Origin of the sequence: Micromonospora sp. M61 (genome assembly GCF_018070245.1) — a bacterium.
Lineage (GTDB): Bacteria > Actinomycetota > Actinomycetes > Mycobacteriales > Micromonosporaceae > Micromonospora > Micromonospora zamorensis.
Genome location: NZ_JAGPYA010000015.1, coordinates 1 through 113,135, shown reverse-complemented (window position 1 = coordinate 113,135; position 113,135 = coordinate 1). Strand labels below are relative to the sequence as shown.

98 protein-coding genes, 33 tRNA genes, 1 other RNA gene and 2 pseudogenes (1 of these 134 running past the window's edge) are annotated in these 113,135 nt (G+C 70.6%); 87 read left to right on the top strand and 47 right to left on the bottom strand.

Annotated elements, in window-relative coordinates:
• The 6 genes in view from KBX34_RS11650 to KBX34_RS11625 are tightly spaced (at most 39 nt apart) and all read right to left on the bottom strand, a layout consistent with a single transcriptional unit that may run on beyond the window.
• On the bottom strand, positions 1-183 hold the beginning of the coding sequence (locus KBX34_RS11650) for an ROK family protein (protein WP_210924900.1). 705 nt of this gene lie to the left of the window's left edge; the window shows 183 of its 888 coding nt (coding positions 1-183); it begins with the start codon at positions 181-183; its stop codon lies off the left edge, out of view.
• A complete protein-coding gene (locus KBX34_RS11645) occupies positions 180-1,022 on the bottom strand; it encodes a carbohydrate ABC transporter permease (protein ID WP_088949060.1) in 843 nt (280 codons plus the stop codon). Before KBX34_RS11645 ends, KBX34_RS11650 begins: the two co-directional genes overlap by 4 nt.
• Positions 1,012-1,959 carry a carbohydrate ABC transporter permease gene (locus KBX34_RS11640; protein ID WP_088949059.1) on the bottom strand — a complete coding sequence of 316 codons (948 nt, stop codon included), beginning with the start codon at positions 1,957-1,959 and terminating at the stop codon, positions 1,012-1,014. Before KBX34_RS11640 ends, KBX34_RS11645 begins: the two co-directional genes overlap by 11 nt.
• Before the next feature lie 11 nt (positions 1,960-1,970).
• On the bottom strand, positions 1,971-3,254 hold the full coding sequence (locus tag KBX34_RS11635) for an ABC transporter substrate-binding protein (RefSeq protein ID WP_088949058.1): 1,284 nt from the start codon (positions 3,252-3,254) through the stop codon (positions 1,971-1,973).
• Positions 3,255-3,278: 24 nt separating this feature from the next.
• On the bottom strand, positions 3,279-4,874 hold the full coding sequence (locus tag KBX34_RS11630; RefSeq protein WP_210793741.1) for an FAD-dependent oxidoreductase: 1,596 nt from the start codon (positions 4,872-4,874) through the stop codon (positions 3,279-3,281).
• A gap of 39 nt (positions 4,875-4,913) precedes the next feature.
• The gene (locus KBX34_RS11625) at positions 4,914-5,960 is read right to left on the bottom strand and encodes a LacI family DNA-binding transcriptional regulator (RefSeq protein WP_210924899.1); all 1,047 of its coding nucleotides are present in this window, start codon (positions 5,958-5,960) and stop codon (positions 4,914-4,916) included.
• Between the two features lie 365 nt (positions 5,961-6,325).
• Here KBX34_RS11625 and KBX34_RS11620 point away from each other — a divergent pair, with 365 nt between their 5' ends.
• Positions 6,326-7,687 carry a hypothetical protein gene (locus tag KBX34_RS11620; RefSeq protein ID WP_210924898.1) on the top strand — a complete coding sequence of 454 codons (1,362 nt, stop codon included), beginning with the start codon at positions 6,326-6,328 and terminating at the stop codon, positions 7,685-7,687.
• An 80-nt stretch (positions 7,688-7,767) separates the two neighbouring features.
• Here the strand turns inward: KBX34_RS11620 and KBX34_RS11615 are convergent, their stop codons facing one another.
• The 5 genes from KBX34_RS11615 to KBX34_RS11595 are packed head-to-tail and all read right to left on the bottom strand — an operon-like array spanning position 7,768 to position 14,445.
• Positions 7,768-8,667 (bottom strand): hydroxymethylglutaryl-CoA lyase, encoded by a 900-nt coding sequence (locus tag KBX34_RS11615; RefSeq protein ID WP_210924897.1) that lies wholly within the window; start codon positions 8,665-8,667, stop codon positions 7,768-7,770.
• Complete coding sequence (locus KBX34_RS11610; protein WP_141910122.1) at positions 8,664-9,290, bottom strand: isochorismatase family protein; 627 nt, start codon at positions 9,288-9,290, stop codon at positions 8,664-8,666. The genes KBX34_RS11615 and KBX34_RS11610 overlap by 4 nt, the downstream gene beginning before the upstream one ends.
• On the bottom strand, positions 9,287-11,158 hold the full coding sequence (locus tag KBX34_RS11605; protein ID WP_210793745.1) for a hydantoinase B/oxoprolinase family protein: 1,872 nt from the start codon (positions 11,156-11,158) through the stop codon (positions 9,287-9,289). Before KBX34_RS11605 ends, KBX34_RS11610 begins: the two co-directional genes overlap by 4 nt.
• Before the next feature lie 2 nt (positions 11,159-11,160).
• Entirely contained in the window at positions 11,161-13,236 is a 2,076-nt protein-coding gene (locus KBX34_RS11600) for a hydantoinase/oxoprolinase family protein (RefSeq protein WP_247671701.1), read from the bottom strand.
• A gap of 9 nt (positions 13,237-13,245) precedes the next feature.
• Positions 13,246-14,445 (bottom strand): CaiB/BaiF CoA-transferase family protein, encoded by a 1,200-nt coding sequence (locus KBX34_RS11595; protein ID WP_210924896.1) that lies wholly within the window; start codon positions 14,443-14,445, stop codon positions 13,246-13,248.
• 156 nt (positions 14,446-14,601) lie between these two features.
• Here KBX34_RS11595 and KBX34_RS11590 point away from each other — a divergent pair, with 156 nt between their 5' ends.
• On the top strand, positions 14,602-15,339 hold the full coding sequence (locus KBX34_RS11590) for a GntR family transcriptional regulator (protein ID WP_210924894.1): 738 nt from the start codon (positions 14,602-14,604) through the stop codon (positions 15,337-15,339).
• A 103-nt stretch (positions 15,340-15,442) separates the two neighbouring features.
• Here KBX34_RS11590 and KBX34_RS11585 read toward each other — a convergent pair whose 3' ends face one another.
• Together KBX34_RS11585 and KBX34_RS33535 are read right to left on the bottom strand one after the other, a co-directional pair.
• Complete coding sequence (locus KBX34_RS11585) at positions 15,443-16,114, bottom strand: response regulator transcription factor (protein ID WP_210924892.1); 672 nt, start codon at positions 16,112-16,114, stop codon at positions 15,443-15,445.
• Positions 16,093-17,253, bottom strand: a complete 1,161-nt coding sequence (locus tag KBX34_RS33535; protein WP_210924890.1) for a sensor histidine kinase — start codon at positions 17,251-17,253, stop codon at positions 16,093-16,095. The genes KBX34_RS11585 and KBX34_RS33535 overlap by 22 nt, the downstream gene beginning before the upstream one ends.
• A 130-nt stretch (positions 17,254-17,383) precedes the next feature.
• Here KBX34_RS33535 and KBX34_RS33530 point away from each other — a divergent pair, with 130 nt between their 5' ends.
• From KBX34_RS33530 to KBX34_RS11565, 3 genes are all read left to right on the top strand, one after another.
• Positions 17,384-17,776 (top strand): DUF6069 family protein, encoded by a 393-nt coding sequence (locus tag KBX34_RS33530; protein WP_247671700.1) that lies wholly within the window; start codon positions 17,384-17,386, stop codon positions 17,774-17,776.
• Positions 17,777-17,780: 4 nt separating this feature from the next.
• Positions 17,781-18,257 carry a hypothetical protein gene (locus KBX34_RS11570; protein WP_210793748.1) on the top strand — a complete coding sequence of 159 codons (477 nt, stop codon included), beginning with the start codon at positions 17,781-17,783 and terminating at the stop codon, positions 18,255-18,257.
• A 95-nt stretch (positions 18,258-18,352) separates the two neighbouring features.
• The gene (locus tag KBX34_RS11565; RefSeq protein WP_210793749.1) at positions 18,353-18,526 is read left to right on the top strand and encodes a hypothetical protein; all 174 of its coding nucleotides are present in this window, start codon (positions 18,353-18,355) and stop codon (positions 18,524-18,526) included.
• Positions 18,527-18,746: 220 nt separating this feature from the next.
• Here KBX34_RS11565 and KBX34_RS11560 read toward each other — a convergent pair whose 3' ends face one another.
• Positions 18,747-19,259, bottom strand: a complete 513-nt coding sequence (locus tag KBX34_RS11560) for a hypothetical protein (RefSeq protein WP_210793750.1) — start codon at positions 19,257-19,259, stop codon at positions 18,747-18,749.
• A gap of 353 nt (positions 19,260-19,612) precedes the next feature.
• Here KBX34_RS11560 and KBX34_RS11555 point away from each other — a divergent pair, with 353 nt between their 5' ends.
• A complete protein-coding gene (locus tag KBX34_RS11555) occupies positions 19,613-20,386 on the top strand; it encodes a hypothetical protein (protein ID WP_210793751.1) in 774 nt (257 codons plus the stop codon).
• 163 nt (positions 20,387-20,549) lie between these two features.
• Here the strand turns inward: KBX34_RS11555 and KBX34_RS11550 are convergent, their stop codons facing one another.
• From KBX34_RS11550 to KBX34_RS34015, 5 genes are all read right to left on the bottom strand, one after another.
• Positions 20,550-21,284: a dienelactone hydrolase family protein gene (locus tag KBX34_RS11550; RefSeq protein WP_210924888.1), complete on the bottom strand. Its 735-nt coding sequence runs from the start codon at positions 21,282-21,284 to the stop codon at positions 20,550-20,552.
• A 415-nt stretch (positions 21,285-21,699) separates the two neighbouring features.
• The gene (locus tag KBX34_RS11545; RefSeq protein ID WP_210924886.1) at positions 21,700-24,171 is read right to left on the bottom strand and encodes an FtsX-like permease family protein; all 2,472 of its coding nucleotides are present in this window, start codon (positions 24,169-24,171) and stop codon (positions 21,700-21,702) included.
• Complete coding sequence (locus tag KBX34_RS11540; RefSeq protein ID WP_099855126.1) at positions 24,168-24,929, bottom strand: ABC transporter ATP-binding protein; 762 nt, start codon at positions 24,927-24,929, stop codon at positions 24,168-24,170. Before KBX34_RS11540 ends, KBX34_RS11545 begins: the two co-directional genes overlap by 4 nt.
• A 111-nt stretch (positions 24,930-25,040) precedes the next feature.
• Positions 25,041-25,697 carry a response regulator transcription factor gene (locus tag KBX34_RS11535; RefSeq protein WP_099855124.1) on the bottom strand — a complete coding sequence of 219 codons (657 nt, stop codon included), beginning with the start codon at positions 25,695-25,697 and terminating at the stop codon, positions 25,041-25,043.
• Entirely contained in the window at positions 25,685-26,911 is a 1,227-nt protein-coding gene (locus KBX34_RS34015; protein WP_210793754.1) for a sensor histidine kinase, read from the bottom strand. Before KBX34_RS34015 ends, KBX34_RS11535 begins: the two co-directional genes overlap by 13 nt.
• A 168-nt stretch (positions 26,912-27,079) precedes the next feature.
• Here KBX34_RS34015 and KBX34_RS11525 point away from each other — a divergent pair, with 168 nt between their 5' ends.
• From KBX34_RS11525 to KBX34_RS11335, 40 genes and pseudogenes are all read left to right on the top strand, one after another.
• Positions 27,080-27,310 carry a hypothetical protein gene (locus KBX34_RS11525; protein WP_210793755.1) on the top strand — a complete coding sequence of 77 codons (231 nt, stop codon included), beginning with the start codon at positions 27,080-27,082 and terminating at the stop codon, positions 27,308-27,310.
• A gap of 239 nt (positions 27,311-27,549) precedes the next feature.
• Positions 27,550-28,311, top strand: coding sequence for an ATP-grasp domain-containing protein (locus KBX34_RS11520; protein ID WP_247671699.1), 762 nt, complete (start codon positions 27,550-27,552; stop codon positions 28,309-28,311).
• A gap of 129 nt (positions 28,312-28,440) precedes the next feature.
• Entirely contained in the window at positions 28,441-29,172 is a 732-nt protein-coding gene (locus KBX34_RS11515) for a hypothetical protein (protein WP_247671698.1), read from the top strand.
• 179 nt (positions 29,173-29,351) lie between these two features.
• The gene (locus KBX34_RS34010; protein WP_255508955.1) at positions 29,352-29,483 is read left to right on the top strand and encodes a hypothetical protein; all 132 of its coding nucleotides are present in this window, start codon (positions 29,352-29,354) and stop codon (positions 29,481-29,483) included.
• 72 nt (positions 29,484-29,555) lie between these two features.
• Positions 29,556-29,628: transfer RNA gene (locus KBX34_RS11510), tRNA-Trp, on the top strand.
• Positions 29,629-29,737: 109 nt separating this feature from the next.
• Positions 29,738-29,813: transfer RNA gene (locus KBX34_RS11505), tRNA-Pro, on the top strand.
• A gap of 1 nt (position 29,814) precedes the next feature.
• Positions 29,815-29,887, top strand: a tRNA-Ala gene (locus tag KBX34_RS11500).
• Between the two features lie 119 nt (positions 29,888-30,006).
• Positions 30,007-30,080 (top strand) — tRNA-Glu (locus KBX34_RS11495).
• A 17-nt stretch (positions 30,081-30,097) separates the two neighbouring features.
• Positions 30,098-30,170, top strand: a tRNA-Gly gene (locus KBX34_RS11490).
• 7 nt (positions 30,171-30,177) lie between these two features.
• A tRNA-Gln gene (locus tag KBX34_RS11485) sits at positions 30,178-30,254 on the top strand.
• A gap of 92 nt (positions 30,255-30,346) precedes the next feature.
• A tRNA-Leu gene (locus KBX34_RS11480) sits at positions 30,347-30,421 on the top strand.
• Between the two features lie 71 nt (positions 30,422-30,492).
• Positions 30,493-30,663, top strand: a pseudogene (locus KBX34_RS11475) (HNH endonuclease); the annotation flags it as partial.
• Positions 30,664-30,709: 46 nt separating this feature from the next.
• Positions 30,710-30,784 (top strand) — tRNA-Gln (locus KBX34_RS11470).
• A gap of 78 nt (positions 30,785-30,862) precedes the next feature.
• Positions 30,863-30,938, top strand: a tRNA-Leu gene (locus tag KBX34_RS11465).
• Between the two features lies 1 nt (position 30,939).
• A tRNA-Arg gene (locus KBX34_RS11460) sits at positions 30,940-31,016 on the top strand.
• Position 31,017: 1 nt separating this feature from the next.
• Positions 31,018-31,091: transfer RNA gene (locus KBX34_RS11455), tRNA-Thr, on the top strand.
• A gap of 5 nt (positions 31,092-31,096) precedes the next feature.
• Positions 31,097-31,170, top strand: a tRNA-Met gene (locus tag KBX34_RS11450).
• A 10-nt stretch (positions 31,171-31,180) separates the two neighbouring features.
• Positions 31,181-31,263, top strand: a tRNA-Leu gene (locus tag KBX34_RS11445).
• An 11-nt stretch (positions 31,264-31,274) separates the two neighbouring features.
• Positions 31,275-31,347: transfer RNA gene (locus KBX34_RS11440), tRNA-Ala, on the top strand.
• 25 nt (positions 31,348-31,372) lie between these two features.
• A tRNA-Asp gene (locus tag KBX34_RS11435) sits at positions 31,373-31,445 on the top strand.
• A gap of 5 nt (positions 31,446-31,450) precedes the next feature.
• Positions 31,451-31,540 (top strand) — tRNA-Ser (locus KBX34_RS11430).
• A 1-nt stretch (position 31,541) separates the two neighbouring features.
• Positions 31,542-31,613: transfer RNA gene (locus tag KBX34_RS11425), tRNA-Ile, on the top strand.
• 9 nt (positions 31,614-31,622) lie between these two features.
• Positions 31,623-31,982: RNase P RNA component class A (gene rnpB / locus KBX34_RS11420), an RNA gene on the top strand.
• 12 nt (positions 31,983-31,994) lie between these two features.
• A tRNA-Arg gene (locus KBX34_RS11415) sits at positions 31,995-32,067 on the top strand.
• Positions 32,068-32,071: 4 nt separating this feature from the next.
• Positions 32,072-32,145 (top strand) — tRNA-Pro (locus KBX34_RS11410).
• Between the two features lie 5 nt (positions 32,146-32,150).
• Positions 32,151-32,224 (top strand) — tRNA-Pro (locus tag KBX34_RS11405).
• 5 nt (positions 32,225-32,229) lie between these two features.
• Positions 32,230-32,317: transfer RNA gene (locus tag KBX34_RS11400), tRNA-OTHER, on the top strand.
• A 480-nt stretch (positions 32,318-32,797) separates the two neighbouring features.
• A tRNA-Lys gene (locus KBX34_RS11395) sits at positions 32,798-32,873 on the top strand.
• 3 nt (positions 32,874-32,876) lie between these two features.
• Positions 32,877-32,950: transfer RNA gene (locus tag KBX34_RS11390), tRNA-Arg, on the top strand.
• An 11-nt stretch (positions 32,951-32,961) separates the two neighbouring features.
• A tRNA-Lys gene (locus tag KBX34_RS11385) sits at positions 32,962-33,033 on the top strand.
• A 2-nt stretch (positions 33,034-33,035) separates the two neighbouring features.
• Positions 33,036-33,113 (top strand) — tRNA-Met (locus tag KBX34_RS11380).
• A gap of 85 nt (positions 33,114-33,198) precedes the next feature.
• A tRNA-Val gene (locus KBX34_RS11375) sits at positions 33,199-33,270 on the top strand.
• 12 nt (positions 33,271-33,282) lie between these two features.
• A tRNA-Glu gene (locus tag KBX34_RS11370) sits at positions 33,283-33,356 on the top strand.
• A 4-nt stretch (positions 33,357-33,360) separates the two neighbouring features.
• Positions 33,361-33,450 (top strand) — tRNA-Asn (locus tag KBX34_RS11365).
• Between the two features lies 1 nt (position 33,451).
• Positions 33,452-33,523, top strand: a tRNA-Val gene (locus KBX34_RS11360).
• 20 nt (positions 33,524-33,543) lie between these two features.
• Positions 33,544-33,618, top strand: a tRNA-His gene (locus KBX34_RS11355).
• A 1-nt stretch (position 33,619) separates the two neighbouring features.
• A tRNA-Tyr gene (locus KBX34_RS11350) sits at positions 33,620-33,703 on the top strand.
• 5 nt (positions 33,704-33,708) lie between these two features.
• Positions 33,709-33,781, top strand: a tRNA-Arg gene (locus tag KBX34_RS11345).
• A gap of 9 nt (positions 33,782-33,790) precedes the next feature.
• Positions 33,791-33,861: transfer RNA gene (locus tag KBX34_RS11340), tRNA-Cys, on the top strand.
• Between the two features lie 114 nt (positions 33,862-33,975).
• The gene (locus KBX34_RS11335) at positions 33,976-34,488 is read left to right on the top strand and encodes an LURP-one-related/scramblase family protein (protein ID WP_088949023.1); all 513 of its coding nucleotides are present in this window, start codon (positions 33,976-33,978) and stop codon (positions 34,486-34,488) included.
• A 24-nt stretch (positions 34,489-34,512) separates the two neighbouring features.
• Here KBX34_RS11335 and KBX34_RS11330 read toward each other — a convergent pair whose 3' ends face one another.
• Positions 34,513-35,865 (bottom strand): FAD-binding oxidoreductase, encoded by a 1,353-nt coding sequence (locus KBX34_RS11330; protein WP_210924882.1) that lies wholly within the window; start codon positions 35,863-35,865, stop codon positions 34,513-34,515.
• A 47-nt stretch (positions 35,866-35,912) separates the two neighbouring features.
• On the opposite strand from KBX34_RS11330, the gene KBX34_RS11325 reads away from it, so the two are divergent.
• From KBX34_RS11325 to KBX34_RS11315, 3 genes are all read left to right on the top strand, one after another.
• Entirely contained in the window at positions 35,913-37,379 is a 1,467-nt protein-coding gene (locus KBX34_RS11325; protein WP_210924880.1) for a PLP-dependent aminotransferase family protein, read from the top strand.
• Between the two features lie 48 nt (positions 37,380-37,427).
• The gene (locus KBX34_RS11320) at positions 37,428-38,231 is read left to right on the top strand and encodes a TIGR02452 family protein (RefSeq protein WP_210793760.1); all 804 of its coding nucleotides are present in this window, start codon (positions 37,428-37,430) and stop codon (positions 38,229-38,231) included.
• A gap of 177 nt (positions 38,232-38,408) precedes the next feature.
• Positions 38,409-39,083 (top strand): PhzF family phenazine biosynthesis protein, encoded by a 675-nt coding sequence (locus KBX34_RS11315; RefSeq protein ID WP_307871375.1) that lies wholly within the window; start codon positions 38,409-38,411, stop codon positions 39,081-39,083.
• 31 nt (positions 39,084-39,114) lie between these two features.
• On the opposite strand, the gene KBX34_RS11310 is transcribed toward KBX34_RS11315, so the two are convergent.
• The 3 genes from KBX34_RS11310 to KBX34_RS11300 all read right to left on the bottom strand — a co-directional run bounded on the left by KBX34_RS11310 (position 39,115) and on the right by KBX34_RS11300 (position 42,089).
• Entirely contained in the window at positions 39,115-41,106 is a 1,992-nt protein-coding gene (locus KBX34_RS11310) for an acyl-CoA dehydrogenase (RefSeq protein WP_210793762.1), read from the bottom strand.
• A 180-nt stretch (positions 41,107-41,286) separates the two neighbouring features.
• On the bottom strand, positions 41,287-41,475 hold the full coding sequence (locus KBX34_RS11305) for a hypothetical protein (protein ID WP_210924919.1): 189 nt from the start codon (positions 41,473-41,475) through the stop codon (positions 41,287-41,289).
• 95 nt (positions 41,476-41,570) lie between these two features.
• Positions 41,571-42,089, bottom strand: a complete 519-nt coding sequence (locus KBX34_RS11300) for an ATP-binding protein (RefSeq protein ID WP_247671697.1) — start codon at positions 42,087-42,089, stop codon at positions 41,571-41,573.
• A 342-nt stretch (positions 42,090-42,431) separates the two neighbouring features.
• Between KBX34_RS11300 and KBX34_RS11295 the strand changes: the two genes are divergently transcribed.
• The gene (locus KBX34_RS11295; protein ID WP_210924876.1) at positions 42,432-43,439 is read left to right on the top strand and encodes a hypothetical protein; all 1,008 of its coding nucleotides are present in this window, start codon (positions 42,432-42,434) and stop codon (positions 43,437-43,439) included.
• Between the two features lie 20 nt (positions 43,440-43,459).
• Here KBX34_RS11295 and KBX34_RS11290 read toward each other — a convergent pair whose 3' ends face one another.
• The 11 genes from KBX34_RS11290 to KBX34_RS11240 are packed head-to-tail and all read right to left on the bottom strand — an operon-like array spanning position 43,460 to position 53,265.
• Positions 43,460-44,824 carry an MmgE/PrpD family protein gene (locus tag KBX34_RS11290; protein ID WP_210924874.1) on the bottom strand — a complete coding sequence of 455 codons (1,365 nt, stop codon included), beginning with the start codon at positions 44,822-44,824 and terminating at the stop codon, positions 43,460-43,462.
• Entirely contained in the window at positions 44,824-45,753 is a 930-nt protein-coding gene (locus KBX34_RS11285) for an LLM class flavin-dependent oxidoreductase (RefSeq protein WP_210924872.1), read from the bottom strand. Before KBX34_RS11285 ends, KBX34_RS11290 begins: the two co-directional genes overlap by 1 nt.
• Positions 45,750-46,352: a hypothetical protein gene (locus KBX34_RS11280; protein ID WP_210924870.1), complete on the bottom strand. Its 603-nt coding sequence runs from the start codon at positions 46,350-46,352 to the stop codon at positions 45,750-45,752. Before KBX34_RS11280 ends, KBX34_RS11285 begins: the two co-directional genes overlap by 4 nt.
• Entirely contained in the window at positions 46,349-46,702 is a 354-nt protein-coding gene (locus KBX34_RS11275) for a hypothetical protein (protein ID WP_088949009.1), read from the bottom strand. The genes KBX34_RS11280 and KBX34_RS11275 overlap by 4 nt, the downstream gene beginning before the upstream one ends.
• On the bottom strand, positions 46,699-47,220 hold the full coding sequence (locus KBX34_RS11270) for a hypothetical protein (protein ID WP_210793767.1): 522 nt from the start codon (positions 47,218-47,220) through the stop codon (positions 46,699-46,701). Before KBX34_RS11270 ends, KBX34_RS11275 begins: the two co-directional genes overlap by 4 nt.
• Entirely contained in the window at positions 47,220-48,098 is an 879-nt protein-coding gene (locus KBX34_RS11265) for a DUF3891 family protein (protein ID WP_210924868.1), read from the bottom strand. Before KBX34_RS11265 ends, KBX34_RS11270 begins: the two co-directional genes overlap by 1 nt.
• Complete coding sequence (locus KBX34_RS11260) at positions 48,095-49,414, bottom strand: MmgE/PrpD family protein (RefSeq protein ID WP_210924866.1); 1,320 nt, start codon at positions 49,412-49,414, stop codon at positions 48,095-48,097. The genes KBX34_RS11265 and KBX34_RS11260 overlap by 4 nt, the downstream gene beginning before the upstream one ends.
• Positions 49,411-50,808, bottom strand: a complete 1,398-nt coding sequence (locus KBX34_RS11255) for an MmgE/PrpD family protein (RefSeq protein ID WP_210924864.1) — start codon at positions 50,806-50,808, stop codon at positions 49,411-49,413. Before KBX34_RS11255 ends, KBX34_RS11260 begins: the two co-directional genes overlap by 4 nt.
• On the bottom strand, positions 50,805-51,653 hold the full coding sequence (locus KBX34_RS11250) for a cyclase family protein (protein ID WP_247667905.1): 849 nt from the start codon (positions 51,651-51,653) through the stop codon (positions 50,805-50,807). Before KBX34_RS11250 ends, KBX34_RS11255 begins: the two co-directional genes overlap by 4 nt.
• On the bottom strand, positions 51,650-52,492 hold the full coding sequence (locus KBX34_RS11245) for a CoA ester lyase (protein WP_088949004.1): 843 nt from the start codon (positions 52,490-52,492) through the stop codon (positions 51,650-51,652). The genes KBX34_RS11250 and KBX34_RS11245 overlap by 4 nt, the downstream gene beginning before the upstream one ends.
• A complete protein-coding gene (locus KBX34_RS11240; RefSeq protein WP_141910090.1) occupies positions 52,489-53,265 on the bottom strand; it encodes an IclR family transcriptional regulator in 777 nt (258 codons plus the stop codon). The genes KBX34_RS11245 and KBX34_RS11240 overlap by 4 nt, the downstream gene beginning before the upstream one ends.
• Before the next feature lie 204 nt (positions 53,266-53,469).
• Between KBX34_RS11240 and KBX34_RS11235 the strand changes: the two genes are divergently transcribed.
• The 11 genes from KBX34_RS11235 (at position 53,470) to KBX34_RS11185 (ending at position 65,926) form a co-directional block, all read left to right on the top strand.
• Positions 53,470-54,717, top strand: coding sequence for an ABC transporter substrate-binding protein (locus KBX34_RS11235; RefSeq protein ID WP_088949002.1), 1,248 nt, complete (start codon positions 53,470-53,472; stop codon positions 54,715-54,717).
• Positions 54,714-55,742: a branched-chain amino acid ABC transporter permease gene (locus KBX34_RS11230; protein WP_197699547.1), complete on the top strand. Its 1,029-nt coding sequence runs from the start codon at positions 54,714-54,716 to the stop codon at positions 55,740-55,742. The genes KBX34_RS11235 and KBX34_RS11230 overlap by 4 nt, the downstream gene beginning before the upstream one ends.
• Positions 55,739-56,788: a branched-chain amino acid ABC transporter permease gene (locus tag KBX34_RS11225; RefSeq protein WP_088949001.1), complete on the top strand. Its 1,050-nt coding sequence runs from the start codon at positions 55,739-55,741 to the stop codon at positions 56,786-56,788. Before KBX34_RS11230 ends, KBX34_RS11225 begins: the two co-directional genes overlap by 4 nt.
• Positions 56,785-57,516, top strand: coding sequence for an ABC transporter ATP-binding protein (locus tag KBX34_RS11220; protein WP_088951866.1), 732 nt, complete (start codon positions 56,785-56,787; stop codon positions 57,514-57,516). Before KBX34_RS11225 ends, KBX34_RS11220 begins: the two co-directional genes overlap by 4 nt.
• On the top strand, positions 57,503-58,204 hold the full coding sequence (locus KBX34_RS11215; protein WP_088949000.1) for an ABC transporter ATP-binding protein: 702 nt from the start codon (positions 57,503-57,505) through the stop codon (positions 58,202-58,204). Before KBX34_RS11220 ends, KBX34_RS11215 begins: the two co-directional genes overlap by 14 nt.
• A 1-nt stretch (position 58,205) precedes the next feature.
• A complete protein-coding gene (locus tag KBX34_RS34230) occupies positions 58,206-59,540 on the top strand; it encodes an MmgE/PrpD family protein (RefSeq protein ID WP_210924862.1) in 1,335 nt (444 codons plus the stop codon).
• Positions 59,541-59,550: 10 nt separating this feature from the next.
• A complete protein-coding gene (locus KBX34_RS11205; protein ID WP_210924860.1) occupies positions 59,551-60,192 on the top strand; it encodes an aspartate/glutamate racemase family protein in 642 nt (213 codons plus the stop codon).
• Positions 60,189-61,556 (top strand): FAD-binding protein, encoded by a 1,368-nt coding sequence (locus tag KBX34_RS11200; protein WP_210924858.1) that lies wholly within the window; start codon positions 60,189-60,191, stop codon positions 61,554-61,556. Before KBX34_RS11205 ends, KBX34_RS11200 begins: the two co-directional genes overlap by 4 nt.
• The gene (locus tag KBX34_RS11195) at positions 61,553-63,022 is read left to right on the top strand and encodes a dihydroorotase family protein (RefSeq protein ID WP_141910087.1); all 1,470 of its coding nucleotides are present in this window, start codon (positions 61,553-61,555) and stop codon (positions 63,020-63,022) included. Before KBX34_RS11200 ends, KBX34_RS11195 begins: the two co-directional genes overlap by 4 nt.
• Positions 63,023-63,033: 11 nt before the next feature.
• Complete coding sequence (locus KBX34_RS11190; RefSeq protein WP_221629553.1) at positions 63,034-64,230, top strand: CaiB/BaiF CoA-transferase family protein; 1,197 nt, start codon at positions 63,034-63,036, stop codon at positions 64,228-64,230.
• 118 nt (positions 64,231-64,348) lie between these two features.
• On the top strand, positions 64,349-65,926 hold the full coding sequence (locus tag KBX34_RS11185) for a tannase/feruloyl esterase family alpha/beta hydrolase (RefSeq protein WP_210924856.1): 1,578 nt from the start codon (positions 64,349-64,351) through the stop codon (positions 65,924-65,926).
• A gap of 40 nt (positions 65,927-65,966) precedes the next feature.
• Here KBX34_RS11185 and KBX34_RS11180 read toward each other — a convergent pair whose 3' ends face one another.
• Entirely contained in the window at positions 65,967-67,949 is a 1,983-nt protein-coding gene (locus KBX34_RS11180) for a GTP-binding protein (protein WP_210924854.1), read from the bottom strand.
• Between the two features lie 279 nt (positions 67,950-68,228).
• Here KBX34_RS11180 and KBX34_RS11175 point away from each other — a divergent pair, with 279 nt between their 5' ends.
• The 3 genes from KBX34_RS11175 to KBX34_RS11165 all read left to right on the top strand — a co-directional run bounded on the left by KBX34_RS11175 (position 68,229) and on the right by KBX34_RS11165 (position 71,547).
• Entirely contained in the window at positions 68,229-68,621 is a 393-nt protein-coding gene (locus tag KBX34_RS11175) for a nuclear transport factor 2 family protein (protein ID WP_210793778.1), read from the top strand.
• Between the two features lie 87 nt (positions 68,622-68,708).
• Positions 68,709-69,893, top strand: a complete 1,185-nt coding sequence (locus tag KBX34_RS11170; protein WP_210924852.1) for a peptidase M23 — start codon at positions 68,709-68,711, stop codon at positions 69,891-69,893.
• 127 nt (positions 69,894-70,020) lie between these two features.
• Positions 70,021-71,547, top strand: a complete 1,527-nt coding sequence (locus KBX34_RS11165; RefSeq protein ID WP_210924851.1) for a methyltransferase domain-containing protein — start codon at positions 70,021-70,023, stop codon at positions 71,545-71,547.
• Between the two features lie 10 nt (positions 71,548-71,557).
• On the opposite strand, the gene KBX34_RS33505 is transcribed toward KBX34_RS11165, so the two are convergent.
• Positions 71,558-71,878, bottom strand: coding sequence for a MarR family transcriptional regulator (locus KBX34_RS33505; protein WP_307871376.1), 321 nt, complete (start codon positions 71,876-71,878; stop codon positions 71,558-71,560).
• On the opposite strand from KBX34_RS33505, the gene KBX34_RS11155 reads away from it, so the two are divergent.
• The 3 genes from KBX34_RS11155 to KBX34_RS11145 all read left to right on the top strand — a co-directional run bounded on the left by KBX34_RS11155 (position 71,816) and on the right by KBX34_RS11145 (position 74,382).
• Complete coding sequence (locus KBX34_RS11155; RefSeq protein ID WP_247671718.1) at positions 71,816-72,709, top strand: hypothetical protein; 894 nt, start codon at positions 71,816-71,818, stop codon at positions 72,707-72,709. The genes KBX34_RS33505 and KBX34_RS11155 overlap by 63 nt on opposite strands.
• 53 nt (positions 72,710-72,762) lie before the next feature.
• Positions 72,763-73,524 (top strand): GNAT family N-acetyltransferase, encoded by a 762-nt coding sequence (locus KBX34_RS11150; RefSeq protein ID WP_210924846.1) that lies wholly within the window; start codon positions 72,763-72,765, stop codon positions 73,522-73,524.
• 87 nt (positions 73,525-73,611) lie between these two features.
• Positions 73,612-74,382 carry an alpha/beta fold hydrolase gene (locus tag KBX34_RS11145; RefSeq protein ID WP_210793783.1) on the top strand — a complete coding sequence of 257 codons (771 nt, stop codon included), beginning with the start codon at positions 73,612-73,614 and terminating at the stop codon, positions 74,380-74,382.
• A gap of 82 nt (positions 74,383-74,464) precedes the next feature.
• Here the strand turns inward: KBX34_RS11145 and KBX34_RS11140 are convergent, their stop codons facing one another.
• Positions 74,465-75,685, bottom strand: coding sequence for a SpoIIE family protein phosphatase (locus tag KBX34_RS11140; protein ID WP_307871374.1), 1,221 nt, complete (start codon positions 75,683-75,685; stop codon positions 74,465-74,467).
• Between the two features lie 194 nt (positions 75,686-75,879).
• Between KBX34_RS11140 and KBX34_RS11135 the strand changes: the two genes are divergently transcribed.
• A complete protein-coding gene (locus KBX34_RS11135; protein ID WP_210793784.1) occupies positions 75,880-76,317 on the top strand; it encodes an ATP-binding protein in 438 nt (145 codons plus the stop codon).
• 3 nt (positions 76,318-76,320) lie between these two features.
• Here KBX34_RS11135 and KBX34_RS11130 read toward each other — a convergent pair whose 3' ends face one another.
• Positions 76,321-76,896 carry a hypothetical protein gene (locus KBX34_RS11130; protein WP_210924844.1) on the bottom strand — a complete coding sequence of 192 codons (576 nt, stop codon included), beginning with the start codon at positions 76,894-76,896 and terminating at the stop codon, positions 76,321-76,323.
• Positions 76,897-77,408: 512 nt separating this feature from the next.
• On the opposite strand from KBX34_RS11130, the gene KBX34_RS11125 reads away from it, so the two are divergent.
• Complete coding sequence (locus KBX34_RS11125) at positions 77,409-78,737, top strand: glycoside hydrolase family 6 protein (protein ID WP_210924842.1); 1,329 nt, start codon at positions 77,409-77,411, stop codon at positions 78,735-78,737.
• 115 nt (positions 78,738-78,852) lie between these two features.
• Here KBX34_RS11125 and KBX34_RS11120 read toward each other — a convergent pair whose 3' ends face one another.
• Complete coding sequence (locus tag KBX34_RS11120) at positions 78,853-79,314, bottom strand: GNAT family N-acetyltransferase (protein WP_247671706.1); 462 nt, start codon at positions 79,312-79,314, stop codon at positions 78,853-78,855.
• A gap of 92 nt (positions 79,315-79,406) precedes the next feature.
• Between KBX34_RS11120 and KBX34_RS11115 the strand changes: the two genes are divergently transcribed.
• The 3 genes from KBX34_RS11115 to KBX34_RS11105 are packed head-to-tail and all read left to right on the top strand — an operon-like array spanning position 79,407 to position 82,360.
• Positions 79,407-79,883, top strand: coding sequence for a VOC family protein (locus KBX34_RS11115; protein WP_247671696.1), 477 nt, complete (start codon positions 79,407-79,409; stop codon positions 79,881-79,883).
• A gap of 49 nt (positions 79,884-79,932) precedes the next feature.
• On the top strand, positions 79,933-80,694 hold the full coding sequence (locus KBX34_RS11110; RefSeq protein ID WP_210924839.1) for a cyclase family protein: 762 nt from the start codon (positions 79,933-79,935) through the stop codon (positions 80,692-80,694).
• A gap of 13 nt (positions 80,695-80,707) precedes the next feature.
• Positions 80,708-82,360, top strand: coding sequence for a thiamine pyrophosphate-binding protein (locus tag KBX34_RS11105; RefSeq protein WP_210924837.1), 1,653 nt, complete (start codon positions 80,708-80,710; stop codon positions 82,358-82,360).
• A 35-nt stretch (positions 82,361-82,395) separates the two neighbouring features.
• On the opposite strand, the gene KBX34_RS11100 is transcribed toward KBX34_RS11105, so the two are convergent.
• The 7 genes and pseudogenes from KBX34_RS11100 to KBX34_RS11075 form a co-directional block, all read right to left on the bottom strand.
• Entirely contained in the window at positions 82,396-82,959 is a 564-nt protein-coding gene (locus tag KBX34_RS11100; protein ID WP_210924834.1) for a dihydrofolate reductase family protein, read from the bottom strand.
• A complete protein-coding gene (locus KBX34_RS11095; RefSeq protein ID WP_210924832.1) occupies positions 82,947-83,453 on the bottom strand; it encodes an SRPBCC domain-containing protein in 507 nt (168 codons plus the stop codon). Before KBX34_RS11095 ends, KBX34_RS11100 begins: the two co-directional genes overlap by 13 nt.
• Positions 83,450-83,824 carry a helix-turn-helix transcriptional regulator gene (locus KBX34_RS11090; RefSeq protein WP_210793791.1) on the bottom strand — a complete coding sequence of 125 codons (375 nt, stop codon included), beginning with the start codon at positions 83,822-83,824 and terminating at the stop codon, positions 83,450-83,452. The genes KBX34_RS11095 and KBX34_RS11090 overlap by 4 nt, the downstream gene beginning before the upstream one ends.
• A 146-nt stretch (positions 83,825-83,970) precedes the next feature.
• Positions 83,971-84,353, bottom strand: a pseudogene (locus KBX34_RS11085) (class I SAM-dependent methyltransferase); the annotation flags it as partial.
• On the bottom strand, positions 84,337-84,735 hold the full coding sequence (locus KBX34_RS33500; protein WP_247667908.1) for an NUDIX domain-containing protein: 399 nt from the start codon (positions 84,733-84,735) through the stop codon (positions 84,337-84,339). The gene KBX34_RS33500 and the pseudogene KBX34_RS11085, both read right to left, overlap by 17 nt.
• A 78-nt stretch (positions 84,736-84,813) precedes the next feature.
• Positions 84,814-86,079 carry a prolyl oligopeptidase family serine peptidase gene (locus tag KBX34_RS11080; RefSeq protein WP_210924828.1) on the bottom strand — a complete coding sequence of 422 codons (1,266 nt, stop codon included), beginning with the start codon at positions 86,077-86,079 and terminating at the stop codon, positions 84,814-84,816.
• A gap of 94 nt (positions 86,080-86,173) precedes the next feature.
• Complete coding sequence (locus KBX34_RS11075) at positions 86,174-86,671, bottom strand: hypothetical protein (RefSeq protein ID WP_210924826.1); 498 nt, start codon at positions 86,669-86,671, stop codon at positions 86,174-86,176.
• A 56-nt stretch (positions 86,672-86,727) separates the two neighbouring features.
• Here KBX34_RS11075 and KBX34_RS11070 point away from each other — a divergent pair, with 56 nt between their 5' ends.
• From KBX34_RS11070 to KBX34_RS11035, 8 genes are all read left to right on the top strand, one after another.
• Complete coding sequence (locus KBX34_RS11070; RefSeq protein WP_307871373.1) at positions 86,728-87,255, top strand: HAD domain-containing protein; 528 nt, start codon at positions 86,728-86,730, stop codon at positions 87,253-87,255.
• Between the two features lie 526 nt (positions 87,256-87,781).
• Positions 87,782-90,658 (top strand): AAA family ATPase, encoded by a 2,877-nt coding sequence (locus tag KBX34_RS11065; RefSeq protein ID WP_282102614.1) that lies wholly within the window; start codon positions 87,782-87,784, stop codon positions 90,656-90,658.
• 151 nt (positions 90,659-90,809) lie between these two features.
• Entirely contained in the window at positions 90,810-91,835 is a 1,026-nt protein-coding gene (locus KBX34_RS11060) for a hypothetical protein (RefSeq protein WP_210924820.1), read from the top strand.
• 142 nt (positions 91,836-91,977) lie between these two features.
• Complete coding sequence (locus tag KBX34_RS11055) at positions 91,978-94,254, top strand: TOMM precursor leader peptide-binding protein (protein WP_210924818.1); 2,277 nt, start codon at positions 91,978-91,980, stop codon at positions 94,252-94,254.
• A gap of 81 nt (positions 94,255-94,335) precedes the next feature.
• The gene (locus KBX34_RS34225) at positions 94,336-95,799 is read left to right on the top strand and encodes a SagB family peptide dehydrogenase (protein ID WP_210924816.1); all 1,464 of its coding nucleotides are present in this window, start codon (positions 94,336-94,338) and stop codon (positions 95,797-95,799) included.
• A complete protein-coding gene (locus KBX34_RS11045) occupies positions 95,796-96,605 on the top strand; it encodes an HlyD family efflux transporter periplasmic adaptor subunit (protein ID WP_210924814.1) in 810 nt (269 codons plus the stop codon). The genes KBX34_RS34225 and KBX34_RS11045 overlap by 4 nt, the downstream gene beginning before the upstream one ends.
• Entirely contained in the window at positions 96,602-98,785 is a 2,184-nt protein-coding gene (locus KBX34_RS11040) for an NHLP family bacteriocin export ABC transporter peptidase/permease/ATPase subunit (protein WP_210924812.1), read from the top strand. Before KBX34_RS11045 ends, KBX34_RS11040 begins: the two co-directional genes overlap by 4 nt.
• Positions 98,786-98,808: 23 nt before the next feature.
• Positions 98,809-101,841: an ATP-binding cassette domain-containing protein gene (locus tag KBX34_RS11035; protein WP_210924810.1), complete on the top strand. Its 3,033-nt coding sequence runs from the start codon at positions 98,809-98,811 to the stop codon at positions 101,839-101,841.
• A 7-nt stretch (positions 101,842-101,848) separates the two neighbouring features.
• Here KBX34_RS11035 and KBX34_RS11030 read toward each other — a convergent pair whose 3' ends face one another.
• Positions 101,849-102,628, bottom strand: coding sequence for a MerR family transcriptional regulator (locus KBX34_RS11030; protein WP_210924808.1), 780 nt, complete (start codon positions 102,626-102,628; stop codon positions 101,849-101,851).
• A gap of 323 nt (positions 102,629-102,951) precedes the next feature.
• Here KBX34_RS11030 and KBX34_RS11025 point away from each other — a divergent pair, with 323 nt between their 5' ends.
• The 7 genes from KBX34_RS11025 to KBX34_RS10995 form a co-directional block, all read left to right on the top strand.
• Entirely contained in the window at positions 102,952-103,314 is a 363-nt protein-coding gene (locus KBX34_RS11025) for a hypothetical protein (protein ID WP_088948969.1), read from the top strand.
• 147 nt (positions 103,315-103,461) lie between these two features.
• A complete protein-coding gene (locus tag KBX34_RS11020) occupies positions 103,462-103,836 on the top strand; it encodes a class IIb bacteriocin, lactobin A/cerein 7B family (RefSeq protein WP_088948968.1) in 375 nt (124 codons plus the stop codon).
• Between the two features lie 27 nt (positions 103,837-103,863).
• Positions 103,864-105,030, top strand: coding sequence for a YcaO-like family protein (locus KBX34_RS11015; protein WP_088948967.1), 1,167 nt, complete (start codon positions 103,864-103,866; stop codon positions 105,028-105,030).
• Complete coding sequence (locus KBX34_RS11010; RefSeq protein ID WP_210924806.1) at positions 105,023-106,420, top strand: TfuA-like protein; 1,398 nt, start codon at positions 105,023-105,025, stop codon at positions 106,418-106,420. Before KBX34_RS11015 ends, KBX34_RS11010 begins: the two co-directional genes overlap by 8 nt.
• A 10-nt stretch (positions 106,421-106,430) precedes the next feature.
• Positions 106,431-108,557, top strand: a complete 2,127-nt coding sequence (locus tag KBX34_RS11005) for a radical SAM protein (RefSeq protein WP_210924804.1) — start codon at positions 106,431-106,433, stop codon at positions 108,555-108,557.
• A 179-nt stretch (positions 108,558-108,736) separates the two neighbouring features.
• The gene (locus tag KBX34_RS11000) at positions 108,737-111,724 is read left to right on the top strand and encodes an MXAN_6230/SCO0854 family RING domain-containing protein (protein WP_210924802.1); all 2,988 of its coding nucleotides are present in this window, start codon (positions 108,737-108,739) and stop codon (positions 111,722-111,724) included.
• Between the two features lie 377 nt (positions 111,725-112,101).
• Positions 112,102-113,135: glycoside hydrolase family 43 protein (locus KBX34_RS10995; protein WP_210924800.1), on the top strand; the 1,034-nt coding region annotated here is incomplete at its 3' end.

The window sequence follows — 113,135 nt, the reverse complement described above, 5'->3', positions numbered from 1 at the left end:
CGGTCCGGCGGTCGCGCCGAGCAGGTCGGTGGCCAGCCGGGCGGCGACGTCCAGCACCGCCTCGGGCCCGGACCGGGCGGGCGTGGGCGCCTCGCGGCGCTCCAGCACCCGTCCGGCCCGGTCGACGAGCGCGACTGCCGTTTTGGTGCCACCGATGTCGATACCGACAACCGGTGTCGTCATCCCTTGAGGCCGGTGTGCGCGAGGCCCTCGACGAACTGCTTCTGCGCGATGACGAACACCACCAGGACGGGCAGGGCGGTCATCGACGCCGCTGCCATCTGGACGTCCCACATGGGGCCGCCGTAGGCGTCGACGAACTGGGTGAGCGCCTGGGGCAGGGTGAACTTCTCCGGAGAGGAGAGGAACACGATCGGTTCCAGATAGAGGTTCCAGCTGTGCAGGAAGGTGAAGATGGCCACCGCGCCCAGCGCCGGCCGCGACAGCGGCAGGGCGATCCGCCAGAAGGTGGCGAACCGGCCCAGCCCGTCGACCCGGGCCGCCTCCTCCAGCTCACCGGGCAGGCTGATGAAGAACTGCCGCATGATGAACGTCGCCAGGACGCTCGGCGCGCCGAAGATCGGCACCAGGATCAGCGGCCAGTGGGTGTTGACCAGGCCGAGTTTGAAGAACATCTGGAACAGCGGCACGATCGTCACCTCGCTCGGAATGAGCAGGCCCGCGAGGACGACCAGGAACAACACGTTCTGGCCCCGGAACCGGATGCGCGCGAAGGCGTAGCCGGCCAGTGCCGCCACGGCCATCGTGCCGACCGTGACGACCAGCGCGATGTAGAGGCTGTTCAGGTACTGCTGCCCGAAGGGCTGCAACTCGAACACCCGCTCATAGGCGTCGAATCGGGGATTGGTCGGCAGGAGCTTCGGCGGGAAGGCGAAGATGTCCGCCACCGGCTTCAGCGACGAGGTGACCATCCACCAGGTCGGGAAGACGAACGGGATCGCCAGGACCAGCAGCACCCCGTAGAGCACCAGCTTGGTCCGGCGGGACAGGTCACGACTCATGGAAGACCCACCTCTTGCGCATCTGCCACTGCAGCACGGTGAGGGCGAGCACGATGGCGAACAGGACGATCGACAGCGTGGCGCCGTAGCCGAAGTGATGGAATTGGAAGGCCTGCTGGTACAGGTAGTAGACGAGGACCGTCGTCGATGCGCCCGGGCCGCCCTGGGTGAGCACCGAGATCTGCGCGAACACCTGCAACGACCCGACCACGGTGATGATCGACGTCAACAGGATCGTGGGGCTGATCAGCGGTACGGTGATCCGCCAGAACTGGCGCATCCGGCTCGCCCCGTCCACCTCGGCGGCCTCGTACAGCTCGCCCGGCACACCCTGAAGGGCGGCCAGGAACAGCACCATGTTCAGGCCGACGTTCTTGAACACCTGCACGACGATCACGGACACCATCGCGGTGCCCTCGCCGCGCAGCCAGTTCGGCCCGTCCACGCCAATGGTGTCGAGCAGACCGTTGATCCCGCCGTTGTCCTGAAGCAGGAAGCCCCAGACGATGGTCCAGGCCACCAGCGAGACCACCACGGGGGAGAAGAACAGCGTGCGGAACACGATCGTGCCCCGCAGCTTCTGGTTCAGCAGGACGGCCAGAAGCAGGGCCAGGCCGAGGTTGAGCACCACCAGGCCGACGGAGAACAGCCCGGTGGCGCGCAGCACCTCGCCGAGGTTGGGATCATCGGCGAGAGCCTTGTAGTTGTCGGTGCCGACGAAGTCGAAGGTTCCGGCGAGCACGTTCCACTCGTGCAGGCTGTACCAGAGCACGAGGATCAGCGGCAGGATCACGAAGACGATGCTGCCGAGCATTTGCGGGGCGATGAACACGTAACCGGCGAGCTGGTCCCGGCGGCGGCTGGTCCAGAACGGCCGGGCCGGGCCCGGGGCGGGCCCGGCAGCAGCCGAGCCCACCCTGGTGTCCGTCTGGGTCATGATCGTTTGCCTTACTTCGCCAGCAGTGGCTGGATCTTGGTGCAGACGCCGTCGAGTACGGCCTTGACGTCCGCGTTCGGCTGCCACAGCGGGTCGAGCCCGGCGCGGACCTGCTGGCTCAGCTCGGCCTGGCCGGAGTGACTGGGCTTGACCACGCCGTTGGTGATGCCGTCGATGACGACCTTCTGCAGCTGCTCCGGCTTGAGCTTCGGGTTCGTCTTGGCGAGGGTCTCGGCGGTCAGCTGCGACTGCCGGGGCGCCGGGAAGAACTGGGCGAGCTTCGCCGAGTTGGTGGGGTTGGTGAAGAAGGCCAGGAAGTCGGCCGCCTGCTTGGCGTGCGGGCTCTTCTTCATGACACCGACACCCGCCTGGCCCACCACCGCGTAGTTCCCCTTCGGGCCGGCCGGCAGCGGCACCAGGTCCCACCCGAAGCCGCCGTCCTTCAGCAGCGAGGCGCGAGAGATCTGGGTGACCGTCATGGCCGAGTCACCGGCGAAGAAATCGGCGGTCGTGCCCGGACCGGGCAGCGCCTTCTGGGTGAAGGTGGCCTTGTGCAGGGTGGTCATCGCGTCGACCATCTCCGGGCTGTTGAAGCCGCAGGACTTGCCGTCCTCGCTCCACGCCTGGGCGCCCCATCCGGTCCAGAAGGTGGACAGGTTGTCCCAGCCCTTGTAGTCGAAGTCCCGGATGACCATGCCGGCCTTGCCGGAGTCCGCCGCCGCCGCCGCGGCGGTTGCCAGCGCGTTGTCCCAGTTCCACTGGCCGGCCGCGATCAGCTCGGCCGGGGTCTTCTGCCCGGCCTTCTTGACCATGTCGTTGTTGACGAACACCCCGAACGGCGAGGTGGAGAAGGGATACGCGTACAGCTTGCCGTCGTCCTGCCAGAGCTTGAGCGTGGCGGGGGAGATGTCCTCGTACTCGTAGCCCTCGGCCTTCTTGAGGGTGTCGTCCAGGGGCAGCAGCGCGCCCGAGGTGACGAAGTCGGGGGCGGAATTCTCGAACACCCACGCGAGGTCCGGTGCGTTCCCGCCCGCGATCTGCGTGGTCAGGGTCGTGGTGTACGTGTCGAACGGCAGCGGATCGAACTTGATCTCGGTCACGTCCGGGTGGCTCTTGCGGTACTCGTCGGCGATCTCGTTGAACAACTTGAGGTGCGCCTCGTTGGCCGACCAGACGGTCATCCGCAGTGCCGCCGGGCCGCTGTCGTCGGCGTCGTCACCGCCACCGCAGGCGGTCAGGGCGAGCGTGCCGGCCAGTGCGACGGCGACGCCGCGCAGGGCCTTTCCTGCTTTCACAATGTTCTCCTTACGGGGGTGTGTTCAGTAGCCCGCGATCTGTGGCCAGCGCTGTTCCACGCCGGCCGCGGTGAGGCGGTCCTGGAAGTCAGCCAGCAGACGGGGGGTGTTGCGGACCGCACGCGGGGACTCGCCCTGCGCCAGACAGAAGTCGGCGAGCAGGCCGGCGACCTCGCCGACGTTCCACTCGACGGGGTGCAGCCGATAGCTGCCGTTGGTGATGTGGGTGGTGCCGATGTTCTTGCCGGCCGGCAGCAGGTTCTCCATCCGCTGCGGGATCAGCGCACCGAGCGGGATCTCGAACGGGCACGAACCGACGTCGATGTAGTTGTCCCCGCCGGTCGACGGGTGCAGGTCGATCCGGTACATGCCCACGCCCACCGCGTCGGGGTAGCTGACCGCGCCGCGGTCGCCCCGGACCGCCAGGGACAGGTCCTGCTCGGCCACTGTGTACTCGGCGCGGATCCGGCGGGACTCGCGGATGTACGGGGCCTGGGCCAGGCCGTCCGCGCTGCCGGTCACGTCGCCGCGTAGCCGCAGGCCCGGGAAGCCGGTGCCGCCGTCGGGCCGGGGCGCCTCCGTCTGCATCCAGTAGAGCACCGCGTATGACAGCTCGCGGGCCTTGGACAGGTGCCACGACGCGTTCGGGACGTCGATGACCGGTCCCTCGAAGTAGTCGATCATCGGCCAGTTGACCAGCGTGATGTCGCTGCCGTACGCGCCGTCGGTGAAGTTGCGCCGCGCGGCGATCCGGCGGAACGTCCACAGGTTGCCGTCGCCGGGGTTGAGGCGTTGGTCGGCGTTGACGCTCAACGGGTCGTCGTCCGGGTTGGGGGTGAAGCTGCGCTCGACGATCTCCAGCGTGCGCGGGTGCGGTGACTTCCAGGACAGCAGCCGGTCACCCCAGAAGTCGGGCTTGTAGTCGCGCCAGAAGTCGTACCCCGCGGGACGGTCGATGGTGTGGTCGCCGTCGACGTGGTCCAGGGCGAAGCAGACGGACACCGCCTGCATGTTCAACGGCTGAGCCTCGGCCGGGGCGCTCGGCTCACCGGTTTCCGCCTGCGACTCGAACCCGGTGACGTACTCGGTGCCCGTCAGCGGCAGCAACTCGCCGGTCTCGGTGGCGTCCAGGACGTACGGCGCGACCACGTCGATCCGCTCGTCCCGGTCGCGGTGCGCGAGGGTAACGCCGGTCACCCGGTCCCCGTCGGTCTCCGCGGCCACAGGCCGGTACGGCTGGAGCACCCGAATACGGCCCGAACCGAGGTGCGGCGCGAGCATCTGTTCGAGGACGGCGACGGCCACCCGCGGCTCGTGGCAGAGCCGGCTCACCCAACCCGCACCCGGGTTGAGGTCGGTCCAGGCCCGGGACCGTTCGGTCAACGGGTAGTGACGACGGTAGTAGTCGCGAATGCCGTTACGCAGTTCCCGGTAGCTGGCGGTGGCGCCGAACTGCTCGATCCAGGAGTGCTCGTCCGGGGGGACGGCCTGGCTGGTGAGCTGCCCGCCGAGCCAGTCGAACTCCTCGGTCAGGATGACGGACCGGCCGGCCCGGGCCGCGGCGAGTGCCGCGGCGACGCCGCCCAGTCCGCCCCCGACGACGAGGACGTCCGTACGCATGAGTACCACGTTTTTCCTTCCAGTTGCGCGATCGACCGCTCAGCGCCGGTCAACCGCCGGATCAGGGGTGCCGAGGGTGATGCCCTCGACGAGTTCGCAGGGGAGAAGTCGCTGCTGGACGCCGTCCGCGCTGCCGTCGATGACGCCCGTCAGCACCTCGACCGACTGCCGGCCCATCTCCTCGCGGGGGATGCGGAATCCGGTGAACGTGATGTCGGTGGGGACCGCGACCGTCGGGTCGCCGAGGGTCACGATCGACAGGTCACCGGGCACGGTCAGGCCGCGCCGACGGGCTGCCGACTGCAGCGCGACCGCCGTGGCGAAGTCCTCGACGAAGACGCCGGTGGTCCCGTCGGCCAGCAGGGTGTCGATGGTGGCGTCGGCCTCGCTGGCCAGCGCCGACATCTGCCCCGCGCTCTCCGCGGTCGCCGCGGTGGCATGAAACCCGCGGCGCCGGTCTTCGGAGGATTCCGCGGTGGTGCCCGCGCTCACGTACGTCAGGCGGCGGTGACCGTGCCGCAGCGCGATCTCGACGAGTTGGGACACCGCCGAGGCGTAGTCGGCGCCGACGTAGGGGACCGGGCCGCCGGCGTCGTCCCGGCGCCCGACGGCGACGTACGGATATCCATCGCGGTTGAGCCGGTGCAGCTCCGCGCCGTCGATCTCGCGTCCGAGCAGGATGCACCCGTCGGCCAGACGTAGCCGGTTGTCCTGGTGGAAGATTCGTCGCCGGCCGTCCACGACCGGCGCGCTGGTGAACAGCAGCAGGTCGCAGCCGAACCGTTCGGCGTAGTCCTCGATGCCGAGCAGGAACGGGTGGAAGAAGTCCCGGCTGCCGCTGGGGAACGCGGGCTCGTACGTGAAGACGCCGATGATCCGGTTGTACCGCGAGGCGAGGCGGCGGGCCACGGGGTCGGCGGCGTACCCGGTCTCGGCGATGACCCGCAACACCCGGTCCCGGGTCTCCGGTGCGATGCGGACCTCGGCGTCGGTCCGATTGTTGAGCACCAGCGACACGGTCGCCTGACTGACACCGGCCATCCGCGCGATGTCACGCTGGGTGACGCGTCGAGGGGGAGCGGTCACGTCGGGTCCTTCCGGTGGGGCTAATGCGTATTAGCCTCGGTGTTGGGAAGGAGCTTGGTGGGTGGGCCGGCACGTGTCAAGGGGTGTCCGCAACATTTCGTGGAGATGAACCCCCTGGACTAATGCGCATTAGCGATCGGGTTCCCGATTGGTTGGCGGTGGGGCGGGCGGACCGGGAGGGCGGCGAGCCGCTCTTGACAGAAACGCGGTCGAGCGCGCAACATTTCGAGAAACATAGATGCTAATACGTATTAGCTCGGTGACGCCAGAGGTGTCCGCCGAGCGGTGTCCCCTGTGTTCTTACTCAGCGTCACTCCGCACCGCTCGTGCCGACGAGCCGACCGACCGACCGAAGAGGAAGCCGCATGACGAGACCATCCGCCCCGTCGTCCCGACGTGCTGTCCTGGCGGCCGCCAGTGCCGGCCTGCTCGTCGCCGCCGTGGCCGGCGCCCGGCCAGCAGCCGCCGACGCCGCGCTCGACTTCCCCCAGTTCACCTACCAGGGCACCGCGTTCGACAAGGGCACCCTCGCCTACAACCCGACGAACGAGTTCATCTTCCCGAGCGTCATCCGGGCTGCCGACTACTTTCCCAACCCGCTCGGCACCTACTACCTGTACTACGCACCGCACGAGCGTCCCGGTGGGATCGCCCTCGCGTACTCCGACTCAATCAACGGTCCGTGGACCGAATACGTCGCCAACCCCCTGATCGGCAACACCTGGCTGCCGTACTACTCGACGGTCAGCCACATCTCCTCGCCGCACGCGGTGTGGATCGAGGGCGAGGGCAAGCTCTTCCTCTACTTCCACGGCGAGAACTCCATCACCCGGTACGCGACCTCCGACGACGGCATCCACTTCAGCTACGGCGGTACGGCGGTCAGCCGGGACGACACGACCGGCGGCGAGACCTCGTACGCCCGGGTGTTCGAGCAGTCCGTGCCCCGCCTGGGCACCCGGTACCTGATGCTCTTCATGGACAACCCGACCGCTGCGCTGCCGGGACCGACCGGGCCAGTGTCGCGGCGGATCCGCTGGGCGGTCTCCAACGACGCGCGGACCTGGGCCATGCAGCCGGAACCGATCGTGACTCCGCAGGGCATCGAAGGCCCGAACGCCTCTGGACCGTTCTTCCTGCGCTGGGACGACCGCAACCTGGTGATCTACCACGCCGCCGACGGCAACATGCACGCGGTGGACGTCGGGCAGGACTTCGACCAGGAGATCCACCTCGGCGTCGTGCACGACTCGATGTCCGCCGCGCCCGACCTCGGCCGCTCGGCCGCGCCGACGTTCTACTTCGACGGGCGTACCGCGCACATGTACTACGAAGCAGGCGGCAGGCTCACCGCGACCATCGGACACGCCACCGCAACCCTGGCGAACCCACTACCCGTACGGCAGCTCGATTGTGTGCCGGACCGACCGGTCCTGTGGCCGCCGAACCACAAGCTGGTCGACGTCAACGTCACCGTGGACCTGCACGACGGGGTGCTCGGCCCGAACGCGTTCACCCTGGCCAGCGTGACCGGGGGTGACGCCGCGGACGTCAGCGGATTCGCCATTGGCACGCCGGACACGAGCGGCAAGCTACGGGCCGAACGAGCCGGCGACGCGGGGGACCGGGTGTACCACCTCACGTACACCGGCCATGACGAGATCGGACGGCCGGTCGGCTGCACCGTCACCGTCACCGTCCCACACGACCAGGGCGGCAACCGGTAGGTCGTCGCCGGCAGTGCGCCCCACCACCTGGTGGGGCGCACTGGCGGGCGTGCGACAGCTGTCCAGCGTCCGGGCCGGGCTCAGGCGGGAAAACCGCCCGCCCGGAGCAGAGCGCCGGGGAGCTGCTTCCCGAGCCTCCGTTCCAGCCAGGAGACGGCCGAGGTGAGTTCCTCCAGATTCAGGCCGGTGGGCCGCCCCATCCGGTCGAAGAGGTAGACGAGATCCTCGGTGGCGACGTTTCCGGTCGCCGCAGGCGCGAACGGGCACCCGCCTGTTCCGCCGATGCTGGCGTCGAGGGTGGTGACGCCCGCCTGGACTGCCGCGACCGCGTTGGCCACGCCGGTGTGCCGTGTGTCGTGCAGGTGCAGCCGCAGCGGTGTGCGGGACTGCGTGATCTCCCGGGCGAGCGTCAGCCGTTCGGTGACGTCGGAGGGTACGGCCACTCCGATGGTGTCGGCGAGGGCCAGTTCGTCCGGTCCCACGTCCCGCACCCGGGCGAGCACCTCCCGCAGCCGGTTCGGCGGGACCTCGCCTTCGAACGGGCATCCGAACGAGGCACCCACTGTCACCGTCGTGAACACCCCTGCCTCGCGAGCCGCCTGCACCAGCACCGCGGCCGTGTCACAGGCTTGGGCGGTGGTCATGCCCTGGTTGCGGCCGCAGAAGGTGTCCGTGGCCACGACGACGACGTTGATCTCGTCGACCCCCGCAGCCAGAGCTCGGTCCAGGCCGCGGCGGTTCATCACCAGGCCCGCGTATCGGACGCCGTCGTGGCGGGGGAGCGCGGCCATCAGCTCGTCCGCGTCCGCCATCTGCGGAACGCGGGCGGGATTGACGAAGCTGGTCACCTCCACTCGCCGGGCTCCCGCGCGTACCGCCCGCTCGGTGAGCTCCACCTTGTCGGCGGTGGTGAGTAGCGTCGCCTCGTTCTGCAGGCCGTCACGGGGCGAGACCTCGACGATGTCGACCATGACTGTCATCGCTCCTCCGACAGGTACGCGACGGCCCTGGCCTCGCTGATCACCTCGGCGTACTTGGCTTGCAGGTCGTACAGGCTCGCCTCGTGCGGGCCGGGGGCGCGGTCCGCCACCGCTTCGGAGACCACCAGTGGGACGAGGCCGTGCTGGATCGCGTCCACCGCCGTGGCACGGACACAACCGCTCGTGCTCACGCCGACCAGCACGACGGTGTCGATGCGCTCCGCCCGCAGGGTGGAGGCCAGCGACGTGCCGAAGAAGGCGCTGGCGTACTGCTTGACCAGCACCAGTTCATCCTCGGCGGGGGAGACCTGCGGCATCAGCTCACCCATCGCGCCACCGCCGGAGAAGAGCTGCTGAAGGGCGGTGACCTTCCGGACGAACAGGCCTCCGTCGACACCGCCGGGCCCGTACGCGACGCGGGTGTGCAGCACGGGAACCCGGTGGTCGCGGGCTGCGGCGATGACCCGGCCAGCCGACTGCAGGCAGTCCGCGGACGGCAGGCACAGTGGGCTGGCCGGATCGAAGTAGGCCCGCATCAGGTCGATGACGAGCACCGCGGGACGGGCGCCGGGCAGGAGCGCGCCCCCGAATCCGTCGTCGCTGCTGTCCGGCACGGGGCTCATCGGGCGACAGGTGGCCGAGGAGCAGGAAGACCGGTCTCCTCCAGGCACCGGTCCAGGATGGTCTCCATCGGCGGTCCCATGTCGAACGTGGGCAGTGGGTCCGGACGTCCCTGGCGCAGCTCGGCCCGTACCTCCTCGGTGGCCGCGACGTCGACGGTGCCGGCCTCGTCGCAGACCACGCCGAAGCGGCGGGCCCCTGTGGGGCTGACCAGGCCCCGGCGGACCTCGAGGCCCACGAGTTCCGGGTCGCGGGCGAGCGGGTCGCCCCACCCGCCGCCACCCCAGGTGACGAAGTGCAGTACGTCCCCGGGAGCTACCGGCACGTCGTGCACCTTGCTGCCCAGGATCTCGGTGCCGCCGTCGGCGCGTTCGAGCCACTTGCGGCCGCGCGCACCGGGCTCGCCACCGTTGACCCCCCACGGATAGGTCAGCCAGCGGTCGTCGTGGATTGCGATCGTGCCGGCCTCCAGGAACCGGTAGGCCACGTCGACGCCGTTCCCGCCGCGATGGAGCCCGGCGCCACCGGTGTCCGCGATGGTCTCCCAGCGTTCGATCCGCAGCGGATAGTAGGACTCCAGGTACTCGCACGGGATGTTGACGAACGACGGCCACAGCGAGTGGCCGTCCGGGCCGTCGCCCACCGGCCGGCCGGGAACCCCGCCGAATCCGATCGAGTACAGCTGGAACCACTCGCCCTTGCGCTCACCCGGCCCGTAGGTGCCCGAATACATGAAGTGCGGCGATGACGAGAAACCGGCCGCGTTGAGCAGCCCGGGGTTCGTCTGACCGAGCAGGCCGCCGAACAGGTCGAAGACGCGACCGATCCCGTGGTTACGCGCGTTGAGGGCGGCAGGATACTTGGGCTTCCAGAACGAGTCGTCGGGGATCGTGACGTCGACCAGCGGGTAGAAGCCGTCGTTCCAGAGGATCTGCGGGTCGGCGACGGTGATCATGTAGATGCCGAAGAACATCCGGACGAGGTTCTCGTTGATGTAGTAGTTGATCGGACCCTGCGCCTGCGGGCTGCTGCCGGTGAAGTCCAGCAGCACCTTGTCACCGGTGCGGGTCAGGCTGAGCTTGAGCTCGTAGGGGCCGTAGCCGAGACCGTCGTCGCAGATGTAGTCGGTGAACGACAGCGTCTCGCCCTCCTTGAAGACCGCTCCGAGCAGGACCTTCATCGCCCGGTAGTTGCGGTCCAGGAGCTGGTCGAGCGCAGAATTGTAGGTGTCCACCCCGAACCGGGCGCACATCTCCTGGACCCGACGGGAAGCGGTCCGGCACGCCGCGACGATGCCGTTGAGGTCGGCACGGTTCCAGTCGGGCTTTCGCACCTGGTTGAGGATGATCCGCAGGGGGTCCTCGGCGAGCACGCCCTTGCGGTACAGCTTGAAGGGCGGGATGACCACGCCCTCCTCGAAGATGGTGCGGGCATCGGTCGGCATCGACGCCGGTGTCTTGCCACCGACGTCGGACATGTGCCCGAACATCGCCGCCCAACCCACGATGCGGCCCTCGAAGAAGATGGGCAGCACCACGAGCCAGTCGTTCGCGTGGCTGATCGCCGCACCACAGGAGTAGGGGTCCGACGTCAGCAGGACGTCGCCCTCCTCGATGTCGCCGTCGAAATTTTCCAGGAAGTCGGGGATGGACAGGCCGAACTGTCCCACCATCATTTTGCCGTCCGGGTTGGCGATCAGCGGAAACTCGTCATGCTGCTCACGGATCCCCGGTGACAGCGCGGTCCGGAAGAGCACCTCGTCCATCTCGTAGCGGGCGTTGCGCAGCCCGTTCTCGATCAGGTCGATGGTGACCAGGTCGACATCCACGGAGCGAAGCGGTCCGGTAGCGGTCTCGATGAGGCGTGCCATGGTCAGTTCTCCCGGTGGGTGTCGGCGGGGCGGATGAGGAGGCTGCCGCTCGGGTGCACCGCAGCCGTGTGCCCGGGCAGAACGAGGGTGGTGGAGTCCATCTCGGTGATGATCGCCGGACCGGGTACGACGTTGCCCGCTCGCAGCAGGGCCCGGTCGTAGATGCCTGCTTCCACTTCCGCGCCCTCGACCCAGATGCGGTGGTGGGCCCGCATCGCGGGGCTCGGGTCCGCGTCACCATGCTCCAGCTCGGGCGCGGCGACCTGGGGCCGGGGACCGTGAGCGGTGGCCCGGACGGTCACCAGCTCGTGTTCGGCATCGAGAACGAAGGAGAACAGCCGCTGGTGATCGGCGTCGAACGCCGACCGCAGGGCGGCCAGCCCACCGCCGGCCCCGTCGAAGGCGTCGATGTCGACTGCCACCGGGATCTCGAAACCCTGTCCGTGGTAGCGCAGGTCGGCGGAGTAGACGACGTGCTGCTCATCCTCGGGGACGCCCTGATCGCTGAGCGTGGAGCACGCCTTGCTCGCGAGTTCGGCGAGCACCCCGCGAAGGCTCTCGTCGGTCATCTCGTTGAAGCGGCGCACCAACGTCCGCACTGACTCGTCGCGCAGATTGGTCGTCGCGTCGCCGTAGGCGCACAGCACTCCCGGCGACGGCGGAATGATCACCGGCCAGGCCCCGGTCAGTCTGCCGAGAGCGTTGGCGTGCAACGGGCCGGCGCCACCGAAGGCCACCAGTGCGTAGTCGCGCGGGTCGAAGCCCTGCTGCACCGACACCAGCCGCAACGCCCCGAACATGTTCTCGTTGACGATGTCGATGATGCCGGCGGCGGCGGCCTCGACCGACTCCAGCCCGGTGGCGTCGGCGATCGACTTCACCGCCGCTCGTGCCGCCGCACGGTCCAGCGTGATCTCGCCACCGGCCAGTTCGGTGGGCAGGTAGCCGAGCACCACGTTCGCGTCGGTCACCGTCGGTTGCTCACCGCCCGCCGCGTACGCGGCAGGACCGGGTGCGGCGCCGGCCGACTGCGGCCCTACCCGGAGCGCCTGGGTCAACGGCGGTACGTGGGCGATGGATCCGCCACCGGCACCCACGGTGCGTACGTCGACGGAGGTGGCGCGGACCTTGAGGTCCCCGACCGTGGTCTCCCGACCCACCCGCGGCGTGAGCCCCTGAACCAGGGCGACGTCGGTGGAGGTGCCGCCCATGTCGAAGGTCAGGAAGTCCGGGTAGCCGGCCTGCTCCGCCACCCAGGTCGCGCCGGTAACCCCGCCGGCAGGGCCGGACAGCAGCAAATTCACCGGGTTGTCCGCGGCGACGGCTGCGGAGACCAGACCACCGTCGCTGCGCAGGATGCACAGCCGGCCGTCCACCCCGGACTCGCGCAGCTGCGCCTCGAGGTTGGCCACGTAGCGCGCCACCTGCGGCTGCACGGCCGCGTTCGCGACGGTGGTGATGGTCCGCTCGTACTCGCGAAGCTCCGGCAACACCGAGGACGACACCGACACAGGTACGCCCGGAAGCTCCTCCGCGGACAGCTCGGCCACCCGGCGCTCGTGCTGCGGGTTGGCGTAGGAGTTGATCAGGCTGACGCTCAACGCCTCGATGCCCTGCGCGCGGAGCTTGCGCAGCTTCGTACGGACGTCAGCCTCGTCGAGGTCGGTCACCACCGCGCCGTCGGCGCCGATCCTGCCGACGACCTCCACGGTGTCCTCCAGCGCCGCCAGTGGCTCCGGCTTCGGCCAGATGATCCAGCCGGCCAGGCCACCTGGCACGAAGGAACGGGCGATCTGGAGCACCTGCCGGAAGCCGTCGGTGGTGACCAGCCCAACCCGGGCGCCCTTGCCCTCAAGGATCGCGTTCGTGGCGACCGTGGTGCCGTGGAACACCTCAGTGATGTCCGACATGGGCACGCCGGCGGCCTCGCAGGCCCGCTCGATGCCACGCAGCACCCCGATGGACTGGTCCTCGGGCGTGGAGGAGGTCTTGGCCCGGTAGGTCTCTCCGGTCGCCTCGTCGATCAGCAGGATGTCGGTGAACGTTCCCCCCACGTCCACACCGAGTCGGTAGGTCATGGTTCCTCCTCAGATGACGCCGGCAGAACGCAGCGACGCCATCGCGTCGTCGCCGAGCCCCAGCAGGTCGCGATAGATGTCCTCGTTGTGTTCACCGAGCTCGGGGCCGACGTGCCGGACCCGGCCCGGGCTGTCAGAGAGCTTGGGTACGACGTTGTGCATGGCGAACTCCCCGAGACCGGGGTGGGTCAGCCGGACGATCGCCTCCCGCGCGGCGAAGTGCGGGTCCTCGAGCATGTCCCGGGCCCTGAAGATGCGGCCTGCCGGAACGCCCTTGGCGTGCAGCCGTTCGAGCAGATCGTCGGCCGCCAGCGTCGAGCTCCATTCGGCGACCAGGCCGTCCAGCTGCTCCATCCACCGGCCTCGGGCGCCGTGGGTGGCGTACTTCTCGTCGGTGGCCAGCTCCACCCGTCCCATCGCCTCGGCGAGCCGGCGGAAGACCGTGTCCTGGTTCGCCGCGATCAGCACCATCTCGCCGTCGGCCGTCGGGTAGACGTTGCTCGGGGACACGTTCGGAAGGGTCGTTCCGGTCCGCTCCCGCTGGTAGCCGGCGATCTGGTACTCGGGGATGAGTGACTCCATCATCGCCAGAACGGCCTCGTAGATGGCCGAGTCCACCACCTGGCCTCGACCGGTGCGTCCGCGCTGGTGCAGCGCCACCAGGGTGCCCAGGCAGGCGAACGTTGCCGCCAGCGAATCTCCCAGAGAGACGCCGGCCCGGGCCGGAGGGCGATCGGGGTCGCCGGTCACGTACCGAATTCCGCCCATCGCCTCGCCGACCGATCCGTATCCGGCACGTGACGAGTACGGGCCCGTCTGCCCGAAGCCGGTCACGCGGGTGACGATCAGGCCGGGGTTGATCTCCCACAGCCGCTCCGGGGCCAACCCCCAGCGCTCCAACGTGCCGGGCCGGAAGTTCTCGATCAACACGTCCGCCCGCGCGATGAGCTGGCGTACCAGATCCTGACCCTCCTCGGCCCGCAGGTTCGCGGTCACGGACTTCTTGTTCCGCGCCACCACCGGCCACCAGAGCGACTTGCCGTACGGCTTCTCGCGCCCCCACTGCCGCATGGGGTCGCCCTGACCCGGGTCCTCGACCTTGATCACCTCCGCGCCGAAGTCACCCAGGAGTTGACCGCAGAACGGCCCCGCCAGCAGCTGCCCGAGCTCGATCACCCGGATGTCGTCAAGCGGCAGTGGAGTGCTCATGAACCCCTCAATCAACGTCTCTTTGCATGCAATTCACAGGTCTGTGACTGTCGTTACAGCAGGTTGTGCTGGGAAAGTAGGCCCGTGCTCCTCCGGTGTCAATGGCCTGCAGGAAGATTGCATACAACCTGCCGTGTTGCTACGGTGCCGAGCATCATGAGCGACCACACGCCACCGCGGGAGGCCGACAATGGCCACGCCGCCGACGACGCCTATCGACTGATCCGGGAACAGATCCTGTCCGGGCAACGGTCGGCCGGCGCGTGGCTCCGCGAGGGCGAGTTGGCCGAGTCGTTCGGGGTGAGTCGCACGCCTGTCCGGGAGGCGCTCAGACGGCTGACCGCGGAGGGACTGGTCCGCCACGAACGCAACCGTGGCGTGCAGGTCCAGGCGTGGAGCATCCACGATCTCGACGAAATCTTCAGCCTGCGGGCCGTGCTCGAGCCGTGGGGCTGTCGACTGGCGGCGACCACGGGCGCCATCGACGTGGACGCGCTCGACGCGCTGGCCCACCGGATGGACGAGGTGGCTCCAGACGGACGACCGACCGATGTGGACGAGCTCACCGAGCTGAACAACCGGTTCCACCGGATGATCCTTGAGGCGTCCGACAACAGCAGACTCGCCGGCGTCGTCTCATCGGTGATCCAGATGCCGCTCGTCTGGCGTACCTTCTCCCGCTACAGCCCGGACGCGCTGCGCCGTAGCCTCGCTCACCACCACGAACTGGTGGCGGCCCTGGCCGCGCCCGACCCCGACTGGGCGGAGTCGGTCATGCGCAGCCACGTACGCGCGGCATGGCATTCCATCCGGCTGCGAGACGGCGGCGACCGGGCGTCTGGCCCGGAACTGCCGGACCAGGTCAGCGCAACCGCAGGTCAACCGCCACTCTGATCATGGGGTCGGGTTCAGCGATCGTGCGAATGGGCCGGGACCAGACGCGGATTCTGCTCACCATCGCGCCCGACCGCGTCCGCGCAATGGCCTGACCTCCTGCTCAGGCGAGCCGGCCGTCATGGGCGAGCAGGGCGATCTGGGTGCGGTTGTCGAGGTCCAGCTTGGTCAGGATGTGCGAGACGTGGGCCTTCACTGTGGTCACGTTCATCAGCAGCTCGGTGGCGATCTCGGCGTTGGAGCGTCCCTGCGCGATGGCCCGTACGACGTCACGTTCCCGGGGCGTGAGCAGGGCCAGCCGGCCACGCGCGTGCTCGTAGGACTCGGCGCCGGACGCGACCCGCTGCATGAGACGGCGCGTGACGCCCGGCGACAGCATCGGACTGCCGGCGGCGACGGCGCGGACGGCCTGGCTGATCTGCTCCGGCGGGGTGTCCTTGAGTAGGAAGCCGCTGGCCCCGGCCCGTAGCGCCCGCACCACATCCTCGTCGGTGTCGAACGTGGTGAGCACGATGATCTCCGGCGGCCGGGCGCGGCGGCGCAGGCGTTCGGTGGCGGTGATGCCGTTGACGCCGGGCATCCGGATGTCCATCAGCACCACGTCGGGCATGTGCCGGTCCACTGCGGTGATCGCCGCAGCACCGTCGGCGGCCTCGCCCACGACGACGATCCCGTCAGCGCCGTCCAGCATCATCGTCAGCATTCCCCGTACCAGAGGGTCGTCGTCGACGATGACGACCCGGACCAGGCCCGTCACCTCGACCACGGCAGCCATGCGGTGAGGTGGAACCGACCCGAGGCGTCGATGTGGTGGGTGACGCGGCCACCGGTGAGGGCGGCCCGTTCGGCGAGACCGATCAGGCCCGCGCCGTCGTGCCCGGTGGCACCGCTGTCGGGTGTGGTCGGGTTGCTCACCGTGATGCTCAGGCCGGAGTCGGGCGCCCCGCCGAGGGCTAGTCGGACCGGCTGCCCGGCGGCATGCTTGCGGGCGTTGGTCAGCGCCTCCTGCGCGATCCGGTAGGCGGTGCGGCCGACCGTCGGGGGGACCTCGACCGGTGGGCCGAGGGGTTCGTCGACCTCGATGTGCTGCCCGGCGGCCCGGGCCTCCTCGACCAGGCGCGGCAGATCGGCGAGGGTCTGCCCGGGTGGTGTGTCCCCCGGCGCCTCGGCGTCGTCACTGCGCAGCAGCGTGATGACCTCGCGCAGCTCGTCGAGGGCGTGGTGCGCGCTGGCGCGGATAACCCCGGCGGCGGCGCTGAGCCGCTCGGGTGGCGCGTCCGGCCGGTACTCCATCGCGCCGGCGGCCGCTGCCAGCAGCGACAGCCGGTGGGCCAGCACGTCGTGCATCTCCCGCGCGATCCGGCTGCGCTCGGCCGCCCGGGCCTCGACGACCCGGCGTTCCTGCTCCCGCTCCGCCCGCCAGGCCCGGTCCCGCAGTGCCGCCAGCAGGGCATGACGAGCCTGCGCCCAGGTGCCCCAGCCCAGCAGGGCAGCGTACGCGGCCGTCATCAGCACCAGCCGCCACCCGTATGGCAGGCTGGGTATCGGCCGCCACACCGCCTGCACCGCCTCGCCCGCCACGCCGACCGCCGCCACCACCACGGCCTGCCGGAACGGCCGGTTGCGGGCGGTGAACAGCACCGCGAAGCTCGCCACCGGGGTGGCCACCGGCGACAGTGCCACCAGCAGGCCGGCCAGCACACCAGCGACCTCCGGGCGGCGGACGACCACCGGGACGAGGGCCAGGGCGGCCACCGCCAGCGCGACATCGGCGCGGACCAGGGCGGTCGGCCCGGAGCGGGTGGCGGACCACAGCACGGTCGCGATGAGCACGCCCATCGCCACGGTCGCCGCTCCCACCGGGACGGAACGCCACGTCCGCGGCGGGTCCACGTCGCACGTCGCCGCATCCACCAGCGCAGGCTAATGGGCTCGCGGAGGGCAGGGCCACCTCCTTTGGTAGTACGCGGCGTCGCCGACGGGTGTACGCGCCGCGGCGTCGGGACCGACGTGCCCGACCCGGGCCGGTCCACAGACTCGGGGCATGACGAACAACCTCTTCCTGCGTCGAGCCGCGGTGGCGGCCGGTGCGATCCTGGTGGCGGCGGCGGAGTTCGCGATCCTGCACTCGGCGGCCGGCGTCGACCTGGCGGCCGGCACCCCGGACGCGACCCGGCAGATCACGTTGGCCGCGGTCGTGGTGGCCGCCGCCGTCGCGGCACTGCTCGGCTGGGCGATACTCGCGGTGCTGGAACACCTCACCAACCGGGCGCGCGTCTGGTGGACCTCGATCGCGGTCGCGGTCCTGCTGCTGTCACTGCTGATCGGGCCGCCGAGCGGCGTCGGTGGGGGAGCGAAGGCGGCGCTCGCGCTGCTGCACCTGAGCGTCGGCGTCGTCCTCATCCTCGGCCTGCCCGGCCGCGCCGGGAAGGGCTGAACCGATGACCGCGCTGACCGTACGCAAGCAGCATGGCGCCTTCGTCCTCGACTCCGGTGCCGGGCCGCGCGCCTGGCTGCGTACCACCGGCTGGACCTGGCGATGCGGCGAGATCCGAACCGACGCGGGCCTCTGGACGGTCGAGCCGACCGACCGCCGGCGCATCGGGGTCACAGCGCGGGCCGAGCACGGCGCCGCGGTGCGGCTCGACCCGAGCCGGTCACACGTGCCGGGGCCGGGCGGGGTGACGCGCTGGGCGCCCGGTCGCTGCGGCGGTGAGCTGGTCCGCGACGGGCATCGGCTCGCGGTGCGCCTCCCCGGCCGGGCGGGCGGGCCGATCCGCGTCGACGTCACCGGCGAGTGGGCCGAGCTGGATCTGGTGGCGCTCACCGCCTGCTTCGCGCTGCTGACCCGGCGGCGGCAGCGCACCCTGGTCATGATGGCGGTCATCAGCACCGCCGGTGGCGGCCCCACAGGTTGACACGAGTGTGTCCGGCCCCGCATGTCCGACGTTCGGCGGGGCGTGGCCCTTCGGTCCCACGAGCGGCAGCCCCGCATGTGACGGATACTCGCTGGATGACTGGACCGGACCTCGACCCCGAACAGTATCCGCCCATCGACCCGCGTGAACCCGCACCGGACGACGCCGGCGAGCTGCTGCCGGACACACCCGACGAACTGCCGCAGGCCCCTGTCGAACCGATGCCGGATGACGGCGGGGGCGACGGCGGTGTGCGCGAACCGGCGTAGGCGGTGACAATCCGGGCCGTCCGAGCCCGGATTGTCAAACGGATCTCACACCGCCGGACCTGACCGCCCGCCTCCCCGTCCCAGCCGAGAAGCGGCGGGCTAGCAGCCGGAATTTCTCAGGCAGCCGTTCCGTCTCGATGGGGCCGTAGCCGAGGATCAGTCCACGAATCGGCGGTGACCGTCCAGGTGACGGTCACCGCCGATTGCGTGGTCGAACCGGTCAGGCGGCCGAGCAGGCGGTGTCCAGCTCCTTGATGGCGGCTTCCAGGGCCTTCTTGCTGGGCTTGGCGTCGGCGGACTTGTTGTACGCGTCGCTCAGGCCCATCATCTCGTTCTGAATTTTTTCGGAGGCGGCGGTGACTGCCTCGTTGGCACCCATCGCGTGCGCCAGGATCGCGACCGAGCCGGCGGCCCACTGGGCACTGACCGCGAAGTGCCCGGCTGGCGGGCCGATCTTTTCAGCCTTGGTGACCTTGGCTGCGTTGTCCTTGATGTCCTTCTTGATGTCGGCGCAGGCCTTCACTGTGGCAGCGTCGTTGGCGGCGGTGCTGGCCGCGGTGGTGGCCGCACCGCCGGTCGGGGCGGCGCTCGAGGCCGCCGGGGACGGCGAGGTTGCGGTGCCCTCAGATTCGGGCTGCGGATCGCAGCCGGACACTGCGATCGCCGCCGCAACGGCCAAGCCAGTCAGGACGAGTCGAGTTCGGTTCATCGATGTTTCCCCCATGATCTTCATGTTCGGCGGACGCTACCAGCCCCGGTCGAACGGGTGGGGTCAGTTACTGGGCCGACGAGCACCGAGCGCTGGGTCTGGAGCTGGATGCGAGGCGCGTCGTGACAGTGGGCGACGGGTGCCGGGCAGGCCCGGAGTCACCTGCTCCGGGCCTGGGTGCCGTCGCGGCCGGTCGGACCCCGGTCCACGATGGTCGACCGGACGCTTGCCGGCTCCTGGTGGGAATCCACTGCCGGCCGACCGAAGCCAACCCCCTCACATATAATGACGTTCATCGATACTGTGGGGGTTGATGCGGCGGTGTTCCTGCTGGCCCGGCCCCTGTGGTGGGGCACCAGCCGTCTTGGAGGATGACGATGCGCAGTTTTCTCGCAGTGTTCAGCGCCGCCCTGATTCTCGGTGCCGCCGTCGGCAGCGTTCCGGCCGGAGCATCGGGGGCCTCTCCGCCCTCGTGCCGCAGTGGCCTGCTCTTCTGTGAGGACTTCGAGCGACTGCCTCCCGGGGGGCCCAGCACGTTGAACTGGGGCGTCGACACCCGCCACGGCACGCTCACCGTCGAACGTGCCCGTCGTGGCAACCAGGTGCTGCACATCCACACTGTTGACAACGGACGCGCCTTCCTGCGCGTCGACGACTTCGCCGCGCCGGGCAACCGCTTCTACGGACGGATGCGCCTGCGCGTCGACGCCTTCCCCACGGCCCCGGACTGGGCGCACTTCACGCTGGTGGAAGCAACCGGCACCGGCAGCGCGGAGGTCGTCCGTCCGGTCGGTGGCCAGTACGCGCCCACGGTCCCCGGAACCTTCTGGGGGGTCGGCGCCGACGGCGGTCCGACCGGCGACTGGACCAACTGGCGGGAGTCCGCCCCGGTCGCTGAGGACACCTGGCAGTGCTTCGAGTGGGAGATGGACGCCGCGGACAACCGCGTCGCGGTGTGGATCGATGGCGTGGCGAACCCGGAGCTGACGGCCTCCACGAGTGACCACGGCGGCAACGATGTTCCCTTCGTCCTGCCGACTGTCGACACGGTGAAGATCGGCTGGCAGCTTTACCAGGGCGGCACGACACCGGGGGAGTTCGACCTCTGGATTGACGACATCGCCCTGTCGAGCAAGCGGCTCGGCTGCTGATCCGGAGCCCCGGGTGTCGTCACCGACCATCCGGATCTGCCGCCGATCGTTCGAGGCGCTGGTTCGAGGTGGGTGGTGAGCCTCTTTGCATCTGCAGCGAACGACAACGTTGCTGGGGCCAGCCCGCCGACTCGGGCAGCCTGACCCCAGAACAACTCAACGATCAGCTGGTGGGCAGGGTGTTGCCGAGCAGGAACAGCAGGCGGTCCCAGTGGCGTTGCAGCGCGGCCGGGTTGAATGCGTCGGTGTCGGACATGGTGAAGCCATGGATGGTGCCGGGATAGATCTCGGAGGTGTAGCTGACGCCCGAGGCATTCAGAACCTCGTTGAGCTCCTTGAGGGCCTCAGGGGTTATGTCGCCCTCGGCGTGACCGAAGTGGAGCTGGGCGGTGAGCTTGGAGAGGACGTCCGGGCCGTCGGCGCCTACGGGGGCGTGGAATCCGGCAACAGCAGCCACCTGGCCGGGGTGGGCCGCAGCGGTGCGTACCGCCATGAGGCCACCTATGCAGTAGCCGGTCACCGCGACCGGTCCGGTACTGACCTCGGGTTGGGTGGTGAGGAACCTGAGATAGGCGTCGGCGTCGCTCAGGGTCCGTTCGGCGGTGTGCGTTTCAATCATGGGCATGAGTTCGGCGAAAATCGCCGGCCGGGCTTCGTCTCCGATGTGTTCGGGGAGCTCGATCAGGGGTGCCGGTCCGTGTCGATAGAAGATGTTGGGGACGAGCACGTAGTATCCGTGCTCGGCCAGTTCACAGGCCATCTGCCGAAGCGCGGGCCGGATGCCGAAGCCGTCCGGGTACATCAGCACTGCTGGGCGTCGCCCGCCAGCGTCGGGGAGCGCGGCGAACGCGTCGGCCTGGCCGTCCGCAGTGGGGATGTGCAGCGTTTTGGTGGGCATGACTTCTCCTGTCGTCGTTGAGGTCTAGAGCCTTGGTCAACACGACGGAGGTGGAGCCCGCGCGGAAGTGCAGGAATCTCGATCCGTGAGCGGGCCGGTACCGGCCCGTACGGCGCTCAGAAGGGCACCGGGTCACCAACCTGTGCGTGGCGCGATGCCGTCCCGGTAGTCATGGCTGCACAACTTAGCTGATCGAATGAGGACGGATCCAGCCGCCGGTCCGTGCGTCCGCATCTGCCCTGATAGGGCGCAGCGTCAGTGAGGGCGGCTGGTCATGGCCGGTGTCGTGGGAGCAGGTCGGGTGCGCCTGGGGTTGACGGTCCCTGGACGGGCGCCGGCATCAGCCAGAGCCGACCGTGCTGCCCCAGCGACGTACGCGGAGGCGGCACGGTCGTCCATGTTCGAGCCGCGACGTCTACTCCTTCACACCGATGTTGTCGATCGGAGGAGCGCCGAGCAGCCGGCGGACGGGCCACACAGTGGTTGCCAACGCCAGCAGAGTGGTGCCGCCGAGCACCGCCACCCAACCGAGCGGCGGGACGTACGGGATCGGGCTGCCGGTCAGTCCGTTGACGATCGCGCTCAGGGTCAGCGCCGCGATCGTCGCGCCGATCAGCACCGCGCTGCCGAGGAGCCCGGCCTGTTCGGCCTGGACCATCCGTCGAATCTGACGGCGGGTGACCCCGACCAGTTGCAGCAACGCCAACTCGCGGCGGCGGGCCAGCGCGGCCATCACCATCGTGGTGGCCGCCGCCAGCGCCGCGTAGCCCACCATCACGCCGATCAGCAGCCGGTTCAGCCAGGCACCGAGCGCCAAATCGGTGCTGATCAGGCGCGTACGGGTGGCGGCGTCGAGAACCTCGGTGCCTGGTCGCCCAGCCGACCAGGTGGCCAATGCGGTGTCGGCCTCCGGGCCGGCGCTGACCAGGATCTCGTCGTTGGTATTCCCGGCCGTGTGCCCGGCGACCGTCTCGGCGGCCAGCGTGACGTCGCCGAATCCGAGGCCACGGTCGTAGACCGCGATGACGTCCAACGTGACAGGGGTGCCGTCGCCCAGCCAGAGTTTCGCCTGATCGCCGACGTCCCAGCCGGACGAGGACGCCTGCGTCGCGGACAGGGCGACAGTGCCCGCGCGCAGGTCGGCCAGGTTGCCCTCGCGCACGGCGAGGTCCATCGTCGCCGTGATGCCCGCCGGGTCGACCGACTGCGCGCTGACCGGCTCGATTCCGTCGAGCGCCCGCACCACCACCTGCGTACGGTGCACACCGGTGGCCGCCTGCACCCCGGCCAACTCGCGGATCTCCCGCGCCGCGTCCGCCGGCAGCCCACCCGGAGCGACAAGCACCCGGTCGGCGAGGGTTCCCGCGCTGCTCTGCGTGGTGGTCTGCCGTTCCAGGTTGGTCTGCAGGAACCAGACCGAGCCGCCGAACCCCACGGACAGCACGAGGGCGGTCAGGACGGTCGCCATGCCCTGCGCGTTGGCCCGCAGATTGGCCGCAGCCAGATAGCCGCTGACCCGCCACATCCGCGGCAACAACGGTGTGAGCAGGCGTGCCGCGTACGCGTTGATCCTCGGTGCGAGCAGCGCCACCGCGATGACGAACAGGTACAGCATGCCGACCGCGCCGGCCAGTGCCCCGGTCGACCCGGCGGCACCGAGCGTGAACGCCCCGGAGGTGCCGGCCGCCGCCAGCGTCAGCACGCCGGCGATCAGCCGCACCCGGCCGCTACGCCGATGCTCGACAGCGATCTCGCCGAGCGCCTCGATCGGCTTGATCCCGGTCACCCGGCGTGCGGCGACCAACGCGGCGAGCACCGCCACGAGGACCGCCGTACCGATCGCGGCCGGCACCGCGAACAGGCCGCCGACCATCGGGAAGCTTTCCGGCACGAACCCCCGCCCGACCAGCTCGCCGTGCACCCAGCGGGCCGCCAGCAGGCCGGCCGGGCCGCCGATCGCAGAGCCGATCAGGGCGAGCAGCGCGGCCTCGGCGATCAGCATGCGGCGCACCTGCCCCGGCGTGGCCGCAACCGCGCGCAGTAACGCCAGGTCACGTCGACGGTGCCGGACGGACAGCCCGATGGTGCCGGCCACCACGAAGACGATCAGCAGGACGACGTACCCCCCGAAAGCCGATCCGGCGCTGACCAGCAACGTCTGGGCGGCCTGGTTCTCCGACTGCTCGACGTTCCCACGGTCTTTCCCGCCGTACGTCGTGGCGCCGGCCGCCGATGCGATCTCGCGTACGGCGCCGACGTCGGCGCCGGGCACCATCCGCACGCCGATCGCATCCACCCGGCCCGGGTGGGCGGACAACCGGGCGGCCTGCGCGTCGGTGAAGAACACCGCCGCCGAACCGGTCTCGGCGGTTCCGCTCACCCGGTACGACCGGCCGACCCCGCCGACGACCAGGTCGATGCGGTCGCCCGGCGCCACGCCGAGACGGGTGTCGACCAGCACTTCGTCGTCGGCCCGTGGCGCGCCACCCGCGGCGATCGGACGACCGGTGAAGGCGTACGTGTCCCAGCCGTGTCCCACTGCAGCGGGTGAGCCGATCAGCACCCCTTCGTCGCCGGTGACGGCCGCGACGCCCGGCACCTGGCGGATCCGGTCCACCAGCGCCGCGTCCACCGTGCCGCCCTCGGGCAGCATGACGGTGCTCGTGGTGGTTTCGCCGTCGAACTCCCTGAACGTGTGGCTGACCGTGCGGTTGGCGACGACCACGTCGGCCGCGGCCCAGAGCCGTGGCTCCGGGCGGAACCGCAGCCCGGACTCGACGAGGGTGCCCATCGCTACCAGGATCAGCACGCCGACGATCAGGGCCAGCAGGGTCGCGGCGGCGGGGCCGGCCCGGTGCCGCAGGAGGCGGGCGGCGAGCCCGATCATCGGAGGACCCGCCGATCCAGCGATGCCAGGTGCTCGGCGATACGGGCGGCTCCGAGCTGCGGAAGGTCGGCGACGATCGCACCGTCGGCCAACACGAGCACGCGGTCCGCGTACGACGCGGCGATCGGATCGTGGGTCACCATCACCACCGTCAGCCCGTGTTCGTCCACGACTGCGCGAAGCAGCGTCAGCACCTCCGCCGCGGTCCGCGAGTCGAGCGCGCCGGTGGGCTCGTCACAGAAGATCACCTCGGGGCGGGTGGCCAGCGCCCGGGCGATCGCCACCCGCTGCTGCTGGCCACCGGAGAGTGCGGCCGGCCGGTGGTGCAGTCGGTCGGCGAGGCCGACCCGCTCGACCACCTGGGTCAGCCAGGCCCGGTCCGGACGGACGCCGGCCAGGCGCAGGGGCAGCACGATGTTCTCCTCGACGGTGAGCGCGCCGATCAGGTTGAAAGCCTGGAAGACAAACCCGATCCGGGTACGACGCAGCTCGGTCAGGCGGGTCTCGGACAGCCCTGACAGCTCGGTGCCGCCGATGACCACCCGACCGGAGGTGGGCCGGTCGAGCCCGGCCGCCGTCTGCAGCAGCGTGCTCTTGCCGGAGCCCGAGGGCCCCATCACCGCGGTGAAGGTGCCCCTGTCGAAGCCGACATCGATGCCCGCAAGCGCAGTCACCTGGTTACGGCCGGCGCCGTACACGCGGGTGAGTTGTTCGACGCGTACCGCCGGTTCGATTGTCTGTCCCGGATAGTCCGGCATTCTGGTGGCCTCTTTCCGTGTCATCGGCAAGAACTGCGCGCACCAGAAACGCTATTGACGTGCGAGAACGGCGACCATCCCGCGGGCTGCCAGGTCCGGGTACAGCAGGCGCTACCGCCGACCGCCGTCCAGGTAGCGCAGCACCGCGGTGACCCGGCGGTCGGCCTGGTCGTCCGGTGGAAGCTGAAGCTTCGAGAAGATGCTGCGGATGTGCTTGTGCACCGCGCCGTCGGTGACGAACAGCCGCTCGGCGATCGCGCTGTTGCCGAGCCCTTCGGCCATCAGCCCCAGCACCTCACGCTCACGCGGCGACAGCTCGCTCAGCGCCGTGTCCGTCCGGCGGTTGCGGGCGAGCAACTGCGCCACCACCTCCGGGTCGATCACGCTGCCGCCGTTCGCGACGCGGTGCAGCGCGGCGAGGAACTCCTCGACCCGGCCCACCCGCTCCTTCAACAGGTAACCGAGCCCGACCGCGCCGACCGAGAACAGGTCGGTGGCGAACGCCTGCTCCACGTACGCCGACAGGACCAGCACCGCGAGGCCGGGGCGGCGCCGCCGGGCTTCCACCGCGGCCACGATGCCCTCGTCGGTGTGGGTCGGCGGCATCCGTACGTCCACGATCGCGACGTCCGGCGCATGTTCGTCGACGGCGACCAGGAACTCGCCCGGAGTGCCGGCCGTGGCGACCACGTCCAGATCCTCCGCCCGCAGCAGCAGAGCCAACCCCTCACGCAGCAGCGGGTCGTCCTCGGCGATCACGATCCGCATGGCAGCTCCACGTCCATTCTCGTCGGCCCTCCCGGTGGGCTCGTCAGCGTCATCCGGCCGTCGTACGCCTCGACCCGCCGGCGGATACCGGTGAGCCCTGAGCCACGTGTCTCGTCCGCGTCGCCGTGCCCGTCGTCCTCAATGCACACCAGCAGCCGACCGCGCTCGCGGCGCACGGCCACGTCCACCCGGCTCGCACCGCTGTGCCGGACGACGTTGGTCAGCGCCTCGGCCACCACGAAGTACGCGGTGGCCTCGACCGAGGCCGCGCACCGCACAGCCACGTCCACCTCAAGTCGGCAGGGCACCACGCAGCTGCCGGCCAGGCCCGCCAGCGCGCCGGCGAGACCCCTGTCGTCCAGCACGGGCGGCAGGATCCCGCGCACCACCGTACGCAGCTCTCCGAGTGCCTGTTCCGCGGCGTCCTGCGCCTGCCCGAGGATCTCGTCGGCGCGGTCCGGATTGCGGCGCACGGCCCGCCGCGCGGCACCCAGCAACACGTTGACCGCGACCAACCGGTTCTGGGTGCCGTCGTGCAGCGACCGCTCGATCCGGCGCAGTTCGACAGCGTGGGCGTCAAGCGCCGCAGCGCGGGTGGCGGTCAGCTCGGCCACCCGCAGCGACAGGTCGACACCCGGCGGGGGAGGCAGCAGCAACCGGCCCGGCCATGCCTGGAGACGGGCCAGGACCGGGCTGAACCAGATCGCGGCGGCCAGCGAGCCGACCCCGAGCAACCCGACCGCGAGTGCCTCGGACAATCCGTCGATGCGCCACCAGACGATCCCCGGCGCGCCGGCGTCGGCAGGGATCAGCTGGTACCACAGGGGGAACGTGACGTACTGCATGGCAGAGAGGGGCAGCGCGAGGCCGACAACCCCGGTCGCCAGGCCGATGAGCGAGGAAAGCCCGACCCAGCCCAGCTCCCGGCGTACGAAAGGATCGCGCGCCGCCGTCCGCAACCCGACCGGCACCGGCCCCGGCGTGGGGATCGGCTCGCCCCAGCGGGACAGCCGGGCCCGCTCGCGGTCGCTCACCCAGCGCACCGCCCGTAACGCACCGGGCGCCGCCAGCAGCCCCACCCCGAGCAGGCAGGTCACCGCCACGATCACCGCCCAGAGCAGCGCGCCCAGCGCCAGCGTGGCCGTGCCCAGCCCTCCGACCAGGTGCTCCAGAGCGTCGACCGAGGCGCGAACCCGGCCTCGCACGTACGCCATCGACCCACCTCCCCCGCCAACATAGGCCACCACGGGCCGCGCCCGGCAACGCTCGGCGCGGAAGGTACAGCCTGCTGTACCACTGTCGTCGAGCTGGCGGGATCGTCCCCGCCACACCCCGCGCCTAGCGTTGACGGCATCGAGGAACGCTCGCTCAAGGAGGCAGTCATGACCGACCCGTACCGCATCACCGAGACCCCGGTCGCCGCGCCGAAGAAGCCGGGCGGCCTGCTACGCCCGCTGCTGTGGCTGGTGCTCTTCATCAGTGCGGCGGCCAACGTGGTGCTGTCGACCGCAGCGGACAACCCGTGGATCAGCTCGGCGTTCGGCCTGGTGGCGGTGCTCTGCGCGGTCACGCTGCTCGTCCACCACCGCCGTAACCGCACGCGAGAGTCGTAGGGACATGGACGCGTACTCGACCCCCGCCCTGGCCTGGACGCCACGCTCGGGGCGAACGCTGACCGCGTCATGCCCGCTCGTGCCGGGACCGGGCGGCGGGCCGCGATAACAGGTCGAGGTCGAACGGCCACCTGGGGCATGATGCAGGCGTGATCTTGTTGGTTCCCGCGGACCCGCTTCGGCCGCGCCACCCGGACGAGCACTTCGCCGCGGAGGCGCGGGCTGCACGTGCTGCCGGGATGGATGTGGCGGTGGTCGACCACGACGCGTTGGCGCGGGGCGGAGACGTGCGCCGCGCGGTCGCCTCGGTCTCTAGCAGCGGTCCGGCCGTGTACCGCGGCTGGATGCTACGTAGCGAGCAGTACGCCGTGTTCGCTGAGGTTCTTGCTGAGCGTGGTGTGGTGTTGCGGACTGGTGCTGAGCAGTACCGGCGGGCGCATGAGCTGCCTGGCTGGTATGCAGCTCTGGCTCCCGTGACCCCGCCATCGGTGTGGACCACGGGCTCCGAGCGGGCGGACTTCGACCGCGCGCGTGCCGAGCTTGGCGCGGGACCAGCGGTGCTGCGTGACTACAGCAAGTCGATGAAGCACTACTGGGACGCGGCCGCGTTCATCCCCGACCTTGAGGACGGCGCGGCCGCGTGGGGCGTGGCGTCGCGGTTTCTGGAACTGCGTGACGACGACTTCGTGGGCGGGCTCGTGCTGCGGCGCTTCGAGCGGTTCGCCTCGACCGAGGTGCGCACGTGGTGGATCGACGGCGCGTGCGTTCTGATCGGAGCGCATCCCGACAGCCCGAACGATTCGGCGCGAGTCGAGGTCGACCTGACCCCGGTCGCACCGTTGATCGGTGGGCTCGGCCTGCCTTTCGTCACCGTGGACCTCGCTCTGCGCGCGGACGGCGTGTGGCGGGTCATCGAACTCGGCGACGGGCAGGTCAGCGACCGACCAACCACCATCGAACCTCAGACGATGATCGAGGTCCTGCTTGCCCAGGCCCGCTGAACGGCAACACTGTCGGCCGGTGGGCCGACGTCGAAGCCTGCGACGCTCGGCAAGCGAACTGGCAGCGCATCGACGACTCCGAGCTCGACTCCGCCGAGCGGAGTGCGGTTCTCGCCGTCTACTCCGCCGATGCTCGGCCTGGCCCCTCAGGAGAACGCTTTGCACTGCATGAAATGCGGCGCCAGTCTCGAACATCCCGGCCAAGGCCACACGTGCCGGTCCTCGACACCGCCGCCCGCGCCTCGGACAGCAGGTTGGGACGTCGCGACCTGGTTCGTCGTCGGGTTCGCCATCCTCTTTGCGCTAGCCGCGATCGTCGCGGCCGTCCTCGGCAGCATCCCGAGCGCCCGGGCCCGGCCGCTGCCCCCGTCCGGCACCGGCGCAGCGGTCGGTTTCGTCCTGGCCAATCTGACCCTGTTCGTCGCCATCATCGGCCTGGCTGTCAGCGGGCTGATCTGGGGACGCGGCACGCGCCAGCTCGCCGAGGCGCACGGCTCATCCGGCCGCTCGTACAGCCGCCACTGGGGCACGCGCGTCTTCCCCGCCTGCGTCGTCTGCAGCGCGGCCATCGCCTGGCTGGCCACCGACCGAACCGCCCCTGCCGTCCTGTTCGGCCAAGCGGCCCTGCGCACCCTCGGAGCCGCCGCACTGATCGGGGGCGTGCTGCACAGCCGGACGCGGGTCCTGCGGCTGATCGCCCACGTCAACAGAGTCGTCGCCGGACACTACTCGCCGGTCGCCAGGCAGGACCCGGCGTGGCCGCTGTCGCCCACTCCGACCAGGGAGGACTGGAACGCCGGCCAATGGGACCCGGATGTGCTGCGCGACATCGAAGCTCGCCGTCACCGCGACAGAACCTGATTTTGAGGTGCGGCCAGCCTCCAGCATGCCGACCGCCACGGCGAGGCAACATCAAACCGGGGATCGTCTCAGCCCGCCAGGCTTCGAAGCCGGTCCGTCGGAATATCCATTGCCATCCGATCGGCACAACGCTTACCTTGAATGAGCAAGGCCGTCCCGACCAACCCAAGGAGTTCCCCGTGTTGCAGCACGCCTACACCGAAACCACGCGGCTCATGCCGCGCGGCGGTGACGTGCTGCCCTCGATTGCGCGAGCCCACGATCTGTGCGCGAGTGAGCAGAACTGGAAGCCGGGGTGGCGGCGCGAATAGCGCCAGCGCAAGCTGCGAAGCCGCCCACCCCGACAGGGACAGGGCGGCTTTCTCGTTACTGAACAACTTCATAGGGGCGTAGCTCAACTGGTAGAGCACCGGTCTCCAAAACCGAAGGTCGCAGGTTCGAGTCCTGCCGCCCCTGCTTTTCGTCCCGGCTGCGGCCGGCGGCGTTGCAGATTCTCAACTTCACAGTGGATGGCATAGCAAAACCCCGGCCGGCGCCTGAGCGGGGCCGGCCGGGGGCATTACCTCCGGGACGAGGGAGACGGCTGACCCGCTCGCTTTGGGAGCGAGAGACACGGGGTTCGACACCCCGGTCCCGGACCATGGGGTTGTAGCTCAGCTGGGAGAGCGCCGGTTCGGCAGACCGGAGGTCGAGGGTTCGAATCCCTTCTTCTCCACGCATCCATGCCCTCCTGGCGTAACTGGTAACGCACGGGAGTGAAGTCCCCGAGGGCTCCGGGGGAGGGCACGTTGGCGGCGATCGTGGGCTCGCGACCGCGATTCCCGCCGGCTCCATGGGCCGTTGGAGCAAGCTGGCAGCTCACCTGGTTCTCAGCCAGGAGGTTACGGGTTCGAGCCCCGTACGGCCTACGCAAGTGAAATGCCATGCGGTCGTGGTGAACTTGGCGGACACGTCGGTCTTCCAAACCGAAGAAGCGGGGTCGGTGCCCGCCGACCGCTCAACCATTCCGGGGTGCTCTGCTGGCAAGGGCGACGGGACTTTGGATCCCGGTACAAACGCAGGTTCGATTCCTGCTCCCGGAGCAACACTCGACCAGCGGGAAAAGTCGCCGCTGGGGTTGCAGATCCGGAACTCGACTGCCCCCAGTGGACGATGCCGCAACCTGCGGAAGCCTGCCCCGGTAGCCCAACTGGTAGGAGGCGGCGCACTCAAACTGCGCACAGTGCGGGTTCGAATCCCGCTCGGGGCACTCAGCAGGTCGCCGGTTCGACTCCGGCCGGCGGCTCCAAGCACCACCGCCCACGAGAGAAGGAGGGCCCGGTGGACGCCGTTCTCGTCCTCAACGCCGACCTGGGACCGCTGCACCCGGTCCCGATCAAACACGCGATCCGGATGCTCATGCGCCAGGTCACCGAGATCCACGAAGCCGAGCCCGACCGGCTCATCGGCGTCTTCCCGATACCCAAGGTCCTGCGCCTCGTCCGACACGTGCAGCGCTGATCACCGGCCGGCGAGTCCGCGGCTCGCCGGCCACGATTCCCGGGTCGTCTATTCGGTAAGACACCGCACTCTGGATGCGGGGAGCTGGGTTCGAATCCTGGCCTGGGAGCCACGGCAGGGCGCGTAAGCGGGTCGGCACAGGGTGCACCCATCGGCGCCGGCGAACCGGAAGGGACCCTGCCGCGAACATGCCCTCGTAGCCCAATGGAAGAGGCGCGGTCGTGAGGCGGCCGTAGTTGCACGTTCGACTCGTGTCGAGGGCACCAAGCCGGCGTAGCTCACCGGGCCAGAGCACCGACCTTCTAACTCGGAGGCAGCCGGTTCGAGTGCGGCCGCCGGCTCCACGCCAGCGAAGCTCACCAGGGCAGAGCGGGCCCCTCGTAAGGGCGAGGATGCGGGTCCGCCTGCCGTCGCTGGCTCTCTCGCCGACGTAGCTCAGGTGGTCAGAGCGCTCCGCTCATAACGGAGAGGCCCCCGGTTCGACACCGGGCGTCGGCACGCACATCACGCGCTCGTGGTGGAACCTGGTAGACACGCACGGCTCAGACCCGTGTGCCGAAAGGCATGGGAGTTCGACTCTCCCCGAGCGCACGCAACACCATGGGGACGTGGCCCAGTTGGTAGGGCATCTGTATCGCACTCAGAAGGTCAGGGGTTCGACTCCCCTCGTCTCCACTCCCCCGGCCTCGGCCGGGACCATGCTGGCGTGGCCAAGCGGCTAAGGCACCTCGTTGTCAGCGAGGGGATCGCGGGTTCGAGTCCCGTCGTCAGCGCGCATGAAGGGTTGGCCGAGTCTGGTCGATGGCGCCGCGTTGCTAGCGCGGAGCGGGTCACACCGCCGGGGGTTCGAATCCCTCACCCTTCGCCAAGCCGTCGTAGCTCAGCGGTTAGAGCACCGAGCTGATAACTCGGGGCCGGAGGTTCGATTCCTCCCGTCGGCACGCAGCGAGAATGCCAGCCAGGCGACCGCGTCGGCCACCAGGCCGCCGAGGAACGTACGGGCTCCGCAGGGCAAGGTGGTTCCTAACGGGAACCCGGCGAAAGCCGCGGGACAGTGCCACAGAGAACAGACCGTCCGCAGCACGACCGCCGGTAAGGGTGAAACGGTGGGGTAAGAGCCCACCGCGTCCTCGGTGACGGGGGCGGCACGGTAAACCCCACCCGGAGCAAGGCCGAACAGCACGCGGGCGGCCCGCCTGATGCGTGCGGGTTGGCCGCTAGAGCCTGCCCGGCGACGGTAGGCCGAGATGGATGGTCGCCCCCACCCTGTCGGGGTGGGACAGAACCCGGCGTACCGGTCGGCTTCCCTCGCCGCAGTACATGCCCCCGTAGCTCAGTGGATAGAGCACGAGATTACGGATCTCGGTGTCGCTGGTTCGATTCCAGTCGGGGGCTCTTTCGGGATATGGCGCAGTCAGGTAGCGCTCCGGTCTGGGGGACCGGAAGTCGCCGGTTCGAATCCGGCTATCCCGACTCAACGGGTACTAGCTCAACTTGGTGGAGCGCCGGCTTCGGGAGCCGGAGGAGGGGAGTTCGAATCGCCCGTACCCGACGCATGGAGGGTAGTGCGGAACACGTCCGCAACCGGTCTCGAAAACCGGCACCGGGCGAAAGCCCGAGGGTTCAACTCCTTTACCTTCCGCCACGCAGCGTGGCTCTTGTTGTCAGACTATTAGTAGACAATTGAGCCGTGGAGAAGCGCTGCTCGAAGTGCCAGCAGGTTAAGTCGCTCACTGACTTCGCGTTGAACCGTAGGCGGGCCGATGGCCGAACGACCTACTGCAAGAGCTGCAAGAAGCAGTACAACGCGACCTACTACACGCTCACGAAGGACCGGCACAACCCGAGCCGGGCCGAGCGGCGGCGACAGGCGAAGGCCGAGGCGACCGCTCGCGTTATCGAGTACCTGCGCGAGCACCCCTGCGTCGACTGCGGCGAGGCGGACATCGTAGTCCTGGACTTCGACCACCAGCGCGACAAGGAAGTCGGGGTGAGCGAACTGGTGGGTGCTGGCGCTCCCTGGGAGCGCATCCTTGCCGAGATCGAAAAGTGTGAGGTGGTCTGCGCTAACGACCACCGCCGTCGGACAGCCCGCACCTTCGGGTGGGCACGGCTGGAAGAACGAGCGCCGCTAGCTCATGGGGTAGAGCTGCTGACTCTTAATCAGTAAGTGCAGGGTTCGAGTCCCTGGCGGCGTACCAGACCCCCCGGTAGCTCAGCGGATAGAGCGCTGGTTTCCTAAACCGGGTCGTCGCAGGTTCGAGCCCTGCTCGGGGGACGTCTATATTCGGGCCGCTAGCTCAGTGGTAGAGCTGCCGACTTTTAATCGGAGTGTCCAGAGTTCGATCCTCTGGCGGCCCACTTGCGGGATGGCGCAGTTATGGAAGCGCGCTGGGCTCATAACCCAGAGGCCGCTGGTTCGAATCCGGCTCCCGCTCCCACGTTCCTGTCCGTTCGGGTTGGCCCTGGCACAGGGAGTGCCAGGCGTAAGCGCGGCACACACTCCGCGACCAGCCCCCTACTCGCGCCCTGGTAGCTCAGCGGGAGAGCACCGGTTCGACAGACCGGGGGCCGCTGGTTCGAATCCAGCTCGGGGCACGTAACCCACCTGGCGCGGTGGACGAATGGAAGAGTCGCCCGGCTTTCACCCGGGACATGTGCGGGTTCGAGTCCCGTCCGCGCTGCCGATCTGGCGTAAACCGTAATTTGGTAGCGGTCCGGACTGTTAATCCGGCGGGCGTCAGCCCTCTACAGGTTCGAGCCCTGTCGCCAGAGCCAAGCCCGTGTAGCTCAACGGAAGAGCACCTGGTTTACACCCAGGGGGTCGGAGGTTCGACACCTTCCACGGGCACTGGCCTTCGGGCCGTAGTTGTGGCTGTAGCTCAGTGGTAGAGCGTCCGGTTGTGACCCGGAAGGACGCGGGGTCGGTACCCGCCAGTCACCCCAGGGGAGTGCGCCACCGATGGCGAGGTGGGCCGGGCTGTAACCCCGGTGCGTTCGCGCTCAGGGAGTTCGAATCTCCCCACTCCCACGCATGCCCGCGTAGCTCAGGGGACAGAGCACCAGCTTCCGGAGCTGGGTGTCGGGGGTTCGATTCCCTCCGCGGGCGCTTCTGCCTGGTCGTGTGCCCGAGTGGTGAGGGAGCGGTCCGCAAAACCGCGTACGCCGGTTCGATCCCGGTCACGGCCTCGACTGCCATCCACTGCGGAGAGCGAGCGGGATGCTGTTCCCGATGGGGGAGCCGAAGGGTCGGCCGCTCCCGGCCGGCCGGCACTTCCGGGCGGGGTGGGGGAGAATCGGTTCATGTTTGTCATCAGGGAGCGGTTCTTCTCGATCGGCGACGACTTCGACGTGCTCGACGAGCACGGCACCAAGGTCTTCCACGTCGACGGCAAGGTGCTCAGCGTCCGCAACAAGGTCATCATCGAGGACGCCTCCGGCCATGAGGTCGCCACGCTGCACCGGCACCTGGTGGCGCTGCGTCCCACGTACGAGATCAGGATCGGCGGCGAGAAGGCCGCAGAGGTCCGCAAGAATCTGCTCACGCCGTTCCGCGACAAGTTCACCATCGACGTGCCAGGGCCCGACGACCTGGAGATGAAGGGTGACCTGCTCGACCACGAGTACGTGATCGAACGTGACGGCACCGAGGTGGCCGTGGTCTCCAAGAGGTGGCTGACGATCCGGGACACCTACGCCGTGCAGGTCACTGCCGGCGTCGACCCGCTGCTCATCATCGGCAGCGTCCTCGCGCTCGACCTGGCCATGGACCGCGACAAGAAGAAGAGCGACAAGAAGAAGAGCGACGAGGACTGACCCCCAAGGCAGCAGCCGGCTGCCCTACTGGCTGTGGGGCCGGATGTTGTGGTTGAGGTGGAACACGTTGTGCGGGTCCCAGATCGTCTTGAGTGCGGTGAGCCTGGCGAGCTTGGCGGCCGGGTACGCGCGGCGTACGCCGCGTTGCCCCTCGTCGGCGGCGAGCGAGTTGACGTAGACGCCGTCGGCGTACGGGTCGAGTGCGGCTCCGGCACTGCGAGCCGCTGCCATCCGAATGTCGTCTTCGGATGGCTCGGTCCAGCGGGAGCCGGCACCGAACTCGAACGTGGTGCCGCGGTGGCTGAACGCGGCGTCGGCGTCCACGACGTCGGCGATGGCGCCGCCGTGCGCCTGCAGGCCGACGTCGGCGAGGTGGGCGCCGGTGTGCAGGTCCGACTCGCCGCGCAGCAGGAACGCCTCGATCGCGGCGGTGGGGAACTGCCGCAGGTAGTGCGCACTGGAGTACCGGCGGTAGGCGTGGCCGCCGACGGTGTCGTCGCGTTGCTGGAGGTCCAGGTATGACGGGGTGGTGACCCGCTCCGCGACCGGGCGCCCGAGCGCGCGCATCGCCGGCAGCAACCGGTGACCCTGTGCCGGCTGGCCGACCCACACGAAGCCGACGGTGGCGACAGGGCCCCTGGCCGTGCTGTGGACATCGGCGGTGAAGGTCGCCTGCCGCGGCGCGACGGCGTTGAGGTCGCGCCAGCCTTCGAGCACCGGTACGGCGTCGTCGGCGCGGAAGTCGAACTCGGCGACCAGGGTCTGCGTTCCGATGTGGTGCAGTTGGAAGTCGAAGTCGGTGACGATGCCGAAGTTGCCGCCCCCGCCGCGTAGGCCCCAGTAGAGGTCGGGGTTGTCGGTTCGGCTCGCGGTCACCACTTCCCCGTCCGCGGTGACCATCGTGTAGGAGACGACGTTGTCGCAGGCCAACCCGCGTTGGCGGGCGAGCCAGCCCATGCCGCCGCCGAGGGTCAGGCCGCCGACCCCGGTGTGCGAGACGTTACCGGCGGTCGTGGCGAGGCCGTATGGCTGCGACGCCCGGTCGAGTGCGCCGAGCAGCGCGCCGCCCTGGACCCGGGCGCGTCGTCGGATCGGGTCGACCCGAACGCCGTTCAACGGGGTCAGATCGATCATCAGGCCGTTCGCCGGGACGGCGAGGCCGGCCACGTTGTGCCCGCCGCAGCGTACCCCGATCTCCAGGTCGAGTTCGCGGGCCAGGCGCACCGCGGTCACCACGTCGGTGACGCTCGCGGCCTGCACGATCATCTGAGGGCGGCGGTCAATCATGGCGTTCCAGACGGTGCGGGCCGCGTCGTAACCCGGGTTGCCCGGGGTGAGGAGGTGGCCGTCGAAGCGAGGGTTGGTCGTTGTCGTCATACGTCCGAGCCTGATGGAAATCGGTACACCCGGTAAGGTCCGATTTCATGGGTCGAACCAGGACCAATTCGAGCACTGCGGAGGACCTGCTCATCGATGTCGACCGGTCTGCGGGCGAACCGCTGCACCGGCAGATCGCCGCCTCGGTCCGGGGCAGCATCCGGGCCGGACGGTTGCGTCTAGGGACGTCCCTGCCGCCCACCCGCACCATCGCGGCCGATCTGGGAGTCTCACGCGGCGTCGTGGTCGAGGCCTACCAGCAACTCGTCGCCGAGGGCTACCTCACCAGTCGGGCGGGCGGCTACACCCAGGTCGCCGTCGATCCGGTTCCACCGTCGGCGAGTCGGCGCGGCGGGGATCGGCCGGCGGCCGGGATCGACTTTGGGTACGGCCGCACCGACGTGTCGTCGTTCCCCCGGGCCGCCTGGCTGCGTTCGGTGCGAACCATCCTCACCACCACGCCGAACGAACGCTTCGCCTACCTCGACGGGCGTGGCGTACCCGAACTGCACACAGCCCTGGTCGACTACCTCAACCGTGTCCGCGGCACATCGGCCCGCCCGGAGAATGTCGTGATCTGCAGTGGCTACGGCCAAGGCATCGCGCTGATACTCCAGGTGCTCGCGGCGCGCGGCGCGCGCAGGGTGGCCGTCGAGGACCCATCCGCTGACGACGACGCCCGCCTCGTCGCGGCCTCCGTCGGCCTGGACGTGATCGGCGTCCCGGTCGGGCCGGACGGCATTCTCGTCGAGAAGCTCGAACAGACCGACGCGGACGCCGTCGTGCTGACGCCCTCGCACCAGTGGCCCACCGGCGGCGTCCTGTCGGCCAGCGCACGGGCCCGGGTCATCGGGTGGGCGCAGCGTCGCGGCGCCGTGGTGATCGAGGACGACTACGACGCGGAGTATCGCTACGACCGTTCACCCGTCGGCGCCATGCAGGGGCTGGCATCCGACACCGTCGTCTACTGCGGCACGGCAAGCAAGACCCTGGCACCAGGGCTGCGCCTCGGGTGGCTTCTTGCGCCGTCACACCTGGTCGACGACATCACGGCGGCCAAGGTACGGGCCGACCGCGGTTCTCCCGTCATCGACCAACTGACCTTCGCCGACTTCCTCACCCGCGGCGAGTTCGACCGGCACCTACGGCGCATGCGCCCGGTCTACCGCCGCCGCCGCGACGCACTCCTGGCCGCGCTGCGCGCACGGCTGCCCGAACTGGAACCGGTCGGTGTCGCGGCGGGCCAACACGTCGTCACCTGGCTCCCGCACGACCTCGACGAGGCCCCGGTCGTCGCTGCCGCCGCCCGGCGCGGACTGGTGGTGCAAGGCGTCTCCCGGTACCGACTGAGCCCCACCGGACCCGGCGGGCTTCTCTTCGGCTACGCCACCCTCACCGAACGCGCCATCGCCGACGGAGTGGAAGCCCTCGCCGATGCGGTCACAGAGGTCCGGGGATCTTCTCAGCTGACGGACATCACTAACCCGGTTGCCGGTTGGGGCGGGACTGCCTAGCTTGCTCCTCGTGGAGAACAAGGGTCGTAGCGCAGACGAGTGCGCCGGGTGAGCGGTCGTCTGCGCGAGATTGCCCGGCAGACGGTTGCAATCGCTGACTCGGGTCGCTATCGCAATGGTGCCGGCGACGAGGTCGGCATCGGCGAGATGGTACGTGCTGCAGTCGCCGGCACTCGTCTCTACCTGCCGGACGAGGTGCCCGCGGTGGGAAACGCGGAGCCCGGTGCAGGCAGGGTGGAGGTGACGTACGAGTCGACGTTGCAGGCAGCTCGTCGGTTGGCGCCCGGAGCGGCCTGTCTGGTGTTCGCCTCGGCGAAGAATCCGGGTGGTGGGTTCCTGGGCGGAGCGAAGGCGCAGGAGGAGAGCATCGCCCGCTCCTCGGCGCTGTACCCATGTCTCCTTGCTGCCCGGGAGTTCTATGCGTTCCACCGCGAACAGCGGGACCTGCGCTACAGCGACCGCGTCATCTTCTCCCCGGACGTGCCGGTCTTCCGGGACGACAGGGGCAATCTGCTCGACCGGCCACACACGACGTCGTTCTTGACCGCAGCGGCGCCTAACCTGGGCGCGATCCTCCGCAACCAGCCCGAACACGTTGCGGACGTACCGGCGGTGCTGACCCGGCGTGCTCGCCGAGTGCTGGAGGTCGCGGCCGCGCACGGACATCGGACGTTGGTGTTGGGCGCGTGGGGATGCGGCGTGTTCCGCAACGATCCCGCTACGGTCGCCGACGCCTTCGCCCATGCGCTGCGGGAGGTCGATCGCTTCGACCACGTGGTGTTTGCCATCCGCGACAACCTGCCGGAAACACCGGTGTATCGCACGTTCGCGGAACGCTTTGACCTGGGGTGATGCGCGCGAACGGTCTGGCGCGACCTCCCAGCGCTGAGCCTGTCGCTACGTGGCTGCGGCTCAGATCACCGGCAGCCGCGATCCGCGTGGCGCGGAGTAACAGGGAGCGGGGATGCCGAACGCGCCGATGAGTCGCACGGTGTCCGCCCAGCAGACTTGGTGTGGTTAGCATCGCTCGTGACAGATCTGCATGTACTTCGTGTGTTCTGCGGTTCCGGCGGCACGTACGGAAACCAGCTCGGCGTTGTTCTTGACGGCCATGCCGTGGCTGCTGGGCAGGACCGCCATGCCGTGGCCGCGCGACTGGGCTTCAGCGAAACCGTCTTCGTCGATGATGCCGGCACAGGAACCGTCGATATCCACACGCCGAGCGTGCGGCTGCCGTTTGCCGGTCATCCGTTGGTGGGCACCTCCTGGTTGCTGAGTCGGCTCGGAGCCAGGCCGGAACTCCTACACCCGCCAGCGGGATCGGTGCCAACCTGGCAGGACGGCGAGTTCACCTGGATCAGGGGTCGCTCGCAGTGGGTGCCCGACAGGCGCATGCAGCAGTACGCCTCAGCCGAGGAGGTCGACGCATTGCCGTGCCCGCCGCCAGGTGACGGGTGGCTGTACGCGTGGGCGTGGCAAGACCGGGCCGCCGGTCGGGTGCGTACCAGAGGATTTCCCCGCCGGGGCGACGCCATCGCCGAGGATGAAGCCACTGGCGCGTCCGCGATCGTGCTCACCGCGGAACTGCAGCGGGCGCTGGACATCATCCAGGGCAAGGGATCTCAGATCCTGACTCGACCCGGTCCGAACGGCACCGTCGACGTCGGTGGCCGGGTCATCCTTGAGGAAACCCGCTCCCTCTGAATGAGCCCTGTTGGTCAGCGAGTCTGCCTGCCTACACCGGGACTGCCTGCGTACCACTGGTGGCGTCATGGGCGGACATCGTTTCCTGCCTGCGGGGCTCCTCGCGCAGGATGGCGCAGTGTAGCCACGTGTCCGGGATGGCGAAGCCGTCCACGAGCGTTCGCATGTGCGGGCGCAGCTCTTTGAGCAATCCGTTCACCACGCCGGTGATCGCCTTCGAGCGGGCCGGCGTGAGTCGACCGTGCTCCAGGAACCACCCCTTGTTCGCCTCGATGACGCTGAGCGCGTACAGGTCACAGACGCGGGAGAGGAGCGCCTGGACCGCCGGGTCGGCGGTGTTCTCGATGCCGGCAACGAACGCCTCCAGGGTGACCCGGTCGATGTGCGCGGCGGCAACGGCCAGGACGTGGTCCTGGACGTCGTTGAAGATGTCGAAGGGGCGGTCCTTCTTGGTGGCCGCGCCGCCGCGAAGGCGGCGGACAGCGCCCTCGAGGAGGTGCCGCTCACGGTCCTCGAAGGCCTTCAGCTGCCAGCCGCGGTCGGTGACGGCGACCTCCTCGTCGCGGCCGGGCACCGCGCTGATCAGCCGTTCGATGAGCGACCGTGCGGCGGTGCGCTCGAGCACCATCTCGCGGACCTGCTCAGCGACGAAGGAGGCGCGCCCCCAGCCGTCCAACGAGCCGAACTCGTCGCGGTAGCCGGTGAGCAACCCCTTGGCCACCAGCTGCAGCAGCACCGTGTTGTCGCCCTCGAACGTGGTGAAGACGTCGGTGTCGGCCTTGAGACTGGGTAGCCGGTTCTCCGCCAGGTAGCCGGCGCCGCCGCACGCCTCGCGGCACATCTGAATGGTGCGGGTCGCGTGCCAGGTTTGCGCGGCCTTGAGGCCGGCGGCCCGGGACTCCAGCTCCCTCTGCCGGTGCTCGTCGACCGGCCCGTCGCCGCCCTGCACCTCATTCAGCGCAGCGACCAGCTCGGTCTGGGCGAAGTGCAGCGCGTACGTGGTGGCCAGGGCCGGCAGCAGCTTGCGCTGGTGGGCCAGGTAGTCGTTGATCAGCACCTCCCGGTCGGCGCCGGGAGTGTCGAACTGGCGCCGGATGTCGCCGTAGCGCACTGCGATGGTCAGCGCGGACTTGGTGGCCGCGGACGCGGCGCCGCCCACGCTCACCCGACCACGGACCAGGGTGCCGAGCATCGTGAAGAAGCGCCGGGAGTCGTTCTCGATCGGGCTGGAGTACGTGCCGTCCTCCGCGACCTGACCGTAACGGTCCAGCAGCATGTCGCGGGGCACCTGCACGTGGTCGAAGCTGAGCCGCCCGTTGTCCACGCCGAGCAGGCCGGCCTTGGGCCCGGCGTCGCCGATGGTCACGCCGGGCAGTGGTTTGCCCTGTGCGTCGCGGATCGGCACCAACCACGCGTGTACGCCGTGCCGCTGACCGTTCGTGATCAGCTGCGCGAAGACGACCGCCATGCGTCCGTCCCGGGCGGCGTTGCCGATGTAGTCCTTGCGGGCCGCCTCGTGTGGGGTGTGCAGGTCGAAGGTCTGCGTCTGCGGGTCGTACGTGCAGGTGGTGCGCAGTTGCTGGACGTCGGACCCGTGGCCGGTCTCGGTCATCGCGAAGCAGCCGAAAATGGTGCCCGAGATGATGTCCCGCAGGTAGGTGTCGTGGTGGCGCTGGGTGCCGAGGGCTTGCACTGCGCCACCGAACAGGCCCCACTGCACGCCCGCCTTGACCATCAGCGAGAGGTCGACCTGCGCCAGCATCTCGCTGGCGATGATCGAGCCGCCGACGTCGGCGCTGCCGCCGTACTCGGTGGGAAAGGCCGACGCGATCCCCAGTTCGACGGGGAGTTCGGTCAGCAGCCGGGAGATCCGCTCACGTGCCTGGTCACCGGTCTCGCCGTACACCGGAAGGAAACGCTCGTCGAGGTGCTCCCGGTGCGCGTTGCGCACCTTTGCCCACGGTCCGTCGAGCACGTCCCGCAGGCGAGCGAGGTCGATGTGGCCGGACGCGTGATCGTGCATGGTCACCCCTCGGCTGGTGGACATATGGGTACAGTCCGTACTCGATCAAGAGTACCGGCGAGCTGTGGCGACCTGGCGAACGAGATCGGGGTGAGACGGGACACCATCGAACTCTCACACCGCGCTCAAGCGACCGGCGGGCTGGCCCGGACCGCTCCCGACCAGCCCGCCGCTCGTGCCTCAGGCCTCGTTTTCGCTGTCGGCCAACTGGTCGGCCGGGGCCTGCGCCACCGGGTGGCCCGTGTCGTCGACCACCCCCGGCGCCATGCTGCCGCCGTGGGCGTCCTGCGCAGCCCGGGTGCTGCGGGCCCCCTCGTCCTGCGGCACCCCGGTCTGCTCCCCATCGCGTCGCTCGTCCCGCTCGGTCATGTGTGTTCCTTCCTCTGTCTTGACCAGCGGCGGTACCCGAACGACCGGCCGGGAAACCGTCTCCTGGCGGCCCGGCGTCAGGAGACCGCCGGCGGTCAGCGGTGTGCGCGCCACTCGTTCCAGGTCGCGAAACCAGCCGGTGGCTCATCGACGGGTTCGCTGCCGTCGAGTTCGCCTGGCGTCGGGATGTCGATGCTGGCGGCCCACTCGGCGAGTTCCTCGTCGGACATCGGCCACGTCGTGTGCGGCGCTTCGGCTTGCCGCCGGTCGAGTCGTCTGCGCTGCTCGGCTGGGGTGAGCGCGAAGTAGCGCATCTCCACCAGCGCGCCGAGGTCTGCTGCTGCCTGCCGCAGGGCGGAGCGTTCGTCCCGACTCCAGAGACCGAAGTCGATCACAACGTTGTTGCCGAGTTCGAGGGCGCGCAGCCCGATCTCGATGAGTCGTCCTTCGATCACGTCCTGAGCCGATGGCGGATCCTCGTGCCCGTACAGGGCCTTCACCCATTCGTCCTTCGTCAGACGAAGCGCCCTCCACTCGATTTCGATACGCCGAGCCGCAGTGGTCTTACCGGTGCACGGGAGCCCGACCGTCAGGAACAGTGTCGGCCGCGTCATCAACACCCACTTCCGATCGAACGCCCATCATCTGCCGGCCTTCTCGGCCAGTCGGCCACACGCTCCGGCTCGCCTCGGCGCTGTTGCCATGGCCTCAGCGGCTGCCCGAGGGTGAACGGATCGAACGTACCGGAACAGGCTGCAACGAACCGTGTACCGGCAGCACTCCACGATTCGACGTAGCCGACGTCCCGCTCACGCGCGAGTCAGACGGCGCCTCGGTCGACGAGGCTGAACGTGGTGTCGAACGGGGCGTCACCGAGAAACTCGACAAGTACATTGGCACTTCTTTCCGAGTGCTTCCTACGCACCGAGCGGGGCACAGTTGCAGTGAGCCTGGAAATGGGTGTCATCCCGTCCGGGGCCGAGCTGAGCAGGGCGACCACGGTCGCCCTGCTCAGCAGGGTCTTCGGTGACGATCCGGATCTCCACGAGGATGTCGCCGGCGGGGTGTACGCCGAGTTGGTCTGGGAGGGGGAGCGGCTCGGCACGCAGTGGTTCGTGCACCCCGGCAAGACGGGAGTCAGCGAGCTGGTCGTCTCGATCTGGGACGCCTTCCCCCTGCTGCCGGCCGCCGGATTCCGGGCCGAGGTGACGCGGGTCGTCGAGGTGCTGCAGGAGGTGGCGCAGGCGACCGGCGGTCGGTTCGTCGTCCAGGAGGGCGATGTCACCGGCGCGCCGCTCGGCGAGGTCCTCGACATGATCTTTTCGGACGAGGACGACCGGACACCTGCCGGGATGGTCCTCAGCACCACGGCCGAGTCCGACGAGGACTTCCTGGGGCGCTACCTGGCCGCCGGAGACGAACGGCTCGCCTGGCTGCACGACCAGGCCGCCCGCACCGGCAGACCGCAACGGCTCGACCATTCCCGCGACAGCCTGGCCCTGATCTGGGGCTGGGCCATCGGCCGCCTCGAGTTGCGCCCCGCCGATGCTCCCCGGGAGAAGGTGATCCTCGAAAACGGGAGCGTCTTCCAACGCCCGACGGACGCCGTCCTGCCGATGTGGTACGGCCGGAGTGCGCTCCTCGCCCCGCACATCTGGTCGGACGAGTCCCTCGCGCTGATCGACGCGGTCGCGTTCTACGCCGCGGAGTGCGTCCGCCACGCCGTACCCGAGCTGAGCTGGCAGGTGGGGCACGGGGAAACCCGGGGATACGTGTACGAGGGTCAGCCGGTGCTGGCCGGGCGTGGCCATGACCTTGAGCCGATCAGCTCGCTGAGGCCGCTCACGGGGAAGGTCTACCACCTGCGCAACCCTGACCCGGTGGACCCGCGCACCCCGCCGGCCGCGGAGGACCTGCGGGACTGGTTCGACGCCGCCGTGGCGGAGCGCCGCTCCGAGAGTTGACGAGTGCCGACGGGCGGGCCCTACGGGCAGAGCCGGCCGATCACCTCGGCAGCCGCGCGTGCCATGGTGTCGCCGCCAGCACCATCGAGGAGCCCGGCCACCACCGCGTCGGCGGTCGTCGGGTCGAGTACGTCCTCGACATTGCGCCGGAACTTGGCGGCCACCTCGTCGGCGGTCAGCGGGTCGTCCGGGTTGCCGCGGGCATTGCGCACCGTGGCCGACGCCGTGGAACCGTCCCGCCAGTGGACCGTGACCCTCGTCGGCCGCTCGTGCGGGAGGGCGGCGGTGAACACCGGCTCCTCGCGCAGCCGGACCAGAGCTGCCAGCGCGCCAACCTCGGGACGGGCCAGCCGGTCGGGCAGGAAACCCGCTGCGGCCAGTTCGCCGTCGAGGGCCAGGGTGGCCAAGCTGACCGGCACCGAGAACCGCGCCTGCAGATCCGAGGAGACGTCGACGGTGGACAGCGACGCGGCGAAGGCGAAGGTGTCGACCTCGATCGCGGCCAGGCCCCCGCGCTCACGCACCGGGTCGGCCACGCCCGCGACGGCGGCGCGGAACGCGTCCAGCGCGGGGTGCACCCAGCGTGCGCAGGCGTACGGCTTGAGATAGCTGTCGGTCAACCGCCAGCGGGTGCCCAACCCCGTGGTCAGCTCCGCGGCGGACAGATCCGTGCAGACCAGGCCGTCGAGCAGTTCGCGGAGCAGGGCCTCCGACCCGGTGGCGCCATCGGCGGCGCGACGGGCGGCGGAGGCGCCGTAGTAGGCGCCCAGGCCGGTCCACAGGTTCCGGACTGTACCGCCGCGCATCGGGACGGCGAGGGTCGCGGCCATCGGCACCGCGCCGGCCAGCTCGATGGCAGTGGCGGTGGTGGCAGGGGGAAGGCCATCCAACAGAGCGGTGGCAACCGCTGCGGCGATCGGGCCGTGGATGCCGTGGGGGTGCAACCCGGGCCGAAGGGTGGTGCCGACGCCGAAACGCATGCCGATCTCGTTGGCGATCAGGAAGATCTCGACGAGCCGCCGGTCGTCGACGCCGTGGGCCGCGGCGTGCAGCAGCACGGGCAGCGAGTGCGGTGCCGGATGCGCCGTCGGCACCGGTGGTAGCCGGTGTCCCTGCGGATGGAAGGACCCACCGGAATCCGCGTCCAGCCAGGTCGCAGCCGTACCGAGGGTGAGTAGTCGGCCGAACGGAAGGTCGGTGGTGGCCGACGGGCGTAGTGACTCGGCCAGCGCCCGGACGGCCGGATACCGAAGGCCACCCAGCATTGCGCCCAGGGTGTCGAGCAGCAGCGCGCGGGTGAAGGTGAGGACCTCCTCGGGCGGGTCCCCGAGGCTGGTGTCGTGTGCGAAGGCGGCGATCCGCTTGGTGTCGATTCCTTGCATCATCAGCCTTTCGTCAGGCCATCGCGGACCGCCCGGCCCAGCTCGTCGAGCCGGTTCAGGACCCCACCGACAGCGCCGGCCAGCACCACGCCGTCGACGCCGGCAGCGCTGAACGCGGCGAACCGTTCCGTGACCGCTCGCCGGTCTCCGGTCACCACGAAGCGTTCACGCACGAACCGGTCGGCTTCGGCGGGCACGTCGCCGGCGCCGCGGGCATCGGCCGTGCCGTGCCTCCGGTAGTCGTGCGCCTCGGCCACGGCGGCGACGCCGGAGCGCAGCGTGGCCGGCACGTCGAACCAGTCCGGCGCCTGCACCAGCCGGGCCGCGCACGACCCGAGCACGGGCGCAGCGGCAGCGTCGGCGTCCGTTTCGTCGTCGGTCACTACCGCGCGGACGAACATCCAGACCGGCACATCTGCCCGCGTTGAGCGGGCCAACGCCACCGCCTTGCCGACGATCGTGGGGTCCGCCCCAGCGTCGATCAGTACGCCGCCGAGCCGGGCGGCGGTGGCCGCGATGGTGCGGGGTCCGGACGCGGCGCCCAGCAGCAGCGCCGACGCCGGCACGAGTTCGCGCAGCACGTCGAGTGCCGCTTCATACGCACGCAGAGACGGTGGTGTCAGCCCTTCGTTGCGTACCGAACTCTCGCCCCGCCCGACCACGGTGAGCACCCGGCCGGGATGGTGCGCCTCCAGGGTGCGCACGGCGCCGGCCACCGTTGCCGGGTGCCGCAGCCCGAGGCTGAGCACGCACGGCCCGGCGAGCCGTGCCGGGGTGGCGCTGAGCACCCGTTCGGTCTCCACCAGGCAGTCGGGAAACAGCCGTGGGCTGTCGGCCAGGGCGACACCGTCGAGCCCGGCTGCGAGCGCGGCGCCGGCCAGCTCGACCGGGTCCGCCTCGCCGACCGGCCGCGCCACGTTGAGCACGATCATCGCAGCGCCTCCACGAGGTCGAAGACATCCAGGTCGGCCGCAGCACGGTCGGGAAGTCCGTTGGACACCACGGACAGGGTGTGGGCCAGCCCGCCGGGCATGCCGGTGATGCCGGCATCCCAGGCCCGCATCGCGAGCCAGGCGGCGGCCGGGTCGTGCCCGGGCGCGACACCCGGCGGGCCGATCACCATCAGGCTCGCCGCGAGGTCCAGCAGCGCCGGCAGTTCGTTCTCCGGCACCTCGGCCAGTCGCGCCGCGCACACGGTGGCGGCCAGCACACCGGTACTCACCGGCACCATGGGCGTCGACACCTCGGCGGCGGCGGCCAGCCCGGCCTCGACGGCCGCCGACAGCTGGGCCGCCGACCGGCGCCGGGCCGCGCCGACCGCGAGACCGACGAGCGTCGGCGCGACCTCCGGGCCGAGCGACGCGCATCGTTCGCCATTCCACTGCAGAGCGACGTAGGTCTCCGCCCGGGTGCCGGCGCCGATCAGTGGGAACTCCCCGTCCGGTGTGCCGATCCGGGCCGCCCACCTGGCCAGGGACCCCTCCGGTGGGGAGAGCGCGGCGAACCCGGCGAGCAGCGCGACGACACTCATTCCCGGTTCACCTCAGTGCTGTCGGTGACCAGGTAGAACTTGAACTTCGTGCGGCCGGCCGGGCCGCGTTCGGCCGGCAGCGGGTGCTCCTCGAACCAGCGCAGGTAGTTCGCGTACGCCTCCTCGTCGGCGTAGTGCATCTCGGCGATCCGGTAGAACGTGTAACCCTCCGGCACGGACGCCGTGCCGCCGGAGGCCTGCCGCACCGGGCGCAGCACCTTGTTGAAGACGATCCGGTCGAGGTAGGGGTTGGTCAGGAGGTCCGGCGCGTGCACGTCGAAGAGCCAACGCTCGTACTCCTCGGGGCTGACGCCCTCCTCGATCTCGTAACCCAGAATGGTTTTGATCATGTGGTTGCCTTTCTGACGGTCCACAGATGGGATTCGGCGCCCACGCCGAACCCTTCAAGTCGCACTCGCGCCGGCTCGATCCGCACCCCGGCCAACTCGGCGGTCACCTCGTCATCCGAGCGCAAGGGCGCCTTGGTGAAGCCGGACGCCCGCTGCCGAGCAACCTCACGCCGGTACACAGCGATCGTCCAATTCGGCGGCATGACCGACGCCGTCCCGCGGATGGACACCATCCGGGGCGGAAGCAGGCCGATGTCGAAGACATGCGGCCGCTCGTTGGTGGCGCCCGGCGCGGGAGTGCCGACCCAGGTGACCAGCGTGTGCGGATCGCGTCGCCACTGCTCGAGCCGCCGGTGGCCGGCCCGCTGCACCAGGCTGACCGACCAGTCCGGTTCGAGGAACGCGGTCATCGTGCGACTCACCGGAAAGCCGTCGGAGTCGATGGTGGTCAGCTGGGCGAAGCCGGCCTCGCCGAGCACGAAGGCGTGTGCGGCGGCGCGGGCCGTGGCGAGGTCCATCAGCGAGTCCACGGCGCGAGGCGCCAGGTCATCACGGTGGCCGGCGTCCGTCCGACCCGTGCGGCGAGTTCCGCATGGCTGTAGGTCCGGTCCGGCACGACCGCGCTGAGCACGTCGACGGTGACGCCGGGCCGGGTGAACGGGTACGGGTCGAGCCAGAGCACGCCCGGTCTACGGACACCGACGGTGATCCGCTCGACCGAGCCGAACGGGTGCGTGCGCACGGGCGGCAGCAGCACGTCCTGGGCCGAATGCTCCAGGTCGGCCAGTTGCGGACCCCAGGGCCGCGCCGGTCCGGGCACGGCCGCCGGCTGTGGCGGCATCACGCACAGGTAGAGCGAGAGGAGGTCCCAGAGCTGAAGCAGCTCGTAGTTGTGCCACAGCCTGGTCTCGAACGCAGCCCGGGGCTCGGCCGCCGCCCAGGCCAGCCGCTTCGCCGTCACCCACCGCCGCTCCTCGGCGTCGACCGCCGCGTCCTGCGCCGCCCGGCCCTCGGGGCCGAGGTTCAGCCTGCCTCGGGCGTCCGGGGCCGACCACCGGCCCCGGTAGAGGCCGGTCCAGTGCATGCCGACCAGGACGCCCGCGTACACGTCGCCGAGCGCCACCCGCTCGACGCCCTGGCGGTAGAGCCGCACGTGTTCGGTGGCGTCGATCTCCAGGAAGTGCAGCGGTCGGCGTTCCAGCTCATGGAAGAGCACCCGGGCGTCCCAGGCCCGCCAGCCCTCGTCGTGCCGTGTGGCCGCGGTGCGCACCGGCGAACCGGGCGTCGGCGTCTCGAACCGGTCGTTGCCCCACACGGCCGCCAACTCGCCGGCGACCCGTCCGTGTTCGACCTGCTCGACGAGGCGCAGCGCGCCGTCGCGTCGGGTGACGATCACGCGGCCGCCGCCCGTAGCGCGGCGCCGAGCGAGCGGGCGGTGCCGCCGGCCGCCAGCCCGTCGATCAGGGCGAGCACCCCGTCGGCATGCCCGGGAAAGCGGCCGTCGAGCAGCCGCCGGGCCTTCGTGCGCAACGCGTCCCGGTCGAAGGCCCGTGGACCGTCGCCGCGTGGCAGGTCCGCCGCGCCGGTCAGCACGCTGCCGTCGGCGCGGAGGACCCGCACCCGGGCGGGCCGGCCGGCCGGATAGCCGGCGTCCAGCTCCGGGTCGTGCCGCACCTCGACCCGCGCGGCCACGTCGCGGACCGTCGCCGAGCAGACCGTCTCCGCGGTCAGCGTGGTCTCGTCGAGCGTGCCGGTGAGCAGCGCGACCGCGACCGAGGTGGGCACGCTGAACCGGGCGGCCAGCTCGCTGTCGGCGACCGCGTCGAACCGGGCCGCGTGCGCGAACGTGCGCACCTCGACGCGTTCCACATCCGACAACGGGCCGGTCACGGAGACGATGTCCGCCACCGCGTCGTTCACGCCGTGCAGGTGGGCGCAGGTGGGGTGCGCCTTGGTGTAGCCACGCAGCACCTCGTGGCCATGGTCCTGCCCGATACCCGACCAGTCACGGGCGGCGACCGTCGCGAAATGCCGATCCAGTGCGCCGGGCAGCGGTTCCAGACCAGCCACGGCGGCCGCGCCCAGGCTCGCGCCCAGCTGCACCGACGCGCCCAGGAACGCGTGCCCGCCGGCCCGCCCGGCGAAAATAGTCGCCGCGTCGCTGAGCAGCACAGCCGAGCCGGCCAGCTCGATGGCGCGGCGCATGGCGGCCGCATCGCCGGGCGCCAGCAGCCGGGCCACCCCCGCGGCCGCGCCGACCTGACCCCAGGTGCCGATGTCGTGCACGCCGTCCGGCGTGCCCCCCATCGCCCGGCCGACCCGGACACCGACCTCGTAACCGGCCAGCACCGCCGACAGCAGTTCCACACCCGGTAGGTCCCGGTCCTCGGCGAGCGCCAGCACGGCCGGGACCACGTGCGATGCCGGATGGCCGCGGGCCGGCCGATGGCCGTCCTGGAGCTGATCCGCAGCGATCGCGCTGCCATTGAGGAACTGAGCCTCCGCGGCTGGCCAGCCGCGCGAGGAGCCCACCACTGTCGACTCACCCGAACCGCCGGACCCGGCGGCCAGCGCGCGTAGCTCGGCCCGCCCGCTGCCCAGCGCGGCGACCGCGATCGTGTCCGTGACCAGGTCGACCACCCGGTCCTGGACGCGGGCGGGTGCCGACACCCACTCGGTGCCGGCGGCGGTCGCGGCCAGCCGCTCGATCATTCCCGCACCCGGGCCATCAGACCGGCCACGTCGGGCGCGGCGGCCAGGTCCAGCACGGCCGCGGCGATGTCCTCGCGGTCGGGCACCAGCGCGGCGTTTAGCGCGAACTTGGCGGCCAGCTCGGCCGAGCTGAGCGGGTTGCCCGGCCCACCCCGGTTGACGTCGACCCGTACCTCGTGCCGGGTGTCGTCATGCAGCACCACCCGCAGCACCGCAGGGAACTGGTTCGGGAAGATCTCGTCGCAGCGGGCGTCCGCCACGCAGCGCACCTTCGCCGCCAGCGCCAACCGCGTCTCGTCCGCTGCCGCAGCGTCCGTGAAGTCCTCGTGGCCCAGGCCCAGACCGCCGCCGCCGAGCAGCGCGGCCGCCACCGTGTAGGGGCCGCTGAACGCCGCGTGGTAGCCGGACTCCGGCCGCGCCTTGTCCTCCGGCGGTTGGGCGATCGTGCGCAGCACCGGCGACGGTACGCCCAACTCGATCGACTCGATCGTGGCCGGGTCGACGCCGCGCTCGCGCAGGGCCAGCGCCGCGTCGATGCCCGCGTGCGTGAAGTGGTTGCACGGGTACGGCTTGAAGAAGATGCCCGGCAGCTCCCAGTGCGTGCCGAGCCGGTCCACCACCGCGTCGACGTCGGCCCGCTCGCCGCAGAACGCGTGCAGGAAACCGAACCGCCCTTCCACCACGGTCGGCGGGCCGGTGAGCCCGTGCCGGGCCAACTCGGCGGCGACCACGCCGGAGTGCGCCGCCCAGCCGCAGTGCACCCGCTTCACGGTGCCGCCGGTCCGGTTGGCCTCCAGCAGGCCGGCACCCATGCTCGCGGCGATCCCGGCCGCGTGCGCGATGCCCTCGGCGTCGGCGCCACCGACCATCGCGGCGGCCACGGCTGCCCCGACCGCGCCGCAGATCGAAGTCGCGTGTTGCCCGCGCTCGAAGAACTCGGAATTTCCGAGCGCGCGGTCGTAACCGCCCATGCCGAGCCGCACGGCGACCTCGATGCCCATTCCGGCCGCGTCGAGCAGCGCGGCGCCGGACGCGCCGCGCGCCTCGGCCACCGCCAACGCCGCCGGCACCACCGGCGAGGAGGGGTGCAGAACCGATGGCAGGTGGGTGTCGTCGAAGTCGAGCGAGTGCGCCAGCGTGCCGTTGACCAGCGCCGCGTTCGCGGCCGGAACACGCAGCCCGGTGCCGATCGCGACGGCCTCCGGCGTGCCGCCAGCCGCCTGGACGTACGCGGTGACCGCCCGTGCGGGCGGCAGCCCGGTGGCGGCGAGGCTGTTGCCGATCAGGTCGAGAACCCTGCGGGCCACGTCCTGCCGCAGGTCGCCGGGAAGCCCATCGCGCCGTACGTCGTCGGCCACCGCTGCGAGCCGCTGGACGATGGTCGGCGTGCTCATGCCGCCACCGCCGCGAACGGCCGGATCGGCGAGCCGGTGCCGCCGACGATGCGCAACGGCGCCATCGCGAAGACGAACGCTGTCAGCCCTTCGGCGGCCGCGTGCTCCAGGTTGAGGTGCTCGATGATGTAGACGCCGGCATCGACCAGCAGTACCCGGTGCACGGGCAGCACGCTGTGGCCGTTGCCCGGACGGATCTGCTCGTACGCCGTGGTGTCCGAGCCCGTGGCGACCACCTGACGCGCGGCCAGCCACTCGGCGGCGTCGGTGGTGGCGCCCGGTACGCCGGCGGCCTGTCCGAGATAGGTCGTCGCGTCGTCGAAGTGCCGCGCCCAGCCGGTGCGCACCAGCGCGACGTCGCCGGGCCCCGGCTCGACACCGGCCCGTTCGGCGGCGGCGGCCAGGTCGGCCGCGGTCACGCCGTAGCCGGCGGGTAGCACGTCCACCCCGTGGACGGCGGCCACGTCGAGGAGCACACCCCGGGTGAGCAGCGCGGGCGTGTGCTCGGCGCCGAGCGCGCTGAACCGGCCACCGGTCTGCGCCGCCGCGGCGTCCACGCCGCCGTGCAGCCTGCCGTCGTGGCTGACGTGCGAGAGCGCGTCGACGTGGGTGCCCACGTGCCCCCCGGTCACGATCATCTCGTTGGCCGCCGAGCCACCGTCCGGGCGGACCATGTCGCCGTGGCGGCGGATCAGGCTCATTCGGAAACCGGGATGGTTCGGCGAGCACGGCATGCCCGTGAAATGCGGGTGCCCCAGCTCGACGAGCCGTACCCCCGCGGTCACCGCGGCGAGTAGGGCGTCGTCGGTCGTGCGTGCCGGGCGGGCCTGCGGCTCGGTGGTCAACTCGTTCCTCCGGATGGTGGGTCGGACGGTTCGGTCAGGTCGTGAACGAGTCGGGCCCGGCGCACCACAGCGGGATCGACGAACCGGCCGTCGGCGTCGAGCACGGCCACCTCGCCGGCCTCCTGTGCGCGTGCCGCTGCGGCAAGGACGGCCCGCGCGGCCGCCACCTCGGCGGCTGTCGGCGTGAAGACCTCGTGCACGACCGGGATCTGTCGGGGGTGCACCACCGACCGGCCGACGAAGCCGTTGGCCCTGGCCCGCTCGGTGCTGACGCGCAGGCCGTCGAGGTCGGCGACGTCGGTGTAGACACTCTGCACGGGTGAGGGGAGGCCTGCGGCGCGGGCCGCGACCACCACCCAGCCGCGCGCCCAGGCCAGCCCGTCGTCGCCGGTCACCCGGAGGTCGGCCGACAGGTCGGCCTCGCCCAGCCCGAGCCCGGCGACCAGTGGATGCGCGGTGGCCAACTCGGCCGCCCGGGCCAGCCCGGCAGCGCTTTCCAGGAGCAGTTGCAGTGGCAGCCCGGCCCGGGTGGCGACGTCGCGGATCACGGCCGGGTCTTCGCACCGGGGCACCCGCAATCCGGTCAGCTCCAACCCGGCCAGCGCGTCGATGTCGTCCTCGCCCCACGGGCCGGTCGGGTCGTTCACGCGTACCCACAGGGGTCGCTCGTGGGGGCCCTGGGAGGCCAGCCGCAGCGCGGTTGCCCGGGCGGTCTCCTTCTGATCCGGCGGCACCGCGTCCTCGAGGTCGACGACCACCGCGTCGGCGCCGGCGGCGAGGGCCTTCGCGACCCGGTCGGCGCGGTGGCCGGGCACGTAGAGCCAGGATCGCGGGGTCACTTGGGGAGCCCGCCGGACCAGCCCAGCGCCCGCGAGATGCTGTCGGCGGCCTCCCACACGAGTGGACCGAACCGTTCCCGGGCGGCCTCGTCGACCCGGTGCGCCGGGCCGCAGACCGAGACGGCGCCGACGACGGTGCCGTCGATGCCGAAGACGGGCGAGGCGACCGAGCCCGCGCCCTCCTGGCGTTCTCCGTCGGAGTTGGCCACCCCGGTCTTGCGGATCGCGGTGAGCCGCGCGCGGAGCAGGTCGTGGTCGGTCACTGTGCGGTTCGTCAGCGACGGCAGTTCGGTGGCGAGCAGGGACTCCCGCTCGGTGTCGGGCAGGAAGGCCAGGATGCAGGTGCTGGAGCTGCCGGCGTACAGGGGGAAACGGCGGCCCACCTCGACCGTCATCTTGATTTCCCGGGTGGACTCGACCTGGTCGAGGTAGACCCGGCCGCCGTGCACGTGCGCCGACACGGTCGCCGTCTCGCCGGTGGCCAGTTGCAGCTCGCGCAGGACCGGCATCGCGACCGTGCGCAGCTGCGATTCGCGCAGCGCGCGGGCGCCGAGTGCGGCGGCCGCCGGGCCGAGCTGGTAGCCACGGCTCGCCGGGTCGCTGACCAGCAACCGGCGTTCGACCAATGTCTGCAGGATCCGGTGCACCACGGCCTTGGACAGGTCGAGGCTGCGCGCTATCGCGGTGACCCCGAGGAAGTCCGGCCCGTCGGTGAACAGGAGAAGGACGTCGGCCACGCGGCTCGCCGCCTCAGTGCCCTGACTCTCTGCCAAGTCTTCATCTCCCAATGCGGGTGTTTCCGCCAGCGGAACACGATTGCAGCACCGACCGGCCCGGGGGTCAAGCCCCCAATGAGGCGCTATCCAGGGTTGAAGAAGATTATTCGGTGAACCCTTGACCCAGGCGAAGGGGCAGTGCCAGCATCATGCCCCATGCGATGTTCCGTGCGGCGGAACACGGTCACCCCAGGAGCTGACATGAGGAAGACCTGGACCCTGAGCCTCGCCCTGACCCTGCCGCTGGCCCTCGCCGCGTGCGGCGGGTCCGGGCCCGCCGGCACGACCAACGGCGGCGGCGCCCAGTCCGGCAGCACCATAAAGATCGGTTCCCTGCACCCGCTGAGCGGAGCGGCCGCGGCTGACGGGCAGCAGATGGACAACGGAGCCAAGCTGGCCGTCGAGGCGATCAACAACGCCGGTGGCATCAAGTCGCAGGGCGGCAAGAAGCTGGAACTGGTGAGCGCTGACACCCAGGGCAAGCCGGAGGTCGGCCAGAGCGAGGCACAGCGCCTCATTCAGGACGGCGTGGTCGGCCTGGTCGGCACCTACCAGAGCGCGGTCACCGCGAACGTGTCCACGGTGGCCGAACGCAACAAGGTGCCGCTGGTGATCGACGTGTCCAGCGCGGACTCGATTCTCTCCCAGGGCTACAAGTACACGTTCCGGGTGCAGCCCAGCTCCACAGTGCTCGGCACCGCCGGCGCGCAGTTCCTCGACCAGGTGGCCAAGGCGGCCAACCAGCCGGTCAAGACGGTGGCGGTGCTGCACGAGCAGGGTCCGTTCGGGAGCGCCGTACGTGACGCCTTCAAGGCCGAGGCGGAGAAGGCCGGCATCAAGGTCGGCCCGGCGCTCGCCTACGACGCCGCCAACGTCTCCGACCTGACGACCCAGGTCACCCAGGTCAAGGCCAGTGGCGCCGACGTGCTGATGGTGGCCGGCTACTACCGCGACGGCGTGCTGGCGGCCAAGGCCGTCGCCACCGTCAAGCCGCCGGCCCTGAAGGCGGTCTACGGGGTCGCCAACGGTGCGTTCGACCTCCCGCAGTTCCCGAAGGAGGCGGGCGCCGCAGCCGAGGGCTTCTTCGACGCCAACTACCACGCCGACATGACCAACGCCGACACGCAGGCGCTGGCCAAGCTCTACCAGGAGCGTTACAACGACCAGATCCGCACCGGAGCGGTGCTCGCACACGACTCGGTCAAGGTGATCGCCGACGCTCTGGAGCGGGCCGGCAGCGCCGAACCGGCCAAGGTGCGCGACGCGATCGCCAGCGGTTCGGTGCCGACCCTGATCGCCGGCAACGGCCCGATCAAGTTCGGCCCGACCGGAGAGAACGAGAACGCCACGCCGATCCTCATGCAGGTCCAGGGTGGCGTGGTCAAGCAGGTGTTCCCGGCCGACAAGGCGGAGGAGAAGCCCCTCTACCCCGCCTTCAAGAGCCAGTGACCACGCCAGCCGACCAGGGCCACGCCGCCGGCAGCGGCGGCGTGGCAACCCTGGATCCCGACGAGGTTCGCCCGACTCCCGCCCGTACCGTGCCGTGGCTGCGGATCGCGGTGATCGCCGCGTTGGTCGTGCTCGCGGTCGTGCTCGCGTACGTCCGCTCCGGCAGCGGGGTCGTCGTCGTGCAGGCGATGGCCACCGGTGTCCTGATCGGCGGCGTCTACGGCCTGATCGCGATGGGCCTCACGCTGATCTTCGGTGTCCTCGACATCGTCAACTTCGCCCACGGCAGCTTCCTGGCACTGGCCTTGTTCCTGACGTTCGGGCTGACCCAGGCCGGGTTGCATCCCTATCTCGCGCTCGCCGTCAGCGTGCCAGCGATGTTCGTGCTCGGCCTGCTGGTGCAACGCGGCATCCTGGCCGGCGCGATGGGCAAGCCGCTGGAGAACCAGTTGCTGATCACGCTGGGCATTTCGCTGATCATCGAGAACGCGCTGCTGCTGTTCTTCGGCGGGAACCCGCGCTCGGTGGCCCTGCCCGGCGACCGCGGCGTACCGATCTTCGAAGCGGTGGCCAACCTGTCCCGGATCCTCGCCTTCGTCGGCGCACTCGTCCTGGCCGGACTGCTCTACCTGCTGCTGCAGCGCACCCGGCTGGGCACCGCGATCCGCGCGGTGGCCGCCAACGACACCGGCGCGCAGCTGGTCGGTATCGACACCCGGGTCATCTACGCGGTGACATTCGCGCTCGGCACCGCCTGCGCCGGCGCCGCTGGCACGCTCGTCGCCCCGCTGGTCACCATCGAGCCCACCACCGGTTCACTGTTCAACATCGTTGCCTTCGTTGTGGTGGTGCTGGGCGGCATGGGCAACGTCGTCGGCGCGCTGGTCGGCGGTCTGGTCATCGGGTTGGCCGAGCAGCTCGGCGGTATCTACCTGCCGGGACAGTCGCCCCTGCTGTCGGTGTTCATCGTCTTCGTCCTCGTGCTCTTCCTGCGCCCGCAGGGACTCTTCGGGAGGTCGGCATGACGACCACCACCGACACGCCGGCACCGGAGACAGCGGCCAGCAGGCCACTGCCTCGCCTGCCGTGGAACAAGCACCTGCTGGCCATCGCGGTACTCGCCGTGCTGCTGGTGCCGCTGCCGCTGATCCTTCCGTCGGCGCAGGCATCGGTCGCGGTGCGGGTGCTCATCTTCGCCCTGATGAGCATCGGCTGGAACATGATGAGTGGCTTCGGCGGCATGTTCAGCTTCGGGCACGCGGCCTACTTCGGAATCGGGGCGTACACCAGCGCCTGGCTCCTGGTCGAGCACCGCGTGTCGCCGTGGATCGGGATGCTCGCCGGCATGGTGATGGCCGCGGCGTTCGCCGCGCTGATCGGTTTCCTGGCGCTGCGGTACAAGCTGCGCGGCGCCTACTTCGCGCTGGCCACCTTCGCGTTCGCCGAGATGCTCCGGCTCTGGGCGACAAACAGCGACTTCGTCAACCGCGCGGTCGGCTACCACGTGCCGCTTCGTTCCGACAGTTCGTGGTGGTGGATCCAGTTCGAGCCGGCCTCGCCGAACTACTTCTGGATCGCGCTCGCGCTCACCGTCGCCGCACTGGTGATCAGCGTGCAGTTCGTCCGCTCGCGTGCCGGACAGTTCACCAAGGCCGCCCGCGACGACGAGGACGCGGCCTCAGCGGTCGGCATCCCGGTGATGCGCTACAAGCTGGTGACGATGGCGCTGTCCGCCGCGATCACCTCTGTCGCCGGTGCCTTCTACGTGCAGTACTTCCTGTTCATCGATCCGGACCTGGCGTTCGGGTCGAGCGTGTCGATCCAGGCGATCCTGCCGGCCGTGATCGGCGGGGTGGCGACCATCTGGGGGCCGGTGATCGGCGCCGTGGTGATGGGCCCGCTCAACGACGTGACGGCGACGGTGCTGCGCAACCCGCCGCCCGCGCTGGAGTTCCTTCAGGGGCGCAGCGGCCTGGACGTGATCGTCTACGGCACCCTGTTGATCATCATCGTGCTGCTCCTGCCGAAAGGCATATACGGAACGATCCGCCAAAGGTGGTCCCGGCGATGACACTGCTTCGGGTCGACGGAATCTCCAAGTCGTTCAAGGGCCTGCGGGCGGTCGACGAGGTGAGCTTCGAGGTCGCCGAGGGCAGCATCCTCGGCGTCATCGGGGCCAACGGCGCAGGCAAGACCACGGTGTTCAACCTGATCGCGGGTGCGTTGCGGCCGGACACCGGCCGGGTGTATCTGGGCGGCAGGGAGATCACCGGGCACGCGCCGCACAAGGTGACCGCGGCGGGCATGACCCGGACGTTCCAGCTGATGCGGCCGTTCTATTCGATGACCGTGCTGGAGAACGTCACGATCGCGGTGCTGGCCGGCGGCGCCGCCAAGCGTACGGCCCGGACCGCCGCCGCCGAGCTGATCGATCGGGTCGGCCTCGGCCGGTGGCGCGACTCGGCGACCGAGGGCCTGCCCACCGCGGCCCTCAAGCGGCTGGAACTGGCCCGGGCGTTGGCCAGCAAACCCCGCGTGCTGTTGCTCGACGAGGTGCTGGCCGGCCTGGTGCCCGCGGAGCGGGCACCGGTGATGGAGCTGCTGGAGCGGCTGCGCACCGAGGACGGCGTGACGCTCGTCTTCGTCGAACACATCATGGCTGCGGTCATGCGGCTGTCGGACTCGGTGCTCGTGCTCGATCTGGGCCGGGTGCTCACCTCGGGCCCACCACAGGAGGTGACCCGTGACCCGCGGGTCATCGAGGCCTACCTCGGGGAGGACCCGCATGCTCACGCTTGAGGGGGTCAGCGCCGGCTACCACGGCCTGCAGATCCTGCACGAGCTCGACCTGCGGGTCGAGGAGGGCGAGATCGTGGCGATCGTCGGCGCCAACGGTGCCGGCAAGACCACCACGCTCAAGACCATTTCCGGGCTGGTCAAACCGACCGCGGGCACGATCACTTTCAACGGCGCACGGGCCGATGGCGTACGCCCGAGCGAACTGGTCGCCCGTGGCCTGCTGCACGTGCCGGAGGGGCGGGCGCTGTTCGGGCCGCTCAGCGTCGAGGAGAACCTGCGGATGGGCGGCTGGACCCGTGGCCGCAAGCCGCTCGGTGAGCCGTTGCGCGAGGTCTTCGACCTGTTCCCGATCCTCGCCGAGCGGCGCGCCCAGGCCGCCGAGACGCTCAGTGGCGGGCAGCAGCAGATGCTCGCGATCGGCAGGGCGTTGATGGCCGGTCCACGGCTGTTGCTGCTCGACGAGCCGTCCACCGGCCTGTCGCCGAAGCTGACCTGGACCGTGCTCGACGCGATCAAGGCGATCCGCGACCGGGGTGTCTCGGTGCTGCTGGTCGAGCAGAACGCCGCGCACGCGCTCAACCTGGCCGACCGGGCGTACGTGCTGGAGAGCGGCAGCCTGGTCCTCGAAGGCCCGGGGCCGGAGCTCGCCCGCGACGACCGGGTCCGAGCCGCCTACCTGGGGCTCTGACGTGCAATCCACAGTGGAGGCGGTGGCCCGGCTCGGCACCTGGGCCGCCGCGCTCCGCTGGTCGGACGTCCCGGACACCGTCCGCGACCGGCTCGGGCTCGTGCTGCTCGACTCGCTCGGGGTGACAGTGGTCGGCGCCCGGCAGGCCGAGCAGCGGGCCCTGGTCGCCGCATGGCGTCCCGGGTCCGGGCCCGCGCCGCTGGTCGGGGCAGGCGCGACCACCACCGTCGAGGCGGCAGCCTGGCTGAACGCGACCGCGATGGCGCGGCTTGAGCTCGACGAGGGTCACAAGTACGCGAAGGGTCATCCGGCGGCGCACGGGCTGCCCGCGGTGCTGGCGCTCGCCGCCGACCTCGGCGCGTCCGGTCCGGAGACGATGTCGGCGCTGCTGGCGGCCTATGAGGTGGCGGCGCGTTTCGGCCGGGCCACCACCCTTCGCGCCGACGCGCATCCGCACGGCAGCTGGGGCGTCGCGGGTGCGGCGGCCGGCTGCGCGCGGTTGCTCGGCCTGCCCGGTGAGGGCGTCGCCGCAGCGATCGACGCGGGAGCCGGCCTGCCGGTGGCCGGGCACTTCGCCAGCGCCCTGGACGGCAACCCGGTCCGCGACGCCTGGCTGGGAGCCTCCAACGTGTCCGGGTTGGCGGCGGCACGGATGGCCGCGGCCGGCGTCGCCCGCAACACCGGTACCCCCTCGTTGTCGCTCGGCGACGTGCTCGGCCGGTTCGACCCCGCGCCGCTCACCGACGGGCTCGGCACGCGGTGGGACGTGCAGCTCGGCTATTTCAAGCGGCACGCGTCCTGCTCGTTCACCCACCCGGCGGCCGACGCGGCCCTGCTGATGCGAGCCGACGGGCTGACGCTCGACTCCATCGAGGAGGTCCTGGTCGAGACCCACTCGCTGGCTGGCGGGCTCGGCCGGACGAGTTGGGACAGCCGGTTGGCCGCGCTGTTCTCGACGCCGTTCGTGGTGTCCGCCGCGTTGGTGCACGGCACCGTCGACCCCGCCGTTTCCGCCGACGACCAGCGTGACGACCCGCGGGTACGCGCGCTGGCCGCCAAGGTGGTGCTGCGGGTGGCTCCGGACCTCGACGCCCGACTGCCCGACGAACGTGCGGCCCGCGTCACCGTCCGCACCCTCGGCGGAGCACCCAGGGTGATTGAGGTGCCCAACCCGGTCGGCGACGCGGCCTACCACCCGATGACCGAGGGTGACGTGCTCGCGCTGCTCGGACGCCTGCTCGACCCCGACACCGTCCGAGCCGTGCACGAAATCGCCGCTGGCCTGGCTGCCACCACCGACGTCGGGCCCGACCTGCGCCGGCTCGCCGAGATCTAGGAGAGAGACCGTGCGGATCTACGCCGTGACCCCGATCCATGTCGACGCCGAGGAACTGGCCCGCCGGCAGGCGCGCTACGCGGCGCTGTCGCCGCCGGGCGTCGACGTCGTGCTGCACGACATCGGAGCGGACGCACCGCGCGCCCTGGACACCGACGAGCAGGTGCGGGAGAGCGAGGTGCTGGTCACCGCGGCGCTGCGCGGCGCGCCGGCCGGCTTCGACGCGCTGCTGCCGGACTGCGTCCTCGACCCCGGTGTCGCGGACCTCGCCGGCACCCTGCCGGTGCCGGTATTCGGGCTGCTCCGTCTCAGCCTCGGCTGGGCCGTGCTGAGCGGGCGCAGGTGCGCGGCGGTGGCCCGCAACAAGGCGATCGCCGACGAGATCACCGCCCGGGCCGGGGCGTACGGGTGGTCGGCCGACCTGCTCGGCGTCGAGGTGCTCGACCTCGACGTGCACGCGATCGCCGACACCTCCCGCTGGGCCAGCACGCTTGGCGGTGCCGTCGGCACGCTCGCCGCGGGCGGTGCGCGTTCGGTGATCAACGGCTGCTCGGCCGTCGACCTGCCGACCGGCGTCAGCCTGCCAGCTCGGGTGGTCGACCCGACCGCCCTGGCGCTGCGGCTGATCGGTGCTGGGGAGGTGGGCGCGTGACCGGGCCGGACCTCGTGGTCGCCGGCGCCGGGGGAGGGCTCGTCGCCGCCCTGCGCGCCGCCCAGCTCGGCCTCGACGTGCTGGTGGTCGAGGCCAGCGAGCACTTCCGCCGGGGCAACAACACCTCGATGTCGACCGCGATGATCCCGGGCGCCGGCTCGCGGTGGCAGCGGGCCGCCGGCATCGACGACTCGGCCGAGCTGTTCGCGGCGGACGTCGCGCGCAAGACCAAGGGACAGGGCGACCAGAGGCTCGCCCGTGCGCTCGGCGCGGTGAGCGCCGAGCTGGTCGAGTGGCTGGCTGACAGCGTCGGGCTGGAGCTGTCGCTGGTGACCGACTTCCACTACCCGGGCCACTCGGTCGACCGCTGCCACACGGTCGAGGGCCGGCACGGCACCGTGCTGCTCGACCATCTCGTCCAGCGGCTGGGCAGGGCCGGTATCGACATGCTGGTCCCGGCCCGACTGGTCGACGTGGTCGTCGACTCCGGCGTGGTTCGAGCCGCCGTGGTCGAGCGACCGGACGGCACACGTGAGGAGATCCCGACCGGGGCGGTGCTGCTGGCCACCAACGGCTACGGCGCCGACCGGGCCATGGTCGGCGAGCACCTGCCGGAGATCGCGACGGCGGTCTACCACGGCAGTGAGATGTCCCGCGGCGATGCGCTGCGGATCGGCACCGAGCTCGGCGCGCAGAGCGCCTTCCTCGACGCGTACCAGGGGCATGCCGCTCTTTCGGCCCGCTCCGCGACGCTGGTCGGCTGGGCGACAGTGATGCACGGCGGTGTCCTGCTGGACACCACCGGACGGCGGTTCGGTGACGAGACGACCGGCTATTCCGAGTACGCCGCCGCGCTCGCGGCCCGCCCGGACGCGTTCGGTTGGCTGGTGCTGGACCGCCGGATCCACGACGCCTGCCTCGCGTTCACCGACTTTCGGCAGAGCGTGGAGTCGGGCGCACTGCTGGACGCGGCCGACGAGGCCGCGCTGTCCTCGGTCACCGGGCTGCCGGCCGAGGCCGTGGTCGCGGAACTCGCCGAGACGGCGGCGGTGGCTCGCGGCGAGCGGGCCGACCGCTTCGGCCGAACCTTCTTCGAAGCACCACTGGAGCCGCCGTACCTCACCGCCCGGGTGGTGCCGGCGCTCTTTCACACCCAGGGCGGCCTGCTGGTCGACGAGCATGCCCGGGTGCTGCGCCCGGGTGGCGCGCCGATCCCCGGCCTCTACGCCTCGGGCGGTGCCGCGGCCGGCATCTCCGGCCATGGCGCCGCCGGTTACCTGGCCGGCAACGGCCTCCTGCCCGCCCTCGGCCTCGCCTACCTCGCGGCGAACCACGTCGCTCGAACCACGGGAGGAAACGCATGAAACTGCTGGAAACCCTGATCAAGAACGTGACCGTGGTCCGGCCCGACGCCGGCTCGCCCGACGGCGACCGGCTGGACATCGGCATTGCCGGCGGCAAGGTGGTGCGGATGGAGGCCGACATCCCGGCCGACGAGGCGCAGACCGTCGTGGACGGGCGCGGCCGGCTCGCGTACCCGGGCGCGGTCGACGCGCACCAGCACTGGGGCATCTACAACTCGCTGGCCGAGGACACCGCCACCGAGAGCCGCGCCAGCGCCCAGGGCGGTGTGACGACCGGACTGACCTACATGCGTACGGGGCAGTACTACCTCAACCGGGGTGGCTCCTACGCGGAGTTCTTCCCGCACGTGCTGGCCGCCTCCGAAGGACGCTCGTTCATCGACTACGGATTCCACCTCGCGCCGATGATGAGGGAGCACATCGACGAGATCCCCTCGATCATCGAGAACTTCGGCGTCACCTCCTTCAAGATCTTCATGTTCTACGGCAGCCACGGGCTGCACGGGCGGTCCAGCGACCAGAGTTCGTTCCTGATGATCCCGCCGAACGAGCGCTACGACCTCGCTCACTTCGAGTTCGTGATGCGCGGCGTGCAGGCGGCCCGGGAGAAGCTGACCGACGCGGCACCGCACGTGTCGCTGTCGCTGCACTGCGAGACAGCCGAGATCATGACGGCCTACACGAAGCTGGTCGAGCAGGACCCGTCGTTGCAGGGCCTCGCCGCCTACAGCGCGTCACGACCGCCGCACTCGGAAGGGCTCGCGGTGACGATCGCGGCGTTCCTGGCCGACGAGACCGGGCTGCCCAACATCAACCTGCTGCACCTCTCCTCGCGCAAGGCCCTGCGGGCGGCGATGTTGATGGCCAGGACGTTTCCGCATGTCGACTTCCGCCGCGAGGTCACCCTCGGGCACCTGCTGGCCAGTGTGGACAGCGCACACGGCCTGGGTGGCAAGGTGAACCCCCCGCTGCGCCCGCAGGAGGACGTGGAGGCGCTCTGGGAGTACGTGCTCGACGGCAGCGTCGACTGGGTGGTCAGTGACCACGCGTGCTGCAAGGACGAGACGAAGTTCGGTGACCCGCGCGAGGACATCTTCGCCGCGAAGTCGGGCTTCGGCGGGGCGGAATACCTGCTGCCCGGCCTGGTCTCGGAGGGGCGCAAGCGCGGCCTGTCGCACCAGCGGATCGCGCAGTTGGCCGCCTGGAATCCGGCCCGCCGCTACGGACTGCCGGGCAAGGGCACCATCGGGGTGGGCTTCGACGCCGACCTGTGCCTCGTGGAGAACACCACCTGGACCGTGCACGCCGCGGACTCCGAGTCGACCCAGGAGTACACGCCGTTCGAGGGCTTCGAACTCGGTGCCCGTGTCACCGACACCTGGGTCCGGGGGCAGCGCGTGCTGGACGCCGGCAACATCGTCGGCACCCCCGGCGGCCGCTACGTGCACCGTCCGTACCAGGGGTGAGCATGTCCAGTGTGAACGACGGACCGCTGGCCGGCCTGCGGGTGCTCGACCTGTCGACCATCCTGGCCGGCCCGCTGGTGGCGCAGATGCTCGGCGATTTCGGCGCCGAGGTCATCAAGATCGAGCACCCTGGCCGCGGGGACGGCATGCGCGGGCATGGGTTGGCCAAGGACGACCAGCCGCTGTGGTGGAAGATGGTCGCCCGCAACAAACGGACGGTCGGGCTCTATCTCGGTGACCCGGCCGGGGCGGAGATCTTCCGCAAGCTCGCCGCCACCGCCGACGTCGTGATCGAGAACTTCCGGCCCGGCACGCTGGAGCGCTGGGGCCTCGGCTACGACGTGCTCTCCGCGGACAATCCGCGGCTGATCCTGCTGCGGGTCACCGGCTTCGGTCAGTCCGGCCCGTACGCGGCGCGGCCGGCCTTCGGCACGCTCGTCGAGTCGATGAGCGGCTTCGCTCACCTGACCGGCGACCCGAACGGCCCTCCGACGTTGCCGGCGTTCGGTCTGGCCGACTCGATCGCCGGGATGGCGGGTGCGGCGGCGGTCTCAATGGCGCTGTTCCAGCGGGAGAAGGACGGCCAGGGTCAGGAGATCGACCTCGACCTGCTCAGCCCCATCATGACGGCTGTCGGGCCCGGCGTGATCTACGCCGACCAGCTCGGCATCGATCAGCAGCGCACCGGCAACCGGTCACTCAACAATGCGCCGCGCAACACCTACCGGACGGCTGACGGGCAGTGGGTGGCCATTTCCACGAGCGCCGACAGTATCGCTCGGCGGGTGCTGACGCTGGTCGGCCACCCGGAGGTGATCGACGAGCCGTGGTTCGCCACCGGTCGCCAGCGGGCGCAGCACGCCGACCTGCTCGACGGCTACGTGGGGGAGTGGATCGGGGCGCGGACCCGCGACGAGGTGCTGCGCGCGTTCGAGGAGGCGGGGGCGGCGGTGGCGCCGGTCTACAAGCCGAGCGAGTTGCTCGACGACCCGCAGGTGCGAGCACTGGATCTGGTGACCACCGTGGACGATCCGGATCTGGGGCCGGTCCGGATGCAGAACGTGCTGTGGCGGATGAGTCGAACACCGGGCCGGATCCGGTTCACCGGCCGCGCGCTGGGTGCCGACACGGACGCGGTGCTCGGCGACGAGCTGGGCCTGTCGGCGGAGGAGATGGCGGCCCTGCGGGAGCGCGACGTGCTCGGGTAGGTTCCGCCCAGCGGAACGACAGGCGTGGATGTTGACAGGTCATTCGCCCAGCTCTAGCGTCACTCCCAGGCCGTGACGATATTGCCGCGTTCCGCCTAGCGAAACATCGGAGGCCAATGTGCTCCACAGGTTACGTCTCCTCTCCGCCGTGGTCGTCGCCGCCGGTCTCACCGTCGCCGCGGCGCCCGGCATCGCACACGCCAAGCCGCGACTCGACTGCTCCACGACCGCCGCCGCCGGGAAGCTCAGCCGCGCCGTCGGCTACCCGACGACGGTCAGCTCCGCCACGACCGGCGCCACGGCGGCGGCCACGGCCTACTGCGACGTCCGGGCCGCAATCACGGTCGGTGCCGACGACGGCAGCACCTCGGTGATCCAGCTGCGTCTGCAGGTGCCTACCGACTGGAACCGCCGCTACGTCCAGCTGGGCGGCGGCGGCTTCTGCGGCAGCATCCCGACGGCCGGCACCTCCGGCAACGGCAACGTCGACCTCGGCTACGCGGTCGCCTCCGACGACACCGGCCACGTCGGCAGCGGCTCGGACGCCTCGTTCGGACTCAACAACAAGGCCGCGCAGAACACCTGGGGCTACCTCTCCGAGCACCTGACCGCGCTCGCGGCCAAGACGCTCCTCAAGGGAATGACCCGCCATGCCCCCGCGTACTCCTATTTCGTGGGTTGTTCGACCGGTGGTCGGCAGGCGCTGATCGAGGCGCAGCGCTGGCCCGGTGACTTCGACGGCATCGTCGCCGGCGCACCGGCCAACCGGCAGAACTACCTCGCCCCGCTCTCGCAGGGCGTGCGCGAGCAGCAGAACCGGGACGCCGACCGCAACCAGATCGTCGACGCCGCCGCCGCGGCGGTCGTCAACCAGGGCGTGCAGGCCGCCTGCGACGGTGTCGTGAAGGACGGTGTCGTGGACGACCCACGCGCCTGCCGGTTCGACCCGGCGACGCAGCTCTGCCCGCAGGGGGCAGCCGCAGCAGGTTGCCTCAGCGCCGCGCAGGTCGCGGTGGTGAAGAAGTGGTACGACAGCCCGCGCGACAACCGTGGTCGCGCGCTGTATCCGGGCGGGCTGCCGTTGGGTTCCGAGGGCGGCTGGGTCGGTTCCGACATCAGCACGTCGCCGACCGGTCTGAGCGGTGGCGGTGCGTTCGCCGAACAGGTCCTGCGCTACCTGGCCTTCCCGACCGACCCGGGGGCAAGCTACTCGCTCTGGGACTTCGACCCGAGCCGGGACGCGGCAGAGCTCGACAGGATGGCGAAGGTCTACAACGCCGACACCACCGATCTCGACGCCTTCCGCAGGGCGGGCGGCAAGCTGATGCTCTACCACGGTCTGGCTGACCCGCTGATCACCCCGTTCGGCACGATCCAGTACTACGAGGACGTGGTGAAGCGGTATGGCTCGCTGGGCCGCGCACAGCAGTTCGCCCGGTTGTTCCTGCTGCCCGGCGTCTACCACTGCTCCGGCGGTCCCGGCGCCGACCGGGTCGACTGGCTCGGCGCGATCCGCGCCTGGACTGAGCGGGGTCAGGCGCCGACGTCGGTGCTGGCCAGCAAGGTGAGCGGTGGCGTGACCACGACGGAACGTCCGGTGTACGCGTACCCGCTGCGGGCAGGCTACGACGGCAGCGGTGACCCGAACGCGGCGGTCAACTGGAAGCCGGTGCTCGGCCCACGCGGCTGGCGCTGATCGCATTCTGAAAGGGTCCGCGCATCTCGCGCGGGCCCTTTCAGTTTCGGTTCCTCGGCTGGGCGAGGAACCGCAGGTACTCCACCCGGTCGAACGGGTTGCCGTCGGTGCGGGGTCGGTGCGGCGGGTCACCGGACACCAGGCGGTCGCCGCCGGGCACCGACGACCACAGCCCTTCCCCGCTGGACAGGTCAGGCAGCCGCCGCTGCGCCTCCGGTTCGAGCCGCGCCGGCAGCACCCCGCCGATCCGCCAGCCGGCGGCAATCTCGTCGGTGCCGTCGATGCGGGCGCCGAGCCGGCCCAGGTACGACGTGACAGCGCCGAGCCGGTCGGCCGGTACCTCCGCCTCGAACCGCCGGCACGGCTCGTAGACCCGGGTGCCGGCCTCGGCGAGCGCCTGCATGAGGACGTACGGCGCCAGGTCCCGGAAGTGCCCGGCAGTGGTGATCGGCGACCAGTAGCCGCTGTGCGTGAGGGTTACCCGGATGTCGGTGACCGGCCAGCCGTGACAACCCTGGTCGAGGGCGGCCCGGGTGGCCTCCTCGATGGCCTTGTGGAACGACAGCGGCAGCGAGCCGAGCTCGACCTCCAGCCGGTAGTCCACCGCGGAGCCGGGCTCGACCCGGAACCCGACGGTGCCGAAGAAACCGTGCCCGATGATCTCCACCGCCGAGCCGGTGCCGGTTGGCCGCTCGACGTGCATGAGGCGGCCCGTCCCGAAATCGGCCTCGATCCCGTACGCCTCGGCCAGCGTGGCGGCCAGCACCTCGCGCTGCACCTCGCCGTAGAGCAGCACGCTCGTGCCGCCATCCGGGGCCACCCGGGTCCGGATGAACGGGTCGGTGTCCGCGATGTCCAGCAACGCGGCGTGCAGCGCCAGCGTCCGGGCCGGGTCACGGGGCCGCACCACCGCCTCCATGGTCGGTGCCGGAAAGTACGACCGCCCGTCGAGGCCGGCCGAGCTGCCGAGCTGGTCGCCGAGGCGTACCCCGGTCAGGCCGGTGACCCGGGCGATGTACCCGGCGGTCAGCGCGGCCGGCAGGTCGTCCCGGCCGGTCGGCTCGGCCTGGTCGGTGGGCGCGCCGATCACGTCGAGCCGGGTGATCCGGGCGCGGGTCGCGGTGATCTGGCCGTCCGGCTCCCGGCGGTACGCGATGACCCGCTGGCGGGCCCGAAGCTCCCCGGCGTACGACCGCAGGTACGCCACCCGCTCGCCGGCGGGGTCGCGTTCGATGGCGAAGACCCGGGCCCGCGGCTCGGGCTCCGCCGGTGGCGACGCCGGAAGCAGGGCCGCGATGGCGTCCAGCAGTTCCGGTACGCCGGCTCCGGACAGCGCCGAGCCGAACAGCAGGGGGTGGACCTGCCCGGCCGCTACCTGGACCCGAAGCGACTTGTCGATCCGATCGGGGTCGGGTGGCAGGTCGTCCACGAGGGTGGCCAGCAGATCGTCGTCGTGCTCGGCGAGGGCCTCGGCGAGCCGGTGGGCGGCGCTGCGGTCGTACCGCGGATCGTCGAGCCGGAAGGCGGCCTCGGGGGTGCCGGGCCCGCGGACCGTGCCCAGCGGGGCGACGGCCGGGGTGAGCAGCCGTCGTACGTCCGCGACCAGCTCGTCGGTGCGGGCACCCCTCCGGTCGATCTTGTTGACGAAGATCAGCGTGGGTAGCCGGAGTGACCGGAGGATTCGCATGATCCGCCGGCTGTGCGGTTGCACCCCCTCGACGGCCGACAGCACCAGGATCGCCGCGTCGAGCACCCCCAGCGCGCGTTCGACCTCGGCCACGAAGTCGCTGTGCCCGGGGGTGTCGAGCAGGTTGACCTGGCGGTCGGGTAATCCGAACGCGGCGACGGCACTGCGGATGGTGATGCCCCTGCGGCGCTCGATCTCGCCGGTGTCGGTCTGCGTGGTGCCCGCGTCGACACTGCCGAGCCGGTCGGTGACACCGGTGGCGTGCAGCAGGCGTTCGGTCAGACTGGTCTTACCGGCGTCGACGTGGGCGACGATGCCAAGGTTGATGGTCTGCATGGGCTGACGGGTCCTCGAAAGCTCGCGTCCGGATGGGCGGGAAGGTTTCGAGTCCTCGCATCGCCGTGCTCCCGTCGGTCGGTTCGATCCGTCATGGCACCGGGCCCCGTGGTGGCAACCTCCGGTCAGGCTGGCACAGCCGGTTCAGGTCGTCCACCAAATATGACCGGATTGGTCGAGGCAGCCTGCTGGCTCCACGGATCGTGGCCGCTCCAACGGGTGCCGGCTCGACGAGAACTGGGGTGACCGGCGGCCGGGAAAACCCCGTACGCTGGCGTGGTGATCGACTTTCGCGCGGCGGTTGAGGCACGCGATCCCGATGCCATCACGGCGGCCCTGGCCGACGATGTGGTTTTTCGCAGCCCGGTGGCGTTCAAGCCGTATCCGGGCAAGGCAATCACCGCGGCGATCCTGCGGGGCGTGCTGCGGGTGTTCGAGGATTTCCGGTACGTCCGTGAGCTGAGCGGTGACGACGATCGCGATCACGCGCTGGTGTTCGAGGCGCGGATCGGCGACGTCGCCGTCGAAGGTTGCGACTTCCTGCACCTGGACGAAAACGGCCTGATCGACGAGTTCACCGTGATGGTTCGCCCGCTGTCCGCCGCGCAGGCCCTGGCAGCCGCGATGGCCGCCCAGTTCGCGCAGATCCAGCGTGAGGCCACCGCCGGCTAGCGCGCCCTCCCACTCATAGACAAAGATCGATCTGCGGTATAGCGTCCTGCGGTATACATCAGCCTCTCAACCCCCTCTGGAGAGGACATGATCATTACTCAACGCTGGCTCGGTACCGCCACGGCGATGCTGCTCGTTGCCACCATGATCAGCACCGTGCCGAGCGGCGCCCACGCCGCGCCGGCCAATGACGTCACGATCGCCGTGCAGCACAGGCTGCTCGAGGAGGCCGCGGTCGCGGCGGGCCAGGGAGCCCGCGCCGCCGGTCCGGCGGACACCCGGGTGACAGTCACCCGCCGGGACGGCCGGGCCTGGGCATTCGGCACCGCGGTGCTCGTCGCTCCGCAGGAGGAGGGGCTCTACCCGTCCGGCTGGATCTTCGTCGCCCGCCACCAGCGCGGCGACTGGCAGGTCGCCTTCGAGGGGGAGGCCACCTTCGCCGAACTGACCGCGGCCGCGCCCGCCTCCGTCGTCCCCCGACAGGAAATGGCCGCTCTCACGGCCCCCGGCACCCTGGCCGCCAACGGAGACTTCCGCACCGGCATGCGCCTGCCGTTCACCGTCGGCCAGTCCTGGACCCTGCGAGGTGGCCCGCACGGCTGGTCGGGCTCCCCGCGACCGTTCAGCTCGATCGATCTCCAAGGCGGTGACCAGCGGGTGCTGGCCGTGCGCGCCGGCACCGCGTACACGATGTGCAAGGGCTGGATCCGGGTGATCCACGACCGGGGGTACGCCACGGACTACTACCACCTCTGGAACAACATCAACGTCGACGGCGCGTCCGTCTCGGCGGGCACCTACCTCGGCGACACCGGCACCGACATCACCTGCGGCGGCTCTGCCAGCAGCCGGCACGTGCACCTGGGGCTCCGGCAGAACAGCGCGTACGTGGCGATCGCGACCCACAACCTGGGCAAGTGGGTGCCGCGGGAGGGCAGCACGGCCTACGAGGGCTCCGCGCTGCACGGCTCGAAACGCGTCTACGTCGGCGGGGCGCTCTACAACTACGGCGCACTCGGCTTCACCCAGGGAATCGTCGACAGCAACGGCGGCACGTCGATCAGCCGGCGGTCCGGGCCGGGCACCGGGTACGGCGTCGTCGGCTCGCTCGCGGACGGTGCCACAGCGAGCATCGCCTGCTCGTCGAACGGCACCAGTCTGACCGGCCGCTGGGGCGCCAGCACCCTGTGGAACAAGCTGACCGACGGCACCTGGGTCCCCGACGCGTACCTGTACACCGGATCGGCCAGCCAGGTCAACGGCTCGTGCTGAGGCGCCGACCCTCGCCACGTCGGTCGCAGCTCCGGAAGGGCGTCGTCGCCGTCCCGGTCGGATGACCGCAACAAGCCTCCCGTTATGATCGCGGGCCGCACATCGGCCCGGACAACGTGGGGTGACCATGGCTGGCCCGTCCACCCGCTTCGTGCTCTTCCCGGGGCGCCATCACCTGCTGACCTGCTTCCAGGCTGACTACCTGCGGCGGCTCGCCGAGGACGGCGCTGTCACGATCGTCTGGGCGGTGACCTCCGCCAACCACGAGAACACCAAGCGCAATCCGGTCCCGTACCACCGGCGGGAGGCCGCGATCGAGCGATTCAGCGTGCTGAGCGGGCTGCGGTCGGTGGTCGTGCCGATCTTCGACACCGCGTACACCGATGCCTTCGCCGAGGTGACCCTCAAGAACATCGCGGTAGCCACCGGACTCGAACTCACTCCTGCCGACACCCTGGTGGCATGCTCGACGCCGCAGGTCGCCAAGCTGTACGAGCGGCTCGGTTTCACCATCGCGCAGGTCGAGGCCGACCCGGAGCTGCGTACCACGCCCGAACGGCCCTGGGATGTCCTGCTGCGCCTGGCCGCTGGCGACGACACGTGGCGCAAGCTGACGCACCCGGCGACGATCGACGTCTTCGAGCGCTACCGTCTGGTCGACGAGATCCGCATGGTGGTCAACGACCCTCTCGTCGGCGACGAGGGTGGCCTTACCGTCACCCGCGACTACCGGACCTACGTAGAGGCCTTCGCCGGCGCCGCCGAGCGCAAGTGGGACGCCGTCCGGCAGTACGTGCAACCCGGTCGGATCGTGGATATCGGCTGTGGCGCCGGGGCGATCCTGGAGTTGGCCGACCGGGAGGCCGGCCTGCACGAGAGTGACCTCATCGGCGTCGAGGTCGCCCGACACCTCTTTCAGGAGTGCCTGCACAAGAAGGCGCAGGGCGTGTTCCGCAACGCCAACGTGTACTTCTTCCACCGGAACGTCCTCGGTGGCGCGGTCTTCAAGGACCGGTCGGTGGACACCACCCTCACCTTCGCGCTGACCCATGAGATCTGGTCGTACGGGCGGCAGCGGGAGTCACTGTTGCAGTTCGCCCGCCGCATCCACGACCACACCGTGCCCGGTGGCGTCTGGATCAACAGCGACGTGTGTGGTCCGGACGATCCCCACCGTCCGGTGATCCTGCGACTCGTGGCGGATGACGGCGACAACCCGGCATCGCCGCACCGGGACCTCGCCAGCCTCGACTCCGCCGAGGTCAGGCGGTATGTCGGCGGACTGTCGACGCGGGCACGGCTGGATCAGTTCGCTGTCGACTTCGCGTTCCCCTTCGACTACGAGGCGCTGCCCGACGGCTCGGTGCGGCTTGAGCTGGGCTCCGCGATGGACTACCTGACCCGCAAGGACTACACCGACAACTGGCTCTCCGAGACGAAGGAACAGTTCTGTGGCCTCAGTTTCGCCGAGTGGACGACACTGCTGACCGAAGCGGGCCTCGAGATCGGTCCTGCCTCCACCGCCGTCCGCAACGACTGGGTGATCGACAACCGGATCGCGCCGGTCGCCTCTCTCGCCGACCTCGATGGGCAGCCCCTCGACTGGCCGACGACTCACATCCTCACCGTCGCCCACCGACCCTGGAACGAGTGAGGGCTCGCACTCAGGCACCCACGGCGCGGGTCAGCGTCGCCAGTAGGCGCTCGAGCGCTGCGCGGTCGCTGTCGGTGAGACCACGCAGGATGCGCGCCTCATTGGCCAGATGCTCCTCGATCAGCTGGTCGATCAACGTCATCCCGGCCGGGGTCAACGCCACCACCCTGCCGCGCGCGTCGGATTCGAACACCGAGCGTGACACGAGCCCTCGGGCGATCAACCGGTCCACCCGCTTGGTCACCGCACCGGTGGTGACGAGCATCCGTTGGCTCAGCTGCCCGGCCGTGAGCGCGTACGGATCACCCTCGCGACGCAGCGCCGCGAGCACGTCGAACTCACCGTTGCCGAGGTCCGCAGCGGCGAACGGCGGCCGCAGGGCTGCGTCGAGTGCTACGGCCAGCTGCTGGATCCGACCGATGATCAGCAGCGGGCTGGGGTCGAGGTCTGGTCGCTCGCGTCGCCATTGACCAACGATCTGGGTGATGCGGTCGTCATCCACTGTTGCATCCTACCTTCCATGGAAGGTAACTTACCTTCCATGGAAGATAATTCTGACCGTGCGTCGACGGTCACGGCGTACGTGGACCCGTCCTGTCCGTTCGCCTGGATCACCTCGCGCTGGCTGGTGGAGGTGGCACGGATGCGTCCGATCGATCTGCGGTTCGAGGTGATGAGCCTCGCGGTGATCAACGAGCATCGCGATCTGGAGCCCTGGTACCGCGAATTCAACGACCGGGCATGGGGGCCGGCGCGGGTGTGCACGGCGGTGTCCGCCGAACACGGCCCGACCGCCCTCGCGAGTCTGTACGCGGCGCTCGGCCGCCGGATCCACGACGAGGGCGACAAGGATTTCGACGCCGTCGTCCCCGCGGCTCTTGCCGAGGCGGGCCTTCCCGCCGACCTGGCCGGGGCCGCCCATCGCAGCGACATCGACCCGCGGATGCGGGCGAGCACCGCCCGCGCACAGCAACTCGTGGGCGAGGACCTCGGCACCCCGACGATCGTGGTCGACGACGTGGCGTTCTTCGGCCCCGTACTGACCTCGATCCCGCGCGGGGAAGAGGCCCTGCGCGTCTTCGACGGTGCCCGTCAGCTCGCCTCCTGCGGGGCCTTCTCCGAACTCAAACGCGTCCGGGCCGGCGGCCTCAGTTTTGCCTAGCCCCGCCGTGTCACGCGCCGAGTCGAGACCCCTTCGAAGGGACAACTACCGCCATGACGACAGAAGCGAACGAACGCGCCCGGTCCCTGTCCGCCTCCGACGCGCCACTGCGCCAGGCCCGTAACTCCGCTGCCTTCTGGGCCACCACCGGGCGGGTCCGCGGCCACGAGGTGCTCCGTCGGCGGGGCTTCCTCGCCGTCGTCGGCGACGGGCGCGCGGGCCTGCGCATCCTGATCCAGGAGCCCGACCTCCGTCGTGAGGAACTGGCCGAGATCACCGAACTGGCGGCCCGGGCGACCGGGCCGGTGGACGCCGAGGACCCGTTCAGCTCGACGGATCTGCGCCACCTCGACATGCGTTCCTGGCAGATGCCGGTCATGCTGCGCCAGCCCGGCGTCGTGGCCGAGCCGGCGATGGCGGTCATCCGGCTGCGAAGCGAGGAGGACCTGCGAGCCGCGGAGCGTACCGTGATCGCCGCTTTCGAGCTGGACAGGTTCGTGCCCCACCGAGCCGGCGAGATGTTCCCGACGGCGTTGATCCGCCAACCAGGTGTGGACGTGTTCGTCGCCAGCCTGGATGGCGAGATCGCCGGGGTGTGCGTCACGGTCGTGCACGGTGGGCTCGGCAGTCACTACTGGGTCGGAACCGCACCGGAGTTCCGGTCCCGTGGTGTCGGGCGGGCGGTCATGCTGGGATCCCTGGCTCCGATGGCGGAGCTGCTGGTCACGCTGACCGCCTCCCGACTGGGCCAGCCGCTGTACGAGTCCTTGGGGTTCGCCGTCACCGGCACCTCGACCTGGTGGTCGTCCCGGTAGGAGTCCGGCGCGACCACAGAATTTGGTCATCCACGCTCGAACCGCCTGCTGAACTGTGCGTCACTCGACTGTGGAAGGCTCGGAGCCGTGGATCAGTTCATCAACGTGGGTGACGGGTCCGTGTGGGCCCAGGACACCGGGGGTGGCCTTCCGCCCGTCGTGCTGCTGCATCCGGGCGTTGGCGACTCTCGCATCTGGGACCCGGTGTGGGAGCGGCTCGCCGGGCAGCACCGGCTGATCCGGTACGACGTGCGGGGCTTCGCGCGCTCAGCACCGCCGGCCGGGCGGTTCTCCCGGCTGGACGACCTGCGTCGGGTGCTCGATCGGCTCGAGGTCGGGCCGGCGTTGTTCGTCGGTTGCAGCATGGGCGGCGGCACCGCGCTCGACCTCGCCCTCGCCGAGCCGGATCGGGTCCGCGGGATGGTGCTGGCCTGCCCCGGCATCTCTGGCGCCCCGCCCGCCCACGATCCCGACGACGAGCCGGACAGCTCCGACCCGGAGATCTTCCTCGAACAGGGCATCGCCCGATGGGCCCGCGCCGGCCGAGATCCGCTCGTCGTCGATCTGCTGCGCTCGGCGGTTCGGTTCTGGCTCAACTGGGGCGACGCCTTCACTGATGACGGCGACGCGTGGTCCCGGCTGGAAAGTGTGGCCACCCCCTGCGTGCTGCTGCTCGGCGATCTCGAGCGCCAGTCGTTCGTCCCGGCCTGCGTCGAGGCCGCGCGACGCATTCCCGGGTGCCGCCTTGTGCGGATACCCGGCGCCGACCATTTCGTGCCGTTGCGGGCACCCGACGCCGTGGTGGAGGCGCTGCGCTCGCTGCGTGCTGATCGGACCGGCCACCAGTTGCCCCGGTAGCCCGACGGCAGCCCTTACGCAGTAGCGCACCTGATCAGGGCATCGTGACCCTGCGGAGGTGGCCGACGGTTGCCCGAGCGGCTCAATCCGGCGGTGGCTGGCGCCGGATGACCAGGAGGGCGATGTCGTCGTTGGGGTGCTCCTCTGCGGTTGTGGCCATGATGTGGTCGCACAACGCCTCGGCTGGCCCGGACCGCACGGCGTCGGCGAGGCGCTCGATGCCGGTGTCGATCAGTTCGGTGCGGCGTTCGATCAGTCCGTCGGTGTAGAAGATGAGCGCCGCGCCCGGTGGTAGGTCCAGCACGGTGTTGCGGCGAGTGGCTGATGGTCTGCCCACACCGAGTGGCCGGTCCACCGTCAGGTTGACGAGCGCGGTGGGACGGCCGGGGACAGCCAGCAGCGGTGGCAGGTGGCCGGCGGAGGAGAGGTGCACCCTCGTGCGATCGGGTGTGATCAGGGCGTAGACGGCGGTGGTGAGGGTGCCCGCTTCGAAATGGTGGATCTTGCGGTCGAGAGATGTCAGCGCTTGGGCGGGATCGTCGGAATCGAGGGCGTAGGCGCGCAGCGCGCTGCGGATGCGTCCCATGACGACGGCGGACGGCAGTCCGTGGCCCGAGACGTCACCGATGACGGTGCCCAGCCAACCCGAGGGCAACGTGAACACGTCGTACCAGTCGCCACCAATGCCCAGGTCGTGGCCGGGCACGTACCGGGCGGCCAGGTCCAGGCCGGGGATGTCGGGTAGTCGGCCGGGCAGCAGGCTACGTTGCAGGGCCAGCGCTGCCTGCCGGTCGAGGACCTGCGCTCGGGCCCGACCCGCGAGGCTGGCGCGATCGGCAACCAGCTGCAACAGCCGCACGTCGTCGGGACCGAACCGCCGCAGGGCCAGGGAGCCGACGTGCAGTACGCCGACGAGGTCGCCGTTGACGAGCATGGGCACGCCGAGCAGAGCACGTACGCCCGTGGCGAGCAGGACGGGATTGACCACGTCGTCGGACGTGACGTCATGGATCGTGACCGGCGCACGTGTCGCCGCCACTCGCCCGGCGAAGCCGCGTCCGACCCGGAGGCGGAAACCGCGACGTACCTCTTCCTCCAGGCCTTTTGCCGCTGTCGCGACGAGCTCGCCGGTGTGTTCGTCCAGCAGCAGGATGGTGGCGGTGTCGACCTTGAGCAGGTCACGGACGCGTTCCAACAGCTCGTCGAGCAACTCGGCGACGTGCAGCCCCGACAGGGCGGCATCGGTGATCGCCTCGATACGACGCAGCCGCTCGTCATTGGTCATCAGCTCGGCGTCCGCCACGCAGGCAGCCTAGACGCCGGCACACCGCCGACGGCATGCCAGCAGCGAGATCAACAGTGTTGCGCCGCCGAGGTGGGGTATCTTCCCATGTCACATCGATGCACTGATCGTCCGGCGAACCCGTTCCGGAGAGCTGTCCTCCCTCGTGCCATCGACAAGCTCACCGGCTCCGCGTCCGACAGGGAGGGGAAGCAGTGGCGAACCCACCGCTCGGCCACCATGCTCCCTCCGCCAGGAAGCCGCTGCTCTCGACGTCGTTCACCCTCGCCGACCTGACCCGCGTCCGACGCGAGGTTGAGGCCGCCAGCCGCCGGTGCGGCCTCGGCCACGACGAGATCGAGAACTGGGTCACTGCGGTCAACGAACTGATGATCAACGTGATTCGGCACGGGGGCGGCAGAGGTGGCCTACGCCTGCTCGTGGATGGCCAGCTCACCTGTGAAGTCACCGACTGCGGGCCGGGCTTCAACACCGCGCACTACCTTCCGCGCACCGAGCGACCACCCCTGTCCGAAACGGGAGGTATGGGCCTGTGGGTGGTCGGGCAGATGGCTGACTACCTCCTCGTCGTCAGCGGACCCGCAGGGACCACCATTCGCATCGCGGCACGCACCAGCGGCACTTTCGCATAGCCTTCAGAGCCCGGCTGCGGCGTCGTACCGGCGGCGTTGGTCGGCCATTTCCGAGTCGGTCAGCGCCTCCTTGAGCGCCAACTCCGCGTACTTCTCCGGGAACATCTCGCGCAGCCGGTCGGTGAACATGACGTCGGCGGTCGCCTCGACCACCTGGATGCCCGGAGGTTCGGTGGACATGTCCATGATCACGGGGCCGGCCAGCTTGACCGCCACGTCCCAGGGGCGTTTCTGCTCGGCGACTCCGCAGAGGTGGAAGCCGTAGACCGTTCGCACGTCGGCAAGCGCGCTGACCTTGGCCGGCTCGTAGCCGTAGACGCGGACCCCGCAGATCACTGCCGGCTTCTCGGTGGTCACCTGCTGGGCAGTGTGTCCGGCGTGGTTGTGCTGCCCCGGGTCCGCCTGTTCGAGCGTGGTGCGCATCCGAGCCATGATCTGCCCCTGCAGATCGGCCGGCTTCGCCTCCGGGTCGGCCCGGTTGAGCAGTACGACCGCGCCGGCCGACACCACCAGCAGGATCACCGCCACCCACACATAGCGGTTTCGGTGCCAACCCGCGAAACGTTCTCGGGAAATCATGATTGCTTCTCAATTCGTCGCCGGTTCTGGTGCGCTGACGGACCGGATCGGATGCACGGCGTGTCAGACGTCGAGCGCGTCGGCCGTCGGGGGATGCGCAGTGAGGAATGCCTACGGCGGGCGAGGATGCCTGCCCGGCACGATGCCCGTCGTCCTGGAGATGGCCCGGCGATGCGGCATGTGAGCGTCCGCCAAGCGGCGCGCTGCCGGCACTGCGATGCTCCCGCGCTGGCCGTTCCCCAGCGCGGTTGCCCCCGCGCTGCGGCGATGTGAGTCATTCCAGCACGCCGGAGCCCGTTCTGGCAACATCGACAAGTATCAGTGTGCATTCGTCCCGCCTTGACGGATGACGAGGTCCTGCTCATCGACGGGCCTCCACGTCTTGGCAGGGGCGCGCACCTCCGATACCGTCCTGGGAACGCTCCCATGAACGTGGAAACATCTATGTGATCAGGAGGCAACACGTCGTGCCTACCCTCTCCTCGCTTCGCCGCAGATCGGCGGCCATCAGCATGGCGGCCGTCGCGGCCGCCACCGTCGTGGGCGTCTGCCTGACCGTCGGCAGTGCCTCCGCCGGCACGCTGTCCGGCTCGCTCTACCGCGACCCGAGTTCGGCCGTCGTCCGTTGGGTCGCCGCGAACCCCGGCGACTCGCGTACCGCCGTCATCCGCGACAAGATCGCGAGCCAGCCGCAGGCCCGCTGGTTCGCCAACTTCAACCCGTCGACAGTGCAGTCCGAGGTCTCCGAGCACATCGGCGCCGCCAACGCGGCGCAGCAGATCCCGGTGCTGGCGGTGTACGAGATCACCAACCGGGACTGCGGCGGAGCCAGCGCCGGTGGGGCGCCGGACCTCAACCAGTACCAGACGTGGGTGTCCAACTTCGCCAGGGGACTGGGCAACCAGACCGTCATCATCATCCTGGAAACCGACTCGCTCGCCCTGCTGACGTGCCTGAGCAGCGGCGAGATCAGCGCTCGCAACGAGGCGATCTCGACGGCCACCCGGACCATCAAGTCGGCCAACCCCAACGCCAAGGTGTATCTCGACGGCGGTCACTCCACCTGGAACAGCGCGGGGGAGACGGCCAACCGGCTCCGGGCGGCCGGCGTGCAGTACGCCGACGGCTTCTTCACCAACGTGTCGAACTACAACTCCACCTCCGGCGAGGCGAACTTCGGCCGGAACGTCATCTCCGCCCTCAACGGCATGGGCATCTCGGGCAAGCGCCAGGTGATCGACACCAGCCGTAACGGAGGCGCCAGCGGGGACTGGTGCGGCGACGACAACACCGACCGGCGCATCGGGCAGTACCCGACGACCAGCACCGGCGACAGCAACATCGACGCGTACCTCTGGGTGAAGCCGCCGGGGGAGGCGGACGGGTGCCGCTACACGGCCGGTTCGTTCCAGCCCGACCTGGCCTTCAGCCTGGCCAACGGCGCGCCCAACCCGCCGACCACCGCTCCGCCGACGACCACTCCTCCGACCACCACCCCGCCGACGACCACCCCGCCGACCACCCCTCCGCCGAACAGCTCGCCGCCGACCGGTGACGGCTGCTACGCGGATGTGGCGGTCAACCAGTGGGCCGAGGGCTTCACTGCGACCGTGACGGTCACCGCCGGCAAGTCGGAAATCAACGGCTGGAAGGTGACCGTCGAACTGCCCGCAGGCGCCGCGGTCACCGGCACCTGGAACGCGCAGGCCAGCGGCACCAGCGGCGCCGTCCAGTTCACCAACGTGAGCTACAACGGACGCGTCGCCGGCCGGCAGTCGACCACCTTCGGCTTCCAGGGCAACGGCACCGGCCCGGGCAGGATCGCCGTCTGCGTCGGCTGACCCATCCGGGAGCTGCGGCCCGGCGCGGAGGAGCACTCTCTGCGCCGGGCCCGTCCCCGTCCTGCGGTAAGGGCCGGACCGGCCGGCGCCCAGGGTTCAGGTGAAGAAGTGCGGTTCAGTCGACCCGCTGGGCCAGCACCTGACCCGGCCAGGACCCAGACAGGAAGGTGTGGGTGGGGGTGAACCCGTGGCGCTCGTAGAACGCCACCAACTCGCCACCGCCGCCCGCCCAGCAATCGACCCGTAGCAACTGCACGCCCGCTCGTCGGGTCTCGTTCACGGCGTGTGCCAACAGGGCCGACCCCAGGCTCCGGCCGGCGAATCGTCGGTCGGAAACCAGGAGACGGACGTAGCGCTCCGGTTCTGCCGCAGGCGCGATCGGTGCTTTCGGATCGGGCCCGGCATCCAACACCAGTGCCGCGGCCGGCGTTCCGTCCATTTCCGCGATGAACGGAAGGCTCTCGGTCAGATACCGGTCGACCAGCTCGACCCGTTCGGGCTTTTCCGAGAACGGCGTCGTGCCCCACTGCTCGGTGTTGCCGCGATCATTCATCCAGGCCACCGCGGAGTCGAGCATGGTCAGCACTGCGGGTGCGTCGGCCGGACCACCGCGTCTGATTCGTACGCCGCGGGTGGGGTCGTCCATGGCGGAATTGTAATCTGTGGCTCATGGAAGACGCCGACCAGCGGGACCCCCAACCTGGGCGGGGGACGGTCCAGCGGATGGACAACATCGCGATCGTCGTCGACGACCTCGCGGCTGCCAGGGCGTTCTTCGTCGCACTCGGCCTGGAGTTCGAAGGTGAGGCGACAGTCGAGGGCAGCGCGGTGGATCGCCTCGTCGGGCTCAAGGGAGTCCGCTCAGACATCGTGGTGATGCGCACCCCGGACGGCCACGGACGGCTCGAGCTGACCAGGTACCACACGCCGACGAGCCCAGACGGTGACCCGCGGGCGCCGGCGAACACGCTGGGCGCGCATCGTGTCATGTTCGCCGTCGAGGACATCGACGACATCCTCGACCGCCTGCGGCCACACGGAGCCGAGCTCGTCGGCGAAGTGGTGCGATACGAGAACAGCTACCGGCTCTGTTACCTCCGTGGCCCCGCAGGCATCATCGTCGCGCTGGCCGAGCAGATCACGTGACCGGTCCGGGCATCCATCGTGGATCGTGAGTGCGGTGTACCGTCGCCGCATGACGGTGCTGCAGGAGTTTGTCGCCGCTCTTTCCAGCGGCCGGATCCAGGTTGTCGACCTCACCGCCCCGCTCTCGGACCAGACCCCGATCCTGGGTCTGCCCGAGCAGTTCGGCCAGACCTGGCCGTTCCGGCTCAGTGAGATCAGCCGGTACGACGACCGTGGTCCGGCCTGGTACTGGAACAACTTCTCCACCGGCGAGCACACCGGCACCCACTTCGACGCGCCGGTGCACTGGGTCTCCGGTCAACACGGCGCGGACGTCTCGCAGGTCCCGGTGAGCCAGTTGATCGCCCCGGCGGTGGTGATCGACCACGCGGCCGACGCCGCCGACAACAGTGACTTCCTGCTCGAGGTCGAGCACATCAAGGCGTGGGAGGCGGAACATGGTGCCCTGCCCACCGGTGGCTGGCTGCTCTACCGCACCGGTTGGGACGCGTACGGCGACGACCCCGAGCGGTACGCCAACGCCGGGCGAACCCCGGGCATCTCCGTCGAGTGCGCCCGCTGGCTGGCCGAGGAGTCGCCGATCCAGGGCGTCGGGGTGGAGACGGTCGGCACCGACGCGGGCGCCGCGCACTCGTTCGACCCGCCGTTCCCGTGCCACTCGTTCCTGCTCGGCCAGGAGAAGTACGGCCTGACCCAGCTACGCAACCTGGCGCAGTTGCCGACGACCGGCGCGGTGGTGATCGCCGGACCGCTGCCGATCGTCTCCGGATCCGGCAGCCCGTGCCGGGTCCTCGCGCTGGTCGAACGGTAGGACCGGGCCACAGATGCGGGTCGCCGAGGTGGTCGGCCGGGTTCTGTACGAACACGGCGCACGGTACGTCTTCGGGGTGGTCGGCAGCGGTAACTTCCATGTGACGAACGCGCTCGTGGCGGCCGGTGCCCGGTTCGTGGCGGCGGCCCACGAGGGCGGCGCGGCGAGCATGGCGGACGGGTACGCCCGCACCTCCGGGACGGTGGGCCTGCTCTCGGTGCACCAGGGTCCGGGCGTCACCAGCGCGCTGACCGGCCTCACCGAGGCCGCGAAGAGCCGTACACCGATGGTGGTCCTGGCCCCGGAGGCGACCGCGCCGCGGTCTAACTTCTTCATCGACCTGCCGGCGCTCGCCGCCGCGGTCGGGGCCGACTTCCATCGGGTACGCGCGACACACGCGGCCGAGGACGCGGGCGCGGCGTACCGGGCCGCCGCCCGGGGCGCGACGGTGGTGCTGGGCCTCCCGTTGGAGGTGCAGCTCACCGTGACCGAACCGTGGTCCGGCCTGTTCCCTGCGGTCGCGCCCACCCCGGCCACCGTCCCGCAGGTCGAGCCGTTGCTGGCCGCGCTCCAGGCCGCACGTCGACCGGTCTTCATCGCGGGTCGGGGCGCCCGGGCGGCCCGGGAACCGCTGACACGGCTCGCCGACGCGTGCGGGGCACTGCTCGCGGTCTCCGCCGCCGCGAAGGGCCTGTTCGCCGGGAACCCGTGGTATATCGACGTGGCCGGCGGCTTCGCCACCCCGCTCGCCGCCGAGCTGATCGGTGCGGCGGACCTGGTCGTCGCGTGGGGCAGCACACTGAACATGTGGACCACCCGGCACGGTGAACTGATCCCGCCCTCCGCCGTCGTCGTCCAGGTGGACCACGACCCGGCCGCGTTCGGGGTGAACCGCCCGGTCGACCTGACGGTGGCGGGCGAGGTTTCGGCGGTCGCCGAGGCGACACTCGGTCGACTGGGCTCCACGGGGCCCGTGGACGCCGGGCCCGGCGGCTGGCGTACGCCGGAGCTGGCGCAACGGATTCGCGACCACGGCCGGTGGCGGACCGTCCCGTACTCAGACGAGGGTGGGCCGGCGCGGTCCGACACCCCGGCGACGATCGACCCGAGGACGCTGTCGGCAGCCCTGGACGACCTGCTGCCGCCCGACCGGACGGTGGTGGTCGACTCGGGCAACTTCATGGGCTACCCGTCCATGTGGCTCGACGTGCCGGACGTGGCCGGGTTCTGTTTCACCCAGGCTTTCCAGTCGGTCGGGCTCGGCCTGGCCAGTGCACTCGGCGCGGCGGTCGCCCGGCCGGACCGGCTCACCGTCGCGGCGGTCGGCGACGGTGGCTTCGTCATGTCCGCGACCGAACTGGTCAGCGCCGTCCGGCTGGCGGCACCCCTCGTCGTGGTGATCTACAACGACGCGGCGTACGGCGCCGAGGTGCACCACTTCGGCCCGGACGGGCACCCGTTGGAGACGATCACCTTCCCCGAAACCGACCTGGCCGCGATCGCCCGTGGCTACGGCTGCGACGGGTTGACCGTCCGGACCGTCGACGATCTCGGACCGGTACGCCACTGGCTCGCTGGTTCCCGCACCCGGCCACTGGTGGTCGACGCCAAAGTCAGCGCGGCGCACGGCTCATGGTGGCTGGAGGAGGCGTTCCGCGGCCACTGAGCCACCGCCGTCATCCAACCTCGCAGGGCTGTCGTTCACTGCCCGCGAGGGCGGTAGCGCAGGTGTACGACCCCGTTTGGGAATCGGCGCTCGTCGAGGAGCTCAAGGTCGGCGCGCATGCCGGTCGGCAGCCCTGGCTTGCCGCCCCCGAGGACAACGGGCAGGATCATCAGCTGGCACTCGTCGACCAGCCCGGCCTTGAAAGCCTGCGCCGCGAGGTTGGCACCTCCAACGGTGAGATCGCTGCTGGCCGTGGCCTTCAGTTCGCGTACGGCGGCGGGGTCGAAACGGCGTTCGATTCGAGTGTCGGCAGTTGAGGCCGCGTCGAGGCTCGTGGAGTAGACGACCTTGCTCGCCGCCTGCCAGGCGTTCGCGAAGTCGGCCGTGAGGTCGGACTGCGCGGCCAGAGCGGGGTCGTTCTCCCAGACGGCCATCGCCTCGTACAGGCCCCGCCCGTAGAGAAACGTGCCCACGGATCGCAGGAGGTCGGTGTGGAACGCGAACACCTCGTCGCCGAGTGGAAACCAGTCGATCGCGCCGCGTTCGTCCTCGATGTACCCGTCAAGCGACACGTTCGTCACGTAGATCAGCTTTGCCATGCCTCTGCCTCTCGATGACTTGTTGCAACGGCCTGCGCATTCATCAGCGCGGTGTCCAGCTTGGTGAACGCCTGGCGCCAGCCCTCCTCGCTGGGGCGCGCCAGATGTTCGGGGAGCCACTGGCGGATCTCGAGTCGCGTCCGTCCGCCCGCCTCGTCGTGGAACTCGACCCGGAGTCTCGTCTCGAACGGCTCGATGCCCTCCTGCAGCCGGCCACCGACGTGCATGACGCCTTGGAGCAGTTCGCCGTCGGCGACGTCCGTGAGGTCGACGTGGACGTGCACCCGAAGCTCGGGTTGGGCGGCACTGACCTCCGTCCACCGTTGAAAGCCGCCGGGGCGTACGTCGAACTCGATCTCGTCGCGCGGCAGTGAGTTGCCGGTCGGGCCCCACCACGCCGCCAGATGGTCGGGATCGGTGAAGGCTCGGTAGACGAGCTCCCGCGGCGCGTCGAACACGCGAGAGATGACGAGCTGCGGAATTTCGGTGGTCATTCGGGCTCCCTGGGGTCGTCGGCCACCCGGTCCGTTGCCGGTCCGGCGGCCTGCACCGCGGCGAGGTGGGCATCGAGGCGAGTGAGGGACGAGTCCCAGAACCGCCGGTAGCGCTCGATCCAGTCGGCTGCCTCGCGCAGCGGGGCAGCTTCGAGGTGACTCGCGCGCCACTTGCCCGACCGTGACCGCGAGATGAGCGCGGCGCGTTCGAGCACCTTCAGGTGCCGTGACACCGCTGGCATCGAGATGGACAGAGGAGCGGTGAGTTCGGTGACCGTGGCGTCGCGTTCGGCCAACTCGGCGACGATTGCCCGTCGAGTCGGGTCGGCGAGCGCCGAGAACACCGCGCTGAGCTGATCGGTGCCAGCCATCGTGAGCTCCTTCACTTAACCAGTGTGTTAAGCGTATTGGGATGCGGGTGATGTTGTCAACGGGATGCGTTCGTTCGGGCCTTGCCTTCAAGGCCTGGTGCGGTCTGCCGCGTTGAGGGGTTCGGCGGCACGGCGGGGGATCGGCATCAGGCTTTCTGGGCGAGCAGATACCCCTGGGCGGGGCTGTCCGGCCCATCGGCGGGCACGCCGCCCCAGAACACGGTCGTGAAGCCAGCGTCCGTGACAGCTCCGGCCTTGAAGGCGGTCACCAGATACCACCCGGCTTGACGACGCGACGCAGCTCGCCGTAGGCCGCCGGTCGATCGGCCGGGGCCAGGAAAATGAGGGAGTACCAGCAGACCACGCCTACCAGCGACGCGTCCTCGAAGGGCAGCTCACGCAGGTCGGCGACATCGAACCGGAAGGTCGCATGGTCACGCCGAGCCACGCGGATCATCTCGGGTGAAAGGTCGACTCCCCAGGATGTCAGGCCCCTGGTTGCCAGATAGGGCTCAAGGCGTCCCGTCCCGAAGCAGCGCCGCCAGGTCGCCGAACACCAGGGGAAGGCCACCCAGCTCGTTGATCCCGACCCAGGCGATGTCGTCATGCTCGTCGGGTGCGCGGTTGGTGGGAGAGCCGACCCAGTCTCCAATTTTCCAGACGCCCACGTGAACGGCGTCCTCGCCACTGCCGGCATGCCAGTCGCCCAACCGTGAAGCGGACTCCGCCACGATGTGAACACCGAGCTCCTCGTGCATCTCCCGCGCGAGTGCTTGTAGTTCGGACTCACCCGTGTCGACATGGCCCCCGGGCAGATCCCAGAGATCCGGGTATGCCCGGCGGGTCGGGCTGCGGTGGACCAGCAGGACCGCGCCGTTCTCAACGAGTGCACCTGTGACGACGACATGCATGACCGGATTGGAGCACAGGGATGGGACAAGCCCGCTCCAGCCGACGGTGCGCCCGCCCGCTTGACCCCGGACGGCGGATCACCGACGGCGGCGGGCCATCCACTGCCAGATGTGGGTGCCGTTGCTACTCGGGTCGTTGCGGGCCACGTAGATCCAGGACCAGTGACCGGGGAACTGGTAGCCGTTCCAGACGACGTGGTCGTACAGGGTGATCAGTGAGCCCGGGATGAGGTCGTGGGCGTGGATCGTGTTGGTCTCGGGTGGCACCGTGTCGTCGTCGAGCGAGGTGACCAGCCAGGTCGGGGTCTGGATCTCCGCCAGCTCCTCATCGGTGATCAGCGGCGGCCCCTCCCCGCTGAGCGGCTCGACGATGCCGCAGATCGGCACCGACGCGGCGAACAGATCGGGATAGGCGACGGTCATCTCCAGGGACATGTAGCCGCCGTTGCTGCAACCGGCCACGTAGATCCGGTGCGGGTCGACGCGCTTGCGGCGGACGAGGTCCTGGACGATCTCGCGGATCAGTGGGGCGAAGCGGGGGCCGTCCTCCATCCAGTAGGAGGTGCTCTGCGGAGCGACGACGTACGCGCCGGAGAAGATCCGTTGAGCCTCCGGAGTGGCGAAGCCCAGGGCGCCCCGGTTGGCGCGCAGCGTGGTCTCGTTGTCGTAGTAGTCGTCGGGCAGTGAGGCACCCTCGCCGCCACCGTGCAGCCAGAGGATCAACGGCCGCCGACCGTGGCGGGGCGAGCGCTCCGGGGAGTACAACCGGTACTTCAGGCCGGAGCTGGAGACGTGGTGGCTGAACGCGTCCACCTCGGGGTTCGACAGCCGCCCCTGCACGAAGCGCGTGATGGTGACCGGTGAGCCGTGGCGCCGGACGAGTGGGGTGTTCTGCCTGATGGTGTAGACGAGGTCCAGCCGGACGTTACGGCCCCTGCTCACGATGTAGCCAAGGGTGCCACCGCCGGGTTGACCTTCGGCGTGGCTCAGCTCCAGCACGATGTTTCCGTGCCGGTCGAGTCGGGCCGCGGTCACCGTGCGGTCCAGGTCGTACTCGCTGAAGATCTGGTCCCCGGGAGCGATCGGGATCGGGCTGGTGGCCTTGGCGTGGACGGTGAACGTGCCGGGGGTGAGCCCGGCGGGGTCGATCGGCCCGAGCCGGCCGGTCTCCAGGGTGACCGAGGTGACCTGCTCACCGCCGTCAAGGGTCCTCGCGTCAAGGGTGAATCTCACGCTGGTGGGGTGGTGGCCACCGGCGTGGGCTGCGGCGCCGGGCAGCGCGAGGCCGATGGCGGCACCGGCACCACCGGCCAGGACGGTGCGGCGAGTGACAGACGTGGACATGCGGGCCCCCGTACCTGTGCGGCATAAAGACGGTCATCAATGACGTTTCAACCTAGCGCCGCAGATCAGACATGTCCAGGATCGTACGAAGTGCTCAGACGGCAGGTTGACGCCACTGCTTGAGCCGGCGCGCGGGGAAATCGCCGGCAGGCGACCAGAGCTGCACCCGCCACCTGTCGCCGGGGGTGGTCGAGCCGGGCCAGCCCCGGTTGACGAAGCCCCGACCCGATATTCGTGCGGCGTACCGGCCGCTCGGCACCTCGAAGGTGACGACCGTGTCCGTGGGGCTGAAATACTGGAGCACGTCATCGACCACCAGGAGGCTGGCCTCGAAGGCCTCCTCCCAGTCTTCGCGATCATCAGGCGGCGGGTCGTCCCACACCTCCAGACGGAACGGCATCTCGAAGTTGTTCTGGTGAGGGGAGATGACGACGACCCCCGTGTCGTCTGCCGCGATGCCTGAGCCGTTGATCGCCTGTTCCAGCAGGGTCATATAGTCGGCGTCGGGCGATGGGTTGCCGTAGAGGCAGAACTGGCCGTAGTCGAGCCGCAGGGTTCTTTCCTCGACCCGGCGCGGCACGGTAGCGCTCACCCGGGACATTGTGCCCGATGAGCGGCACAAGGTCACCCGCACGATACGGTTCGCGCGTGACGCATGGTCTTGCCAACCTGCCCTTGGTATTTCTCGATGTGGACGGACCACTGATCCCGTTCAAGGCCAGGTCGGTTGGCGGTGGGCACTCCTTCGCGGGTGCCGTGGCACGTTCCTCAGGAGGCGCCGGCAACCCCTTGCTCGACCGGATCGACCCAACTGACGGTCAGCGGCTGTCGGCTCTGAATTGCCAGTTGGTGTGGGCGACGACGTGGATGGCCGACGCGAACGAAGTCATCTCGCCACTGCTCGGCCTACCTTCCCTGCCTGTCGTCGAATGGCCGGACGACGATGAGGATCCAGCGCACGGCCTGCACTGGAAGACCGCATATCTGACGCAGTGGGCGGCGGGACGACCGTTTGTCTGGCTCGACGACGAGACGACCGACGTTGACCGGCGATGGGTCGCGGCTCATCATCCGGCGCGAGCGCTGCTGCACCGCGTCGACCCGTACAAGGGCCTGACCGACGCGGATTTCGCAGCCGTCCGTCGATGGCTTGCCCACCTGAACGACCTCGCCTGAACGTCAGGCTGGACGCCTACGGTTTCCATCTCGGGCACTGTCGCGGATGCATCTTGCTGTTCGCATGTTGACGATTGGCGGCAGGTGACGAATTCCAGGGACGTGGGACCCAGTCAATTGGCGCGGTCGCCGATGGTTCATCAGGTGGCGCAGAACTCCCAGGTCGCAGGTCACGGTAGAAATATGACCGCTTCGGGTGATTCGGTATAGGCGGCCATGATCGTGGTGATATCAGATTGGGTACGGCCCTCCAATGAACAGTTAGGCGTCCTGGCTGTAGCCCCGCAGTGACCTGGGACTTGTCGGCTGCCAGGCGCCGGAGGATGCGGGCGATTTATTGGGTTTCAGGGACATCATTCCGCGCTTCTGGTGACCGGTCCTTTTCTGCGGGTTGTGATGCGATGTCGAAAAGAACCTGCGTCTCGCACTTGTTGAATAGGGGTCGACATGCTTCGACATTCGGCGATGCTCCGGTATAGTGCGATCAATTCCCATTGAGTGTGCCGGAAGGCGTCTGGTCTGCGTGATGACACCTGGGCTGGAAAGCGCGTCGAGCCCGCGCTTCGTCGGGCGACGAGCACAGTTGGCACGTATCGGGAGAGCCCAGGCCGCCGTGCTGAGTCGTGGCTGGCAAATGGTCTGCGAGGTCGTCGGGGAGCCGGGCATCGGCAAGACCCGGTTCGTCGACGAGGCCCTGGAGCGGTGCGCCCCCACCGTCCCCTGGGCCGTCGGGACCTGCTCGCCGGATGAGCGAGGAGTTCCTTTCCACGTGTTTCGACACGCCTTCACGGAGGGGCAGTCACTTCGACGTGGGCTGCGTGCCGGCCGGTCCACTGAGGAGAGTTGGGCGGAGTCCACCATCGCGGTGCCAGCGGCGCCGGGACGGGCGTCGGATGCCCGGCGGTTCCGGACCTACCAGTTGGCTCGCCGGCTGGTCGGTCTGGCTGCCCGGGACGGTCTGGTGCTGGTCCTCGACGACCTGCACTGGGCGGATGCATCCTCCACCGGCCTGATCGCCCACCTCCTGCGGTATCCGGTGCCCGCCCCGGTGCTGCTCGTGCTCGTCTACCGCCCGCGGCAGATGGCGACCCCGATGCCGTTCGGTCCACCAGATCCCGACGAGCACGCCGACGCGAAGCCGCCGCCCCACGACCGGATCGAGCTCCGCCCTCTCAGCCTCGCCGAGGTCGCACTCCTGCACCCCCAGGTCGACGAGGTGGAGCTGCGCGCCCGGTACGACCTGACCGGCGGCAATCCCGGTTACCTGGCGGTGCTGCCGAGCGGCTCAACCTCCGACAGCACGGACCCGATCCGTGAAGCAGAGGGTGCCCGGCTGTCCGACGCGGCGGTCGCCGTGCTGCGCCGCGAGTGGACGGACCTGCCCCCCGTCGAGCTGGCCTGTCTGCGGGCCGGGGCGATCGTCGATGCGCCCTTCAGCGCGGACCTGCTCGCCGAGGTCGCGCAGGTCCCGGCGTCACTGGCGGTCGAGGCATGCTGGCGGCTGGCCCGGCTCGACCTGATCCGCCGCGTCCCCGGCACCGGACGGTTCGCCTTCCGGCACCCGGTGCTGCGGATGGCGGTCGCTCAGGAGACCGACCCGCAGTGGCAGGTGGAGGCGTGTGCGCGGGCGCTCACCGCGCTGGTCGATCTGGGCGCGCCACCCGCGGATCGGGCCCGCTACGCGGAGCGCCTGCTCGCCCTGCCGAACGCCCGCTGGGCCGACCGCTGCGTCAACGTGCTCTGCCGAGCCGCGCAGGAGGTTCGGCGCGAGACGCCGGACCTGGCCATCCGCTGGCTGCGGCTGGCGTTGCGTGCGCTGCGCCCGACGGCCGGTCTGACGCAACGTCGCCAGGACGTGTCGCTCGCGCTGGCCGAGATCACCGGGGAAGCGGGCGACCTGGCCGAGAGCAGGGCCCTGCTCCAGGAGATCGTGCCGCTGTTTCCCGCCGACCCGCAAGGACGACGGGCGCAGGCAGTAGCACTCTGGGCGCGCGTGGAACGTCTGCTCGGCAACTACGCGGAGGCGGCGGCCATCAGCCGGCGGGAGCTGGCCGCCCTGCCAACCGGTGCCGGCCCCAGCGACGGCTACCGCCTCGCCACCGAGATCGGCGTCGCCGGCATCCTGGCCGGTCGCCCCGTGACCGGGCTGCCCGACGTCCTCGGCGGAGATCTCGGCGGCTCCGGTGCCGACCGGGCCAGCCTGCTGGCCGTCCGCAGTCTGGCCGCCGCACACGACGGCGCACTGGACGACGCCCGGGGTCTGCTCGATGCCGGCGCCCGGATCGTCGACTCGCTGCCGGACCGGGACGTACGGGACCACCCCGACTGCCTCACCGCACTCGGCCTGAGCGAGCTTTACCTCGAACGGCAGGCCGACGCGGTGCGGCACCTCGACCGAGGGCTGACCCTCGTCCGCGCCTCACACCGCGACGACGGCCTGTGCCAACTGCTGCTCGGTCGCAGTCAGGTGGCCTACCACGGCGGGCAGTTGAACACCGCCATCGGACTGGCCACCGAGGCGGGCATCGTCGCCCGGCGCATCGGCAGTCACCACCTGCTGAGCTTCGCCCTGGCGTTCGAGGCGGAGGCGACGGCGTGGCGTGGTGGCCTCCGGGACGACGACCGGGCGTTGGCGCTGGCCCGCAGCGCCGCCGGAATCGCCACCGACCTCGCCACCTGGTGCGGTCGTACGGCCGCGACGGCGCTGGCGACCGCGGCGTTGCTGTCGGGTGATCCGGCGACCTGTGCCGACCTGGTGCGCTCCGCCGGCGGCGACAGCCGGCTGAGCCGTCTCCAGACGTCGCTGCGGCCCAGGTGGTACGAGCTGCTCTGCGCCGCCGCGCTCGCCGCGGGCGAGGTGGCCGACGCCGAGCGGCAGGCGCGACTGGCACTGGCCGAGGCGGATCAGGTCGGTCTGCCCGGGCAGCGGGGCTTCGCCGAGTCGGCGTACGGCGAGGTGCTGCTCGCTCGTGGCGAGGTCCAGGCGGCGCTGCCGTACCTGGAGACCGCGGCCGACCTGTTCCGTGCCGGCGGGATGGTGCTGAGGCGCAGCCTCGCCCTGGCCTCCCTGGCCCGGGCGGCCGAAGCCGCGGACCAGAGCGGCCTGGCGGCGCGGGCCCGTCGCCGGGCGCTCGAACTGGCCTTGTGGTGCGGGACGGAACGGGTCGGTCTGCGACTGGCCCGTCCGATCGGCCCGCGTGAGGTCGCCGCCCTGACCGACCGGGAGTGGCACATCGCCCGGCTGGCAGCGACCGGGGCCACCAGCCGACTGATCGGGCGGCAGCTGAACATCAGCCCCCGCACGGTGGAGGCGCACCTGACCCGCCTCTACCGCAAGACCGGTGTCGCTTCCCGGTCGGCTCTGGCGGCCTGGGTCGCTCGGCTCGATGACACCGATCGGTGACCGCGATCCAGGCCGGATGACATCGTTCGGTGCAACGTCGACAGGCCGGGCAGCACGAGGCCGCGCCGCCACCGTCGTGGCCGGACAGCCGCTCACATACTCGACTGCATCGGGCGCGATTCCCGTGGACCGGTGGTAGATGGAGGACGAGATGCTGGGCAGAAGATCCGTCAGGAGCCCGCGTACCCTCGCCGCGCCGGTGCCCGCGATGCCGTTCGCCGCCGCCACGGTGGCGCTGCTCATGCTGACCGGCTGTGGCGGCGAACCGGTGGACGCGGCCACCCCGGCGCCCCACGGGTCGGCCACTTTCGGTAGGGACCGGGCCGCGCTCGTGCTCACCGCCTTCGACCAGGCCGACTCGGCAGCCTCGGTGGCCGGTGACGTCGAGGCGCTGCGGGCCCAGGAGGTTTCGCCCTCGCTGGACCTCAGCATCGCCGCAGTCCGTCGGGCCGCGTACAACCAGCGAGCGCAACCGTCCTTCCAGCACATCAACCCGGTCTTCGCGGTGCCACCCGGCGATCCGTCCTGTTTCCTCGCCACGGCCACTCTCCGACTGACCGGCTCGGAGTTGGCGCCCACCGATGTCAGCCAGTTCGTGCTGGGTGCCGACGGCCAGTGGAAGCTCAGTCACAACGTTCAGGTCACCCAACCTTCGCTGGTGGTCGCCCGGAGCATCGACGGCCGGCCGGCCACCGCGGGCGGCGCCGCCCTGGACGAGACCAGCCGTCGGGCCCTCGCCGCCGAGGTGTTCTCCCGCAGCATCGGGTCCACGACGGGCAACCGGTCCCTCGTCGTGTCGAGCCCGCTGCTCGACGGTCAGTTCGCCGGCGGTTGGGAGGTCTACGGGCAGCAGCTCGCCGGTGTCGGCGGGGCGGTACAGCGGACGATGGACCGGGCGGAATGGTCCGACTGCGCGGTCGCGGCGCCGACCGGCACGCTCACCTTTCTGACGATCCACGCCACCGACACGCTGCGCCCGGCGCCCGGCGGCCCGGCCACCGTCCGGTTGGAGCCGCAGAGCCCGGACCTGGTCGCCACCGGTCACAGCAAGGCGGTCAGCGGAAAGTCGATCCGGGTCACCCGGGTGGAGACCTTCGTGCTGCTCGTGCCGGCACAGACCGTCGGCACATCGGTGCTGGGCCTCAACGACACCGCGCTGACCGTCACCGCCCGCTGACCCTGCCGCCGAGGGTCCACCACGTCGGCGACGGCAGAAACCGGTGGCATCACTCGGATCGGGGCGCACCGGACCGCGACGATGACAACAGTCGTGATCGCCGGTGGTGCCGCGGTCCGGCCACGAGGCTCGGGAGGAACCCATGTGGCGTCCGCGCTTCCGATCGGACTACGTGCCGGTGCGGCTGCCCGACGGCCCGCTCGTGGTGCTGGGGGAGACCCGCAGCCTGCTCATCGACGACCCGGTCGCCGCGGACCTGGCCGACCAGCTCGACGGTGCCGCGCCGCTGGCCGACGTGGTGGCCCGGTTGGCCACCCGACACCCGGTCGCCGCCGTCGCCGCAGCCCTCGCCCGGCTGCGCGACCACGGCCTTCTGGTGTCCGGTCCGGCGCACACCTCGGCGGCCGAGGCCGCCGGCTGGGACGCCCGGGGTGTCCCACCCGACGCCGGACAGCGGTGGATGGCCGGAGGAACGGTCACCATCGTGGACCTCGGCGCGCCCCGGGTGGCCGAGACCGCCGACGCGCTGCGCGCCCTCGGGCTCGCCCCGACGGTGGTCGGGCCGGACGCACCGGACCCCGGCCTCGACACCGCCCAGGTGCTGGTGCTGCCGTCGTCGATGCTCGACCCCCGGCTGGCCTTGCTCAACGAGCGCCACCTGGCCGCCGGTCGCGCGTGGACGCTGGCCCGGCCACACGGCAACGTCGTCTTCCTCGGCCCGCACCTCGTGCCGGGTCGTACCGGCTGCTGGGTCTGCCTGCGGCAACGCTGGCAGGAGAACGAACAGGTGAACGCCTTCCTCGACGGGCAGGATCTGACCGATCCGCTGCCGCAGCCCGGCCGCGCGGTCCTGCCCGGCCTGGCCACCATGGCAGCCGGGCTGCTCGCCGCCGAACTCGCCGTGCTCGCCGTCCGGGGCGCGTCTCCCCGCCTCACCGGCCGGATGGTCGCCCTGGACACCAGGGACCTGAGCACCGAGAGCCACCAACTGGTACGCCAGCCGCAGTGCCCCGCCTGCGGTGACCCGGACCTCGTCCGCAAGGCCGAGCCACGGATCGACCTGCCACCCAGCGGCACCCAGCCCAGTCGCGCCGGGGACTCCCGCATCCGGGAACCCGCCGAGGCGTACGCCTCGCTCGTCCACCACGTCAGCCGGTATCTGGGCGTGGTGAGCCGGCTGACCCCGCTGGAGGCGACCGACAACGGCGTCACCCACACCTACTCGGCCGGGCACAACTTCGCCCAGCCCCGCCAGCTCGCCGCGTTGCGCCGCAATCTGCGCGGGCAGAGCGGCGGCAAGGGCCGGACCGACCTGCAGGCCCGGATGAGCGCGGTCGGGGAGGCGGTGGAGCGCTACTGCGGGGTGTGGCGCGGCGACCGCCCGGTGCACCGGGCCACCTACCGGCAGCTCGGCCCGGACCGGGCGGTGCACCTGAGGGATCTGCTGCTGTTCTCGGAACGCCAGTACGCCGACCGGGACCGGCTCAACCACGACCTGGGTCACCTGCACCGCGTTCCCCGCCCGCTGCCCGACGACGTGGAGCTGGACTGGACCACGGGTTGGTCGCTGACCCGGCACACACCGCGCGAGCTGCCCGCCGCGCACTGCTGGTACGGGCATCCGGAGCTGACCGGGCTGGGGGTGTGCTCGGCCGACTCGAACGGCTGCGCGGCCGGCGGCAACCTGTCCGAGGCGATCCTCCAGGGCTTCTGCGAACTCGTGGAGCGGGACAGCGTGGCCCTGTGGTGGTACCACCGGTCCCGGATGCCCGGGGTGGACCTCGCCTCGTTCGGCGACCCGTGGACCGCCGCCTGCGTCGACCACCACGCCACCGCCCTCGGCCGCGAACTGTGGGCCCTCGACCTGACCGCCGACCTCGGCGTACCCACGTTCGCCGCGGTGTCCCGGCGGGTCGACCGGGGGCCGGAGGACGTCCTGGTCGGCTTCGGCGCGCACCTGGACGCGCGGGTCGCGCTGACCCGGGCGCTCACCGAGGTGAACCAGTTCCTGCCCGCCGTCGCCGGACCCGCCACCGCCCGCAACCGGTACGGCGTCGACGACCCGGACACCGCGCGCTGGTTCGGCACCGTGCGGGTGGCCGACCAGCCCTGGCTGGCCCCGGATCCCACCCGACCGCCGTGCACCGCTGCGGACCACCCGGCGCTGACCACCGGCGACGTCGGGGATGACGTGCGCCGTTGCGTACGCCGGGCGGAGCGGGCCGGCCTGGAGGTGATCGTCGTCGACCAGTCCCGTCCGGATGTCGACCTGGCGGTGGTGAAGGTCGTCGTGCCGGGACTGCGGCACTTCTGGCGCCGGCTCGGTCCCGGCCGACTGTGGGACGTGCCGGCCCGTCTCGGTCGGGGCCCGTTGGCCGTCGACGAGACGTCGGCCAATCCGCTGAACGTGTTCTTCTAGCCGGCGTTTCCCGGGCGACCGGGAGCGTGGGAAGGATGTGGGGATGGCCACCGTGGTGGACCCGGTCGGTCGGCGGTCGTCGTGAGCGGCTCCGTGGGCGGTCCGCCGATTCAGGAGTCGTACCGGCTGCGCCGTGACGCGGAGCTGCGGCTCGGTGAGGACGGCTCGCTGACCCTGCGGCAGACCCGCTTCCAGCTCACCCTGGAGCAACCGGGCATGGGCCGGCGGGCCCTGCTGCTGCGGCTCGCCGCCGACTGGGTCAACGACGTCGAGGTCGGCCGACTGATCAGCGGCCTGGAGGGGGAGAACCGCGTGTTGCCCGCGCAGTTGCTGCTGCGCCGACTGCTCGCCCACTCCTGGCTGGAGCGCCGCGTCCAGGTCGACGATCGGCCGCTGCTCGACCTGGTGCCCACCGGCCTGGGTCGGGGCAGTCTGCCGGAGAGTCGCCTGCACACCCCCGGGGTCCGCTACCGGCTCTCCCGCTTCGCCGCCCTCCAGCACGAACGGGGCGTGCTGGTGGCCGCTTCACCGCTGAGCACCCTCGTCGTCGGCTGTGCCGACGCCGCCCTCGGCGCGGTCCTGGCCGCCGCCGCCCCGGGCGTCGGACCCGAGGCGGTGGCCCGCACGCTCGGCGTGCCGCCGGACGTCGCCGGACGGGTGCTCGACGAGTTGGCCACCGCCCGGATCCTGGTAACCGACGCCGAGTTCGAGGCGGAGTGCGACGACGCGCCGCTGGCCTACTGGTCGCCGGAGGAACTGCGGCTGCACCACCGATCCCGGGCTGGCCGACACGCGCTGCCGGTGGGCGGCACCTACCGGATGCGGGGGAGCTTCGCACCGCTTCCGCTGCGCCGCCCGTACGACGGGGGCCGGGCGGTCGACCTGCCGCTGCCGGACCTGCCGACGATCGCCAAGGCGGATCCTGCGTTCAGTCAGGTCGTCACGGATCGGCGCAGCGTGCGCGAACACGACGACACGGCGCCACTGCCCCTGGAACGGCTGGCGGAATTCCTGCACCGGTCGCAGCACACCAGCGCCGTCGGTGAGGCCGGCGGGCAGGAGATCGGCCACCGGCCCTACCCGGGCGGCGGCGGAGTCTACGAGCTGGAGATCTATCCACTGGTAGCGCGGTGCGCCGGGCTCGACCGCGGGCTCTACCACTACGACGCCGTCGGGCACCGGCTGGAGCCGGTCGCCGCCTGGGGACCGGCCGCCGACCGGCTGCTGGCGTACGCCCGGGCGTCCGGCGCCCTGCCTCGGCCGCCGCAGACGGTGCTGGTGGTCACCGCCCGGGTCCAGCGGCTCATGTGGAAGTACGAAGGGATGAGCTACGCCATGATTCTCAAGGACGCGGGTGTGCTGACCCAGCAGATGTATCTCGTCGCCACCGCCATGGGGCTGGCACCGTGCGCCCTCGGCGCCGGCGACTCCCAGGCCTTCGCCGAGTTGTCCGGGCTCGACCCGCTGGTCGAGCCGAGCGTGGCCGACTTCCTGCTCGGCTCCCGCCGCGCCACCGGCCCAGCCGCGACGGAGGGCCGGCCATGAAGTTCCGGCGGCAGGCTCTGCGCCAGTTGGAGGCACCCGAGCAACTGGACCGGGCGGTCCGACTGACCACGGTGCCGAACTGGCTGGCCACCACCGCGCTGGTCATCGTCGTGGTCGCCGCGGGTGTCTGGTCGGTACGCACTGTGGTGCCCCGGACCGTCGAGGCGGCCGGGGTGCTGATCCACTCGAACGGGATCTCGGCCCTCGACGCGCTCGACAGCGGCCAGGTCACCAAGGTGTGGGCGTCGCCGCACCAGCGGGTGCCGAAGGGCACACCCCTCTACAGCCTGCGTACGGCCGACGGCAAGGTGCGGGTGGAGACCGCGCCGGGTGACGCGTACGTCGTCGCCTGGCTGGTCTCGGAGGGCGAGATCGTCACACCGGGCACGCACCTGGCCGACCTGGAACGGCTCGACACCGCCGGGGACGCGTTGCAGGCAGTCGTCTACGCCCCCGCCGTCGCCGCCCCGCTGCTGCAACCCGGCGTGTCCGTCGAGGTGGCCGCCGCGGCCGCGCCGCGCAACGTGTTCGGCACCCTGGCCGGCCAGGTGACCACCGTCGGCGCCTTCCCGGAGACCGAGGCCTCGCTGCGCGCCTTCCTGGGCACCGGGCCCGACGTCCGGCGGCTGCTCGCCCGCGGCAGCGTGGTGCGGGTGACGGTCGCCCTGGAACCCGACCCGGCCGCCCCGGGTGGCCTGCGCTGGACCAGGTCCCCGCCGCCGTTCCAGCTCAACTCGGCCAGCGAGGTCACCGCCTGGTTCACTGTGGACCAGGAACACCCGATCGACTGGTTGCTGCGGCGATGAGCGCGCCGACGACCGCCGTCAGCGGCACGCCGGAGCTGCCCAGGATCCGACGTCGACGGGTCCGTACGCCCACGCTGATCCAGATGGAGGCGGTGGAGTGCGGTGCCGCCGCGCTGGGGATCCTGCTCGCGCACCACGGCCGGAACGTGCCCCTGGAGGAGTTGCGCCGGGTGTGCGGCGTCAGCCGGGACGGCTCCACCGCGGCCACCGTGCTCAAGGGCGCCCGCCGGTACGGCATGGTGGCCAAGGGCTTCCAGATGGACCTGGCCGGCCTGGCCACCGTGGCGCTGCCGGCGGTGCTGTTCTGGCGGTTCGAGCACTTCGTGGTGCTGGAAGGGCTCGGCCGTAAGGTCTTCATCAACGATCCGGCCACCGGTCCCCGTGCGGTGAGCTGGGAGGAGTTCGACGGTGCCTTCACCGGCATCGTGCTCACCATGGAGCCCCGCCCGGAGTTCCGGCCCGGCGGCACCCGCTACCGGCTGGTGCGGGCGCTGGCCGAGCGGTGGCGCGGCCCGGGCTCGGCGATCGCGCAGATGCTGCTGCTCGGCCTGCTGATCGCCGTGGTCGGTCTGACCATCCCGGTGATGGCCAAGGTCTTCGTCGACCGGGTGCTGTTGCAGGAGGACCGGGCGGCGTTCGCCGGCCTGGTGGCGGCGGTTGCGGTGGCCACCGTGCTGACCTTCCTGGCCAGCCTGCTTCAGCAACGCCTGACCGTACGGGCGGAGACGGCGCTCGCCCTCGCCAGCGCCGCCCGGTTCTTCCGACACCTGCTGCGGCTGCCGCCGGCCTTCTTCGACCAGCGGCAGGCCGCCGATCTCAGCCAGCGGGTCCGTGGCAACGAGGTGGTCGCCGAGGTGCTCACCCGCCGGACGGCCACCACTGTGGTGGACACCGGCCTGGTGCTGGCGTACGGGGCTCTGCTCTGCCATTACGACCTGCTGCTCGGGCTGTGCGCGGTGGTCCTCGCCGGGTTGAACGTCAGCGTGCTCCGCTATGTCGCCTCGACCCGTTCCACCGCCGTCGCCGGTCTTCAGGCGGACCGCAGCAAGTTGGTGACCACTGTGTACACCACGGTTCAGATGATCGAGACGGTGAAGGCCGGCGGTGAGGAGGAACGCGCCGTGGCCCGGTTCGCGGCGCGCCACGCCACCGTCGCCACCCGTCAGCAGCGGCTCGGGGTGCCCACAGCGGTGCTCTCCGTCCTGCCGGCGCTCCTCGCCTCGGGGACCACAGCGGTGCTGCTGGGGTTGGGCAGCCGGCAGGTCGTGGCTGAGGCGATGAGCGTGGGCGTGCTGGTCGGTATGCAGAGCCTGGCCGCCGCGATGAACCGCCCGCTGGGCAATCTGACCGCGCTGGGCTCGCGGTTGCAGGACATGAGTGCCGACCTGAATCGGTTGCGTGACGTGGAGCGGTACCCACTGCCGTCGGCCCAGGACCGACCCGCCCGCCCGATGACGCCCATGGAGGGGCACCTGCGCATCGAGGAGGTCACCTTCGGCTACAACCCGTTGGGCCGTCCACTGCTGGAGAACTTCAGCCTGGACCTGCCGCCGGGTGCCCGGGTGGCGCTCGTCGGGAGGTCGGGCAGTGGCAAGTCGACTGTCGGCCGGCTGGTCGCCGGGCTCTACCGTCCCTGGACCGGACGGGTCACAGTGGACGGCCTGGAGCGGGCCGCGACCGACGACGGGCTCTGGGCGGCGACGGTCGCCATGGTGGACCAGGACCAACGGCTGTTCGAGGGAACGGTCCGGGACAACGTCACCATGTGGGACCTCACTGTCGCCGACGAGGACGTCGTCACCGCGCTGACCGACGCGTGCCTCTACGACGAGGTCGCGGCCCGCCCGGGTGGCCTCGGCAGTCCGGTGCGGGAGAACGCCCGCAACTTCTCCGGTGGCCAGCGGCAGCGGCTGGAGATCGCCCGAGCGCTCGTGCGCAACCCCCGGGTGCTGGTGCTGGACGAAGCCACCAGCGCGCTGGACGCCGAGACCGAACGCCGGATCGACAGGCACCTGCGCCGGCGGGGGGCAACCTGCCTGATCGTGGCCCACCGCCTGTCCACGGTCCGCGACTGCGACCTGATCGTCGTGCTGGACGGCGGTCGGGAGGTGGAGCGCGGCACCCACGAGCAGCTCGTCGCCCAGGACGGGGCGTACGCGCGCCTGGTCCGGGACCACTGACACGACGATCCGAGGAGACGCTGATGAGTGGCGCGGTGGAGGATCCCCCGGCCGGTGGCCTGATCGGCTTCTGCTCGGACGGCGTACGCCAAGTCTGTCGCCTGGACGGCCCGGCGGCCGGCTGGCTGGTGACCGGGGGTGAGGCCGACCTGTTCGCGGTGCGCCGGGCCGGGATGAGCCCTTCGCGTCGTCACCATGTGGCCCGGCTGCCTGCGGGTGGCCTGGTGCCGACGTCCACCGCGATCGGCGCGTGGCAGTTGATCCTGGTGCCGCTGCCCGGCACCGAGCTGCGAGGGCTGTCCCGGCGTCACCTGTCCCTGCTGGAGCGACACGTCCGGCTCGGCCGCGTGGCGGACGAGGGGGCGTCGCTGCGCGCGCGGACCGCCGCGACGGAGCTGGTCGCGGCGGTGGACCTGGTGCTGGTCGCCATCTCCGACGCGCTGCGCCGCGGGCAGGCACCCCGGGAGGCGTCCACGCTCTGTGGTCGCGAGATCATCTCGCTGGCGCCGGGGAGTGCCCTCACCTCGACCGGCGGCGCGTGGTGGCTGCGCAGCGCTGGTGGACAACTGCGACGCAACGACGGTGGCCCCGCGGAGATGTCCGGGGAGCGGGAGTTGCTGCTGGTCGCCGAGCGGGACTGGGTGGTGGCCGAGTCGCCGTGCGCGGTGGAGAGCCACGGCAGCTGGGACCTGCTGGTCAACGGTCAGCTGCGATCGGCCGTGGACCAGCACGTGGCCCGGCTGCTGCGGATGGTGGAGACTCGGATCGAGGAGGCCGACGCGGCGCTGCTGAGTGCTGTGCAGCGGCGCCGGGAGACCGACGCGGCGGTGCTCGCCGCGGCGGCCCGCCGGTCGATCGGGGTGATCGGCGCGGGCGGTGCGGTTCCGGTTCCGGACGACGAGGCCGGCTTCGACAGGTACGGGCGGGCGGCCTCGGTGGTCCGGGTGGTCACCGAGGGAATGGGCAGCCCGATCAACGAGCCGGCCGACCGCAGTCGCGCGCCACTGGACGACCGGGCGGCGGTGCACGCGGTGACCCGCGCGTCCAGCCTGTTCCTGCGTGAGGTGCGGCTGCCGGACCGGTGGTGGCGGCGGGACCTGGGGCCACTGGTGGGATGGCGGGCCGGCGACGACCCGGAGCGCACCGTCGCGGTGCCGCTGGTGTTTCGCCGCGGCCGCTACCACCAGGTCGACCCGGACACCCGTGCGTACGGGCCGGTCGACGCGGCGGTGGCCGCTACGTTCGCCGCCGAGGCGACAGAGGTGCAGGCGCCGCTGCCGCCGACCGCTCGGATGCGCCACCTGCTGCGCGCCGGGCTGGTCGGTGCGTCCCGGGACGTGCGGGGCCTGCTGTTCGCCGCCACCTGCGTGGCACTGCTGGGCCTGGGCGTGCCGCTGGCCACCGGTGAGGTGCTCGGCCAGCTGGCCCGGCAGGGCGAGGTGAACGGCCTCGGCGGCTTCCTCGCGCTGATGCTGAGTGCCGCGGTGGTCGCGGGGCTGGTGGGTGTGGTGCAGAACCTGCGTCTGCTGCGGTTGGACGGCCGGATGCAGTCCGGCGCGCAGCTGGCGATCTGGGACCGGCTCATGCGGCTACCGGCCCGGTTCTTCGCCGGTCGCAGCAGCGGTGAGATCGCCAACTCGATGTTGGGGATCTCGTTCGTCGGTGAGGCGCTGAGCGCGCTGCTGCCGCAGCTCGTCTCGGCGGCCGCGATCGTCGCGGTGACCCTCGGCATGCTCCTGGTGGTCGAGCCCGTGCTCGGGCTGTGGGCAGCGGGGATCGTCGCCGTCACGATGCTGACGTTCGGCGCGTTCGCCGTGCTGATCGTCCGTCAGCAACGGTCCGCGTTGCCGGCCGAGCACCGGGCGGCGGCGATGACCAACCAACTCCTCGGCGGCATCGTCAAAATCAAATTGGCGGCCGCCGAAACCCGTGCCCACGCACGTTGGTCGGAGGTCGCCGCGACGGCCCGGGCGGCGCTGCAACGGGTCCGGCAGAGTCAGGCGGGCCTGGTCGCCTTCGGCACCGTGCTGCCGGTCGCCGGTCAACTGGTCCTTTTCGCCGTGCTGATGGGGCCGCTCGCCGGCCGGGTCGCGCCGGCTGACTTCTTCATTCTCAACGTCGGTTTCGCGATGCTGCTCGGCGCGCTGCTGGTGCTGGTGTCGGCCGGGGTCGAGGTGATCGCAGCAGTGCCACGTTTGGGCAGCCTGCGGGAGATCCTGCGCGCCGACCCGGAGGCGCGCCCGGACCGGGTGGACCCGGGGGAGTTGCGGGGCGAGATCGCGCTGCACCGGCTCACCTTCGCCTACCAGCCGGACGAGCCGCCGGTGCTCGTCGACATCGACCTGCACGTCCGCCCGGGTGAGTTCGTCGCCATCGTCGGGCCGAGTGGCTGCGGGAAGTCCACGCTGCTGCGGTTGCTGCTCGGCTTCGAGCGCCAACAGCAGGGTGCGGTGCTCTACGACGGCCAGGATCTCTCCGAACTCGACGTGCACGCGGTCCGCCGGCAGTGCGGCGTGGTCCTGCAGGATGGTCAGCTCTTCGCCGGCTCGGTACGGGACAACATCTGCGGCGCCGGCAGCTTCCCGCTCGACCAGGTGTGGGAGGCGGCGCGGATGGCCGGCCTCGCCGACGACCTGGAGGCCCTGCCGATGGGCATGAGCACGATGGTGCCGTTCGGCGGCGGGACGCTCTCCGTCGGGCAGCGGCAGAGGGTGCTGATCGCCCGCGCGCTGGCCCCGCTGCCCCGGATCATCTTCCTCGACGAGGCGACGAGCGCCCTGGACAACCGGACCCAGGAGGTGGTCAGTCGGAGCACCGCCGCCCTGGCCGCGACCCGGGTGGTCATCGCCCACCGGTTGTCCACGGTCCGGGCGGCGGACACCATCGTGGTCCTCGAAGCGGGGCGGATCGTCCAGCGGGGCAGCTTCGACGAGTTGATGGACCTCCCGGACGGGCTGTTCCACCGGTTGGCGCGGCGGCAACTGCTCACCGAACCGGAACGGTCCGACACCGTGGCGGAGAGCCCGCAGGCGGACGGGCAGCCCGCGACGAGCTGACGGTCTTTCAGCCGTTGTCGATGTCCGTGCTGTCCTCCAGGCACACGTCCGCGTCGAGGTGGTTCTCCAACAGCTCGGCGACGTGCGCCTCCGACTGGTTCTCCACGGCGAGCCGGAACGCCTCGGTGAGCACGTTGACCACACCCTGGGTCAGCAGCAGGGTCTCCCGGTCGAGATCGGCCCAGGACGACCGGGCGCCGCCGCGTACCAGCTCCGGAGCGAGGGCCAGCAGCCGGGCGGTGACGGCGGCGACCAGCTCGTCGGCCACCGGACGAAGGCTGTCCAGCACCTCGCTGAGAGTCTGCAGTGCCGGCACCGTGCCCACCCGTACGCGATGCAGGTCCAGGGCGGCGCGCAGCGGGCGTGGCCGGACGGTGCGGACGGTGCCGTCGGTGGTCCGGCCGATCACGCCGTGCCGGGTCAGCGCGTGGGCCAGCGCGGGACGGTCGGCGGTCAGACGTTGCAGCATGGCGGTCAACCCGTCGGGCGCCTCGTCACTGGCCCGGACCCCGAGCATCGCCTCGATGGACACCAGATTGAAGCCCTGTCGTTGCAGGGCGAGGATCGCGTCCAGCCGGCGGACGTGGGAGTCGTCGTAGAGCGCCGCCCGACCACGCCGCACCGGCGGGGGAAGCAGTCGCCGGGCCTGGTGGGCACGGATGTTGCGGGGCGACATGCCCACCTTTCGGGCGAGTTCCTCCACGCTGTACCCGCCCGGGCCGCCGGGCGTCGTCGTCGCCTCGTCGATGGTCACGGTGGCCTCCGGCAGCACTCGGTGACGGAACACGGCAACCCCGTCGAACCGCTGTCGCGCTGTGCGGTCCGCCGATCGCAGCGTAGGTGTGCGCACCGGGCGGGTGACAGGCGAGGAATTACTACTTGTCCACAGTGGTGACAATCATTAGGATCGCCATCCGCCGCGAGTCGCCGATTCCCAATTACCCGGCTTTCGCCGCAGCGCGACCTTTTCGCGGCCACATTCGATGAAATTCCCGCTCTCTGGGCGGGTCAGATCCACCGGTGACCCACGATGAAGCGAAACCGGCGGCCCGGAACCTCCCGCGCTGCCCGTCGCCGCCACCGGCGGTCGACCATCGAAGGGAGCAGGGTGTGACACCTGTCGATCGAGCGGTCTTCGTGGCCGCGTACAGCCGGCTGGTCGCCGACGTCTGGGCCGACCCGGTCAAGGAGCAGGCGCTCGACCGGGACCCACGCGGGTTCCTCGCCGGCTACGGGCTTCACCTGTCGGAGGATGTGCAGGTCCGGGTGGTGCGGGACGTCGCCGACACCGATCCGGACCTTGAGGTGCAGGTCGAGTCCTGGCAGCAGGCGGGGACCACCGGCACCTTCGTGCTCTTCGTGCCGTCACTGTTGCCGGTGGCCCAGGCGGAACTGGCCGAGGACGAGCTGGACAGCGTCGTCGCCGGCCTGGATCCCAGCTGCGCCTGCTGCTGCCCCTGCTGCTGCACCTGACACCGAAATCTGCCGCCCGCCGGTCGGCGCGGCAGATTCTGATGGCACTCAGACGAAATCATTGATTGTCGAAGCTCGATCTTCGTAGCGTTCTCGCCACAGCGATCACCCCCGTCTTGCAGCGACCCCCGAGGAAAGGACCGAACGATGAGCAACGACGAACAGGAATATGGCGCGAGGTTCGTGACCAAGTACTCGGAACTGGTCACCGCGGTATGGCGCAGTGACGAGGAACTGCAGCGCCTGCTCGCCGACCCGACCGGTTACGCGACGGCGGCCGGCCTGCCGGTCGCCCCCGGCGCCCGGGTCGAGGTCGACCGCGCCCAGCCCGCCACGCTCTACACCAAGGACCAGGTCGTCGCCGACTGGGCCGGCACGCCCGGCCTGCACGTGCTGCACGTGCCCGAGGTGCCGCTGGTCGACCTCAACGAGCTGACCGAGGCCGAGCTGGAGACGGTCGCCGGTGGCGTGGCCCCGATCGCCGACAACAACGTCAACATCATCGCCGTCCTCATCCTCTGAGTTCCCCACCCCACGCCGGGAGCCTCGATGACTGACACGACCGAGACCATCGCGTTCCGATCCGGCACCTACCGGACGGCCACCGTGGAGCAGACCTGGGAGCGGGTCGGTGGCATGCTCGACCGGTTCCGGATCACCCGGGTCGCCGACATCACCCGGCTCGACGAGATCGGGCTGCCGGTGCACGTCGCCTACCGGCCGGTCGGAGCCACCATGGCGGTGAGCGTCGGCACCGGCGCCACCGCGACGCAGGCCCGGGTCAGCGCGGTCATGGAGAGCATCGAGTCCTGGCATGCCGAGAACCTCCGGCCGGGGACCGTCGTCCGGTCCCCGGCGGAGGCGCTCGACCTGCCGTACGACGTCCGGTGGCTGCACCTGGCGGAACGGTCACCCCTGACCCCCGCCGTCGAGCTCGACTGGGTGGCCGGCCGTGGGCTGGTGACCGGTACGCGTTGCCTGGTGCCCCGCGCCACCATCGAGCTCGACTTCACCGTCCGGCGTGGCTGGGACCGCGCCCTGTTCACCCCCAGCAGCAACGGACTGGCGACCGGGAACACCTTCGCCGAGGCCAGCCTGCACGCCCTGCTGGAGGTCGTCGAGCGAGACTGCATCGCCCCGTACTGCACCTCACCGTTGGCCGAGCGCACCTACGCCGACCCGGGCACCGCCACCAACGCGATGACCCGCACGGTGCACGAGGCGCTGCTGCGAGCCGGTTGCTGGGTGGAGGTCTGCGACATCACCAACGCGGTCGGCGTGCCCTGCTATGCCGCCTCGATCTGGTCGGAGGACCTCCCGGTCACCTTCGGCGGCTTCGGCTGCCACGTGGACCCGGAGATCGCCGTCGGCCGGGCCATGTCGGAGGCGGCGCAGTCGCGGCTGGTCATGGTCTCCGGAGCCCGGGACGACATCGACGCCACCGCGTACCACGACGTCGGCGCGCCGCCGGTGCCACCGCCCACCGTCGATCGGCCCGTCCGGCCGGTCCGCCGGGATTCCCCACCGGTGGGGAACGTGACCCAGGTGCTGCGCGAGCTGGCGTCGCGGGTGCAGCGCGTCACCGGCGTCGAGCCGTTCAGCGTCGACCTGACGCACGACGACATCGGCATCCCGGTGAGCAAGGTGTTCGCCCCCGGCCTGCGGATGTTCGACGAGCGGGCCCTGAGTACCCGACCGGGAGTGCCCCGTGACTGACGTCGTCTTCATCGGTCCGAGCCTGCCGGCCGACGAGGTCGTCCGGCTGCTGCCCGACGCGGTGGTGCTGCCGCCCGTCGCGCACGGCGACCTGCTCCGCCTGGACGTCGCACCCGGCGACCGGGTCCTCGTCATCGACGGGTTCTTCCTGCAACACCCGCCGGTCCGCCACCGGGAGATCCTCGACCTGCTCGACCGTGGCGTGACCGTCGCCGGCGCCGCCAGCATGGGCGCGCTGCGCGCCGCCGAGCTGTGGCCGTTCGGGATGCGTGGCGTGGGCGAGGTGTTCCAGCTCTACCGCGACGGGATCGTCACGGGCGACGACGAGGTGGCGGTCGTGCACGGGCCCGCCGAGGAAGGCCACCGTGCCCTGAGCGTCCCGCTGGTGAACATCCGGGTCGCGCTGCGGCGTGCCGTCGCGGCCGGCGTGCTCAGCGACGCCGAGGCGGTGCTGCTGCTGGACATCGGCCAGGAGCTGCCCTTCCGGCGGCGGTCCTACCGGGCGCTGGAGCGTAGCGCGCCACCCGAGGCGGCGGGAGTGGTGGACCGGTTCCTGACGTGGCACCGGCAGGACCCCTGCGACGCCAAGGGCGCCGACGCGCGGTTGCTGCTGTCGATGGCGGCGGACAACGATCCCGAGCTGTGTCCGGCGCACGTCGACGATCAGCCGATCGACAACCTGCACACCCGATTCCTCGACAGCTGGCGGTCGCGGTTCGTCGGAGAGTCGGTCGGCGGGCACTGGGTCAGCGACCGGGAGGCCGCCGCGGTGCTGATGCTGCTGCACCCCGAGTCGGCGGCCTGGCACCGGCGGGGGGTACTGGCCGGGCTGGCGGAGGTCGACATCGCCGACCCGATGGTCGAGGAGCGCGCCCGCGAGGTTGCCCGCCGGCGAGGGCTGACGACGGCGCCGCCGACCGGGTGGGACTGGCTGACCGACCGGGAACGGGGACTCGACGAGCGCGAGGCGGTGCTGCGGGTGCTGGTGCGGGCGTTCGGCACCACGCCACACCGCAGCCTGTCGCTGTGGATGGTCGCGGCGCCCCTGCGTACCCCCGCGTTGCTCGCCGCGGCCCGGCAGGTCGCGGCGACCGCCGCGTCGCTGAACGAGACGCTCGTTCCGCGTACGACGGGGCACCGCCGCCCGGGTGGTCGGCTGCACTTCCGCACCGAGGTCGTCGACACGTGCTTCGCGAGGCTGTGGGGCTGTGCCGTCGACGGGCTGGAGGCGGCGGCGTGGGACCGGGGGTTCGTCGACCTGGCGTCGTTCCGGTACGCCGCCGAACCGCTGGTCGCGTACGTCAAGGCGTTCGGTACCCCGCACCTGCCTGCGGTGGCCGCGCGCGCCCACGAGGACACCCTGGCCGGTTCACCGGCCCGGGTCGGCTGAGGAGGAGTCGATGAGCGGCACCGTGAAGGCGGCACTGATCTACCCCCCGCTGACCGATCCCACCTCGGGATACCACTCCCTGAACTACCTCGATTCGTACGCCCGGGCACAGGGGCACCGGCCGGCCGAGATCATCGACGCGAACATCGAGGCGTTCCACCACTCGTACACCCCGTCGGCGTACGAGTGGCTGCAGCGGGAGCTGTCCCGGCTCTCGATCGCCGACCTCAACGGCCCGGACGCGCTGATGGCCCGGGCGAATCAGCTCGGCCTGCCTGACCCCGACCCGGAGCGGCTGCGCCGGTCGATCGGGGTGCTCCAGGACCCGACCCTGTTCTACGACTACCGGCACTACCAGGATGCCGTCGAGGGCGTGATCTCCTGGATGGACGCACTCGGCACGGTCGGGTTCCCCGGGCAGTTCCACGCCGGCTTCCGGCTGCACCCGCCGCCAATGATCTCGATCGGTTCGGTGGCCGCGCTGACCGACGAGGCGCTGCTCGCGCGGCTCAACCGGCCCTTCCTGCCCTACTACGAGGACGTGTTGATCCCACGGCTCGCCGCCGGAGGGCACCAGGTGATCGGCATCAGCGCCACCTACCAGTGGCAGCTGCCGTTCGCGCTCTGGATCGCCCGACTCGTCCGCAAGGCGTGCCCGGACGTCTTCCTCATCGCGGGTGGCACGGAAATCTCCGACGTCTGGAAGTGCGCCAGCAAACCCGAGTACGTCTTCCAGGTGCTGGCCGACTTCGACGCCATCGTGGTCGGGGAGGGGGAGAGCGCGTACACGGAGATCCTGGACGCGGTGCAGACCGGCACGCTGCCGGCCGGGCACCCCAACGTCCGACTGCACCCCAGGTATGGCCGCCAGCGTCAACTGCCCCTGCGCTACGAGCGCCTGGCGCAGGTGCCGGTGCCGGACTTCTCCGGCCTGCCCTGGGACCTCTACCTCAGCCCGGAGCGGTTCGTCTACTACTCGCCGACCCGAGGCTGCTACTGGAACAAGTGCACGTTCTGCGACTACGGCCTGAACACCGACGGTCCCACCAGCCCGTGGCGGCAGGACACGGTGGACACCATGGTCGCGGACGTCACCGAGCTGTCGAAGTTCGCCAAGTTCATCTACTTCTCCGTCGACGTGCTCGCTCCCGCGACCATCCTGCGCTTCGCCGAACGAGTCGTCGAGCGAGGGCTGGACTTCCGTTGGGGCGCCGAGATCCGGCTGGAGAAGTACTGGTCGGACGAGCGCTGCGAGCTGCTGAGGCGCAGCGGCTGCGTGGCCATCTCGGTCGGTTTCGAGTCCGGTAACCAGCGCATCCTCGACCTGATCGACAAGGGCACGAAGCCGGAACAGGCACGACGCACCATGACGGCGATGACCAAGGCCAACATCGGCGTGCAGATGATGGGCTTCACCGGCTTCCCCACGGAGACCCGCGAAGAGGCGCTGGACAGCGTCAATTTTCTGCGTGACAACGCGGACCTGTGGACCCTCGGCGGGCTCGGCGACTTCATGCTGACCCCGGGCGCCATCGTCGCGAAGGAGCCGGACCGGTTCGGCATCACCAACGTGCGGCCGGTGGAGGGTTCGGACATCGTCCGGATGCTCAAGTACGACGAGCCCGTGACCGAGGCGGCGCAGGCAGAGGTCGCCCAGGCCAAGGCCGGTCTGAACCCCGGGCACTACCACCGTCCGTGGCTGGGCAGCACCGACACCCCCCACACGTTCTTCTACCACGACCGGTACGGCACAGCGGTGCGCGGCGTCCTCGCCCACGACCGGGTTCGGCACGACGCCGACGACCAGACCGAGTTCCTCGCCAACGGCTCCTTCGTGGACCGCGACGACGAGCAGGTCTGGGAGGCGTACCGGCGAATCCGGTCCGACGAGCAGGAGGGCGTCCCGGGCGACCTGCCGGCGGACCGGCACCTGTTCCGCCGGGTCGACGGTCAGGTGTTCGCGCTCAACCGCAGCAGCCGGCTGTTCCTGGATCTCTTCAGCGCGCCGCTCACCCTCGCCGAGGCGCAGCGTCGGCTCTGGATCGTCGAACCGACCGTCGCGGACCGGGTCTGGCGGACCTTCATCGGGCAGCGGCTGATCCGTCGGCACCGGCTACCGGCCGAGCCGGCGCGGTGACCCGAATGCCGGGCGGCACTGTCGCGGCCTGAGGACGCAAACTGGGAAGACTTGCCGGCCGGGTGCCACGTAGGATCCTCCCCGCGGTGGGCGGCTCCCCGCGGTGCTTCCTTCTCACTCTTCGATGGCAACTAGCGTCGCGACTCTCCGCCCACCGTTTCGCTTGGGAGGACGCGAGCATGGATGCGCTGGCCGTGGTGCTGTTGCGCCGCACCGTCCGGGTCGCGGTGTTGAACCACGGCGCCGCTCCTGGGGACGGCGGCGCCTGGGTGGCCGCGTTCGAGGCCGACCTCGCCGATCGTGGCTGGCTGCTGCGGGACGATCTGCGTACCGCGGCGGCGAGGCTGCCTGCGGCGGTACGGGTCCGGTGGGCCGACTGGCTGCTGGCGACCATCGACGAGCTGGTCGGTGCGGACCGTCTCATGCTTCCCCTCTACCGTTCGTTTCCCGACACCCCGCGGGATGTCGAAGCGGTCTACGTGCGGCGGCTGCTCACGCACTTGTTCGCCGTGCCCGGGGCGCCGTGCGTGCTGTGCGGTCGCGAGAACGGGGGCGCTCCACTCGACCCGTGCGGTCACCCCGTCTGCCCATCCTGTTTTCCGCCGGATCAGGTCACGGGCTGCCCGGTCTGCGGGCGCCGCCTGTCGGCGGACAACACGTACCTCGCCATCGTCGAGCCCTCATCTCCGGTCCGCCGCCCGCGGAGGCGGGCTCGCCCGCCGGCCGACGACGCGGACGAGGGCGTCGTTCGCGACGCGCCGCCCATCCCGGTACGCATCGCCGGGCTGGAGGCGGACCCGCTCGATGCCGCGGTCCAGATCAGGGATCAGCTCGTCGCTCGGCCTGCCGGGCTGAGCGAGACCGACCGAGCCGACCTGAAGGTGCTCGTTGATGCCACCGCGCCGGGCCGTCTCGACTGGCTGCCCGAGGTGGTGCCCGCCCGGGAAACTCTCGCGCTGGTCATCGCATGGGCGCTGCAGGCCGCAGCGCTCACCCCCGGCTACCGCGACCTGATCGCCGCCGCCGGGCAGCGCTGGTCGACGGCGACGGACGCGGCGCGGACGCTGTGGGCGTACTCCGGAGGGGACCCGGGGCTGGTCCTGCCACGGCGGGACGACGAGCCCTCACCTTCGGAAGAGATGTGGCGTCCGCGGCACGAGCCGGCCGTGACCGTGCCGGTCACCCGGGTGCGGGCACTGCCCAGGCCGCTGCGGCGTGCGGTCCTCTCGCACCTGGACGCACTCGGTGCCGCGGTCGCGGCGGAGGATCTGCGGCGCCACCCGACCGTGTGGAAGCGCCTCGGCGAGCGGCTGCACCCGTACGAGAACGTTGGCGCGTACCCGCGGGCCGCTGTTGCGTTCGCCGCGCTGCGAGGCACCCGCGCGGCCCACGCGAGTGCGCTCGGCGCCGTCCTGATGGCGGCCTGCGCCCGCGAGCCGCGGAGCCTCCTGCTCACCGAGCACCCCGACGGCGTCGTGTCTGTCCGCGTGCGGACGCACGCGTCCCTGGTGGAGGAAGCGCTGGCTGTCGGCGACGTGGCCGAAGCCGCGCGCCTGCTCACCGAACGCCCGGGCGAGCTGTGGCGCCGGCTCGACCACCTGCTGCGAGCGGCTGGCGAAGACCCGGTGACACAGGCGGCGATCGAGGCGGCCACGCGCCGGACGGCAGCCCGGGTGGCGCCGGGCGTGCTCGCCTCGGCGGCAGCCCAGTTGGTCGGCCGCGACGAGACGACAACGGCGACTGAGGCTCAGCTGGCGGCGACCGTACGGGCCCGGGCGGCAGCGCAAGCCCGCGATGCCCGGCCCACGCCGGCCATGTCGGCGCTCGCCGGCGGCCTGGGTGACGCCCTGCGCGCCGCCGCGCAGCGCTTGCGCGGTGAAGGCCCGGCCTACCTGCGGGAGGCGCTCCGGTCAGGCGTCCGGACGCCTCCTGTTGCGAAGGTGTCAGCCGACGACGATGCCGTCGAGGCGTTGGGCATCGTTGGTGGACGGCCGGGTCCCGGAATGCCCCGGCGAGTCTTCTTTCCCCGAGGCGGCGTCGTGACGACCTGGACCGAGCCGGAACGGCGCCCGCCGGTGCCAGCAACAGCGATCACTGACGTACGCGAGCTGGTCGACGTTGAGCTGACCAGCCGCGCGGCCCGGCTCGACCGCTTCGACGTGGCCGTGCTCGACGTCGCCCTCGCCGAGGTGCCCGCGCCGATGCGAGAGCGGGCCGCCTCGACGCAGTTGGCGGGGTGGCCACGCGGCAGTGTGCGGGCGCTGCCCGACACCGAGGTGCTGCGGCTGTTCCTTCACTGGGAGCAACCAGACGCCATCCGGGTCGATCTCGACCTGTCCTGCGCGTTCTTCGACCAGAACTGGCAACGGGTCGGCCACTGCGACTTCACGCAACTGCGTTTCGCCGGTGACGGCGCGATCCACTCCGGCGACCTCACCTCCGCCCCGGCTCCACTCGGGGCCACCGAATACCTCGATCTCCATCTGGCTCGTCTGGTCGAGCAGGGCGTTCATTACGCCGCGCCGACCCTTCTCAGCTTCAACGCCGTGCCGTTCGAGGCCCTCACCGAGGCGATCGCCGGCGTCATGCTGCCCCTCAAGGACGGGGAGCAGTTCGACGGGGCTCGGGTGGCGCAGCGGTTCGACCTTCGAGGCAACGCCCGCATGCTGCTACCGATGGTCGTGGACCTGCGCACCCGGCGGCTGCTCTGGACCGACCTGACCCTCACCGGCCGCGGCTACGGTCACAGCGTGGGGCGGCACGGCGACCAGCTTGCCCGGGCAGCCGCCGACCAGTGGGAGCACTTCCTCGGCGGCCACCGTGCCACCCTCCTCGATCTGGTCGCCTGGCACGCGGTCGGGCGCGCCGACCGGATCCTGGTCGGCCACGCCGACCACACCTACACCGAGGTGTCGGCGGACCTGGTGGCGATCCGCGCGGCGGTGTCGGCGAAGACTGGCGAGATCCGGATTCCACCAGACCTGACTGACCGCACAGTCCTGGCCGGCGTCGTCGACACGAGGGCCCTCGACCGGCTGATTCCCCGCCTCGGCTCGACGGCCCCGGTCGCTCCAGGGTCAACGGTGGTGACGGTCACCGGCACACCCGACAACCCATGGACCGCGCTGCACGCTGGCGACATGCTGGCCCTGTTGGGAGCCGGATGAGGTCGAGCACATGACCTCGCGGACATAGCCGTCGCTCGAGGCTCTGCTGTGAAGGTGCGCCTGACCACCCATCGTGAACCAATGAAAAGCGAACATCTTCGATGCCTTGACACCATGGATGCGACCGCTAACACTTGTCCGCAACACGAACGTAACGAAGTTGGACGTGGCGTCGGCAATCCGGGTGGCTGCCAGCGTTGCCCATGCCGGACGTCATCGACCGCCCAAAGCCTCGGAACCGCAGGGCATGCACGCCTCGTTGTTGTTAACGCTAACACTCATGATCGACGACACGTCCCGTCGACCGGATGGAGTTCGCAGCCGTTTCCGCGGTCCTCCAGCTGACTCGTATGCCGCTCCGCGAAGGAGAGAGACCCATGTCGAGAGTCCTTGCCCGGCTCTGCGCGGTGGCGGTCACCGCGTGCCTGCTGTTCACCACCTGGTCGGCGGCGACGCCGAAGGAGGCAGCCGCGCTGGATCCGACCGTCGGCTACCTGATGGCGCACTTCACCGGCGAGTCGTCGACCAACCAGCAGATCTACCTGGCCCACAGCACCGACGGCCTACGCTGGACCGACCTCAACAACGGCGGGCTCGTGCTGCGTTCCACAGTCGGCACCCGTGGCGTCCGCGACCCCGCCCTGGTCCGCTCGCCCGCTGGTGACCGCTACTGGATCATCGCCACGGACCTGTGCATCGGCTGCGGGCAGGACTGGTCGACCGCGATCAACAACGGCAGCCGCAACTTGGTCGTGTGGGAGTCCATCGACCTGGTCAACTGGTCGGCGCCGTGGCTGCTGAACGTCGCCGGCCCGATCCCGGACGGACGCAACGCCTGGGCTCCGGAGGCGATCTGGAACCCGGCCACCGGCGACTACGTCCTCTACTGGGCGACGAACGTGCCGCTCAACGGGGCGGCCAAGCACCGCATCTACTACTCGCGCACGGCGGACTTCCGCAGCATCACCACGCCGCAGGTCTACCTCAGCCGGCCCGGCAGCCAGGAGATCATCGACACCCAGATCGTCGAGGTGCCGACCGGCGTCGGCGCCTACCGCTACGTCCGGGCCTCCCGGGACGACCAGATCACCATCGAGGGCAGCAACTCCCTGCTCGGCACCTGGACGACCCTCGGGAACCTGTCCGGTATCGGGCTGACCGGGGCCCAGGTCGAGGGCCCGATGTGGATGAAGTTCAACTCCCGCAACGAGTGGGTTCTCTACCTTGACCAGTACGCCACCGGGCGCGGCTACCTGCCCGTCCTGACCACCAACCCGTCGAGCCCGAGCGCCTTCCGGCTGCCGGCGTCCGGCTCGTACGCCATGGGTGGCACCAAGAAGCGGCACGGTTCGATCCTCAACCTGACCGCCGCTGAGCAGACCCGCGTGCTCGCCCGCTGGCCCGCCACCGC

Bases quoted from the DNA above. Each gene is read 5' to 3' on its own strand.
- KBX34_RS11080 (WP_210924828.1), bottom strand. From the start codon at position 86,079: ATGTCCACGTCTGTCACTCGCCGCACCGTCCTGGCCGGTGGTGCCGGT.
- KBX34_RS11520 (WP_247671699.1), top strand. From the start codon at position 27,550: ATGGATGTGGCGGTGGTCGACCACGACGCGTTGGCGCGGGGCGGAGAC.
- KBX34_RS11310 (WP_210793762.1), bottom strand. From the start codon at position 41,106: ATGCACGATCACGCGTCCGGCCACATCGACCTCGCTCGCCTGCGGGAC.
- KBX34_RS11555 (WP_210793751.1), top strand. From the start codon at position 19,613: ATGCGCAGTTTTCTCGCAGTGTTCAGCGCCGCCCTGATTCTCGGTGCC.
- KBX34_RS11585 (WP_210924892.1), bottom strand. From the start codon at position 16,114: ATGGCTGCCGTGGTCGAGGTGACGGGCCTGGTCCGGGTCGTCATCGTC.
- KBX34_RS33500 (WP_247667908.1), bottom strand. From the start codon at position 84,735: ATGCATGTCGTCGTCACAGGTGCACTCGTTGAGAACGGCGCGGTCCTG.
- KBX34_RS11615 (WP_210924897.1), bottom strand. From the start codon at position 8,667: ATGACAGTCATGGTCGACATCGTCGAGGTCTCGCCCCGTGACGGCCTG.
- KBX34_RS11090 (WP_210793791.1), bottom strand. From the start codon at position 83,824: ATGGCTGGCACCGATCAGCTCAGCGCGGTGTTCTCGGCGCTCGCCGAC.
- KBX34_RS11620 (WP_210924898.1), top strand. From the start codon at position 6,326: ATGACGAGACCATCCGCCCCGTCGTCCCGACGTGCTGTCCTGGCGGCC.
- KBX34_RS11590 (WP_210924894.1), top strand. From the start codon at position 14,602: ATGAGCGACCACACGCCACCGCGGGAGGCCGACAATGGCCACGCCGCC.
- KBX34_RS11235 (WP_088949002.1), top strand. From the start codon at position 53,470: ATGAGGAAGACCTGGACCCTGAGCCTCGCCCTGACCCTGCCGCTGGCC.
- KBX34_RS11280 (WP_210924870.1), bottom strand. From the start codon at position 46,352: ATGAGTGTCGTCGCGCTGCTCGCCGGGTTCGCCGCGCTCTCCCCACCG.
- KBX34_RS11545 (WP_210924886.1), bottom strand. From the start codon at position 24,171: ATGATCGGGCTCGCCGCCCGCCTCCTGCGGCACCGGGCCGGCCCCGCC.
- KBX34_RS11595 (WP_210924896.1), bottom strand. From the start codon at position 14,445: ATGAGCACTCCACTGCCGCTTGACGACATCCGGGTGATCGAGCTCGGG.
- KBX34_RS11095 (WP_210924832.1), bottom strand. From the start codon at position 83,453: ATGACCACCGAAATTCCGCAGCTCGTCATCTCTCGCGTGTTCGACGCG.
- KBX34_RS11645 (WP_088949060.1), bottom strand. From the start codon at position 1,022: ATGAGTCGTGACCTGTCCCGCCGGACCAAGCTGGTGCTCTACGGGGTG.
- KBX34_RS11115 (WP_247671696.1), top strand. From the start codon at position 79,407: ATGGAAGACGCCGACCAGCGGGACCCCCAACCTGGGCGGGGGACGGTC.
- KBX34_RS11630 (WP_210793741.1), bottom strand. From the start codon at position 4,874: ATGCGTACGGACGTCCTCGTCGTCGGGGGCGGACTGGGCGGCGTCGCC.
- KBX34_RS11605 (WP_210793745.1), bottom strand. From the start codon at position 11,158: ATGGCACGCCTCATCGAGACCGCTACCGGACCGCTTCGCTCCGTGGAT.
- KBX34_RS11325 (WP_210924880.1), top strand. From the start codon at position 35,913: ATGGGTCGAACCAGGACCAATTCGAGCACTGCGGAGGACCTGCTCATC.
- KBX34_RS11150 (WP_210924846.1), top strand. From the start codon at position 72,763: ATGACGACAGAAGCGAACGAACGCGCCCGGTCCCTGTCCGCCTCCGAC.
- KBX34_RS11290 (WP_210924874.1), bottom strand. From the start codon at position 44,824: ATGATGCAAGGAATCGACACCAAGCGGATCGCCGCCTTCGCACACGAC.
- KBX34_RS11285 (WP_210924872.1), bottom strand. From the start codon at position 45,753: ATGATCGTGCTCAACGTGGCGCGGCCGGTCGGCGAGGCGGACCCGGTC.
- KBX34_RS11120 (WP_247671706.1), bottom strand. From the start codon at position 79,314: ATGCTCGACTCCGCGGTGGCCTGGATGAATGATCGCGGCAACACCGAG.
- KBX34_RS11515 (WP_247671698.1), top strand. From the start codon at position 28,441: ATGCTCGGCCTGGCCCCTCAGGAGAACGCTTTGCACTGCATGAAATGC.
- KBX34_RS11600 (WP_247671701.1), bottom strand. From the start codon at position 13,236: ATGACCTACCGACTCGGTGTGGACGTGGGGGGAACGTTCACCGACATC.
- KBX34_RS11220 (WP_088951866.1), top strand. From the start codon at position 56,785: ATGACACTGCTTCGGGTCGACGGAATCTCCAAGTCGTTCAAGGGCCTG.
- KBX34_RS11020 (WP_088948968.1), top strand. From the start codon at position 103,462: ATGAGCAACGACGAACAGGAATATGGCGCGAGGTTCGTGACCAAGTAC.
- KBX34_RS11260 (WP_210924866.1), bottom strand. From the start codon at position 49,414: ATGATCGAGCGGCTGGCCGCGACCGCCGCCGGCACCGAGTGGGTGTCG.
- KBX34_RS11610 (WP_141910122.1), bottom strand. From the start codon at position 9,290: ATGAGCCCCGTGCCGGACAGCAGCGACGACGGATTCGGGGGCGCGCTC.
- KBX34_RS11170 (WP_210924852.1), top strand. From the start codon at position 68,709: ATGATCATTACTCAACGCTGGCTCGGTACCGCCACGGCGATGCTGCTC.
- KBX34_RS11195 (WP_141910087.1), top strand. From the start codon at position 61,553: ATGAAACTGCTGGAAACCCTGATCAAGAACGTGACCGTGGTCCGGCCC.
- KBX34_RS11040 (WP_210924812.1), top strand. From the start codon at position 96,602: ATGAGCGCGCCGACGACCGCCGTCAGCGGCACGCCGGAGCTGCCCAGG.
- KBX34_RS11180 (WP_210924854.1), bottom strand. From the start codon at position 67,949: ATGCAGACCATCAACCTTGGCATCGTCGCCCACGTCGACGCCGGTAAG.
- KBX34_RS11640 (WP_088949059.1), bottom strand. From the start codon at position 1,959: ATGACCCAGACGGACACCAGGGTGGGCTCGGCTGCTGCCGGGCCCGCC.
- KBX34_RS11015 (WP_088948967.1), top strand. From the start codon at position 103,864: ATGACTGACACGACCGAGACCATCGCGTTCCGATCCGGCACCTACCGG.
- KBX34_RS11295 (WP_210924876.1), top strand. From the start codon at position 42,432: ATGGGTGTCATCCCGTCCGGGGCCGAGCTGAGCAGGGCGACCACGGTC.
- KBX34_RS11130 (WP_210924844.1), bottom strand. From the start codon at position 76,896: ATGATTTCCCGAGAACGTTTCGCGGGTTGGCACCGAAACCGCTATGTG.
- KBX34_RS11335 (WP_088949023.1), top strand. From the start codon at position 33,976: ATGTTTGTCATCAGGGAGCGGTTCTTCTCGATCGGCGACGACTTCGAC.
- KBX34_RS11035 (WP_210924810.1), top strand. From the start codon at position 98,809: ATGAGTGGCGCGGTGGAGGATCCCCCGGCCGGTGGCCTGATCGGCTTC.
- KBX34_RS11060 (WP_210924820.1), top strand. From the start codon at position 90,810: ATGCTGGGCAGAAGATCCGTCAGGAGCCCGCGTACCCTCGCCGCGCCG.
- KBX34_RS11560 (WP_210793750.1), bottom strand. From the start codon at position 19,259: ATGAAGATCATGGGGGAAACATCGATGAACCGAACTCGACTCGTCCTG.
- KBX34_RS11550 (WP_210924888.1), bottom strand. From the start codon at position 21,284: ATGCCCACCAAAACGCTGCACATCCCCACTGCGGACGGCCAGGCCGAC.
- KBX34_RS11105 (WP_210924837.1), top strand. From the start codon at position 80,708: ATGCGGGTCGCCGAGGTGGTCGGCCGGGTTCTGTACGAACACGGCGCA.
- KBX34_RS11065 (WP_282102614.1), top strand. From the start codon at position 87,782: ATGACACCTGGGCTGGAAAGCGCGTCGAGCCCGCGCTTCGTCGGGCGA.
- KBX34_RS11305 (WP_210924919.1), bottom strand. From the start codon at position 41,475: ATGACCGAGCGGGACGAGCGACGCGATGGGGAGCAGACCGGGGTGCCG.
- KBX34_RS33530 (WP_247671700.1), top strand. From the start codon at position 17,384: ATGACGAACAACCTCTTCCTGCGTCGAGCCGCGGTGGCGGCCGGTGCG.
- KBX34_RS11165 (WP_210924851.1), top strand. From the start codon at position 70,021: ATGGCTGGCCCGTCCACCCGCTTCGTGCTCTTCCCGGGGCGCCATCAC.
- KBX34_RS11215 (WP_088949000.1), top strand. From the start codon at position 57,503: ATGCTCACGCTTGAGGGGGTCAGCGCCGGCTACCACGGCCTGCAGATC.
- KBX34_RS11535 (WP_099855124.1), bottom strand. From the start codon at position 25,697: ATGCGGATCGTGATCGCCGAGGACGACCCGCTGCTGCGTGAGGGGTTG.
- KBX34_RS11300 (WP_247671697.1), bottom strand. From the start codon at position 42,089: ATGACGCGGCCGACACTGTTCCTGACGGTCGGGCTCCCGTGCACCGGT.
- KBX34_RS11000 (WP_210924802.1), top strand. From the start codon at position 108,737: ATGGATGCGCTGGCCGTGGTGCTGTTGCGCCGCACCGTCCGGGTCGCG.
- KBX34_RS11005 (WP_210924804.1), top strand. From the start codon at position 106,431: ATGAGCGGCACCGTGAAGGCGGCACTGATCTACCCCCCGCTGACCGAT.
- KBX34_RS11525 (WP_210793755.1), top strand. From the start codon at position 27,080: ATGACCGACCCGTACCGCATCACCGAGACCCCGGTCGCCGCGCCGAAG.
- KBX34_RS11255 (WP_210924864.1), bottom strand. From the start codon at position 50,808: ATGAGCACGCCGACCATCGTCCAGCGGCTCGCAGCGGTGGCCGACGAC.
- KBX34_RS11055 (WP_210924818.1), top strand. From the start codon at position 91,978: ATGTGGCGTCCGCGCTTCCGATCGGACTACGTGCCGGTGCGGCTGCCC.
- KBX34_RS11110 (WP_210924839.1), top strand. From the start codon at position 79,933: ATGACGGTGCTGCAGGAGTTTGTCGCCGCTCTTTCCAGCGGCCGGATC.
- KBX34_RS11125 (WP_210924842.1), top strand. From the start codon at position 77,409: ATGGCGGCCGTCGCGGCCGCCACCGTCGTGGGCGTCTGCCTGACCGTC.
- KBX34_RS11330 (WP_210924882.1), bottom strand. From the start codon at position 35,865: ATGACGACAACGACCAACCCTCGCTTCGACGGCCACCTCCTCACCCCG.
- KBX34_RS11275 (WP_088949009.1), bottom strand. From the start codon at position 46,702: ATGATCAAAACCATTCTGGGTTACGAGATCGAGGAGGGCGTCAGCCCC.
- KBX34_RS11225 (WP_088949001.1), top strand. From the start codon at position 55,739: ATGACGACCACCACCGACACGCCGGCACCGGAGACAGCGGCCAGCAGG.
- KBX34_RS34015 (WP_210793754.1), bottom strand. From the start codon at position 26,911: ATGGCGTACGTGCGAGGCCGGGTTCGCGCCTCGGTCGACGCTCTGGAG.
- KBX34_RS11540 (WP_099855126.1), bottom strand. From the start codon at position 24,929: ATGCCGGACTATCCGGGACAGACAATCGAACCGGCGGTACGCGTCGAA.
- KBX34_RS11045 (WP_210924814.1), top strand. From the start codon at position 95,796: ATGAAGTTCCGGCGGCAGGCTCTGCGCCAGTTGGAGGCACCCGAGCAA.
- KBX34_RS11570 (WP_210793748.1), top strand. From the start codon at position 17,781: ATGACCGCGCTGACCGTACGCAAGCAGCATGGCGCCTTCGTCCTCGAC.
- KBX34_RS11270 (WP_210793767.1), bottom strand. From the start codon at position 47,220: ATGGACCTCGCCACGGCCCGCGCCGCCGCACACGCCTTCGTGCTCGGC.
- KBX34_RS11565 (WP_210793749.1), top strand. From the start codon at position 18,353: ATGACTGGACCGGACCTCGACCCCGAACAGTATCCGCCCATCGACCCG.
- KBX34_RS11100 (WP_210924834.1), bottom strand. From the start codon at position 82,959: ATGGCAAAGCTGATCTACGTGACGAACGTGTCGCTTGACGGGTACATC.